The organism is Pseudomonas sp. FIP_A4 (assembly GCF_036701605.1).
GTDB lineage: Bacteria > Pseudomonadota > Gammaproteobacteria > Pseudomonadales > Pseudomonadaceae > Stutzerimonas > Stutzerimonas phenolilytica.
The window spans coordinates 1-111,575 of the sequence record NZ_JAYDXP010000126.1; the positions used below are offsets into that span (position 1 = coordinate 1).

A 111,575-nucleotide genomic window follows, 5' to 3' on the forward strand; every position below is an offset into this window, starting at 1 on the left:
AGGCCGGCATAGCCGCTGGCCATGGAGCGCTTGTTGACGATGACCGTCTTGGCCTTGTACGCCTCGAGGATCGGCATGCCGGCGATCGGCGACTTCGGATCGGTCTTGGCCGCCGGGTTGACCACGTCGTTGGCGCCGAGCACCAGCACCACGTCGGCCTGGCCGAACTCGGAGTTGATGTCCTCCATCTCGAAGACCTGCTCGTAGGGCACCTCGGCTTCGGCCAGCAGCACGTTCATGTGCCCCGGCATGCGGCCGGCAACCGGGTGAATCGCGTACTTCACGGTCACGCCCATGTGCGTCAGCTTCTCGGCCAGTTCCATCAGCGCGTGCTGCGCGCGGGCCACCGCCAGGCCGTAGCCGGGCACGATGATCACGGTGTCGGCGTTGGTCAGCAGGAAGGCGGCATCGTCGGCCGAACCGGACTTCACGTTGCGCTCCTGCTGCGCGCCCGCCGGGCCACCGGCATCGGCGTCGGCGCCAAAGCCGCCGAGGATCACGTTGAAGAACGAGCGGTTCATCGCCTTGCACATGATGTACGAGAGGATCGCGCCGCTCGAGCCCACCAGCGAGCCGGCGATGATCAGCATCGAGTTGTTCAGCGAGAAGCCGATACCGGCGGCCGCCCAGCCCGAGTAGCTGTTGAGCATCGACACCACCACCGGCATGTCCGCGCCGCCGATGGGGATGATGATCAGCACACCGATGACGAAGGCCAGCGCCACCAGGATGGCGAAGGCGGTCAGGTTGCCGGTGAAGGTGTAGACCAGACCCAGACCGACGATCGCCAGGCCCACGGCCAGGTTGACCATGTGCTGGCCCTTGAACACCACCGGAGCGCCCTGGAACAGGCGGAACTTGTACTTGCCGGACAGCTTGCCGAAGGCGATCACCGAACCGGAGAAGGTGATGGCACCGATGGCCGCGCCGAGGAACAGCTCCAGGCGGTTACCGGCCGGAATCGCGTAGCCCATGTGCTCGACGATGCCCAGCGACTGCGGCTCGACCACCGCGGCAATGGCGATGAACACCGCGGCCAGGCCGATCATGCTGTGCATGAAGGCGACCAGCTCGGGCATCTTGGTCATCTCGACGCGCTTGGCCATGATCGATCCGGCGGTGCCGCCGATCAGCAGGCCGACGATCACGTAGCCGATGCCGGCGGTGGCCAGCTCGCTGCCGAGCTTGAAGATCAGGCCGACCGTGGTCAGTACCGCCAGGCCCATGCCGATCATGCCGAACAGGTTGCCGCGGCGTGAGGTGGTCGGGTGGGAGAGGCCTTTCAGCGCCTGGATGAAGCACACCGAGGCGATGAGGTAGAGAACGGTGATGAGGTTCATGCTCATGGCTTACTTGCCCTCCGCCTTGGCCGCGCTGCGGTCCTTCTTCTTGAACATTTCCAGCATGCGTCGGGTGACCAGGAAGCCACCGAAGACGTTGACCGCGGCCAGGGCCACGGCCAGGGTGCCCATCGCCTTGCCCAGCGGGGTGACGGTGAGCGCGGCGGCCAGCATGGCGCCGACGATGACGATTGCCGAGATCGCGTTGGTGACCGCCATCAGCGGGGTGTGCAGGGCCGGGGTGACGTTCCAGACCACGTGGTAGCCGACGTAGATCGCCAGCACGAAGATGATCAGGTTGTAGATGCCGTCCGAAATCAGATCCATGTTCGCGTCTCCCTTAACCGTTGGTCCGCACGACTTGGCCGTCGCGGCACATCAGGCACGCGGCGACGATGTCGTCTTCGAGGTTGAGCTGGAACTGGCCGTCCTTGTCGATGACCAGCTTGAGAAAATCCAGCAGGTTGCGGGCGTACAGCGCCGAGGCGTCGGCCGGCACCAGCGTCGCCAGGTTGGCGTGACCGACGATGGTCACGCCGTGGCGCACCACCACCTGGTCGATCTCGGTCAGTGGGCAGTTACCGCCGTGGCCGGCTGCCAGGTCGACGATCACCGAGCCGGGCTTCATCTGCTCGACGGTGGCTTCCTGCAGCAGCGTCGGCGCCTTGCGGCCCGGGATCAGCGCGGTGGTGATGACGATGTCCGACTGCAGCGCACGCTCGTGCACCGCCTGCGCCTGACGCGCCATCCACGAGGCCGGCATCGGCCGCGCATAGCCGCCGACGCCTTCGGCGCATTCGCGCTCCTCGTCGGTCTCCAGCGGCACGTCGACGAACTTGGCGCCGAGCGATTCGATCTGCTCCTTCACCGCCGGGCGCACGTCCGAAGCCTCGACCACCGCGCCCAGGCGCTTGGCCGTGGCGATGGCCTGCAGCCCGGCGACACCGGCCCCGAGGATCAGCACGCGCGCGGCCTTCACCGTACCGGCAGCGGTCATCAGCATCGGCATGAAGCGCGGGTAGTGATGGGCGCCGAGCAGCACCGCCTTGTAGCCGGCGATGTTGGCCTGCGACGAGAGCACGTCCAGGCTCTGCGCGCGCGAAGTGCGCGGCGCGGCTTCCAGCGCGAAGGCGGTGATGCCGCGCGCGGCCATGCGCGCGATGCAGTCATTGTCGAACGGGTTGAGCATGCCCAGCAGCACGCTGCCGGACTGCATCTGCGCCAGTTCCGCCTCGTCCGGCGCATTGACCTTCAGCACCAGCTCGGCGGCAAAGGCCGCGGCGGCATCGCCGATGGTCGCGCCAGCGGCCTCATAGGCGCTGTCCGGCACGCTGGAAAGCAACCCGGCGCCGCTTTGCAGCGTTACCCGGTGCCCTTGGCCGATCAGTTTCTTGACGGTTTCCGGGGTCGCGGCGACGCGCGTTTCCCCGACATGGGTTTCGAGGGGTACACCGATGTGCATTGTTGTTGTTCTCCTGCGTGATCTTGACCAGGGCGCGGTAACCGCTGCCCTGGCGAGCTTTTTTCACCCGGCCACTACTCTGGCGGTCGGGTTTTGAAACGGTGGAGCGGGCCTCGGCGACTGCGCTAAACAGCCGGTCCGGCGCGGCATTCTGCAAGCACGGAAAAAATCAAACAACTGTTTCAATCGGGCGATTGCATCTGACGCACCGGTCGCAAGCCGACTCTAGATTCGCACAGAGTCGCGCCAGCCAGCGCAGCTTAGGGGGCCGCTTCGGTTAAAAGTGCGGTCGCCAAGGAAAAAACGTGCGGATCATGAATGACGCACCATTGCCACGGTATTCCCCTGCGGTGCCGGCTGACTGCGACCTTGGTGTCGGTGGTCTAGGGTTGATGCAGCGATACAGCGGTTGAAATGTCGTTCGATTCTTGTAGTCCAAGCGCTCTGGCTGCTTTTGTTGTCTGGAGTGTTTCGGCGCAGCGACAAACTGTCGCTGCGCACCCTGCTGGAGTTGCACGATGCCCGAACCCGATGTGGACGAACTGACCGAGCTGCTCGAGCCGTCGCCGCAGCGCCGCCTGCCGTTCGCCTTCGCCCGCCGCCACGGCGTGTTCCTGCTCGAACGCGACGGCGCGACCAGCCTTTGTCTGCGTGAAGGCGCGGCGCTGACCGCGGTGCAGGAAGCGCAGCGGGTGGTCGGTGCGCGCCTGGCGTGGCAGTGGCTGGCGCAGGACGCCTTCGAGCAGGCGCTCGGCGTGGCCTACCAGCACGATTCCTCGGCGACGATGCTGATGGTCGAGGGCCTGGGCAACGATCTGGATCTGGCCAGCCTGGCCGACCAGATCCAGGAAACCGAGGACCTGCTGGAGCAGGAGGACGATGCGCCGATCATCCGCCTGATCAACGCCATTCTCGGCGAGGCGATTGCCGAGAACGCCTCGGACATCCATATCGAAACCTTCGAGAAGCGCCTGGTGATCCGCTTCCGCGTCGACGGCATCCTCCGCGAAGTGGTGCAGCCCAAGCGCGAGCTGGCGGCACTGCTGGTGTCGCGGATCAAGGTCATGGCCAAGCTGGACATCGCCGAGAAGCGCATCCCGCAGGACGGGCGTATCTCGCTGCGGGTCGGCGGCCGCGAGGTGGACATCCGCGTTTCCACGCTGCCCTCGGCCAACGGCGAGCGGGTGGTGCTGCGTCTGCTGGACAAGCAGGCCGGACGTCTGACCCTGCGTCATCTGGGGATGAACGAGCAGGACCGCCGCCAGCTGGAGCAGGCGGTGAAGAAGCCTCACGGCATCATTCTGGTCACCGGGCCCACCGGCTCGGGCAAGACCACCACGCTGTATGCCGCGCTGACGACCCTCAACGACCGCACCCGTAACATCCTCACCGTCGAAGACCCCATCGAGTACCACCTCGAAGGCATCGGCCAGACCCAGGTCAACACCAAGGTCGACATGACCTTCGCCCGCGGCCTGCGCGCTATCCTGCGTCAGGACCCGGACGTGGTGATGGTCGGCGAGATCCGCGACCAGGAAACCGCCGACATGGCCGTGCAGGCCTCGCTCACCGGCCACCTGGTGCTGTCCACGCTGCACACCAACAGTGCCATCGGCGCCGTCACGCGGCTGGTGGACATGGGCGTCGAGCCGTTCCTGATTTCCTCCTCGCTGCTCGGCGTGCTGGCCCAGCGGCTGGTGCGGGTGCTGTGCAATGACTGCAAGCGCCCCTATGTGGCCGATGCCGCCGAATGCGAGCTGTTCGGCGTGGCGCCGGATGCGGCGCCGACGCTGTATCACGCCGAAGGCTGCGAGCAATGCCGCGGCATCGGCTATCGCGGCCGCACCGGCATCTACGAACTGGTGCTGTTCGACGACGCGTTGCGCAGCATGGTGCATACCCGCGCCAGCGAGCAGGACATGCTGCAGCACGCGCGCCTGCTCGGCCCGAGCATCCGTGACGATGGCCTGCGCAAGGTGCGCGAGGGCGTCACCACCATCGAGGAAGTGCTGCGGGTGACCCGTGAGGAATGATGCCCTGCGCCGTCCGGCGCACCGTGGAGAGCACCGCTGATGGCCGCCTTCGAATACCTCGCGCTGGATGCGCGCGGCCGCGAGCAGAAGGGCCTGATCGAGGCGGACAGCCCGCGTCAGGCGCGCCAGTTGCTGCGCGACAAGCAGTGGGCGCCGCTGGAGGTGAAGCAGGCCAAGTCCAAGGAGGATGTCAGTCGCGGCGGCTTCAGCTTCGGCCGCGGGCTGTCGGCGCGCGACCTGGCGCTGGTCACCCGGCAGCTGGCGACCCTGGTGCAGGCTGCGCTGCCCATCGAGGAAGCCCTGCGCGCGGCGGCCGCGCAATCCACCTCGGCGAAGATCAAGTCGATGCTGCTGGCCGTGCGCGCGCGGGTGATGGAGGGCCACAGCCTGGCCGCGGCGCTGCGCGAATATCCGTCGGCCTTTCCCGAGCTTTACCGCGCCACCGTGGCGGCCGGGGAGCACGCCGGCCATCTTGGGCTGGTGCTCGACCAGCTGGCCGACTACACCGACCAGCGTCAGCAGTCGCGGCAGAAGATCCAGCTGGCGCTGCTCTATCCGGTGATCCTGATGGTCGCCTCGCTGGCCATCGTCGTGCTGCTGCTCGGCTACGTGGTGCCGGACGTGGTCAAGGTATTCGTCAACACCGGGCAGGAACTGCCGGCGCTGACCCGCGGCCTGATCGCCACCAGCGACGTGGTGAAGAACTGGGGCTGGCTGATCGTGCTCGGCATCGTCGCGTTCGTGCTGGCCATGCGTGCGGCGCTGCGCGATCCGGCGCTGCGCCTGCGCTGGCACGCTTTCATCCTGCGCCTGCCGCTGATCGGCCGTCTGAGTCGGGCGACCAACACCGCGCGCTTCGCCTCGACCCTGGCGATCCTCACGCGCAGCGGCGTGCCGCTGGTGGAGGCGCTGTCCATCGCGGCGGCGGTGATCGCCAACCTGCGCATCCGCGAGCGGGTGGTCGAGGCGGCGCAGAAGGTGCGCGAAGGCAGCAGCCTGACCCGTGCGCTGGAGGCCACCGGCGAATTCCCGCCGATGATGCTGCACATGATCGCCAGCGGCGAAAAATCCGGTGAACTGGATCAGATGCTGGCGCGCACCGCGCGCAACCAAGAGAACGACCTCGCCGCCCAGGTGTCTCTGCTGGTCGGCCTGTTCGAGCCGTTCATGCTGGTGTTCATGGGGGCGGTGGTGCTGGTCATCGTGCTGGCCATCCTGATGCCGATCCTCTCTCTCAACCAACTGGTGGGTTAACGACCATGACAACAAGACTGCAGCGCCGCACCCAGGGCGGTTTCACCCTTATCGAGATCATGGTGGTGGTGGTCATCCTCGGCATCCTCGCCGCGCTGGTGGTGCCGCAGGTGATGAGCCGCCCCGAGCAGGCCAAGGTCACCGTGGCCAAGGGCGACATCAAGGCCGTCGCCGCCGCGCTGGACATGTACAAGCTGGACAACTTCGCCTATCCGAGCACCCAGCAGGGGCTGGAGGCGCTGGTGACCAAGCCGACCGGCAACCCGCAGCCGAAGAACTGGAACCGCGACGGCTACCTCAAGCGCCTGCCCAAGGACCCATGGGGCAACGACTACCAGTACCTGTCGCCAGGCACCCGTGGCCAGTTCGACTTGTACTCCTTCGGCGCCGACGGCAAGCCCGGCGGCTCGGACCTCAACGCGGACATCGGCAACTGGGACCTCTGACCGATGCGCCGGCGCGCCCGCGCCTTCACCCTCATCGAACTGCTGGTGGTGATCGTCCTGCTGGGCATTCTGGTTAGCCTGGCGGTGCTCACCACCGGCAGTTCGAGCACCTCGCGCGAGCTGCGTGACGAGGCCCGGCGGATCGCTGCGCTGATCGGCGTACTCAGCGACGAGGCGGTGCTCGACAGCCGCGAGTACGGCCTGCTGGTCAACCGCGAGGGCTACCGTGTGCTGCGTTACGACGAGGCCGACGCCCGCTGGCGCGAGGTCGAGCGGCGCAAGGTGCATCGGCTGCCGGAGTGGATGCGCCTGGAGCTGGACCTGGATGGCACGCCGCTGGAGCTGGTGGCGCCGGTCAGGCAGGCGGGCGACCGCGCCGGGCTGAGCGACGCCGACAGCCGCGGGCGCCGCCGCGAGCGCAACAGCGGCCCGCGGCTGGAACCGCAACTGCTGATCCTCTCCAGCGGCGAACTGTCGCCGTTCAGCCTGCGCCTGTCCGAGCGCAAGGCCGGCGGCAGCACCTGGCTGATCGCCAGCGACGGCCTGCGCCTGCCGCAGGCCGAACTGCTCGAGCACCGGCGATGAGTGCATCGATGGCCAGGGCCGGCCGCGGCTTCACCCTGCTCGAAGTGCTGGTGGCGCTGGCGATCTTCGCCACCGTCGCCGCCGTGGTGCTCACCGCCGCCGGGCGCAGCCTGAGCAATGCCGGGCGGCTGGAGGAGTTGACCCTGGCCGGCTGGATCGCTGACAACCGCCTCACCGAACTGCAGCTGCAGCCGACCACGCCGGCGCCCGGCCGCGAGACGCTGGAACTGGAATTCGCCGGCCGCCGGTGGCAGACCCTCAGCGAGATCGAGGCGAGCAGCGATCCTGGCCTGCTGCGCGTCACCGTCTGGGTCGCGCTGGACGAGCGCCGCGCGCGCAACCGGCCGCTGCCCGAGCGCGCGGTGACCAGCCTCAGCGGCTTCGTCGCGGTGCGCCAGGCCGGCAACGGCCAGCCGGGGCTCGCGCAATGAATCCGCAGCTGCCGCGGCGCATGGCCGGCTTCACCCTGCTCGAACTGCTAATCGCCATCGCCCTGTTCGCCCTGCTTGGCCTGGGCACCTACCGCATGCTCGAAGCGGTGCTGCGCAGTGACGCGGCGACCGCCGGGCAGGAACAGCGTCTGCGCGAGCTGAGCCGCGCGCTGTGGCTGTTCGAGCGCGACCTGCTGCAGGTGATCGACCGGCCGGTGCGCGACGGCTACGGCGACGAGCGCAACGCGCTGGTGGGCCAGCTCGAAGGCGACGACGGCGCGCCCATACTGGAGCTGACCCGTAGCGGCTGGCGCAACCCCACCGGCCTGCGCCGCGCCAACCTGCAGCGGGTGCGCTGGCGGCTGGTCGGCGAACGGCTGGAGCGCACCTACTGGGTGGTGCTCGACCGCGACGTCGACAGCCAGCCGCGTGTGCAGGTCGCGCTCGACGCGGTGCGCGCGCTGCAGCTGCGCTACCTCGACGAGGACCACGTCTGGCACGAGGAGTGGCCGCCGTTCGACTACGGTCGCGGCGGCGGCGAGGAGGCCGCGCAGCGCCTGCCGATCGCCGTCGAGCTGACCCTCGAACACCCGCGTTACGGCCGCATCAGCCGCCTGCTGCGCTTGCCGGACGGGCCGCCGCAGCAGGCGCAGATGCAGCTGCCGGGCGCCGAGGGCGTGCCCGAACCGTACGACGGGGAGCAGCCGCAATGACGCGCCAGCGCGGCGTCGCGCTGATCACCGTGCTACTGGTGGTGGCGATCGTCACCGTGGTCAGCGCGGCGATGGTGGCGCGCCAGCAACTGGCGATCCGCGCCAGCAGCAACCAGCTGCAAGCCCGTCAGGCGTGGCATTACGCGCTGGGCGGCGAGGCGCTGGCGCAGTCGATCCTGCAGCGCGATGCGCGCGCAGGCGGGCAGGCGCCGGTCGATCATCTCGGCGAGGCCTGGGCGTTGCCGCGACCGGCGTTCGCCGTCGACGAAGGGGAGATCCGCGTGCACATCGAGGACCTCGCCGGACGCTTCAACCTCAACAGCCTGGTGAAGAACGGTCAGGCCGACGCCGCCGCGCTGGCGCAGTTTCGCCGCCTGCTGTTGCGCCTGCAGATCGCTGCGCCCTATGCCGAACGGCTGGTCGACTGGCTGGACGTCGACCAGCAGCCGGGCACCGAGCTGGGCGCCGAGGACGACGCCTACCTGCTGCTCGAGCCGCCGTATCGCACGGCCGGACGGCGGCTGTTCGATCTTTCCGAACTGCGCCTGCTGCTGGACATGCGCGACGAGGATTTCCAGCGTCTGGCACCCTACGTCGCCGCGCTGCCGGCCGATCACGGGCTGAACGTCAACACCGCCAGCGCGCTGGTGCTGTCCAGCCTGGGCGACAACCTCAGCCTCGGCGCCGCCGAAGCGCTGGTGGAGGTGCGCCGCGCCAGCCCTTTTCGCGACACCGCGGCGTTCCTCGCGCAGCCGGCCATGGCCGGCAATACGCTGCAGGGCACCGCGCTGGCGGTCGGCAGTCAATACTTCCAGGTCACCAGCGAAGTGCATCTGGGCGACCGCCGGCTGGCGCTGGTCAGCCTGCTGCAGCGCGAGCAGGACGGCACGGTCCGCGTGCTGGCGCGCAACCTCGGGCAGCCGCCGCGTCTGCCCGCACCATCCGCAAAGGGAGAACGCTAGATCATGGATTGCCTGTTCCTGCCCGCCGACTGTGGCGCGCACCTGCAGCCGGAGACGCCTGGTTACTGGCTGCCGCGCGAGGGCGCTGGCCGCTGGCTGAGCCTGGCGCAGTGCGCCGCTGCCGCGCAGGGCGCCGTGACGCTGGTGCTGCCGGCCGAGCACTGCAGCGCCTTCGCCGTGGCGCTGCCGACGCGCAAGGCGCGCTGGCTGCAGCAGGCGCTGGCCTACGCCGCCGAGGAGCTGCTGGCGGAGAATGTCGACGAGCTGCACCTGAGCCTCGGCGAGGTGCTGGACGACGGCCGCCATCGCGTTATCGCCATCCGCCGCAGCCTGCTGCAGGGCTGGCTCGAACAGCTGCGCGGGCTGGGGCTGCCGATTGTCGCCGTGCATGTCGACGCCGACCTGCTGCCGCGTACGGGCAGCCAGATTCTGCTGCTCGGCGCGCGTGGACTGCTCGGCGGCAGCTTGGAGGCGCGGCTGGCCTTCGTTGCCGAGCAGTGGCCGGCACTGGCCGAACAGTGCCCGGCGCCGCGGCAGGCGCACGGCGACGGCGAGACGCCGCCGCCCGGGGTGGATGACTACCAGCGTCTCGACGACCCCTATGCCTGGCTCGCCAGCGGTCGCGCGGCGGCGGTCAATCTGGCGCAGGGCACGTTCGCCATCGATCTCGGCGGCAGCGGGCTGGCGCGCTGGAAACCGCTGTTCGCCACGCTCGGGCTGATCCTGCTGGTGCAGCTGGGCTTCAACCTGGCGCAGGGTTGGTACTTCCAGCGTCAGGGTGACCTGCATGCCGACGCCAGCCTGGCGCTGTACCGCGAGCTGTTTCCGGCCGACACGCGCATCGTCAATCTGCGCGCGCAGTTCGACGACCACCTGGCCCAGGCCGGCGGCGCCCGCGCCGGCTTCACCCGCCTGCTGGAACATGCCGCCACGGCCGTCGCCGACGGCGCGCCGGTGACAGTGCAGCGGCTGGACTACAACGAGACGCGCGGCGATCTGGCGCTGGAGGTGCGCGCCGCTGATTTCGCCGCGCTGGAACAGCTGCGCCAGCGCTTGAACGAGCAGGGCCAGAGCGTGCAGCTGGGCTCGGCAAGTCGCGACGGCGATGCCGTCAGCGCCCGCGTGGTGATCGGAGGCTGACGATGAATTTCAAACAGCAACTGGCCGTGCGCCTGACCGATTCACCGCTGTGGCGCCGCTGGCAGCGCCTGCCGCCGCGCGACCGCCTGGCGCTCGGCCTGCTCGCCGCGTTCCTCGTCGCCCTGCTGTTCTACCTCTGGCTATGGCTGCCGGCGCAGCGCCACGCCGCCGCCGCGCGCGAGCATTACCAGGCGCAGCGCGAGCTGTACGCCTACCTCCAGCAGAACAGCGAACTGGCACGGCAGATGGGTCGTGGCGGCGAGCAGGTGATGCTGGCGCCGGAGGAGTTGCAGGGGCTGGTCACCCAGAGCGCGCAGCAGAGCAACCTGCGCATCGAGAGCTTCGACAGCGGCGCCGACGGCGGCCTGCAGGTCAGCCTGCCGGGCGCGTCGTTCGCCCTGCTGCTGCGCTGGCTGGCCGAGCTGCAGGCGCTGGGGGTGAACGTCGGCGAGGTCAGCCTGGAGCGCGCCGGCGAAGGGCAGGTGGACGCACGGGTAGGGCTGCGCGCGGGCGGCTGAGGCGTCGCCCGCGCATGGCGGTCACTGATGGGGAAACGGCATGGCCAGCGCGCGCAGCGCGGCTTCGGCATTGAGCACGCGGGTCACCGCCTCGTCGGCCTTGTCGCGGCTGAGGCCGAGACGGTCGAGCAGCGTCTGCGGGATGTCCTGCGGGCCGCCAGCGCCGATGCCGCGCTGGCGCAGCAGGCGCACGGCCAGACAGACGAGGTTCGGATAGGCGGCGTGCTCGCCGGCGTAGTCCGGGTCGTTCTGGAAGCGCAGGGCGTTGGCCACTTCGTCCGGCATGCCCCACAGGCGCATCAGCCACGCACCGATCTGCTCGCGGGTGATGCCCAGCAGGTGCTGTTCGACATGGCTGTGGCTCAGGTGCGGGTTGACCTCCAGATGCCTGCAGATCAGCGAGAAGTGCGGCGGAAAGATATGCGCCAGCACCAGATAGCCGAAGTTGTGCAGCAGCCCGGCGAGATAGCTCAGGCCCATCTCCGGGCGCGTTTCGCGCGGGATGGCGCGCGCCAGCCCCTCGATCACCGCGGCGGTGTAGATCGCCTGCTGCCAGTACGGCGTCGCCTCCTGCGGCCGGTCCTTGGGCAGGCTGAGGGTCTTGCCCAGCGCCAGACCCAGCGCCAGGTTGATCACCAGATCGAAACCCAGCACGCGGACGATGGCGTCTTCCACCGAGCGGATGCGCCCGGGTGCGGCGTAGTAGGGCGAGGCCGCCCAGCTGATCACCTGCGCCGCCAGTGCCGGGTCGGTTTCGACCACGCCGGTGATGTCGTCGACGGTGGCTTCCGGGCTCACGCGCAGCTTGATGATGCGCTGCGCGGTATGCGGCAGCGGCGGAATCTCGATGGTTTCCTCCAGGCGCTTCTGGATGCGCCGCGCGGTGAAGCTCTGCACCGCCTGGCTGATCTCTTCGCGGTCGTCATGCGGACGGTCGAGGTTCGGCCGGATGTCACGCAGCGGCACGGCGAAGCTGCCGGCACTGGCCTTGTTCAGCAGGCGCTGGAAATCCTCCGCCGCCAGCTCCACCAGCAGTCCTGGCTGGCCCGATTCGACCAGCAGCCGCGGTTGCTGCAGCAGGCAGCGCTCGTACAGGCAGGGCGAACTGGTCAGCGGCGGCAGGCCGGGCAGGCGGTTCAGCTCGTGCTTGGCGAGCATGCGTGCCAGGCGTTCCGGTTTTACCGCCAGCAACTGGCGGCCGGTGAGCTCGGTCAGCCGCGGCAGATCGAGCAGATGATCCTGGGGAAACAGCACCAGCATGGCACCGACGCTGTCTTCCAGCAGCACCGCCTGGACCCGCTGTGCAGCCGGCAAGGCGGCGTGGTCGCGCAGGATCTGGTAGCGCACGCCGAGGTCTTTCAGCAGCTTGGTGATCAGCAGCGGCAGTTCGGAACAGCTTTCGGTATCGACAGCAGAATTCATGAGCGGACCCGTGATGATGGCCTGCCCGAGTATAGCGAAGCCCTCAGGCGGAAAAATTGCGGTGACGAGTGGTTGTCACACCTGGCCGTACTCCTGGCCATGACGCAGCCAGCGCTCCAGCAGCGGGCTGACATGTTGCGGCCAGCGCGCCAGCAGCTCCTGGGCGGCGTCGCGCACCGCCGGCAGCAGGTCGGCGTCGCGCATCAGGTCGGCGACCTTGAACTGCAGCAGGCCGGTCTGACGGGTGCCGAGCATTTCGCCGGGGCCGCGTAGCTCCAGGTCCTTCTCGGCGATTATGAAGCCGTCGCAGGTCTCGCGCATGATCGCCAGCCGTTCGCGGCCGAGCTGCGACAGCGGCGCGTGGTAGAGCAGTACGCAGTGGCTGGCCGCGCTGCCACGGCCGACGCGGCCGCGCAGCTGGTGCAGCTGCGCCAGGCCCAGGCGCTCGGGGTTCTCGATGATCATCAGGCTGGCGTTGGGCACGTCGACGCCGACTTCGATGACGGTGGTGGCGACCAGCAGCTGCAGGCGCCCCTGCTTGAACTCGTCCATCACCGCGGCCTTCTCGGCCGGCTTCATGCGCCCGTGGATCAGACCGACGCGCAGGCCGACCAGCGCCGCCGAGAGGTCCTCGTAGGTGGTTTCCGCGGCCTGACAGGTCAGCTCCTCGGATTCCTCGATCAGCGTGCACACCCAGTACGCCTGGCGCCCTTCGTTGCAGGCGATGCGCACCCGCTCGATGACTTCCAGGCGACGGCTGTCGGCGATCACCAGGGTGTTCACCGGCGTGCGTCCGGGCGGCAGTTCGTCGAGGATCGAGGTGTCGAGATCGGCGTAGGCGCTCATCGCCAGGGTCCGCGGGATCGGTGTGGCGGTCATGATCAACTGGTGCGGGCAAAGCCGGCCGTCGATGCCCTTCTGCCGCAGCGCCAGCCGTTGCTGCACGCCGAAGCGGTGCTGCTCGTCGATGATCACCAGCGCCAGGCGCTTGAACACCACCTCGTCCTGGAACAGCGCGTGAGTGCCGACCACCATCGGGCAGCCGCCGGCGATCTGCTCCAGCGCGGCGGTGCGGGCCTTGCCCTTGAGCTTGCCGGCCAGCCAGGCGACCTCGATGCCGAGCGGTTCGAGCCACTTGCTGAAGTTGAGGAAGTGCTGCTCCGCGAGAATCTCCGTCGGCGCCATCAGCGCCACCTGATAGCCGGCTTCCAGCGCCTGCAGCGCGGCGAGGGCGGCGACCACCGTCTTGCCGGCGCCAACATCGCCCTGCACCAGACGCAGCATGGGCTCGTCCTGGGCCAGGTCATAGGCGATCTCGGCACCGACACGCTGCTGCGCGCCGGTGGGCGCGAAACCGAGGTTGGCGAGAAAGCGCTGCGGCAGCTTCTGCGCCGGCGGCAGCGCCGGCGCCTGCTGCGCGCGCACCCGCTCGCGCAGGCGCTGCAGCGACAGCTGGTGGGTCAGCAGCTCCTCGAACGCCAGGCGATGCTGCGCCCAGTGCCGACCTTCGGCGAGTTCCTCCAGATCGGCATCGGCCGGGGGGCGGTGCAGGTAGCGGATGGCTGCGTCCAGCGCGCCGAGCTGGTAGTTGCGGGCCAGCTCGGCGGGCAGCCAGTCCGGCAGGCTGTGCGGGCCAAGCCGCGCCAGCGCCTGCTCGCTGAGGTTGCGCAGACGCTGCTGGGTCAGGCCTTCGGTGGTCGGGTAGATCGGCGTCAGGGTCTGCTCGACCGGTGCCGGTTCGCCGGTCAGCGCGCGGTATTCCGGGTGATAGATCTCCAGCCCCGAGGCACCTGGACGCGCCTCGCCGTAACAGCGCAGCTGGGTGCCGCGCTTCATGGCTTCCTTCTGCGCCTGGCTGAAGTGGTAGAAGCGCAGGCTCAGGGTGCCGCTGCCGTCCTGCAGACGCACCAGCAGGCTGCGGCGGCGGCCCATGACGATGTCGGCGCCGGACACCACGCCTTCGATCACCGCGTCCTGCCCCGGGCGCAGTGCGCCGATGGGCACCACGCGGGTACGGTCCTGGTAGCGCAGCGGCAGGTGGAAAAGCACGTCCTGCAGGGTTTCCAGGCCGACCCTGGCGAGCTTCTCGGCCAGCGCCGCGCCGACGCCCTTGAGCGCGGTGACCGGGATGGTCGCCAGTTCGCTCATGGCCTCAGGCTTTCGCCGACGGCGGTTTGCCTACCGAACACAGGCGGATCGAGTCGGCGAGGATCTCGATCGCCTTGGGCCGCGGGAAGCTGGCGCGCCAGGCGATCGCTACGGTGCGGAACGGCACCGGCGGCGTCAGCGGGCGGGTCTCCAGTACGCCGGGGGCGTAATGGTGGCTCTCCACTGCCGACAGCGGCAGGATCGACACGCCCAGACCCGAAGCGACCATGTGGCGGATGGTTTCCAGCGAACTGGATTCCACCGTGGTGTGGCTCGGCGCCTCGCCCTTGCGCGTCGTCGGGCAGGCTTCGAGCACCTGATCGCGGAAGCAGTGACCCTCACCGAGCAGCAGCAGGCTCTTGTCGTTGAGCATCTCGGCGTCGATGGTTTCCTTGGCCGTCCACGGATGGTCGGCCGGCATCAGCACATAGAACGGCTCGTCGTAGAGCGGCTTGGTCAGCACGTCGGCTTCCTGGAACGGCAGCGCGATGATGATCGCGTCCAGCTCGCCGGTGCGCAGCTTGTCGCGCAGGACGTGGGTGAAGTTTTCCTCGATGTACAGCGGCATGTCCGGCGCCACGCGGTGTAGCTGCGGGATCAGGTGCGGGAACATGTACGGGCCGACGGTATAGATGGCGCCGACCTTCAGCGGTGCGGCCAGCTGGTTCTTGCCCACCTGCGCCAGCTCGCGGATGCTCTGTGCCTGTTCCAGTACCTTCTGCGCCTGCGTGACGATGCCTTCGCCGACCGGCGTCAGGCGCACCGCGCTCTTGGTGCGCTCGAAGATCAGCACGCCGAGCTCGTCCTCGAGCTTCTTCACGCCGACCGAGAGGGTCGGCTGGCTCACGTGGCAACGCTCGGCGGCACGGCCGAAGTGCTGTTCCTGGGCGAGGGTGACGATGTAGCGCAGTTCGGTGAGGGTCATAGTCAAATTCCATCGAGTTGGCGGCAAGCATAGCCTTTGCGTAGCGGTCTCACCAACTGCGTGCGAACGCCCGGCGTTCGGCAAGCGGCGTATGGCGTTCGACGTGAGTCAGCCCAGCAGCGCTACACTGCGCAACAGGAAGATGATGCGGTCTCGGGTTGCCGGAGGATGAAGGATGGGCAAGCGTTGTTCGGTATTGATCGCCGGATGTGGCGATGTGGGGTGCCGCCTGGGGCTGCAGCTGAGTCGTGACGGCTGGCGGGTGTACGGCATGCGCCGGGAAGCCGCCGGCCTGCCGGTGCCGATCCTGCCGGTCAAGGGTGACCTGAGCGGCGCGGAATGCCCGCGCACCTGGCCGAATGGCGAGCTGGACTATCTCGTCTATGCCGCCTCGGCCAGCCAGCACGACGAAGCGGGCTATCGCCAGGCCTATGTCGACGGCGTGCGACACGTGCTCGACTGGCTCGAGCAACGCGGCCAACGCCCGCGGCGGCTGTTGTTCATCTCCAGTACCGGCGTCTACGGCCAGCACGATGGCGAGTGGATCGACGAGACCTCGCCCACCGAACCCAGCGGCTACACCGGCCGGGTGATGCTGGAGGCCGAGCGTCAGGTGCTCGGCTGCGGGCTGCCGGCGACGGTGGTGCGCATGGGCGGGCTGTACGATCCGACGCGGCCGTGGATGCAGAATCAGGTGCGCGCCGGCCTGCGCGTCGAGCGCGATCCGCCGCAGTACAGCAACCGCCTGCACCGTGACGACGCCGCCGCGCTGCTGGCGTTCCTGCTACAGGCCGACGCGCGTGGCGAGCCGCTGGACGATTGCTACCTGGGCGTCGATGACGATCCGGCGCCGCTGCACGAGGTGGTGGACTGGTTGCGGGCGCGTCTCGGCGTCACTCACTGGGCCGAGCAGAGCATGACCCGCCGCGCTGGCAGCAAGCGCTGCAGCAACGCGCGTGCCCGCGCGCTGGGCTGGGCGCCGCGCTATCCGAGCTATCGCGATGGCTACGCCACGCTCGGCGAGCGGCGTGACTGACGGCAACCGCCTGCTGGCACGGCCCTGGCTGCCTGGCGTGGAGCTGTTCCATGCCGACTTCTCCGGCCAGCCGTTCGGCCGGCATAGCCACGATGCCTTCGCCATCGGGGCCATCCTCCACGGTGTCGGCGGCTACCAGTGTCGCGGCGCGCGCCACGCGCTGCCGGCCGGCACGCTGTCGCTGATGAATCCGCAGGAGCCGCACACCGGCCATGCCGAATCGCCGCGGCTGATCTACCGCATGCTCTACATCGAGGAGGCGCGGCTGCCGGCGCTGCTCGGGCGCAAGCGGCTGCCGCGTGGCTTTCGCCAGCTCAACCCGACCGACGATGGCGCGGTGGCCGCCGGCCTGGCGCAACTGGCCGGCGATTTTCAGCACGGCGACGCGCTGGCCCTGGAGAGCCGCCTGCTGCAGCTGCTGGAGCTGGTGTTCACCCGTCACGGCGGTCTGCGGCCGATGCAGACCGCGCGGCGCGACGGCGGCACGGTCGCCGCCCTGCGCGATTACCTCGAACAGCATTACAGCGAGGCGGTCAGCCTGCAGGCGCTGGCCGAGCAGCTGCAGCGCCATCCGCGTCATCTGATCGAAGCCTTCCGCCGCGCCTATGGCGTGCCGCCGCACACCTGGCTGCTGCAGCGGCGCATCCGCGAGGCCAAGCGCCGCCTGCTCGATGGCGAGACGCTGGCGGAGCTGGCGCTGGGCCTGGGCTTCTACGATCAGGCGCACTTCAGCGGCACCTTCCGCCGTTTCACCGGCGTCACGCCGGGGCAGTTCCGCGCTACCGCGCGGGCCTGAGTTTCTTCCAAGACCGTAGCGAGCCGCTGCGGCAGTCTGGCCGCCCCTGTCGAAGGAGGCGGTCATGATCGGGTTATTTCTGCTGGTTGCCGGTACGCATTTCGCCGCCCTGCTGTCCCCGGGGCCGGATTTTTTCCTGCTGATCCGTGCGGCGCTGCTGCATGGCCGGCGCCAGGCCGATGGCTGCGCGGCCGGCATCGCCCTGGCGAATCTGCTGTCGATGCTGCTGGTGTTGCTCGCCCTGGCGGCGCTGCCCGGCGCCAACGGCGGGCTGTGGCGCACCTTGCAGTTGCTCGGCGGCGGCTATTTCTGCTGGCTCGGCAGCCAGGCGCTGCTGGCCCGGCGCGAACTGCAGCTACCGCACGGCTCCGGCGAAACCGGTGGACGCTGGCGGGCCGGCTTCGGCCAAGGCCTGCTGGCCAGCAGCCTGAATCCCAAGCTGCCGCTGTTCTATGCCGGCCTGTTCGGCGTGCTGCGCGAAGCGGCGGTGCCCGGTTGGGGGCTGGCGCTGGCGATGGCCTGGATGGCGGCGGTGGTGCTCGGCTGGGACCTGGCGCTGGTGCGCCTGCTCGGCCGCGCGCGCTGGCGTGGCTGGCTGCGCCGGCGGGTGCGCACGCTCGACCGTCTGTGCGGCGCATTGCTGCTGGCGCTCGGTGGCTGGTTGCTGGTGACCGCTGTGCCGAGGTAATGGCCTGCGCATGCAGTCCGTCGGCCCGGCGGCAACTCTGCGGCGGCGGGACTTACTAAAACTCAGACGACACGTCGCACGGCAGGAGCGGCAGCACCCCGCGCAGTCAGCGAGGCACAGGGAGATCACCGAGGCGGCGCCCCGACCCCCGATCTGGAGATTGCCCATGAGAGCGCTACGCTGGCACGGCAAGCACGACATCCGCTGCGACGACCACCTCCCCGACCCCACGATCGAAGATCCGCGCGACGCCATCATCAAGGTCAGCTCCTGTGCCATCTGCGGTTCGGACCTGCACCTGTATGACGGCTTCATGCCGGGCATGAAACACGGCGACATCATGGGCCACGAGTTCATGGGCGAGGTGATGGAAGTCGGCTCGGCGAACAAGAAGCTCAAGGTCGGCGACCGCGTGGTGGTGCCCTTCACCATCGTCTGCGGCGAATGCGAGCAGTGCCGGCGCGGCAATTTTTCGGTCTGCGAGCGTACCAATCGCAACAAGGACATCGCCGACAAGGTCTTCGGCCATAGCACCGCCGGGCTCTATGGCTATACCCATCTCACTGGCGGCTATGCCGGCGGCCAGGCCGAGTATGTGCGCGTGCCCTACGCCGATGTCGGCCCGGTGGTGATCCCCAACGGCCTGACCGACGAGCAGGTGCTGTTTCTCGGCGACATCTTCCCCACCGGCTGGCAGGCCGCCGCGCAGTGCGACATCCAGCCGACCGACACGGTGGCGGTGTGGGGCGCCGGTCCGGTCGGCCAGTTCGCCATCCGCAGCGCGGTGATGATGGGCGCCGAGCAGGTGGTGTGCATCGACAACGTGCCCGAGCGGCTGTCCATGGCGCGTGCCGGCGGGGCGATCACCATCAACTTCGACGAGGAAAGCGTGGTCGAGCGCCTCGCCGAGCTGACCCGCGGCAAAGGGCCGGAGAAGTGCATCGACTCGGTGGGCATGGAGGCGCATGCCAGCGGCTCGCTGGATTCGATGTACGACCGTGCCAAGCAGGCGCTGATGCTGGAAACCGACCGCCCGCACGTGTTGCGCGAAATGATCTACGTCTGTCGGCCGGCCGGCATTATCTCGATCCCCGGCGTCTACGGCGGGCTGATCGACAAGATCCCGTTCGGCGCGGCGATGAACAAGGGGCTGACCTTCCGCATGGGCCAGACCCACGTCAACCGCTGGACCGACGACCTGCTCAAGCGCATCCAGGAAGGCCAGATCGATCCGAGCTTCGTCATCACCCACACGGTCAGCCTCGAGCAGGGCCCCGAGATGTACAAGACCTTCCGCGACAAGCACGACGGCTGCATCAAGGTGGTCCTCAAGCCATGAACCGGTCGCCGATCCCTACGGTAGGGATCGGCCGAGCCACGTTATCGAGCGAGGAGTCTGCATGAGCATTCCACGGCAAGTTACCCGGCCCAACCCTTCGGCTCGCTCGCTGGCGCGCGGGCTGGGCTGGTTCAGCATCGGCCTGGGCGTCGTCCAGCTGGTCGCGCCGCGCCAGGTCGCGCGCTTCATCGGCATGCCCGGCAGTGACGGGCTGATCCGTGCCTGCGGGCTGCGTGAGATCGCCACCGGCGTCGGCATCCTGCTGGCGGACGACCCCAAGCCCTGGATCTACGGGCGCATCGGCGGCGATGCGCTGGACCTCGGCTGCCTCGGCTGGAGCATCGAGCACGGCCGCGAGCCGGCCAATGCGGCCATCGCTGCCGGTGCGGTGGCCGGCATCACCGCGCTCGATCTGGGCTGCGCGCGGGCGCTGGATGCCGAGCGGCTACCGCTCACCGAGTGGGACTTCGGCGACCGCAGCGGCTTTCCCGGCGGCACCGCACAGGCGCGCGGCACGGTGGACGCCGAATTCGCCGCGGCGCGGGCCGAGCCCAACGGCTATTCGCCGCCGCAGCTGCACTAACTCCGCTCACTCGTACGCGGCGCCCCAGGGTGTTGGATAAGGCTGCGCCGTTATCCACCCTACCCGCCCGTATCGCGAGCGCGTGTCCGGCGGCATACGGTGGCGTGCGGCGCTGGCGCGTTTTTTTGCTAAGGTGGCCGGCCGTTCCGGTCGCGCGCCAGTGGCGTGCGGCCCTGTCTGTGAGTAGTCATGTCGTCGGTCGTCAATGTCGTCCTGCCGGTCTTCGCGCTGATCCTGCTCGGCTTTGTGTGCCGCCGCAGCGGGCGCATGGGGCCGACCGGGGCCTCCGAACTCAATCGTTTCGTCGTCTGGCTGGGCCTGCCGGCGCTGCTGTTCAGCGTGGTCGCGACCTCGACCTGGACGCAGCTCTGGCAGCCCGGCTTCATCGCCGCGTTCACCGTCGGCTGCCTCGGCGTGTTCGCTTTCACCCTCGGCTACCGCCTGCTGCAGAAGCAGCCGCTGGTCGATGCCAGCCTGGATGCGCTGGGCGCGTCGTACGCCAACACCGGCTATGTGGGGATTCCGCTGTGCATGCTGGTGCTCGGCGACGAGGCGCTGCAGCCGGCGATGGTCGCCTCGATCATCGTCGTTTGCGTGCTGTTCGCCATCGCCCTGGCCTGTGTCGAGACCGGCCTGCACGCCGGGCAGGGCGTGCTGCGCACGCTGGGCAAGGTGAGCTGGGCGCTGGTGCGCAACCCGCTGGTGGTCGCGCCCATGCTCGGTGCGCTGTGGGCGGCCAGTGACGCGCAACTGCCGGTGCCGCTGGCCACATTGCTCAAGCTGCTGGGTGCGGCGGCGGCGCCGTGCGCGCTCGTCTCGCTGGGGCTGTTCCTCGCCCAACCGCAGCCGGCCGGCCCGGTGCGCGGGGTGTGGCCGCTGGTGGGGCTGAAGCTGCTGGTGCAGCCGCTGATCACTTGGTATCTGGCGTTCCAGGTTTTCGCGCTGCCGACCCTGTGGGCCTATTCGGCGCTGCTGCTCAGCGCGCTGCCCACCGGCACCGGTCCGTACATGCTCGCCGAGTTCTATGGCCGCGAAGGCTCGCGGGTGTCGCGGGTGGTGCTGCTGTCGACGCTGGGCTCGCTGATCAGCCTGTCACTGATCCTGGTGCTGTTGCCGGTCTGATCTGCGCGCTCACTTGGCGCGTGGATAAGCCTGCGGCGTTATCCACCCTACGCCGGAGCTGCCGTAGGGCGGAAAGCCGCGAAGCGTTTTCCACGCGCTATCCACACGCTAACGGTCAGCTCACCGGCCGCGTCACTTCCAGCACCACGGCGGCGATGCGGTCGCAGCGGGTGTAGGCGCCGCCGAGCAGCTCCTCGCCGAACACGTCCGGGTCGATTTCCCGGTAGCGCCAGGTCAGCGGCGTCGGGGCCAGACGCTGGCAGGCTTCGGCGAGGAACGGGTCCTGGTTGTCCAGCATCGCCACGCCGGTATACAGCAGCAGCGTGCCGCCCGGCGCCAGCCGGCCAAGCGCCGCATCGAGGATCGCCAGCGACAGCTCGGCGCCCAACGGCCCGCCGCCGTGGCGGTAGGCGCGCTGATCGGCATCGACCAGATACGGCGGATTGGCCAGGATCAGATCGAACTCGCCGTCCACGGCGCCGAGCAGGTCGCTGTGCTCGGCGCGCAGGTTGTCGACGCCGGCCAACGCCGCGTTGATGCGCGTCAGGCGCAGCGCCTGCGGGTTGATATCCACCGCCAGCACCTCGGCCTGCGGCCGTGCCAGCGCGGTGAGTATCGCGCCGGCGCCGGAGCCGCAACCGATGTCCACGACGCGGCGGATCTCGCCGGTGTGACGGTCCAGATGACAGCGGATGGCGCTGGCGAAGCGGTAGGTATCCGGGCCGAAGAACACCGCGTCGGGCGAGTCGGTGGGATACGCCGAATGCACGAACAGCTGGCCATCGAGGCTCGACAGCCTTACCCGTGAGCGCCAGCGCGGGCCGCACGGCTCGAGCACCTGCGCCTGATCCATCAGGCTGAACAACGGCGGCGGCAGCAGCTCGTGCTGGAACGGCCGGCTCCAGCCGAACACCCCGGGGAGATCGCCGGCCAGTGCATTCTGCGGCCGCTGGTTGACCCGTTCATGGGTCAGCGGCGTGGGCGTGATGAAGTGATAGCCACGCTCGCGCAGGGCCTGGCCCAGATGCAGCAACGCGCGGTCCTGCGCGGTTTCCATGATCATGATGCGTCCCTTGATGCCTTCAGTTGAACAATCCGTTGAACAGCCGCGTGGCCAGCAGGCCGACGGCGCTGTGGTGGCGTTGCGGCGCCAGCAGCGGCAGCAGCAGACGCATGCGCGCTGCACGGTCCGGCTGGCGGGCGAGCTGCTGTTCGAGCAGCTGCAGCTCCGCGTCGAAGTCATTACCGGCGGTCGCCTGCGGCACGGTCGCATCCGCCGCCGGGCGCCGCGCGTTGAACCGCGCCTGACTCGTGAGCAGCACGCCGCGCGGGCTGCGCTTGCCATCGGCCTGCCAGTCGCCGGCGATCCAGTCGTGGATCATCTGCTGCTCGTAAGCGCTGAACACGCCGAACATCGGTGCCTGTTCGCCGACGATGAGCTGCCAGAAGCGGCTTTCCTGCGGGTCGTGGCCGCGCTTGATCCAGCCGCGAGTCTCGAGCACGGCGAGGAATTGCTCGACGTCCTCGGCCAGCCACTGATTGACCGTGCGGCCTTCGAAGCGGCAGTAGTCGGAATGCACGAACTGCCCGACCGCGGCCTTCTTCTCGAAGATGCGCTGCACCTCCGTCGACAGGTCGAAGTCGCCGATCACCGAGACGGTGCTGGCACCCAGATCGTTGAGCCGATAGCCGTTGCGCACACGCTGGTAGAACGCCGCGCCGTCGCCCATCTGCGGCCAGGCGGCGCGCAGACCCTGCACCGCCTTGTGCGCATGGCCGTTGTCGGCGTTGTCGACGGTGACGTGCAGGGTGAAGTAGTACGGATCGATGCCCAGCTCGGTCAGTTCATAGGACGTGATCAGCAGGTGCAGCGGCAGCTGCTCGTAGCCGAGGTTGAAGCCGATCACCTCCGGCAGGAAGCGCTCGGCGTGCTCGGCCAGCGCCAGCTGGATGGCGCCCTGGACGAAGTGCTCGTCGTCGAGCTGCTGCCAGTCGTCGCAGCCCTGGCTGGCGAGCAGCTTGCGGTAGAGCACCACATGGTTCTTTTCCGGCAGGCCCTCGCCGAGCTCCTCCAGATAGGTCTGGATCAGCGCGGTGAAGCGGCTATCGTCCCAGCGCTGCAGCAAGCCGTAGAGCCAGGCACCGTCGACCAGCTTGGTCGGCGCCACGCCGCGCAGAAAGTGCAGCGCATGCGCCTTGCTGGCGAAGTAGCGCCGCGCACCGCCGGCGCGGCGCTGATCCAGGTAGGCCTGGTACTGGTGCCCGACGGCTTCGGTGCGCTGCCTGACCCAGGCGTCCAGCGCCGCCGGATCGTCCGGCAGGTCGCAGGGCAGCGCGGCCGCACGTTGCAGCTGGTCTTGCAGGTAGTGCGCGGCGTCCTCATGACTGGCGCCATCGAGCAGGGCGAAATACAGCTCGCGCGATTCCTGCGGTGGTCGCGGATCGGCGGCGCGCGGCGCGGCGGGCAGGCGGTGCAGAGTCATCGGCATGGTCTTGTTCGGCGGCAGTGGTATGCAGATTTGGGCCGGCCGCCGCGACCATTAGTTCAGCCCGCCCGCCGAGCGGCGGCTGTGCGGCTTGCAACTTCCCGCACGCGGGTCATCACTAAAGCGGTGAGCGGCAGCCCGTCGGCGCCGCGCGGACAGCCGGAGGCACCAGCATGAATACCGAGCAGAGCGGCCGCGAGAGCATCGAGTCCATCGATCAGAGCGGCGACGCCCACGAGCAGAATCCGGAAACCACCATCACCCACGGTGAAGTCGCCGGCGGCGAGGAGGCCGACGTACCGGGCGGCGCCTACAACGTGCCGCCGGAGCTGGCCGAGGAGCTCAGCGACGAGGAGGCGGTGCACGACCAGGGGCCGGACGCCGCGCGCTAGCGGGCGAAACGGCGACTGGCGCACGGTTTTCGACGGCGGGTCTTAAACGCCGACCGCGGGCGGTCGCCTGTTGGCAGTCATACATCGGCCGCGTGTTGCGCATGCAGCGCTGCGCGCCGCCCTGCGTCCAGCGACCGGAGCAATGGACATGCGCCAGCACAGCCGCCTCAGCTTTCGCCACATCAGCCGCATCCAGGTAACCAATCGCCTGAACGGTGAGCCGATGGGCTATGTCGCCGACCTGTCGCTGGGCGGCCTGCGCCTGGTGGCGCGGCAGCCGCTGGCGGTCGGCGGTTGCTACGACATGCTGCTGCACGTGCCGGAGCAAGGCGAGCGCGTGCGCGAGGTGCCGGTGGTGGTGATCTGCCAGTGGTCGCGCAAGGATTCGCGGCGCGACAGCTTCGAGATGGGCTTCGCCCTCGACCGCCCGGCGCCGGGCTTCACCGCGCTGGTCGCGCAGCTGCTGCCCAAGCGCCGCTGAGGCGCGCGCCGGTCAGCCGAGCGTGCCGAGAATCTGTACGCCAACGCGGTCGGGAATCTCGTTCTGCGACAGCACATGCAGCCCCGGGCTGAACACCCGTGCATAGCGCGCCAGTAGCGGGCGCAGCTGCGGCATCACGGTGAGGATCGGCGGATGGCCGTCCTTGCGCAGCTTCTCCTTCACCACCGGCATGCTGTTCTGCAGCTGGTTGAGCAGGCTCGGTTCCACTGGGATGTTGTCCAGGCTGACCTGGCCGGCCTGCTGGGCGATGGCCAGGGCGTTGAGCAGGGTGTTCTCCAGCGCGTTCTCCAGCACGAACACGGTCAGCTCGCGACGGTCGCCGGCGATCATCGAGACGATGCTGCGGCGCAGCGCATAACGCACGTCGGCGGCCAGCAGTACCGGGTCCTTGGTGGTTTCGCTGCATTCGAGCAGGGTGCTGGCGATGGTCTCGATGTCGCGCAGCGGCACCTCCTCCTGCAGCAGCTGACGGTAGACGCGCATCTGCTGGGTGTAGCTCAGCGCCGCCTTGAGGCTTTCCGCCAGCTTGGGCGCCTGCAGGGTCAGGCGCTGCATCAGGTGCTCGACGTCGTCGTGCTTGAACAGCTCCGGCAGGTGTTCGCGCACGACCTTGTTCAGGTGGGTGGCGATGACGCTGGCGCAGTCGATCACCTGATAGCCGAGGTTGAGCGCGCGCGGCTTGTCGTTCGGCTGAATCCACACCACCTGCATGCGGTAGGCCGGGTCGGTGCCGAGGATGCCGTCGATCTCGCCATACAGCTCCGGCGAGGGAATCGCCATCAGGCGGTCGGCGTGCAGCTCGGCGCCGTCGATCTTCTCGCCGTTGATGTAGATGTCGTACTGCGAGGCCTTGAGCCTGAGGCTGTCGCGGATCTGCACCTCCGGCAGCAGGAAGCCCAGGTGCTCGGAGAGCGTCTGCCGCACGCCGCGCACCCGCGCCGGCAGCGGTGCGCCGGACGCCTCGTTGACCAGCCCGACCAGCTTGTAGCCTAGCGAAATCGACAGCCGCTCGACCAGCGGAATGTCTTCCCAGGCCAGGCTCTGCGCCTTCTCCTTGTCCATCGCCTGGCCGAGCGCCTGGATCTCCTTGAGATCGGCACCGGCCGCCGGCGGCGCCTGCAGCGACACCCGCCAGCCGATGAAGCCGACCAGCGCGGCGAAGCCGAGGAACGCCAGGTGCGGCATGCCCGGCACCAGGCCGAGCACGGCGAGAATGCCGGCCACGGTGTAGAGCGTCGCCGGGTTGGCCAGCAGCTGGCGCTGCACCTGGCTGGTGATGTCGCTGGATTCGTTGATGCGGGTGACGATGATCGCCGCCGCGGTGGACAGCAGCAGCGCCGGAATCTGCGCCACCAGGCCGTCACCGATGGTCAGCAGGGCGTACTGGCGGAAGGCTTCGCCGGCATCCAGCGCGTAGACGAACACGCCGATGGCGAAGCCGCCGAACAGGTTGATCAAGAGGATCAGGATGCCGGCGATGGCATCGCCACGGACGAACTTCGAGGCGCCGTCCATCGCGCCGTAGAAGTCCGCTTCCTTGGCCACTTCCTGGCGCCGCGCCTTGGCTTCGTCCTGGGTCAGGGTGCCGGCGTTGAGGTCGGCGTCGATGGCCATCTGCTTGCCCGGCAGGGCGTCGAGGGTGAAACGCGCGGTCACTTCCGAGATGCGCTCGCCGCCCTTGGTGATGACGATGAAGTTGATGATCATCAGGATCACGAACACCACCAGGCCGACGATGAAGTTGCCGCCGATCACCACCTCGCCGAAGGCCTCGATCACCTTGCCCGCCGCGCCGGTGCCGGTGTGGCCCTCGAGCAGCACCACCCGCGTCGAGGCGACGTTCAGGCACAGGCGCAGCAGCGTGGTGACCAGGATCACCGTGGGAAACAGCGAGAAGTCCAGCGGACTCTTCGACGACACGCTGACCAGCAGCACCAGGATCGCCATGGCGATGTTGAAGGTGAACAGGATGTCCAGCAGCTGCGGCGGCAGCGGCAGGATGATCATCGCCAGGATCGACAGGATCAGCACGGGAATGCCGATCCGGCCACTGCGCAAGGTCGGCGTGAGTTTTTGCATCAGGCTCATGAGCGGGCTCGGTTGAACAGTTCTTCGGGAATGGGAATGTGCCTGGCGAGTTCAGGGCGCGCCTGGCGGCGGCCCTGCTTCCAGGCCTTGAGCTGGAGGATGTAGGTCAGCACGTGGGCCACCGCGGTATACAGCGGCGCCGGGATCTGCTGGTTGACCTGCGTGCTGAAGTAGATCGCCCGCGCCAGCGGCGGCAGCTCGATCACCTCGCAGTGATTGGCCTGCGCCATCTTGCGGATGTACAGCGCCATTTCGTCGACGCCGCGGGCAATGACGAACGGCGTCTCGGCCTTCTTCGGGTCGTATTTGAGCGCCACCGCATAGTGCGTCGGGTTGACGATCACCACGTCGGCGGTCTTCATCACCTTGCTGATCTGCCGCTGCGCCAGCTGGCGCTGCAGCTGCTTGATGCGCGCCTTCACCTCGGGGCGGCCTTCCTGGTTCTTGTGCTCTTCCTTGCGCTCCTGCTTGGTCATGCGCATTTTTTTCAGGAAGAAGAAGCGCTGCAGTGGAATGTCGATCAGCGAGAACAGCACGAACACCAGTAGCAGCGAGATCGCCAGGTCGAAGGTCAGGGTAAAGGCGCTGCCGATGGCGTTGCCGATATCGGTGCGTTGCAGCGCGATCAACTGCGGCGCGGCATGCAGCAGCTGCCAGACGGCGATGCCGAGCAGCGTGGCGATCTTCAGCAGCGACTTGGCCAGCTCGCTCCAGTTCTGCGCACCGAACATGCGGCCCAGGCCGGTGATGGGATTGAGCTTGCCGAAGTTGGGCGCGAAGTTCTTCGAGGCGAACACCCAGCCGCCCGGCACCAGCGCGAAGACGATCACCAGCAGCGGCGTCAGCAGCAGCGGCAGCAGCACCCAGATGAACACCAGCAGGTTGTGCAGCATCACCAGCTTGAGGTCGTCGAGGCCGATTTCGCTGTGGCCGAAGTTGATGAACGAGTAGCTGAAGCTCTGCTGGATGCCGTCGAAGAACAGGCCGATGCTCAGCTTGAGCACCAGCAGCGTGACCAGCAGCGACACGGTGGTGGCGACATCCTTGGAGCGCGCGACCTGGCCGTCGCGCTTGCTCTTGCGCAGCTTCTGTTCGGAGGCCTCTTCGGTCTTGTCCTGGGCGCTGTTCTGCTCAGACATGCGCAGCGCTCCCGAGCAGCACGCCGAGCTTGTCCAGCAGGTCGCGGGTCAGGTGCAGGTAGGCCTCGGCGAGGTTCGGCAGGGTCAGCGCGATCAGCGTCAGGCCGGCGAGGATCGCCATCGGAAAGCCCAGCGAGAACAGGTTCATCGCCGGCGAGATGCGGTTGAGCAGACCGAAGCAGAACTGCACGAGGGTCATGCAGAAGACGATCGGCAGCGCGATCAGCAGCGCCGCCGAGAGCACCCAGGCCAGCGACCAGGCGATGGTTTGCAGGCCGTCCCAATGGATGCCGCTGCCGATCGGCCAGTGCACGAAGCTCTGGTAGAGGATGCTCACCGTCACCAGATGGCCATCGATGCTGAAGAACAGCAGCGCCAGCATGATGAAGTACAGCTGGTAGATGATCGAGGCCGAGGACACGCCGTTCATGGGGTCGTTGAGCAGTGCCATGGACAGGCCGAGCTGGGTCGAGACGATGTCGCCGATCAGGGTGAACACGGTGAACACCAGCAGCAGCGCCAGCCCCAGCAACAGCCCCATCGCCACCTGCTCGAGGGCGGTGAGCAGGCCGGCCGGCGACAGCGGATCGAGCACCGGCGGTGCCGGCAAGGCGGCGCTCAGCGCCAGCGTCAGCGCCAGCGCCAGCAGCACGCGTACGCGCACCGAAATGGCCTTGTGGCTGAACAGCGGGGCCAGGCTGAACACCGCCATGATCCGGCAGAACGGCCACCAGTAGGCCTGCAGCGCTTGCAGGTAGTGGCCGGCGTGCAGCAGCGCGTCGTGGTTCATGCTCAGCCCACCAGGCGCCCGGCCTGCTGGAACGTCTCGATGAACAGATCGGAGAGCGTGCGCAGGATCCAGTGCCCGGCGAACACCAGCATGCCGAGCGTGATCAGCAGGCGCGGGAGGAAGCTGAGCATCTGTTCGTTGATCTGCGTGGCGGCCTGAAAAATGCTGATCAACAGGCCGCCGAGCAGGCTCGGCACGATCAGCACGCAGACCACCAGCACGATGATGTGGATGGCGTTGGAGACGATGTTGACGGCGGTGTCGGGGGTCAGCATTGGGGCACCTTGGCGGTGGGCGTTTGGTACGGGCCGGGGTGGCGCGGCGGTCGGCATGCGGGTGTGGCCTTTGGGGCGGGAGGTGCCTTCTGTGTGTTCTTCTGGCCAAGAGCCGCAGGGTGGAAAACCGCGCAGCGTTTTCCACCTTGTTGGGCGCCTATGCCTGAGAACGGCGCAGCGCTTTCCTCGGCCCGGGCTACCGGTTGCGCCTTGCACGGCGCGTCACTTTCTCTTGTCTCGCCAAGAGAAAGTAACCAAAGAGAAGGCGCCCCCTGCATCCGGGTCTGGCCGCTACGCGACCAGACTTCCCTCACTGCGGCGTCGCTCCGGAGGCACGTCACGAAGGGGCGTCCCTGCCCCTTCGTTCCTCGCTCGGCGTCCATGCCTCGCGTCCCCCTGCGCAACGCCTGCGTTCGGCCTCCTGAAGGGGATCCCGGTCCGAGTTGCCTGAAGGAGCAGTTGCTGGCTTCGCTTTGCTTTTCCATGCGCGGCCCAATAGGCGACACCACTCTTCCCCTTGCAGACGGCCGAGTGGAGCCAGCGCGCAGGGGGACGAGCGGCATGGATGCCGCGAGAGGCGTAAAGGGCCAGGGATGGCCCTTGTACGCCGACCCCCGGAGTGCTGGCGGAAGGAGGGAAGTCCGGGGGCGAAGCTCCCGGACCCGAATGAAGGGGCGCGTTTTCTTTTGCTTACTTTTCTTTGCGCGTGCAAAGAAAAGTGAGGCGCCGTGCAAGGCGCAACAGAAAGTCCCCGCCGAGGAAAGCGCCGCGCCGGACACAAACCTGCACGCCTCCATTGGTGGAAAACGCTTTGCGGTTTTCCACCCTACGCAAGCGGGCGCGGACCAGGCGGCAGCCAACATCGCCATCACCTAAAACGGCTGAACACTGGTGGTCAGCGTGCCCATCAACAGCACCCAACCATCCACCAGCACGAACACCATCAACTTGAACGGCAGCGAGATCATCATCGGCGAGAGCATCATCATGCCCATCGCCATCAGTACGCTGGCCACCACCAGGTCGATCACCAGAAACGGCACGAAGATCATGAATCCCAGCTGGAACGCCGTCTTCAGCTCGCTCAGCACGAACGCCGGCAGCAGCAGCGAGAAATCCAGCTCGGCGAGGTCCTCCGGCAGTTCCTCGCCAGCCAGCGCGACCATGGTCTGCAGCGAGTTCTGGTTGGTCTGCGCCAGCATGAAGCGCGACAGGCTGCCCTTGGCCGCGTCGAGGCCCTGTTCCAGGCTGATCTCGTCGTTCTGGAACGGCTGGTAGGCCTGGCTGTGAATCTCCTGCCAGACCGGGCGCATCACCAGCAGCGTGATGATCAGCGCGATGCCGATCAGCACCTGGTTCGGCGGGCTCTGCTGCAGGCCGATGGCCTGGCGCAGGATGGCCAGCACGATGATGAAGCGGGTGAAGCAGGTCATCATCATCAGCATCGCCGGCAGGAAGCCGAGCAGCGTCATGATGATGAGGATCTGCAGCTTCACCGAGAAGGCCTGGCCGTTCTCGGTGTCGTTCAGGTTGAACAGGGTGATCTCGCCACCGGCGGCCTGCGCGGCCAGCGGTAGCAGGCTGAGCAGCAGCAGGCCGAGCAGCAGCAGGCCGCGACGCGGATTCATCGGGCGAGGGCGTCCAGGCTGGTGCCGGACAGCTCGACGATGCGCAGGCCGTAGTTGCCGTTCATCACCACCACCTCGGCCTTGGCGAACAGCGTGCCGTTGACCTTCACGTCCAGCGGTTCGCCGGCCAGCTTGTCGAGCACGATGACGCTGCTGGTGTCGCACTCCATCAGCTCCTTGAGCGAAATCTCCGCCGAGGCGACCTCGAGGGTGACATTCACCGGAATCTTGCCGAAGAAGCTCAGGTCCTGGCGCGGGGCTGGCAGCGCTGCCGCCGGCTCGACCACCGGCTCGACGACGGCATCGAGGTTGAGGTCGCCGTCGTTGATGAGCTGCTCGAAATCATTGTCGGAAAGTTGGCCGTTCATTGGGGGTTCACGCTTTCAAGTGAAGTGAGGAACAGGGCGCCATCCTCTTCGAAAATGGTGCCGCGATAGAGCTTCTGCTGGTTGATGCGCACCTCGTAGCGATCCAGCGGACGCAGCATGAGGATGTCGTTGAGCTGCAGGTCGAGGACCTGCGCCAGCGGCATCTGTGCTGCCGCCACCACGCAGTCCAGCCGCACCGGCAGGTGCTTGATGTGATCGATGGGGTTGCCGGCCAGGCGCGCCGGAGGCGGACCGGCCAGGCGGCTGGTCAGCTCGTCGACCAGGTCGGTGTCCAGATAGATGTAGATCGACGACAGGCTGCCGGTGATGTGGCTCAGGTAGCGGTATTCGGCGACGTACTCCCAGCTGGTTTCCTCATAGTCGTTGCGGTAGCTGTCGAGCTTGCCGAAGGTTTCGCCCGAGAGGATCGAGCGGGCAAAGATGTCGGCGATGTCCATGCCCAGCCGGTTGCGCATGCGCTGTTCGGAGGTGCTGATCGGCGGCGTGTTCTGCGTCGGCACGATGGTGCCGCCGTAATAACACTCCAGCGCTTCGGTGAGTAATTCGCGATCAATGGAAAAACCCACTTTGCCCATCGCCGAGCGATACATGCAATCGGGCGCCTGCTCGATCTGTTCCTGAACTTCGATCTTGTTCAGTTCAAGGCTGATGCGGTAGTTGCGCACGAAGTAATCGGCAATCAGGCGCGGGTTCTTGTTGGTGGTTTCCTTGATGTACTGCGGGATCTTGTGGTGATGCCGTCCCAACTTCTGCGGTTTCAGTGTGGTCAGGCTTTGGGCGGGCACGCCATGGTGGACTTTGGAATTGCCAGACATGTTGTGAACTGTATTCCTGGTGCTGAAAAGTGGGCCGGCATAATCGCTCGGCGGCTGTTGCAGAGGTCGAGTACGGCGCGCGCACGAAAGCAGCGGGCACGGCGCCAACCTGCCGCCAATCTAGGCATGGGCGCGAGGTTGGGTTAAATCAATAGATATCAAATGAGCTTTTTTGAGCTCAGCTGTTAACTAATGATTCGGTTTAAGCGCAACTGATTGGTCAGCGGCGGCGAGGGGTTGTTAGCGTGCGCGCAGTTGTCCTGGCCTGTCTCCGTGAGATTTGGTAGTTGGACTTTCAGGGCGACGAAAGTTTCAGTTGGATTAAACTTTTCTTAAAAAATTTTCTGCAAAAGATATCCGGCGTGACTGCGGCTTATTTGCGCAGGCGCCCTCTGCGGCAAGGTGGTTACATTGAAGAGTGTCAGTCAGGCGATGAATTACTCATGCGACGAGCTATTCGATGAATTGCCGGCGCGCAAGCATGTGGTGGTGATTGGCAAAAGTGCCGAGGCAGGTTGCCATTTATTGCGCGAACGGCTGCGCAAAGAGGGTTGTGAAGTTGTCGCGCGGGAGAACTTCGAACGCCTCGATCAGGCGCTGCTGAAGGATGTCGCACTGGTCTTCATCGTCATCGGTGGGCTGCCGGCGCACGCCTTGTATGCGCAGGTCAACGCGCTGGTGCAGCGGGTGCGCCACATCAGCGTGATTCCGGTGGTGCAGTATGCCGATCAGGAAAAGGCCGCCGCGCTGCTGGAGCTCGGCTGCGTCGACTACCTGCTGTCGCCGTTCAGCGACAGCCAGCTGACCGCACTGCTGCGCCGTCAGGAATACGCCAACGCGGCGCAGGAAAGCTTCGTCTCCTGCTCGCAGGCCGGCCGCCGCCTGCTGGCGATGGCCCAGCGCGTGTCGCTGACCCGCGCGCCGATCCTGATCACCGGCGAGACCGGCACCGGCAAGGAGCTGATGGCGCGTTACATCCATCGCTTCTCCGCCAGCGCCGAGGCGCCGTTCGTCGCGGTGAACTGCGCGGCGATCCCCGAGCAGATGCTCGAATCCATTCTCTTCGGTCACGAAAAAGGCGCCTTTACCGGCGCGGTGAGCGCCCAGCCGGGCAAGTTCGAGCTGGCCAACGGCGGCACCCTGCTGCTCGACGAGATCGGCGAGCTGCCGCTGGGGCTGCAGGCCAAGCTGCTGCGCGTGCTGCAGGAACAGCGTGTCGAACGTCTGGGCGGGCGCCGCGAGATCGAGTTGAACGTGCGCATCATCGCCGCCACCAACCGCGACCTGCAGCAGGAGGTCGCCGAGGGCCGCTTCCGCGCCGACCTCATGTTCCGTCTCGACGTGCTGCCGCTGCACATCAGCCCGCTGCGCGAGCGCAAGGAAGACGTGTTGCCACTGGCGCGGCGCTTCATCGGCAAGTACGCGCCGCAGGACGCCGACACCGACCTGCTCACCGAGGACGCCTGCCGCGCGCTGCTGCAGCACGACTGGCCGGGCAATGCGCGGGAACTGGAAAACACCGTGCAGCGCGCTCTGGTGCTGCGCAACGGCCTGTTCATCCAGCCGCAGGACCTCGGCCTGGCGGCGCCGGCGCCGCTGGAGGCACGGCTGGAAAAGCCGCTGGCGGTGGCGGTGGAGAACGGCAAGGCGGCGCTGCGCGCCAGCGGCAAGTGGGCCGAATACCAGCATGTGATCGACACCATCCGCCGTTTCGACGGCCACAAGGCCAAGGCCGCCGCGAGCCTGGGCATGACTTCGCGCGCCTTGCGCTATCGCCTCAATGCCATGCGCGAGCAGGGCATCGAGCTGAATTTCTGAACAATCGGGGAGAGCAGCGATGAGTTCCATCATGCAGGTCCAGCAGCAGCTGCTGGGCCGGATGCAGCAACTGGCAGAGGCCGCCGACGGCCAGCCGATCCGCCCGGCGAGCGGGCCGGCCGCTGGCATCGGCGGCTCGTTCGAGGCCGCCCTGCGTTCGGTGGATGCCGAACAGCACCAGGCCAGCGCGGCGATGGCGGCGGTCGACAGTGGCAAGAGTGACGATCTGGTCGGCGCGATGATCGACAGCCAGAAGGCCAGCGTGTCGTTTTCCGCGTTGCTGCAGGTGCGCAACAAACTGACCACGGCGTTCGACGACGTCATGCGGATGCCGCTGTAAGCGGCCCAGAGAGCTGAGACGTGCTGCAGACAATCAAAAGCAAGTTGCCCGCCGGCGGGCTGAGACCCGATCCGCGCATCACCCTCGCCGGCATGGCGGTGGTCGCCGCGGCGCTGGCCGTGGCGGTGGTGTTCTACCTCTGGCGCGACAGCGGTTCGTTCCGCGCGCTGCACGGCGCCGGCGAGTCGTTCCCCGCCGCCGAGGTGATGCAGGTGCTCGATGCCGAGGCCCTGCAGTACCGCATCCACCCGCAGAGCGGGCAGATCCTGGTGCGCGAGGACCAGCTGGCGCAGGCGCGCATGCTGCTCTCGGCCAAGGGCGTGAAGGTCAGCCAACCGGCCGGCTATGAACTGTTCGATCAGGAAGAGCCGCTGGGCACCAGTCAGTTCGTCCAGGACGTGCGCCTCAAGCGCAGCCTGGAAGGCGAGCTGGCGCGCACGGTGATGGCACTCAAGGGCGTGCAGCATGCGCGGGTGCATCTGGCGCAGGAGGAGAACAGCTCCTTCGTGATCAGCAAGCGGGCGCCGACCAAGGCCTCGGTGATGCTGCAGCTGGATGCCGGTTACAAGCTCAGCAGCGATCAGGTCGCTGCCATCGTCAATCTGGTGGCCAACAGCGTGCCCAACCTCAAGCCGGAAGATGTCGGCGTGGTCGACCAGTACGGTGCGCTGCTGTCGCGCGGGCTCAACGTCGGCGGCGGTCCGGCGCAGAACTGGCGCGCCGTGGAGGATTACCAGCAGCAGGCGGTGGCCAACATCGAGCAGGTGCTGGCGCCGGTGCTGGGCAGCGGCAACTACCGCATCAGCGTGGCGGCGGACATCGACTTCAGCCAGAAGGAGGAAACCCTCCAGGCTTTCGGCGATGCGCCGCGTCTGCGTCGCGAGGTGCTGAGCAACGAGAGCGCGCTGGATCAGCTGGCCCTCGGCGTGCCCGGCTCGCTGAGCAACCGCCCGGTCGGCCCGCCGCAAGAAGGCGAGGAGCCCGCAGCGGCGGACAAGCAGACCAAGGGCGCCACCTCGCTGCGCGAGGAATCTACCCGCCAGCTCGACTATGACCAGAGCGTGATCCATGTGAAGCACGCCGGTTTCGCCCTGCGTCAGCAGAGCGTGGCGGTGGTGCTCAATGCCGCCGCCGCGCCGGAAGGTGGCTGGAGCGAGGCAGCGCGTGCCGAGCTGGAAGCCATGGTGCGCAGCGCGGTGGGCTTCCAGCAGGCGCGTGGCGACCTGCTGACCCTCAGCGTGCTGCCCTTCGCGGCGGTCGAGAATCCTGCCGAAACGCTGCCCTGGTGGGAGAACAGCCAGGTGCATGCGCTGGCCAAGGTCGGCGTCGCCGGGCTGATCGCCCTGCTGCTGTTGCTGATCGTGGTTCGCCCGGCGGTGCGCAACCTGACTCAGCGCGACGGTGCGCAGCTGCCGCAGGCGGAGCCGCTGGAAGGCACGCTGGCCCCGGCCGGTGTCGCCGCGGCGCTGGAAAGCGAGGTGCGGCCGGCGCTGGTCAGCCCGCGCCAGACTGACGGCCCGCACATCTTCGGCGAACTCAACCCGCTTTCGGAAATCCGTCTGCCGGCGCCGGGCTCGGGCCTGGAGTTGCAGATCGAGCATTTGCAGATGCTCGCCAAGAACGATCCCGAGCGCGTCTCGGAAGTCATCAAGCATTGGATAGGGCGCAATGAAAGAGACCTCAACCCAGCCGGCTGATCAGGACACCGCGTCCGCCAAGGAGATCAAGCCGCGCCCGCTGCAGCTGCGTTCGGTCAGTTCGCTCGACCAGGCGGCGATCCTCATGCTGAGCATGGGTGACGAGATATCCGCCGGCATCCTGCGCAACTTCTCGCGCGAGGAGATCATCAGCATCAGCCAGGCGATGGCGCGACTGTCCAACGTCAAGCAGCCGATGGTCTCCGACGTGATCAGCCGCTTCTTCGACGATTACAAGGAGCAGAGCAGCATCAAGGGCGCCTCGCGCAGCTACCTGGCCGGCATGCTCGGCAAGGCGCTGGGCGGCGACATCACCCGCTCGCTGCTGGACTCCATCTATGGCGAGGAAATCCGCGCCAAGATGGCCAAGATGGAATGGCTCGATCCCAAGCAATTCGCCGCGCTGATCGCCAAGGAGCACGCGCAGATGCAGGCGGTGTTCCTCGCCTTCCTGCCGCCGGGCATGGCCACCGAGGTGCTCGAATGCATGCCGGCCGAGCGCCAGGACGAGCTGCTCTACCGCATCGCCAACCTCTCGGAGGTCAACAGCGACGTGATCGCCGAGCTGGAGCAGCTGATCGACCGCAGCCTGCGCGTGCTCAGCACTCAGGGCTCGCAGGTGCGCGGGGTGAAGCAGGCGGCCGACATCATGAACCGCTTCAAGGGCAACCGCGACCAGATGTTCGAGCTGCTGCGCGCGCACAACGAGGAGCTGGTCGGCAAGATCGAGGATGAGATGTACGACTTCTTCATCCTCTCGCGACAGAACCAGGACGTGCTGCAGACCCTGCTGGAAGTGATTCCGCTGGAAGAATGGGTAGTCGCGCTGAAGGGTGCCGAGCCGGCGCTGGTGCGGGCGATTCAGGGCGCGATGCCCAAGCGTCAGGCGCAGCAGATGGAATCGATCAACCGCCGCCAGGGCCCGGTGCCGCTGTCGCGCGTCGAGCAGGTGCGCAAGGACATCATGGCGGTGGTCCGCGAGATGTCCGCCGATGGCGAGCTGCAGGTGCAGCTGTTCCGCGAACAGACGGTGGAATGAGATGACGGTCAAGGTGGTCAAGGGCGCGGGCCGCAGCTGGCGGCCGTTCCGGTTCCCGCCACGGGTCAAGGCCCCGGCGCAGCTCGCCGAGGGTCTGGCCGGCGATCCGGCGGCGCTGCAACGCGCGGTGGCCGACGGTTTTCAGGAAGGCATCGACAAGGGCTACCGCGAGGGCCTCGAGCAGGGCCGCGAGGCGGGGCATCGCGAGGGCTTCGAGCGCGGCGTCGAGGATGGCCGCAGCATCGGCCGCGAAGAGGGGCGTCAGCAGGGGCGCCAGGCCTTCGAGACTGCTGCGCGGCCGCTGGACCGGTTGATCGAGATGTTTGAGCACTTCCAGCGCGATTACCAGCAGGCACGCCGCGAAGAGCTGCTGGAGCTGGTGCAAAAGGTTGCCAAGCAGGTGATCCGCTGCGAGCTGACCCTGCACCCCACGCAGTTGCTGACCCTCGCCGAGGAAGCGCTGAATGCCATGCCCGGCGACCAGGACGACGTGCGCATTCACCTCAACCCGGAGGAGTGCGCGCGCATTCGCGAGCTGGCCCCGGAGCGCGCCGCCGCCTGGCGCCTGGTGCCGGACGACAAGCTGGCGCTCGGCGAATGCCGCGTGCTGACTGCCCAGGCCGAAGCCGATATCGGCTGCCAGCAGCGCCTGGATTCATGCATGGACACCCTCGCCGAACACATGCGGGACTCGGCCTGAGATGTCCCTGCGCGAGAGCTTCCGGCTCGACGAGGCGCTGCGCTCGCTGGACAAGGTGCAGCTGGCCAAGGTCAGCGGCCGCCTGGTGCGCGTCTCCGGCATGCTGCTGGAAAGCCTCGGCTGCCAGCGCATGACCGGCCAGCGCTGCTATGTCGAACTGGCCGACGGCGCCATGCTCGAAGCGCAGGTGGTGGGCTTCAACCGCGATATCACCTACCTGATGCCGTTCAAGAAACCGATGGGCCTGAGTGCCGGCTCGCGGGTCTTCCCGGCACCCGACGAGGCGATGCTGCACATCGACGAATCCTGGCTGGGGCGGGTGGTCAACGGCCTCGGTGAGCCGCTGGACGAACTGGGCAAGCTCGGCGGCTGCGATCCGCTGCCGACCGAGCTGCCCTCGGTCAATCCGCTCAAACGCCGGCCGGTGGAGGCGCCGCTGGACGTCGGCGTGCGCGCGATCAACGCCCTGCTGACCCTCGGCAAGGGCCAGCGCGTCGGCCTGTTCGCCGGTTCCGGCGTCGGCAAGAGCGTGCTGCTGGGCATGATCACCCGGCAGACCAAGGCCGATGTGGTGGTGGTCGGCCTGATCGGCGAGCGCGGCCGCGAGGTACAGGAATTCATCCTGCATGCGCTGGGCGAGGAGGGCCTGAAAAAGGCCGTGGTGGTGGTGGCGCCGGCCAACGAATCGCCGCTGATGCGCCTCAAGGCCACCGAGCTGTGCCACAGCATCGCTGCCTATTTCCGCGACCAGGGCCATGACGTGCTGCTGCTGGTCGACTCGCTGACCCGCTACGCCATGGCCCAGCGCGAGATCGCCCTGGCCCTCGGCGAGCCTCCGGCGACCAAGGGCTATCCGCCGTCGGTGTTCGGCATGCTGCCGGAACTGGTGGAAAGCGCCGGCAATGGCGCCGATGGCAGTGGCAGCCTCAGCGCGATCTACACCGTGCTCGCCGAGGGCGACGACCAGCAGGACCCGATCGTCGACTGCGCGCGGGCGATTCTCGACGGCCACATCGTGCTGTCGCGCCGCCTGGCCGAGGCCGGTCACTACCCGGCGATCGACGTCGGCGCCTCGGTCAGCCGCTGCATGAGCCAGGTCGGCCAGCCGGCGCATCTGGGCGCGGCGCGGCAGCTCAAGGAGCTGTACAGCACCTTCGAGAAGATCCGCGAACTGATCCCGTTGGGCGGCTACACCCCGGGCATGGACCCCAAGACCGATCGCGCGGTACAGCTGGCGCCGACCATCGAACGCTTCCTGCGCCAGGAGGTGGGCGAGGCCGCCGAACTGGAGCCGAGCATCGTCACCTTGCAGAACATCATCGGGAAGCCGCGATGAAACAGCAGATCGAAACGCTGTCGCGCCTGGCCAGCCTGCGCGGCAACCGCGTGCGGCAGATGCTCGGCCAGGTGCAGTACCAGCAGAACCTCTGCCAGCGCTATCGCAACAACATCACCGGGCTGAGCCGCCTGTGCGGTTTCTCGGTGCCGATGAACACGCCGCTGCAGCGCGACAACCAGCAGCGCTACAAGGCCACGCTGTACAAGATGGTCGAGCTGCAGCGCCGCGAACTGGCGGTGGCCGAGCAGGCGCTGGCGCGCATCCAGGGCGAGCTGTTGCAGGCCATGCGCAGCGAGAAAGTGGTGGCGCAGGTGATCGACGCCAAGATGCAGCAATGGCAGCAGCAGCTCGCCCAGCAGGAACAGAAGATCCAGGACGGACTGGCGGCGCAGGCCTGGTGGCGCAACCAGACCGGTTGAGCGGGCGGCGACTGTGTGAAAATCGCGTTTAAGTTTTGCGCCAGGGCGGTCGCCTGATCGGCTGTAACCACCGAGTTGGAAAGAAATCATGGAAATCAGCCGGCACTTCAAGCCCGCCCTCAGCGTCCCCGGCGAAACCGCCACCGCCCGCCAGGCGGCACCCGCGCCCGTCGCACCGCCTGCGGCCCGCCAGGCCGAGAGCCTGCCGCTGGAGCAGATGCACGAAGCCCTGCGCGCCATGCCGGAGGTCGATCTGGAGCGCGTCGCCGCACTCAAGCAGGCCCTGCAGCGCGGTGAGCTGTCCAGCGACCCGGCCGAGCTGGCCAGCAGCATGCTCGCCTACCACCGCGGGAACGATGCGTGAGCCAGCGCGACAGGCTGCTGCAGATCGTCGACGCCGACCTGCAGCAGGACTGTGGTGACTACCTCGCCCTGCGCGACCTGATGCAGGCGCTTTACAGCTTCCTGCTCGAACGCGACAGCGTCGAGATCGAGCGGATCAATCGCCAGATCAGTCGCCACGTCGACAACCTCGGCGGACGTGCCCAGCGCCGCGGCAAGATACTCGCCGCCTTCCGCCTGAGCGACGATGGCGCCGGCATGCAGCGCCTGCTGGAAAGCTACCCCGAGGTGCGCCGCGCGGTGCTGCAGCAGTTCTGGCAGCAGCTCGGCCGGCTGGCGGCCGAATGTCAGCAGCTCAACGAGCGCAACGGCAAGCTGTTGGCGATGCACCACGAGATCCTCGAACAGCTGCTCGCCAGCCAGCAGCCGACCCACCTGTACAGCCCTCAGGCGTACTGAGCGCCGCCGGCCCTGTCTGAATCCATCACGTCGCCAGCGCCAGCGCCAGCACGGCGCGGCCGTGATCGCGCCCGCTTAAGTAACCCCCTTCCTGCGCCGCCCTTGTAAAGAGATGTCCCGTCGTCGATGCGGGCGGAAACGGCGTTTCCCCGTTTCCGCATCCACTGCCCGGGCGGAAGCGTTTTTTCTGCATGTGCCAAGCGAAAGTCTTTGTAAATCAATGCTTTGAGACTTGGCACTCAATTTGCTCAATAGATTTGGGGAAGGGGATCGGCAATGGCGATGGATTCGGATTACGTAAAGCAGATGTCGACGCAGTTGGCCACCTACGAGGTGCAGTCCTCGCTGGACCGGCTCAACCGCAACGAGGCGAACTACAAGACCCAGCGTGACGCGCTGAGCAAGCTGCGCACCTCGCTGACCACGTTCAAGTCGGCACTGACCAAACTCAACAGCAGCACCTCGAGCATGCTGGTCAACAGCGCGTCCTACAGTCAGGACGGCTACGCCACGGCCACCGTCGGCACTACCGCGCAGCCCGGCAGCTACCAGTTCTACGTCGAGCAGCTGGCCAGCAAGCAGCAGGTCGCCGTGCAGGGCCTGACCGAGGGCAGCCTCAGCGGCACCCTGACCCTGAATGCACAGACCTTCGACCTGAGCAGCTACGCGACGCTCGACGAGGCGGCCAAGGCCGTCAACGACGCCGGCCTCGGCGTGCAGGCGACGCTGGTGCGCAGCAACGGCCAGGTCAACCTGGTGCTCACCGGTGAAGAGAGCGGCGCGGCCAACGCCTTCACCTTCGGGCTGACCGGTGGCGCCACCAGCACCACGCTGTCCACCGCACAGGATGCGCGCATCCGCATGGGTGGCAGTTTCGGCAGCGGCGGCATCGAGCTGACCAGCGCCAGCAATACCTTCGACAACGTCATCGACGGCGTCAGCCTCACCGTCAGCAAGGTGCACAACGCCAGCGATGCCGCGCTGACCCTGACCGTCGGCCAGGACAAATCGGCGACCAAGGCCCAGGCGCAGAGCTTCATCGACGCCTTCAACACCCTGATGAGCAGCCTCGACGGCCTTACCGCCAGCGGCAGCGAAAGCAGCGAGCGCGGCCCGCTGGCCGGCGATGCCAGTGTGCGCTCCATCGAGGGTCGCTTGAACGCCCTGCTGCGTACCGATTTCGGCGGCGTCAGCCTGATCGACTTCGGCATCAGTTCCGACCGCAACGGCAAGCTGACCCTCGACGCCACCCGCTTCGAGGCTGCCGTCGCCGCCAAGCCGGAGGCCTTCGAGGCGCTGTTCACCGGCAAGGACCAGATGCTCGACAGCATCGACAAGACCGTCGCCAGCTTCACCAGCAGCGCCAACGGCATGCTGAAGAACCGCATGGAGACGCTGGACCTGAACCTGCGCCGCATCGACGACCAGTTCGACAAGCTGCAGCAGCGCTACGACAGCTACTACTCCCGCTACCTCAAGCAGTTCACCACGATGATGCAGACCATGCAGTCGATGGAGCAGACCTCAGGAATGTTCGGATGACCTATCTCCCCAACGACAGTTACGACAGCTACCGCGCGGTGGACCTGGAGGCCCGTGCGGCCGCCGCGTCCCCCTACGAGCTGGTGCTGGTGCTGATGGACGGACTGCTCGACGAGCTGGCCCGCGCCCGCGGCCACATCGAGCACAAGCGCTACCAGCAGAAGGGTGCGTCGCTGGAAAAATGCATGAACATCCTCAACGGCCTCAACGGCGCGCTCGACGAAGAGAACGGCGGCGAGGTGGTGCAGGGCCTGGCGCGACTCTACGAGTACTGCATCTACCGCCTCTCCGATGTCAGCGTGACGCTGTCGCTGGAAGGGCTGGATGAAGTGACCAATCTGCTCGGCATCCTGCGCGAAGGCTGGGAGGGCGTCAGTGCCGCTCGCAAGTGATGCCCAGCGCCTGCAGCAGCTGCACGCGCAGCTGGATCAGGCCCTGCAGCGCGGCGACTGGCAGGCGATCGCCACGGTGGACGCTGCCATCGCCCAATGCCTGCGCGCGTTGGCCGAGAGCGAGCAGCCTGACCCGGCCACCCTCGCCGCCCGCGCAGCGCTCAAGCAGCTGCACGATCAGGCGCGGGTCGCCTGCGCCGAGGAGTGCGAACGCCTGCGCCAGCTGCTGGTGAACCACCTGGAGTACGCCGAAGGACTGGCGGCCTATCAGCGCGTCGAGCTGTTCCACACCGGAGAGGCTCGATGATTCAGTCGATGTCCGCCCCGCAGACGCCCGGCCAGCCGGCGCCGCGTGCCGCGCAGCCAATCGGCGCCATGGTGGTAGCGGCCGCAGCGCCGGTGCTGGATGGCCACGCGGCAACTGGCGAACAGCCCGGGGTCTTCGGCGCGCAGATGGCACGCGCCGCCGATGCCGAGCAGCTGCCAGCGGTGGAACTGCCGGCATTGCCGTTCGGTGCCCTGCAGGCGGCACCGACGGATGACGCCGCGTCAGGGCTGCCCGTGCGCGAAGCCGCTTCCGCCGCCGAGGAAAATCCGCCGGAGCTGACCGCCGAGCAATGGCTGCTGGGCATGCTCGGGCAGCAGCAGACGCAGGTGCAGGCGCGCGACGCTGGCCAGCCGGCGGCGCCGGTGGCGCCCGCTGCCATCGCCTTGGTCGCCACGGCGGCACCGACCCTGAGCACGGCCGAACCGCTGCCGGTATCAACCGTAACGCTGCCGCCGACCGCGCCGCTGGTGCAGGGCGTGGCAGACGCTGCGCCGACCCTCGCCGAAACGCGTCTGCCGCCGTCGCGCGCGGGCGCCGAGCCGATGCTCGCGACGTCCGCTGCGCCGCTCGCGGACGCTGGCACCGAGGTGGCGCAACGGGTAGCCGACCCGGTCGATGCGCTGCTCGGCGTCGATGATGCCGGCGCACGCGGCGAGTCGAGCGGCGTCGCCGGTGAGCGTCCGGCGCTGTCGCCGCAGCTCGGCGGCGAACGCCTGCTCAAGCTGCACACGCCGCAGGCGCGCTGGGGCGAGCAGATGCTGCAGGCGCTGCGTGACAACGTCGAGCTGCAGCTGCAGCAGAAGATCCAGAGCGCGACCATCCGCCTCGATCCGCCGGAGCTGGGCGCGTTGGAGATCCACCTCAGCCACGAGTCTGGCCGGCTGAATGTCCAGCTGACCGCCGCGCACGCCGATGTCGCCCGTTTGCTGCAGCAGACCAGTGACCGCCTGCGTCAGGAGCTGGTGGGACAGAACTTCGTGCAGGTCAACGTGCAGGTCGGCGCGGACGGTCAGGGCCAGCAGGGCCGCGGCCAGCCGCGTGCACCACTGGCCGAGGACCAGCCGCTGCCGGCGGCCAATGCGCAGCAGCCGGCCACGCAGGCGCGCGGCCGTGAGCGGGCCGCCGATGTGCTGGTCACCGTATGACCGGCTCAACCGTAACTTTCCGATTGTGAGTGCTTTATGAAGACGTCCCGTCTGGTGTTGCTGATGCTGCTGCTGAATGTTCTGACCCTCGCCGCGGGCGTGGGCATCAGCTACTGGCTGTTCAAGCCAGCCGCGGGCGCGCTGGCGTCGACCGAGGCGTCGGTGGCTGAGCCGGCCGAGCCGGTGGCCTACGAGTTCTTCCCGGTGCCGAAGGTGATCGTCAGCGTGCGCGACGAAGGACGCGAGCATTACTTCGTGCTCGACCTGGCGCTGCAGGCCGAAGCCAGCGAGGACGAGCCGGTCAACTTCGCCCAGGTGGAGCCGCTGGTGCGCAACTCGGTGGTCGCCTACCTCTCCGGCCTGCCGTTCGCCGAGTTGCGCGGCTTGCAGATCGGCGAGCTGCAGGCACGGCTGGAGACGGCGCTGTTCGCTGATTTCGCCAGCAAGAACGCCGCGGCGCCGTTCAAGCACGTGCTGGTCAACAAGCTGATCGTGCAGTAAGGCCCCGCCATGAGCGCCACCTGTCCCGTCGATCACTACAGCGTCGCGCCGAGCGCTCCGGTGCTGTTCGCCCCGGGTGCCGAGCAGCGCTGGTTGATGCAGTACCTGCCGCTGGTCAAGCGCATCGTCCGGCAGCTGTCGCTGCAGGCCAATCAGGTGCTCGACCGCGAGGACATGGAGCAGATCGGCATGATGGGTCTGCTCGAGGGACTGCGCCGCTACGGCGAGCCGGACGAGCAGTTCGGGCGCTTCGCCGCGCTGCGCATTCGCGGGGCGATTCTCGACGAGTTGCGCCGGCAGGACTGGCGGCCGCGTCAGGTGCGCCAGCAGGCGCACAAGGTGCGCGACGCCATCCGCGAGCTGGGGCGCCAGTTGGGACATCCGCCGACGGAGGAGGAGATCAAGGCCTTCACCGGCCTTGAGGACAAGGACTACCAGGACTTCCTCTGGGCCGACTCGTCCGAGGCCATCGAGAGCCTGGACGCGCTGCTGCAGAGCGGTCACGAGCATTTTCCCGACGCTGCCGAGCTGTTCGAGGAGCGTCTGCTGAAGGAACGGCTGCTGGAACAGGCGCTGAGCCAGCTGGACGAGCGCGAGCGCCTGGTGCTCACGCTCTATTACCAGCATGAGCTGAGCCTGAAGGAAATCGCCCTGGTGCTGGAAGTCAGCGATGCCAGGGTCTGTCAGCTGAGCAAGCAGGCGATCGGCAAGGCCTGTCGCTTCCTAACCGAGAGAAACTAGAGACGTCATGCAGAAAGTAATAGGTGCGTTGATCATCGTCGGCTGTGTGCTGGGCGGTTATGCCATGGCTAACGGCGACATGCGAGTGCTCTGGCAGCCGGCGGAAGTGGTGATCATCCTCGGTGCGGCCATCGGCAGCCTGGTGGTGGGCAATCCCAAGGAAGTGCTGGTGGAGATGCTCTCGCAGATGCGTGGCGTGTTCATCTACGAGCGGCGCGGCGAGGAATTCCAGCGCCAGCTGCTGATGCTGCTCTACGAGCTGCTGGAAATGGTCGACGTCGGCGGCCTCAAGGTGCTCGATTCGCACATCGAGGAACCGGAAGAGAGCGACCTGTTCGCCCGCTATCCGCTGATCCTCAAGGAGAAGAACCTGATGGCCTTCATCGCCGACAACTTCCGGCTGATGGCCATGGGCAAGATCAGCGCCCACGAGCTGGAGGGCTTCCTCGAGCAGGAACTGGAAGCCATGGAGAACGCGCTGCTGCAGCCGTCGCGCTCGCTGTTCAAGATCGGCGAGGCGATGCCGGGCTTCGGCATCCTGGCGGCGATCATGGGCATCATCATCACCATGGGCAGCATCGGCGGCAGTGTCGCGGAGATCGGCTCGCATGTCGCCGCGGCGCTGGTCGGCACCTTCCTCGGCATCTTCTTCTGCTACTGCCTGATGGAGCCGCTGTCCAACGCCATGGGCCAGCGCGTCAAGACCGAGCTGTCCGCGCTTGAGTGCGTGCGCACCACGCTGGTGGCGCATCTGGCCGGCAAGCCGACGCTGCTGGCGGTCGACGCCGGACGCAAGCTGATCGAGCAGGACGTCAAACCCGCCTTCCGCCAACTCGAGGTCTGGGTCAACCAGTACGAGGAAGAAAGGGACGCGGCATGAAGAGCCGAGGCAAGGGCAAGGGCGGCGAAGAGCACGAGATCATCGTCCGGCGCCGCAGCAAGAAGGGCCACGGCGACGAGCATGGCGGCGCCTGGAAGGTGGCATTCGCCGACTTCACCCTGGCGATGATGGCGCTGTTCATGGTGCTGTGGATCATCCAGCCGCAGATGCAGATGAGCAACCCGGCCTACGGCGAGCAGGAAAGCAATCCGCTGGTCGACGGCGGCGCCGGCATCTTCGACGGCACCAGCCGTTCGCCGCTGGAGCTGGACGGCGTGCCGATCCGCGCGCCGCAGGCCGAGCCCGCGCCAGCGGACAAGCCGCAGCAGGCCGACGAAGGCAGCCGCCGTTACGGTTCCACCGCCGAACTGCAGCAGCTCGCCGAGCTGATGAAGAACGTCGCCAGCGAGGTCGATGCGCTCGCCAACATCGAGGTCGATGTGGTGCCGCAGGGGCTGCGCATCCTGATCAAGGACGACCAGCAGCGCTTCATGTTCCAGCGCGGCAGCGCGATCCTCGATCCGCATTTTCGCAAGTTGCTCGATGTGCTTGCCGGCGTGCTGGCCAAGGTGCAGAACAAGCTGATCATCAGCGGCCATACCGACGCCACGCCCTATCGCCAGCAGAGCGGCTACGACAACTGGAATCTCTCCGGCGACCGCGCCCTGCGCGCGCGCAACGCGCTGGTGGCGTCCGGCTTGCCGGCGCGAGCGGTGCTGCAGGTGACCGCCCAGGCCGATGTCATGCCATTGCACCCGCAAGACCCGCTCAACGGCGCCAATCGGCGGGTGGAAATCCTCCTGCTGACCGATTCGGCGGAAGCGCTGTACAAGGAACTGTTCGGCGACAGCTATGGGCGGGTGAATTTCTCGGAAAGCGGCGCGCGCTTCAGTGAGCCGGCCGACAAGGTGCTGTGATCGGCTGCCGGCAATGGCCGGCAGCTGCTTCAGAGCCGGGCGCTGGCGTGATCAGCGCAGTAGACCTGCTGGGTTTCCACACCATAGAGGCAGGCGCCGATCTTCTCGAGGGTGATCCGCGCACCTTTGTGCTTGCCGTAGAACAGGTTGAAGACCAGTTCGTCGTCGAGCGGGCTGTGCGCTTCGAATCCGTTGATCTGCCCTTCCTCGACCACCAGTCGCGGCTGACCCAGCAGGTCGGTTTCGATCCGTCCGGACGCTTCGACCACGGCAGGAGCGTTGCGGGTCAAGGCGTAGAAACGCCCGTCATTGAAGACCAGGCTCTGGGTGACCTTGACCACCTCACCATTGCTCAGCAGCACCTGGCCGGCCGAGCTGTAGCGGCCCTCCAGACGTGGCGCGAGGCTGCTGGTAGCGCCCATCGCCACCAGCGCCCAGAGCGCCAGCGCCGAAGGCACCATCACCTGCAGCAGGCGTGTGCCGATGACGCCGGCTCTGTTACCCATATTCATTGCAGACATCCTTGCAGCTGTTGCGCGGGAATCTCGTTCAGTCGGCTTTTGTGCACTTTCAGCCAGTTGGTCTGGCCGTTCGCATGCACACAGCGAATTTCATAGAAGCCTGGTGACATGTTGACGATCAGCTGCGTGGGCCTGACGTTCATTGCGGCGATCGCTTCCACCACTTTGCGCGTTTCCATGACCAGCGCATCCAGCAGGCGCTGGCTCTTGTCGATGTACAGAACCTCCAGGACGCCGATACCTACCCGGTGGGTGAACATTCCTTTCGGCGTTAGCAGGAAGCGATAACCCAAGACGGCGACCGCGAGCGCCAGCAGCAGCGCAGTACCGGCCAGCAGGGGCGATAAGCCGAAACGAGGCCGATGCGGGGCCGCTGGTACCGGTACCGGTGCCGGCGCGCAGGTTGCGTCTGGCGACTGCTCGGCCTCGACCGGTTTGACCGTGGTTGCCGGATTGGTCGCCAGAAAATGCGGATTGAACAGATAGCCGCGTCGCGGCAGCGTCTGAATGATCTGGTTGCTCGAATCGAACAGCAGCTGACGCAGGGTATAGATCTGCTGGTTCAGGCTGCCTTGGCCAACCACTCGATTCTCCCAGGCATGGCGCAACAGCTCTTCGCGAGAAACCACTTCACCCGGCGTCTGCAGCAGGCGTTCCAGCACGCGGCTGCCGGAGAAGCCCAGGTCGATCTTCTCGGCGCGGTCAGGATGATGCTGCACCAGCTGGTACAGCGCACTGTCGAAGCGCGCCGTACAGGTGTCGCGCCCGGTTTTCAGCAGCGTACAGGCAGTGGCATCGGTGGCCGAATGCGTCAGAGATGAAGTCATGATGCCTGGTCGGCGAGCTGTGATTGAGATCAACATACTGATGAGAACAGATCGGCAGTATCTTGGCGCCGTTTTTTTGAATGCACAAGCGCAAGCAATGGCATTTTGCTTTGGATAGTGATATCACGGTGATATCATTGGCCTCCAAATGGCACCCGCATGCGAGTGGCTGGTTGGCCTGGAAGCCTCGCCATTACTGGCTTCCCGTGCATGGCGTGGGCGTTCGGCCGCGCCGCAGTGAGGCATCAACCATTGGTCGGATGGACAGCTGTTCATCCGGCGGAAACGAAAACGCCCCGAGAGCTCGGGGCGTTTTCGTTTGATTCGGGCAATCGGCCAGCGGACTGACCGATCCGGCGCAGGCTGTTAGCCCAGCAGGCCCATGACCATGCCGGGCATCTGGCCGGCTTGCTTGAGCATCGAGATGCCGGACTGCATCAGCATGCTGTTCTTGGTCATGTTGGCGCTTTCCGAGGCGAAGTCGGCATCCATGATGCGACCCTTGGCCATCTCGGTGTTGTCCTTCATGTTGGCCAGGTTGTTGTTGGTGTGGTTCAGGCGATTGATGTTGGCGCCGAACAGCGCGCGCAGTTCACCTACCGCGTTCAGAGCGGTTTCCACTACGGTGATGTTGGCGCTGGCGTTGGTGTTAACCGCCGTAGTGGCCACCTGCGTGCTAGCCAGCTCAACGCCTGGGGTGGCCGGGGTGGTGTAAGTGTCGGAAGCGTTACCGAGCGCGGTGGCCAGCGCAGTCAGCTTGCCGCTGACATCAAGCGTGAGCTTCTCGGCAGTGCTGGCGCCGATCTGGAAAGTCATAGCGGCGGAGAACTTACCGGCGCTGCCGTCCGTAGTTGTGCCGTTACTGAAGAGGTTGGAGCCGGCAAACTTGGTGTTCTGGACGATGTTGGCCACTTCCTTGCCCAGCTCGTCGTATTCAGCCTGCAAAGCGATCAGGTCGGCGCCGCTGTTGGTGGCGTTGGCGGCCTGGGTCGACAGGTCCTTCATGCGCTGGAGGATGTCGGTCATCTCGCTGAAAGCGCCTTCGGCGGTCTGCAGCATCGAAACGGCATCGTTGGTGTTGCGCATGGCGACGCCCATGCCGCGGCTCTGGGAGTTCAGGCGAGTGGCGATCTGCAGGCCGGCGGCGTCGTCGGCGGCGCTGTTGATGCGCAGGCCGGTGCCCAGGCGCTGCTGGTTGGTGCCCAGGGCGTTGTTGCTCTTGGTCAGGTTGGTCTGGGTAACCAGCGAGGAGTAGTTCGTGTGGATGGACAGGGCCATGATGAATCCTTCGTGCTAAGTGGGCTGTAGGAGCTGGCTTGACTGCCTGCTGAAAGGACAAGGCGACAGCCGATAGCGAAGGATTAAATTCTGGCGCCAAATTTTTTTGGCAGCTGTCCTGCTGATTATGTTCTGCCGTCCCGGCCCCGCCGCGATGCGCGGTATATCTGATAAAGCAGCATCTAGAAGGTGCTGGTCACCACCCCTTCGTCCAGTACCTGTGCATCGATCACCTTGCCGCTGCGCACGTTGCGCACGCGGATTACCTCGCCGGTGCGACCGTCGCCCAGCGCTTCGCCGGCCGTGGAAGCCTCGATGCCGTCGTGGCTGGCGACGATCTTCACCGGCTGGCCGCGCTTGACCGCCAGCGGCTGGGCGAGCAGCGCCGGCGTCAGCGTCTGCCCGGCGCGAATGCGCCGCTTGGCTGCCTTGCCGACAACCTCGTCGAGACGGTTGAAGTAGCCGCGCGGTGCCTTGCCGATGTTGATCCGTTGCAGCTTGAGGTCTTCGCGACCAATGAGCTGGCCGCGTTCGATGATCCCCAGCGCATGCACCGCCGGCAGCGAGACGTTGGCCTGGCTGGTGACATCGATCGACCAGCCGGCGCCGGCCGGGCAGCGGATCTCCAGACGCTGGCGCTCCAGCGGCGACGGCGCCTCGCCACTGGGCCGTACCTGCAACGGCTGGCTGCACGCCGGCAGCCGTACGGCGCTTGCCGGCAGGCTGGTGTCGACCTGCGCCTGCATGCCCTGCCAGCGCTGCCGGACGGCTTCGCGCTGGAGGTTGTCGCGCAGGTAGCCTTCGACCGCCTGTTCGATCTGGCGCGGCGCGTCCGTGCGCGTCGTGGCGGTCTGCGCCAGCGCGGTGCCGGTCAGGCAGAGCGTCAGCAGGGCGGAAACGACTTTTCCGCATGACCCGCGCACACCGTGCCGATGCGGAAGCATATGGACGTTCCGTTGCTCGTCTTCTTTTAAATTCGTCATATAAAACAAAGGCTTATAGGCATCTAAAGGCTGGGCACGATTCCTGCAATCCATGCCCGACCAGCGGCGCGGACGGTTGTCCGCCCACTCATGCTTCAAGGGTATCGGCGAATGAGTATACGGTTTGAAGAGGTGACCGGCGTCCACGAACGCGCCCTCGAGCTGCGCATGCAGCGCAGCGAAATTCTGGCGGCCAACCTCGCCAACGAGGACACGCCCGGCTTCCAGGCGCGCGACATCGATTTCCGCCAGGAGATGCAGCGCCTGCAGGACAGCGAAACACCGCGCCTGAGTATCGCCGGCAGCGATCCGCGTCTGCAGTACCGCGTGCCGACCCAGGCCTCGCAGGACGGCAACACCGTCGAGCTGTCGGTCGAGCAGGCGCAGTTCTCGCGCAACTCCATGGATTTCCAGACCAGCCTGACCTTCCTGACCATGAAATTCCGTGGCCTGAAGCAGGCCATCGAGGGTCGCTGATGTCGTTCGATTCCATCTACCGCATCGCCGGTTCGGCGATGAATGCCCAGACCGTGCGGCTGAACACCGTGGCCAGCAACCTGGCCAACACCGATTCGGCGGCCAGCAGCGCCGCGGATACCTACCAGGCGCGCAAGCCGATGTTCGCCGCGGTGTACGAGAACGACTCGCTGACCCGCGGCGTCGGCCTCGGTGGCGCCCACGTGCAGGTGCTCGACGTGGTCACCTCCGGCGCTGAGCCCAAGCGTCGCTACGAGCCGGGCAATCCGCTGGCCGACAACGAAGGCTACGTCTATTACCCCGACATCAACGAGATCGAAGAGATGACCGACATGATGTCGGCCACCCGCAGCTTCGAGACCGGCGTCGAGGTGCTCAACCGCGTGAAAAGCATGCAGCAGAGCCTGCTGCGTCTGGGAGAAGTCTGATGAGTAGCGTCAACTCCGCGCTGGACAGCAGCCTGGCCGGCAATTCCATCGAGCAGGTCAAGCGCGCCGTCAACGTCAGCGACGCCACCACCATGGAGAACAACTTCATCAGCCTGATGGTCGCGCAGATCAAGTATCAGGACCCGACCAAGCCGGTCGACAGCACCGAGTTCCTCAACCAGTTCTCGGCCATGTCGCAGGTCAAGAGCATGGAGAACATGGCCAGCCTGGCGCAGAACAACCTGGTGCTGATGGACAACCTGCAGACCCTCACCGCCTCCGGGCTGGTCGGCCAGCAGGTCAGCGTCGCGGTCGACACGCTGCAGCTCGATGGCGCGCCGGTCAGCGGCGAGTTCAAGCTGGAGCACGCCTCCACCCGCACCGCACTGGTGCTGACCGATTCCAACGGCGTCAAGACCACCGTCGAACTCGGCGCCCGTTCCCCCGGCCAGGTGCCGTTCGATATCGATCCGCAGCGTCTCGGCCTGCCCGCGGGGCAGTACAGCGTGGCGATCGAGTCGGACAACGGCGAGTACCCGCAGGTGGAAGTCGCCGGCCGCGTCGACAACGTGCGCGTCAGCGCCGAGGGCCCGGTGCTGCAGGTTCAGGGCGTCGGTTCGGTGCCGTTCTACAACATTCTCGAGTTCGGTCAGGGCGCCGCCAGCGCCTGATGGCGCCGCGTACCGCCCGAACCTCCCTTCAGCACAGACGAGGCGCAATCATGAGTTTCAACATCGCCCTGACCGGCCTGTCCGCCGTCAACGAACAGCTCAACACCATCGGCAACAACATCGCCAACTCCGGCACCGTCGGCTTCAAGTCCTCGCGCACCGACTTCGGCAGCCTCTACGCCGAAACCCAGGCGATGGGCGTGGAAGTGATCGGCAGCACCCAGAGCATCAGCCAGGGCGGCGCGCTGACCACCACCAACCGCACCCTCGACCTGGCCATCTCCGGCGGCGGCTTCTTCGTCACCCGCGCCAGCAACGGCGATGTCGGCTACACCCGCGCCGGCATCTTCGGCACCGACAAGGACAGCTACATCACCAACAGCCTCGGCCAGCGCCTGCAGGGCTATCCGGCGGACGCCACCGGCAACCTGCAGACCGGGACCGTCAGCGACCTGCAGCTGCGCTCCGGCGGCCTGCCGGCGCGCGCCACCGACGCGCTGAGCTTCGTCGCCAACCTCGACGCCAACGGCGAGGTGCCGGCGGTGGCCTTCGACCCGCTGGTGGCCGACAGCTACAACTCCACCTACACCACCAAGCTGTTCGACTCGCAGGGCAAGGAACACACCCTGACCCAGTACTTCGTCAAGACCGCCGACAACAACTGGGATGCCCACTACTACATCGACGGCGCTTCGCTGGGCGCCGCGCAGCCGCTGGCCTTCGACAGCGCCGGCGTACTCGCCGCGCCGATCGGCACGGTCACCCTCAACGCCGCGCTGACCGGCGGTGTCGCCCCGCTGGCGATCGACCTCGACTACACCGGCAGCAGCCAGTACGGCTCGGAGTTCAGCGTCACCAGCAACCGCGCCACCGGCTATGCGGCGGGCGAGCAGACCGGCATGGCGGTGGAGAAGGACGGTCGCGTCTACGCCAGCTACTCCAACGGCGAGCGCCTGCTGCAGGGCCAGGTGGTACTGGCCAGCTTCGTCAACGCCGAGGGGCTGAAGAACATCAGCGGCACCGCCTGGACCGAAACCGCCGCCTCCGGCGCGGCGATGCTCGGCGCCCCGGGCGTCGGCCAGTACGGCACGCTGGCCTCCGGCGCGCTGGAAAGCTCCAACGTCGACCTGACCCAGCAGCTGGTGGGCCTGATGGAAGGCCAGCGTAACTACCAGGCCAACACCCAGGTCATTTCCACCAACAAGGAACTGACCCAGGTTCTGTTCAACGCACTCTGAGGCTGACCGATGGACCGTCTGGGATACACCGCGATGACCGCCGCCAGCCGCACGATGCTGTCGCTGCAGGTGCGCTCGAACAACCTGGCCAACGTCAACACGCCCGGCTTTCGCGCCGATCTGGAGCGTGCCCAGGCGGTGGCCGTCGAAGGCTATGGCTACGACAGCCGACACATGGCCGTGGTCGAGAACAACGGCGTCAGCCTGGCTGCCGGGCCGCTGATGGCCACCGGCCGCGAGCTGGATTTCGCCGTCAAGGGCAGCGGCCTGATCGTGCTGCAGGATGGCGAGGGCGAGGCGTACACGCGCCAGGGCAGCCTGCAGATCGACGCCGAAGGACGCCTGACCCTCAACGGTCGCGCCGTGCTCGGCGAGGGCGGGCCGATCGTGCTGCCCGAGCACGACCGACTGGAAATCGGCAACGACGGCACCGTGTCGATCATGGCACCGGGCGACTGGGTGATGGCCGAGGTCGACCGCATCCGCCTGGTCGACGTGCCGCCGGCCGATCTGACCAAGAACGCCGCCGGCCTGCTGGTGACCCGCGACGGCCAGCCCGCCGCGCCCAGCGCTGACGTGCGCCTGGCCAGCGGCTTTCTCGAGGCGAGCAACGTCTCGGCGATCGACGAGCTGGCCTCGACCATGAGCCTGAACCGCCTGTTCGAAACCCAGGTGAAGATGATGAAAGCCGCCGAGGACCTCTCCGACGCCGGCAACCGAATGATCCGCGGCAGCTGATCGGGAGATAACGCATGAATTCCGCCCTTTGGGTCAGCAAGACCGGCCTGGCCGCCCAGGACATGGCCATGACGACCGTCGCCAACAACCTGGCCAACGTCAACACCAACGGCTTCAAGAGCGACCGCGCGGTCTTCGAGGACCTGTTCTACAGCATCGAGAAGCAGCCCGGCGCGCAGGCCGACGAGATCAACACCGTGCCGTCCGGCATCCAGCTGGGCAGCGGCGTGCGCGTCGCCGGCACGCAGAAGGTGTTCACCGAAGGCAGTATCCAGACCACCGGCCAGCCGATGGACCTGGCGATCGTCGGCCGCGGCTTCTTCCAGGTCGAGGCGCCCAACGGCGACATCCTCTACACCGAGAACGGCCAGTTCCAGCTCAACGCCGAGGGCATGATGGTCAACGCCCAGGGCCTGCCGCTGAACCCGGCGATCGAAGTGCCGCAGGGCAGCACCGGCTTCAGCGTCGGCGCCGACGGCATCGTCACCGCGGTGCTGCCGGGCGACACCCTGCCGTCGGAGCTGGGGCAGATCACCCTGGTCAACTTCACCAACCCGGGCGGTCTGGAAGCGCTGGGCGGCAACCTCTACCGCGAAACCGTCGCCAGCGGCGAGCCGGTCGAAGGCGTGCCGGGCGAGGAAGGCCTCGGCCAGCTCAAGCAGGGCGTACTGGAAGGCTCCAACGTGCAGGTGGTCGAGGCGATGGTGGCGATGATCGCCATCCAGCGCGCCTACGAGGCCAACGCCAAGGTGCTCGACGCCGCCTCCGGCATGCAGCAGTTCCTCAACCAGACCGTCTGAGCCCGATGATGCGTACGCCGATCCTGCTCGCCCTGCTGTTGTTGCTCAGCGGCTGCGCCAGCTTCAACGAGTTGCTGCCGGACGAGGATTCCAGCCAGTACGAGCCGCTGGAGCTGGACTACAGCCTGCCGCCGACCACCAGCGGCGGGCTGTTCCGCTCGGGCTACGGTGGCTCGCTGATCAGCGACCGGCGCGCGGTACGCGTCGGCGACATCCTCACCGTGGTGCTGGACGAGTCGACGCAGTCGAGCAAGAGCGCCGGCACCAGCTTCGGCAAGGAGTCGAGCATCGGCATCGGCATCCCCACCGTGCTCGGCAAGCGCTACCCGGACGTCGAGACCTCCGCCAGCGGCGAGCGCGAGTTCGACGGCTCGGCCAAGAGCTCGCAGCAGAACACCCTGCGCGGCTCGATCGCCGTCACCGTGCACCGCGTGCTGCCCAACGGCACCCTGCTGGTCAAAGGCGAGAAGAACCTCAAGCTCAACCAGGGCGACGAATATATCCGCCTGACCGGGCTGGTGCGCATGGACGACATCAACCGCTTCAACCAGGTGTCTTCGCAGAACGTCGCCAACGCGCGGATTTCCTACGCCGGGCGCGGCGTGCTCAACGACAGCAACTCGGCCGGCTGGCTGACGCGCTTCTTCTCCAGCCCGCTGTTCCCCCTCTAAGTGGAAAGACTCCCGATGCGTGTGAAGCTGTTTCTCGCCGTCGCATGGCTCTGCTGGCAGCTGCCGGCGCAGGCGGTGCCGCTGATGGATCTGGTGGATATCGAAGGCATCCGCGACAACCAGTTGATCGGCTACGGCCTGGTGGTCGGCCTGGATGGCACCGGCGACAAGAATCAGGTCAAGTTCACCAGCCAGTCGGTGGCCAACATGATCAAGCAGTTCGGCGTGAACCTGCCGCCGAACGTCGACCCGAAGCTGAAGAATGTCGCCGCGGTGACCGTCACCGCCATGGTGCCGCCGTCCTACGGGCCGGGGCAGAGCATCGACGTCACCGTGTCCTCGCTGGGCGACGCCAAGAGCCTGCGCGGCGGCCAGCTGCTGATGACGCCGCTGCAGGGCCTCGACGGCGAGGTCTATGCCGTGGCGCAGGGCGCGCTGGTGGTCGGCGGGGTGAATGCCGAAGGTGCCAGCGGCTCGAAGGTGGCGATCAACACCTCCAACAGCGGGCGGATCCCCAACGGCGCGACGGTGGAACGGATGATTCCCACCGATTTCACCGAGCGCGCGCAGGTGATGCTCAACGTCCGCCAGCCGAGCTTCCAGACCGTCACGCGGGTGGTCGATGCGGTCGACGCGCTGTTCGGCAAGGGCACGGCCACCGCGCTGAATGCCACCAAGGTCGCGCTGCGCGCGCCGGTGTCGAGCAACCAGCGCATGAGCTTCATGGCCATGCTCGAACGCCTCGAGGTCGAGGAAGGCCGCGTGCGGCCGAAGGTGGTGTTCAACAGCCGCACCGGCACCGTGGTGGTCGGCGAGGGCGTGCGCGTGAAGGCCGCCGCAGTGGCCCACGGCACACTGACGGTGACCATCAGCGAGCGTCCGCAGGTCAGCCAGCCGGGGCCGTTCTCCCAGGGCGAGACCGCCGTGGTGCCGCAGTCGGACGTCGCCGTCGAGCAGGACCGCAACGCCATGTTCAAGTGGCCCGAAGGCGCCAGCCTGGAAAGCATCATCAGCACCATCAACAGCCTCGGCGCCACGCCGGATGACGTGATGAGCATCCTGCAGTCGCTGGAACGCGCCGGCGCACTGAACGCCGAACTGATCGTGATCTGAACCATGAGCATCGTTTCCCTTCCGCAACACCTCAACAGCCTGCGCCAGCGTGCCGACGGCCCGGCCGCGGCGCGGCGCCAGCAGCTGGAAGTCGTCTCCGAACAGTTCGAGGCGATGTTCCTGCAGCAGATCCTCAAGCAGATGCGCAAGGCCGGCGACGTGCTGGCCGCCGGCAACCCGATGCGCAGCCGCGAGCTGGACACCATGCGCGACTTCTACGACGAGGTGCTCGCCGAGAACCTGGCGACCAAGCGCCAGACCGGCATCGCCGACATGCTGGTGCAGCAGCTCGCCGGCGGCGGCGAGGGCCGCACGGCGGCGCCGGTCGCCAGCGCCCTCGGCGGACTTTCCGCGGGCCAGACGAACGGGCTGCACGCGCTGCGTGGCACCTGGCAGCGCGGCGCGCAGGCCATCGACCGCGCCTGGGCCGATGGCAAGGCGAACTTCCAGGCGCTGGTCGCCAGCGTGATCAAGCACGAGTCCAGCGGCAACGTCGCCGCCGTCTCGCCCAAGGGCGCGCGCGGTCTGATGCAGCTGATGCCGGGCACCGCGCAGGACATGGCCGCCGAGCTCGGCCTGCCCTACAGCGAGGCGCGCCTGACCAGCGACGCCGCTTATAACCAGCGGTTGGGCAGCGCCTACCTGAGCAAGCTGCTCGAACGCTACGACGGCCATCAGGCATTGGCGCTGGCGGCCTACAACGCCGGCCCGGGCAAGGTCGACGAGTGGCTGCAGCAGCATGGCGATCCGCGCGCCGGCGAGATCGACTCGGCCAGCTGGGTGCAGAAGATTCCCTATGCGGAAACCCGCGACTACACCCGCAACATCCTTCAGGACCTGCAGGCGGCGACCGCGCGCCAGGCCGAGCCGCCGGCGCAGCGCGCGGCGCTTAATTCCGCCGCCGCGCCGGTCGCCCTGAATAACCAGCAGCGAAGCGGCGGGCATCTGTCCGTCGCCTTCGCCCAACCGATCCGGATCGAGTCGAAGGAAGTCGTGTCGTGAGCATTCTCAGCCAGATTGGCTACAGCGGGGTTCGGGCTTCGCAGATCGCCCTCAGCGTGACCGGGCAGAACATCGCCAACGTCAACACCCCCGGCTTTAGCCGCCTGGCGCCGGAGCTGCATTCGCTCGGCGGGCAGACCGCCTCGAGCATCGGCGGCGGCGTGCAGGTCAGCAGCATCCGCCGGCTGTCCAACGACTTCCAGAACCAGCAGCTGTGGCGCGCCAGCACCGAGAAGAACTACTACGGCACCAGCCAGCAGTACCTCACCGCGCTGGAAGGCCTGCTCGACAGCGAAGGCTCCAGCGTCAGCGTCGGCCTCGATAACTTCTACGCCGCCCTCAGCGAGGCCAGCTCGACGCCCGAGTCGATCGCCCTGCGCCAGCAGATCCTCAGCGAGGCCAAGCAGCTGGCGCAGCGCTTCAACGGGCTGAACGCCAACATCGACACGCAGCTCGGCGCCCTCGAAGGCCAGCGCGTGGCGATGGTCAGCGAGATCAACGGCCTGTCGAGCAACATCGCCGAGCTCAATGCGCAGATTCTCGAGATGGAATCTTCCGGACGCGATACCGCGACCCTGCGCGACTACCGCGAGAACCTGATCAAGGACCTCAGCCAGTACGCCGGCATCCGCGTGCAGGAAGCCGCCGACGGCAGCCTCAGCGTGTCGCTGGTCAACGGTCAGCCGCTGGTCGCGGGCAACACCGCCGGCCAGCTGCAAGTCAGCGAAAACCTCGCCGGCGAGCAGGAACTGACGCTGGTCTTCGCCAAGACCTCCTTTCCGCTGATCCAGGACGGCCTCGGCGGTTCGCTCGGCGCGCTCTACGACATGGAGTACGGCGCCCTGCGCCCGGCCCAGGACGACCTGCACGCCATGGCCGGCGCGCTGGCGCAGGCGGTCAACGACACCCTGGCCGGCGGCTTCGACCTCAACGGCAACCCCGGCCAGCCGCTGTTCGTCTACAACCCGGCGAGCACCAGCGGCATGCTCGCGGTCGGCACGCTGTCGACGCAGGAGCTGGCGCTGTCCTCGGTGGCCGGCGAGGTCGGCAACAACCAGACGCTGCTGGCACTGCTTGGCACCAAGACGACCAGCGTCACCGTCGGCGGCGATGCGGTGCCGCTGAACGATGCCTATGCCGGACTGGTCGGGCGCATCGCCAGCGCCAGCCGGCAGAACCAGGCCGATCACGCCGCGGCCACTACCGTCGCCGAACAGGCGCAGGCCCAGCGCGACAGCGTCAGCGCGGTCAACCTCGACGAGGAAGCGGTCAACCTGATGGCCTACGAGCAGGCCTACCAGGCCAACATGAAGGTGATCAGCACCTCCAACGAGCTGTTCAACGCCGTGCTGGCGATGTTCTGAGCCACCTGACGAGAAGAAGACCATGCGCATCTCCAACGCCCAGATCACCGCCACCATGCACGGCTCGCTGAACAACAGCTCGGCCAAACTCGGCAAGCTGATGCAGCAGATGTCCAGCGGCGAGCGCATGCTGCGTCCGTCCGACGACCCGATCTCGGCGGTGCGGGTGCTGCGCATCGAGCGCGAAGAAGCGACCCTGGCGCAGTACCGCACCAACATCGCCAACGTCTCGGGCAATCTGTCCAAGCAGGAAACCAACCTCAAGGCCGCCTCCGACACCATGCTCAGCGCGCGCGACCTGATGCTCTGGGCCGCCAACGGCAGCAACACCAGCGAGGACCTGGCAGCCATCGCCGGCGAACTGCAGAGCCTGGAGAACACCATCGCCAGCTTCGCCAATGTGCGCGACGAGGAAGGCCGCTACCTGTTCTCCGGCACCCTCAGCGATCGCCCGGCGATCAGCTTCGACGCCGCCACCGAGACCTACAGCCTCACCGGCAACGACCAGCACCGCCAGGCCGCGGTCGCCAACGGCGTGCTGGTCGAGGAGAACGTCACCGCCGCGCAGGTGTTCGGCGCTGGCGTGGACATGCTCAACCAGTTGCACGCGTTGGTTAAGCAGCTGCAGGACCCGACGCTGGATGCCAGCGACCCGGCGGTCGGCGCGCAAATCACCGCCAGCATGAACAGCCTCGACGCGACCCACAGCGAACTGCTCGGCGCCGTCACCGAACTCGGTGGCCGGCAGAACACCCTGACCCTGCTGACCAGCAGCAATCAGGACGTGTCGCTGGTCAACCAGAAGATCGAGGGTGAGCTGTCCCGGCTCGACTACGCCGGTGCCAGCATCGACCTGAACAACTACCAGCTGGCGCTGCAGGCGACCCAGAAGACCTACCTGAAGATCAATGGCCTGTCCCTGTTCGGGATGCTCTGAGCGAGGAAGCCTGAATGAAGATCGGCAAGCAGCTGCCCGCCGTTTCCCCCGCCAGCCCGCAGGAACGGCGTCAGGTGCTGGTACCCGAAGCGCCGGTGACGTCGCGCCGCGCCGCGGCCAGCGAAAGTGCAATCGCCGAAGCCGGCCAGCGCAAGAGCACCAGCTTCAGCCTGCAGCTAAATCAGCAGCTGTCGTCGATGCAGACGGCCGAGAGCTACCTGGCCGACCTGCACAACCGACTGTCGCAGCTCAAGCTCAGCCTCAGCCGCGAACTCGGCGCCCCCAGTCAGGCTGCAGGCCAGGACGCGATCCGCGAGCAGTTCCAGCAGGTTGACGAGCTGCTGCAACAGCGCAGCAGACGCTCGGGCAATACGCTGGATGCCAACCTCAAGCTGCGGCTCAACGAGCCGGTGCGCAGCCGCTTCAGCCTGCAGGGGCTGGATTCGCTGGATACCATCCGCCAGTCCGGCCGCGAGACGCTGCTGTTCAGCGGCGGCCGCCAGTTGGCCGAGCCGGTGGCGGTGGTGCTGGATGACAACCTCAGCGACGAACAGATCCTGCGTCGTTTCAATGCCACCCTCGGCAATGCCGGCATCCGTGCCGAGCTGGATCAGCACGGCCAGCTGAAGTTCTCGGCGCGCGAGAGCGACTGGCAGCAGCTCAAGGGCCAGCTGGCGGTGCAGGGCGAGGGCAAGCTGTTCGCCAAGGGCGCCCAGCGCCTGGCAAGCGAGGAGGAGCGGGCGCTCAGCCTGCCCGCCGAGCCGCAGCTGGATTCCTTGCGCGAACTGCGCCGTCTGCTCGACAGCGTGGTCAGCGGGTTGGACAAGGTCACCGCCCTGCGCGAACAACTGAGCCAGCGCCAGCGCGAAATCCGCGAATTCCTCGCCCGCCAGGCCGATGCCGACGAACAGCAATGGGCGCTGGAATTCGCCCGCGAGCTGTACGAACTGATGCAGCGCAGCCCCTCGAGCTACGCCGCGGTCACCCAGACCGTGGTGGCGCAGGCCAATATCGGCCGGTTTGCCGTGGTCAGCTTGTTATCGGCGTAGCTGTTTCGGCGGGATTTGACGACCTCGCGAGCGATACTACGTGGTGTGGTGGCAGGCACCGGTCTCGTAGAAGGCTGAAGACGCTTCTCGCCTTCAACCACTTCGAAGCTTGCTGGAGGCGTCTAGTTGGAACCACTTCGCTGCGTATCTCTAAATTATCGCGCCACCCGTGATCGTCAGATCTAGTCAGCGTCAATGGCGCGCGATAGCTCCGTGGATGTAAGCCGCTTCAATGTGTGTGAGATAGGGTCCATTTCTACATCTAGTGCTAAGGGTGTAATTCCATCGGCGTCATATACTAAATAAGCATTGCCGGCGGTCACTTCATGGAATTTTCCACCTTTTGTCGCTATGGTTCTTGGGCTGGCAGACATTAGGTCTTCAATCGAATCGTAGCGCAATGACATATTAACTTCGCCAAGCGGGCCGAGAGGTACTAAAGCAGCTTTGGATGGCTCGTCCATAATAGATTGAAGTGATACCTCGTTGGACGCGTCAATCCAGGCGTCAGAATAGTTAAAAATTAAATCTTGATAATTGTTTGATAGGGGGGCTTCTAGATTGCATACAGCTTTTCGAACGGAGACACCGTTCTGCCCGTTGCGGATATTAGCATAGGCGCAGTCTATAAGAGGGGTGTCCTTGTTAAGTGTTAGGGTATAGAAAACCTCAAAGTATGTATTTGATCCAGAGTTTTCGTAACTTAGGGCGGGGCCGTTGTTGAACGACGTTAGAGTCCTGGTGATCTGTCCTGTATGGCCAACGATATTTGGGAGTGTCGTGATCGTCTCTCCCCTTCTCTGAATTATTAAAATGCCGCTTTCGATATCGGCGGTAAAACTCTCTGAAGAGTCGGCTCTATTGACTGCTATTGTATATGGCTTTGCATATGTGGTGGTGGCTAGGGCTGCCGCAATGAATATCGCAAAAACTAGTAAGAGTCTCATGGAACGAAGGTTTCCTTAGCCGACGATGTTTTTCTGAGGATGGCTTCAAATTTCTGCGCGTAGCCGGCGATACGTTGCCGCTGGTCGGTGCCGTTAATTATCCGTCTGGCTTCCAAATAATCCACCCCATTGGGATTAATGTAGTGACTTAGCTTTTTACCAGTAAAAATTCCTCCTTTCATACCCCATATCATAATGGGCACAGAATGTTCAGGCTCGGCTGCTCGCTCGGGCTGGGTTACGAATGGAATATCAAAATGGTCTTCGGCCTTGCGGTAGTTATTTTTCCATGTGAGGTGTACGAGGCCCCGCCCACGGTATTTATAGCCATCGCCTTCTTGAGTATTTCCATTCTTCATCGCGCGATCACGATGCTCTTGGGTTGCAGCGAGCACCGGATCATACTTGTTAAAATAAGCAATGCTGCCAACCTCTGGTTTAGAGCTAAAGAACTCTCCTGAAGGGAAGTAGTAGGCTTCATGTCGGGCGGTGGCAAACATATACGCTAGCTCGAAAAGGTTTGATTTCTCGGGGGCTCTTTCGTAATACTTATTAATAAGTTCCACGATTATACGAAGATTAGTTTTTGAGGCGGGAGAAAAAGCTGGCGAATTTGGGGCGAATTGCTCGTGCTGGCAAGTGTACTCGTCGATAAATCGATCGACATCAATCAATCGGCTCGCATACAAAAAATGGCCCACCGTGGCAATGGAATGAAGATGCCATGCTTTCCTATCGTTCGAAATCCCATGCCTTCCAGCCAGATCACCCCACCAGCTCAATTTCTCGATCCGCTGCTTTTCCGCTTCCCAAACAAGATTTGGCGTTCCGGGCTCTTCCGCCAGTAACGGATCAAGCTCGTCCCACTTGCTTTTGTTCCAGAACCACTCGCTTTCATACTTGGTGATCAGCTGCCCGAGCACTTGGGCGTGCCAGGGCTTGGCCAGCGCTGCTCGGATTTCGCGACTCGTCAGCGTGCCGTCTTTGTTTGCATCGACGATATCGTACAGCCGAGCAATGGTTGTGAGAGGGCCGCCGTCAGCGTTGCTGATCTGGACACTGTAGTTTTGCTGCTCCTCTGCGCTCAGCAGGCCCTTGGCGTTAAAGGAATAGGCGAGTTTCTCGACGGGCGTTCCGGTTTCCTCGATGCATTGAAAGCCCTCCCACTCCCACGGGCTGTGACGAGTAGTGATCAGCTCCTGCTCGGCGAGCCAGCCGTCGATGGGGTTGCCGTTAGCGTCGGCGAACAGGCCGTTCAGCCGCCACCAGTGCACAGCGTTGTCAGCGCCATCCTTGACCTGGATCTTTCTCGAAGCGAGGAGCCCATCCAACAGTGACTGCGGAATGATCAAGTCGACGTCGATCTGCGTGCCATCGTCGTCCAATTTGGGCGGGTTCTCGGCATTGATATCGTCCCGGTGCGGAATCAGTTTGCTCGCACCTTTATAGACCTTGAGCAGGGTTTTCTGGTCGTCCGGCAAGCGGCTGGCCCAGGCGCGGCTCTGCGCGATGAAAGCGGGCACATCGTCGCAACTGAACAGTTCGACATGGACCATGTGCTGAGCGGCGCCGTCTTGGTTCTGGAACAGACCGGGATGGCCAATAAGTTCACCCGCCTTGATCGGCAACCCGCTGTCGAGAACGACGACTTTGTCGTATTCCGCTGGCTCGCTGTGCGGTTTGAGCAAGCTGGTGGACACATAGCCGGGCAGTTGCCCCTCGTCGTCGGCTGATAGGGCGGGTTGTGCCGTCCCGCTGATCAGGCTGACCAGCTTGCTGAACTCGCCTTCCGTTTCGCCAATGGTGATCTCGGCACCCTTGGACAGCTCCGACAGCTTGGTGGTGTGCTTGCTCGGGCCTGCGCGAACGCTCAGGCCATCGTGCTGCGTATTCACGGTATAGCGTTTGGTTTCCCAGAAGGCGGGGCGCGGAAGGTCCGCTCGAGCCTGGTAGCCCGCCCAATCCAGCAGGTGCATGTACAGGCTGTAGAGAGTGAGGCTTGGAGGGGTTTGCCCTTCGACGATGCTGCCGTCAGCGTTATTCAGTGGCGGCGGCCGCAGGCTGTGCTTGACCAGCACGAACCCCGTGGAATAGGGCGCTCGTTTGACACGCGGAATGTCGTCGGTGAATTCGCTGACCGGGTAGCGTTCATCGATACGGTAGGCAATCACCTCTCCGTCGGCGATACAGCGCACGTTCGACTGGTCGAATGCAGCAGCCGTGCCTTCGTCGAAGTGCACGCCGCCATGCCATAAGCCGTTGTCGCCGGTGGGGTAGAAGCCGCTCTTGGCCTGGGCCATATGCGTAAGCAGCTGCAGCGGATTGTTGCTGGTGTCCTTGCTGGGAAACGGATAAGCCCAGTTGATCGGCTTGTGTTCGGCCATGTTCGATGCTTCCTTGCGTTCGAGCCGGCCGCGCAGCCGGCTCTGTTCTTAGCCCGAGAAACTGAGCGAGCGCTTGCGTTTGCTGGTTGGGTTGATCGGCTCGCCCGGCAGTGCCTGCTCCAACAGGCTCCCCGCCTTGTCGCTATCCGCCATGCCCGGCAGCACTGGCGGTTTGATCTTGATCCCCGAACCCTTGCCCGGTGCGCCGCCGGCGTTAATCCGCGCCAGCGGGCCGGAGACGGTGATGCCGCCCGGGTCGAGCTTTATGAAGCTGCCGCCGGCCTTGAGGGTCAGTTCGATGCCGGCTTCTATGACCATCTTCTGCCCGGCTTTGAGGTGGATCTCGCGGCCGGCCTTGGTCAGCTGGGCGGTGCCGAGCTTGATGTGCTGGGTCTGGGCGATGGTGAGGTGATCGTCGGGTTTGACTTCCACCTTGCGGTCGCCGGCCACGGTCAGGTGCTCCTCGGCGCGGAATTCGCTGTAGCTGTTGGCCTCCACCGTGTCGTGACGTTCGTGGCCGACGCGGATCTTCTGGTCGTGCTCGATGTTCTCGTCCCAGTCGCGCTGGGCGTGGATGTAGATCTGTTCGGCGCCCTTGCGGTCTTCGATGCGCAGTTCGTTGTAGCCGCCACCACCCGGCGAGCTCAGGGTCTTGAACACCGTGCGGGTCTTGTTCGCCGGCAGGTCGTAGGGGACCTGATGCTCCTTGTGGTACAGGCAGCCGGTCACCAGCGGTTGATCGGGATCGCCTTCGAGGAAGGTCACCAATACTTCCATGCCAACGCGCGGGATGGCGATACCGCCATAGCGGTCGCCAGCCCAGCTGGAGGAGACGCGCAACCAGCAGCTGGTCTTGTCGTCGGCCTGGCCGTGGCGGTCCCAGTGGAACTGGACCTTCACCCGTCCGTATTCGTCGCAATGGATCTCTTCGCCGGCAGGTCCGGTGACCACGGCGGTCTGGCTACCGAGCACTTTCAGTTTCGGATGTTTCAGGGGCGGGCGGAAGGGGATGTCCCAGGGGGTGGCGCTGAAGTGGTTGCGGTAGCCCTGGACGAAGCTGTCACCGCTATCGACATGACTGGTGACTGACTCCTCCAATACCTGCGGCTGCTTGCCTTCGTGCAGCACTTCGGTAAGCAACCAGAGGTCGTTCCATTCCCGGCGTGGGTGGTCGGACATCTCCAGCAGATGACCGCTGATCAGCTGCGGCTGGTCGCTGTCACCCTCGGCCAGGCGATAGTCGTGGCGATGGCGCTCCAGTGCGCGTTGCGACAGGTGCTTGCCGCGGGCGCGTTCGGTGAAGCGGCCAGGGTAGTCGTAGTCCTCGAGATCGGGCTGCGGTATGGCGTTCACCGCTTGCTCGCCGCGATAGGCTGCTTCCATCAATACTCTGGGCTGCTCGAAATCATAGTCTCGACGGCTGACCCGGCTGGTGCGTGTGGCGACACGCACGGCGAAGCGCTTGATCACCGGCTCGTCGGCGGTCATGCCATTGTCCTGCAGATAGGCGGTCGGCTGGCCGAGTCTGGCGAAGCTGGTCTGGTCATCGCCGAAAACCAGCACATGGCCGTTCGCGCTGTGCTGGAAGTGGTAATGGATGCCCTCTTCCTCGCACAGGCGCTGGATGAAGTGCAGGTCGGTTTCGTCGTACTGAACGCAGTATTCGCGCTCTGGGTAGATCACCGGGCCGAGCTGGAAGCGGTAGGCATCGGCCTGGATACCGTGTTCCTCGAGTACTTGGGCAACGATCTGCGGCACCGTCAGGTGCTGGAAGATGCGCTGGTTGGTGCGGTGCGCTAAGTAAGCCAGCTGCGGTACGAGCGTCAGCCGATAGCGGGTCTGGCGCTTGCCCGATTCGCCCTGGGCGATGCGGTGGACCAAGCCGTGGATACCCATGCCGGCGGGGTCGAACGCGAGAAAGGCAGGTTTATGCAGCAGCGCCTGCAGATCCAGATCAGGCAGCTCGCTGACCAGCTCGAGGTCGAAGCGATACGGTTGGCTGATGGCTTCCCGACCACTGAAGGCGAGGACCTGCAGATCGTGCTCCACGCCTTCGAGCGTCAGGCTGAAGTGGGTTTCGTTAGCCGCGTTGAACATGGGGCTTTCCTTGTCCTGATGTCATCCATGGGAGTGCCCGAACCAGCGCTGCAGGCGGCTCGGCGCGGGGCGGCTGAAGGCTTGCAGCAGGCCCGCTGCATCGATGCTGCGCTGCGCTTCGTCGAATGCCAGCGCCAGACGCAGCGCCGGCCAGCAATGCGGGGGCAGCTGCGGCGGGCGTTGCAGGGTGCGGTCCAGTTCCATCGCCTTGGCTTGGCGAGCGCTGAGCCGGCGATAAGGGTGGCTGCCGCTGGCCAGTTCGTAGAGCACGCAGGCCAGCGCATAGATGTCGGCGCTGGCGGTCAGCTCGCCCCCGTCGAGCAGCTCGAGTGCCGCATAGCGCGGCGTCCAGGCGGCGAAGCGCGTGCGGCACAGGCGCGGCAGACCGGGGAGCAGCCCTTCGAGCGGTTGTCCGAGCCCATAGTCGAACAGGCGCAGGCCGTCATCGGCGAGCATCACGTTGCTCGGCTTCAGGTCGCCATGCAGCACGCCCAGGCTGTGGGAATAGCTCAGCGCGTCCAGCAGCGGCAACGCGATGCCCTGCAGTTCGCTCCAGGGCATGCCCTGCGGGCGCTCGCACAGCAGCTGGTCGAGGGTTGGCCCCTTGAGCAGCTCCAGGGTGATGAAGGCGCGCTGGCTCGCCGGGTCGATATCGAAGTTGTACAGGCGCACCACATGCCGATGGCTGAGGCGCGTGGTCAGTGCGTACTCGCTGTAGAGCAGGGCGCTGGCGTCGGGGTATTCGGCGAAATCCTCGCTGAGGGTTTTCAGCGCCACGTAGGGCTCCGGATCGCCGAGCTGTTCGCGCAGCAGATCGCGGGCGCGATAGACCGCACCCATGCCGCCGACGCCGAGCAGGCGCTCGATCCGGTAGCGGCCTCCGAGTACGTCCGGCAGTTCGCCAGGAACCGCCTTTGGTTCGACCGCTGCTGGCGTGGCTGCGGTGGACGCCAGGGCAAAGTAGGTGAGGTCGCTGGCCTGCAGTTGCGGTGCGTTCATCGGCGGATCACCACGGCACTGATGTTGTCCCGTGCCGGCCCCTTCAATGCCTGGCGGAACAGGCGTTCCAGTGCCAGGTGTGTGGATGGCAGGCTGAGTGCCGCACCGAGGGCATCGGCGGACATGCTTTGATGAAGCCCATCGCTGCACAGCAGCAGCGTGTCACCGGGAAACACGGCGAACTCGAGGATTTCCAGCTCTAGCTCTTCGCTGGCGCCGATGGCGCGGGTCAGCGCATGGGCCGCAGGGTGCCTGGCTGCTTGTTCGGGGCTCAGTTGTTGCTCGTCGAGCAGCTGCTGCAACAGCGAATGATCCCGCGATAGCTGATAGAGCCGCCCGCTGCGCCACAGATAGCAGCGGCTGTCGCCGGCCCAGATGCATGCCGCGCGGTCATCCTCCACGAGCAGGGCGACCACGGTGCTGCCGATCACCGGATCGGGGCGTTCAGCGGTGACCGTCAGTTCCTGGCTGAGCCGGCGATTCAGCTCGTGCAGGCAACGCCGCAGCGCCAGCACCCGCTCCGGCAGGTCGCCCGTTGCGGAAAGGTCAGCCAGCTGCTCGACGATCAGGCGACTGGCCAGCGCGCCGTTCTGATGTCCGCCCATGCCGTCGGCCACGGCCCACAGCCCCGTCTGCGGCCGGTCGAGGAAGGCATCTTCGTTGCGCGCCCGCACCTTGCCGGTGTCGGTGCGCGCCGCGCTGCGCCAGCTGCACGCCGTTGCGTTCATCACAGCGTCGCCGGCAGCTTGAAGCCGCGCAGCAGCGCGAGGTCGAACGGATTCGGCGAGCGCTGCGCATGCAGCAGATAGTTGGCGCGCAGACCGCCGAGATCGGCCTTGAGCATCAGCACGTCGCGGCCGCTGTGGTAGTCGACCTGCATCAGGTCGATCAGGCGGAACAGCGACCAGGGCCCGGTGTTCTTCTCGATACCCACGCGACGGCCGCCGAGTTCCTCCACTACCAGACTGGTGCGTCCGTCGTCGGCTTCGGCCGGCCAGCGGAACGCGGTCTGCACGATTGGCCCGTGGCGATATTCCATCTGCTGGTTGCCGAAGCGGAAGTCGGCCCGGCCGAGGCTCGAATCCAGCGAATAGGGTTCGAGCTTGAACAGGATCAGCGGCTCGTTGGGGTTCTCGGCGAAGAAGCTGCGGCGAATGGTCTGCGCCCGGCTCATCTGTGCAAGGAACTGCTCGGACAGCGGCAGGCCGCGGCCATCGACTCGGCGCAGCTGGTACTGGCCGGCGCTGCCGCTGACGAAAGGCTTGAGGTAGCGCTCGAAGAAGCTGTCCGCCTGGCCCTGGGCCTTGAAGAACTCGCGGAAGTCGGCGAGGGCGACGTCGCTGGCGCTATGGGCGCTGAACGGATAGCGCTCGCGCAGGGCACCGCGATAGCTGGCATAGAGCTCGTTGCGATAGCGCTGGTTGAGGTAGTGGTAGGCATCGCTGAGTACCAGCGACCAGCTGTCCTCGGCCAGCAGGCCCAGCCATTTGCCCAGCGGCTGCGGCAGCCGTGCAGCGCTGTTGCGCAGCTGGTTGATGGCGTCGCGCTGACCGCCCATGCGTGCCTTGGCCATCTCGAAGGCGGCCTGTTCCGGGGCGCTGGCATGGGCCAGGGAAGCGAGCTGCAGCTGCAGGGCGTCGAGGGCTTGCAGACTGGCGCTCAACTCGGGGCCGGGCGCGCCGTTCTCGTCGAGCAGCTGGTGCAGCGGCGCGAAGCGTCGCTCCAGGGTTCTGCGCGCGGTGTCCGGCATGTTCTTCAGCAGTGCGGTCTGGGCTTGCTCGGCGGCGGCGGTTGCCAGCTTGGCTGCCTTGCCGAGCTTGCCGCCGGCGCCTTGCGCCGCTTCGGCCAGCTCGCCGGCCCCGGCAGTCGCTTCGACCAGACCGGCGAACCGGGTGTTCTCGCGTATTTCCAGCAGCAGCTGCAGCAGCGGCGAGTTCGCGGCGGTGAGCCCGGCGAGCTGCGCGGCACCCTGCGCCGCACCACCGGCGGGGAGAATGTTCAGCTGGGCAATCGCCTCGCTCCAGTGCGCGGCGTAGTCACGGAAGTAAAGCTGTTCCATTTCCACCAGCAGGCGGCCCAGGTCCTTGGTGCTGAGGCTGTCGCCTTCGCCCAGCACCCAGTTGTCGCGCAGGATCTCACTGACCAGATCGGCGCCCTGAGCGACGAACAGCTTGTGATAGCCGCGCTGGGTATAGAAGCCGGGAATCGCATAGTCGCCGCCGACGAACAGGGATGCCTGCGGACCGAGCTGGGTGTTCAGACGATAGTCGGGAAGGTTGCGCGCCTGGTCGCGCAGCATGCGGTACATGACTGCCGCCAGCGATTCGCTGCGCAACTGGGCGCGGGCCTTGGCCACCAGTTTTTCATTCAGCTGATACGGCGCGAAGGATTCCTCCAGCAGGCGCGCAAAGTGCGTGTTGAGCCCCTGCTGCGCCAAGGCATTGCCCGGATGGCGCAGCGACCAGTCGGCGGCCAGCCAGTCCTTGAGAAACGCCGCATCACGGCGTTCGGCGAGGTTCAGCATGAGATAGGCGCGCAGGCTGCCGAGCAGTTGCTCGCGGTCGTTCAGGTTGGCGCGAATCTGCGCTTCCAGCTGCCGGCCGACACGTGGCAGCAGCAGTTTCTCCAGATCGCGGCGGTAGGCCTCGTGCAGCGTAGGGTCGACCGCCTCGCCCTGATACAGGCCGCCCCGGCGCAGCCAGGACACCTCATCTTTCGGCGGGAACACCTCGGTCGCCGCATAGCTCGCGTCCAGAGCCTTGAGCGTACGTAGCGCCTCGTCTCCCGCGTCGATGGTCTTGCGCTCGCTGCCGAGTTGCTGGGCGATGCCGCGCAGCTGTTCCAGGCGCTCATGGTTGCCCGAGAAGTTCAACGCCCAGGCGCCGCCGATCAGCAGCAGGCAGCCGAAGGCGCCGGCATAGAGGGCACGCTGGCCCCAGTCGATGCGGCGTACCTCGCGTTGGTCGAGGCCCGCCAGTTCGGCTTCCGGGAAGATCACCCGGCTGAGCAGCTGATTGATGAAGCGCGCACGGCCGCTGCGGAAGGTTGGCAGTGCACTGCTGGCCAGGCCGAGCTGACGACCGATGCCGGCGGTGAGCGGGTCGAGACCTTCGCGCAGTTGCGGCGCGCTGGTCAGGTAGAAGCCCCGCAGCTGGCTGGCACGCTGGTAACGGTTGCCGGCGAAGGCCAGTTCGATAAACAGGCTCAGATGCTCGCCGATCTGCCCCAGCTGATGGGGGAAGTCGAGGATGCGGCCACGGCGCTGGGTATCGCGCTCCTGATGCATGCGCAGGATCACCTGGCTGTTAAGCCGGCGTAGCAGTTCCTCGAACTCCTGGCGCACTACCTGCGCGTCGCTGCCATTCTGTTCCTTGCGGAAACTCGCGCCGAGCACCTGGTCGCTTTCCTCCCGCGACAGCTGCTCGAAGAACTCGTCGAAACCGAGAATCCGATCGGCCTTGCTCAGCACCAGGTAGACCGGCACGTCCACGCTCAGACGTTGATGGATCTCGTGCAGGCGCTGACGGGTCTGGCGGGCAAGGTTCTCCAGCTCCAGTTCACTGCCGCCCTGCAGCTGGTCCACGGGCAGGTTGACCAGCACGCCGTTGAGCGGACGGGCACGACGCCTGCGCAGCAGACCGAGCAGGGTGTCCCAGGCGCTGCCGTCGACGGCAGCGTCGGGCTGGGTCAGATAGCGGCCGGCGGTGTCGATCAGCACGGCATGATCGGCGAAGTACCAGTCTGCAAAGCGGGTGCCGGAGACATCCTTGGTCAGGCGCTGCTGTTCGCTGCGGTTGAGCGGGAAATCCAGCCCGGAGAAATCCAGCAGGCTGGTCTTGCCGCTACCCTGTGGGCCGATCAGCAGGTACCAGGGCAGCTCGCTGCGCCATTTCTCGCTGCGCCCGCGATAGAGGCTGGAGGTCTTCAGGGTACGCAGCGCCTGCTTGAAGCGATGGCGCAGCTCCTGTTGCTCTTCGCCGATCAGGCCGTCGCGGCGCAGTTGTTCCTGAACGTCCTGATCCTCGGCGTCGCGCTTCTTGCGCGCGCTGGCGCGCCAGCTGGCGAAGACCATGGCCAGGCCCCAGCCGAGGAACAGCACGCTGATGCTCAGCAGGCGGGCGGTCGAGGATTCCCAGAAGCGGTAGTCGTCGACCGCCAGCAGCGGCCCGACGAACCACACCACAACCGCCAGCAGCAAGACCAGCAGCAGGCTCCAGACCCAGGTCCGGCGCAGCACGGCGCCGAGCTTGCCAAAGAACGTCTTCATCTCATTTCATCCCTGAAAAGGTGGAACCGCCGGCATCCATGTCCAGCACTCGATAGGGTTGCAGCACGGCCTCGCGCTGTTCGCCGAGCACCCAGGCGAAGCCGCCGTAGATCACCCCGAGGCAGACCAGGGTGAACAGCGCGATCATCCACCAGGGCACGATGCGCACCAGGCGCCGACGGGTGTCCTTGAGGCCCTCCCAATGCGGCGACAGCTCGCGCGGGATGTCGCCGCGCATCTGGCGGATCTGCCGGTAGAGGCTGTCGCGTACCGCTTCCAGTTCGAGCATGCCGCGCGGCAGTACGCGGTACTTGCCCTCGAAACCGAGGGACAGGCAGAGGTACATCAGCTCGAGCATCGGCAGGTGCTTGACTGGGTTGCGCGACAGCCGCTCGAGCAGCTGGAAGAACTTCTCGCCGCCGAAGGTTTCGTTGTGGAAGGAGGACAGCAGGCTCATCTGCGACCATTCGCTCTCGTTGCCCCAGGGCGTGGTCACCACGGCCTCGTCGAGCACGGTGCAGAGCACGTAGCGCGCCGCCATCACCTGGCTGCTTTCGGCGCCGTCATGCAGCGCGCGATGCTCGAACAGCTTGATCGCGCCGCTCAACTGCCCGTGCAGGGCCTGCAGGTCTTCGCTTTCCAGGCTGTGCTTGAAGCGCACCACTTCCGACAGCAGCGGCGAGGCGGCGGCCACTAGCGGGTTGAGGCTGATGTTGAAGGTTTCCGCCGGGCGCAGGCGGGCGGCGTAGATCATCCGCTCCTCCAGCTGCTCGAAGCGCGGCGGGCTGTCGAAGTCGGTCAGCGGGCTCTGCGCCGGGGCCTCTCCCGCTCGATTGACGATGACCGTGCGGTCGTCCTGTCCGTAATCCATTTCCTTGATCATGTCGCTCAATCCCTGACCGCCCAGAATTTCAGTTCGAGCCCGGCGAAGTCACCGGACACATGGAAGGCAAAGCCGCCGGAACGCTCCAGTTGCGCCTGGTCCTCGGCGTTGAGCTCCAGCGCGAAATAGGTCTTGCCGGCGTGGAAGGGGATCTGCCGCGGCGCCACCGGCAGCGGCTTGAGGCGGATGCCCGGCAGATGCAGGTTGACCAGCTGGCGGATGCGCTCCACCGGGCCGATCTTCAGGTGCGCCGGCAGCCGCGTGCGCAGGGTTTCCGAATCGCACTGGGCGCTGGCGGCGAGCACGAAGGACGCCGTGCCGAGGAGCTTGTGGTCATGCAGCGGCGATACCTGGATGCCGTACTGACGCTGCTGCAGCAGCAGCTCGATGGCGTGCTGCTCGAGCACCATCGACAATACCTGGCGGATCGCGTCCATCAGCTTGCGGAAGCTCGCGCCCTGATCACTGTGCTGGTAACGACCGTCCAGGCGCGGGCGCTTGCTCTCGCTGGAGAAGGTCGCCAGCTCGCCGAGCAGGCCAAGCAGATCCCGGTAGATCTGCTCCGGATGCACCTGCTCCACGCCCAGGTAGTGGCGCAGCACCGGTTCGTGACGGTTGATCAGCTGCAGCATCATGAAGTCGCCGACCTCGGCGCCACCGACCTTGCCGGTGGCGCTGATGCGCTCGGCGAGGGTATCGCCGCGGTGGGCGAGCATGCTGATCACTTCCTTCAGGCAGGACAGCAGGTAGCCCGAAGCCTGGAAGTTGACGTAGGTGGGAATGAACTCGGGGTCGAGGCTGATGACCCCGTCCGGCGTGGTGTCCAGCACCTCGCACAGCTGCAGCTTCACGTAGGCCTGGTCGCTCTGCTGCTCGCCCAGCAGCAGGCGAAAATCCGGCAGGCCGGTGCTGACCTGGCTGGTGCTGCTGTCGCCGGCATTGGAGTCGGCGACATCCAGCTCATGGGCGGTGTAGCGCGCCAGCACATCCTTCTGTTCGGGACGACGCGTTTCGATGTGGTTGCCGGTAACCAGTGGCAGCGCGAGGTATACCGGTGTACTGCCGGTGTTCGGCGGAATGTCCAGCGCCAGTGGCTCGCGCTCGCTGCCCAGCTCGAACAGCGTACCGTCCGGGAGGATGCCGCTGGCCTGGCTGAGCACCAGCTTGCCCATGTTGAGGAACTGGCGGTCGATCTCCAGATTGAAGAATCCCCAGGCATAGCTGCTCAGCTTCTGGGTGCGCGTCTTGAGTTGGTGATCGTAATATCGATCGCTTTGCTGGAAGTGCTGCGGGCGCAGCAGCATGCCTTCCTGCCAGACAACCTTGTGCAGGCTCATGCTTATTTTCCTTCTTCGGCGAGCGGGTCGAACAGCGCGATGCCACGCTCGTCCAGGCTCAGGGCGATGCGGGTGCGCTCTTGCGGCGGCAGCGCGATGACGTAGCGCCAGCTGGCTTCCGGCAGGTCGCGGTAGGCGGCCAGCACGCCGACGTAGCGGCTGCCGTTCTGCACGGAGAGCTTCAGCTCACGGCTTTCGCCGGGACGCAGTTCCAGTTCCTCGGAGGTCACCAGGTCCGGCGCCAAGGCTTCCTTGGGCCGCTGGTAGAGGGCGAAGAAGTCGCCGTTCTCGAACGCCACCGGATGCTTGAGCTCCAGCAGGCGCAGCACGATCGGCGAAGGCCGGCCGTTGAGGTCGGGGTTGAGACGGTCACTGCCGTGCAGTTCGAGGTCGAGCTTGGTCAGCTTGGAGTACGGCGACAGCGCCGAGCAGCCGCCCAGCACGAGCAGCGAGGCCAGCATGGCCAGGGTGATGCGACGAGGCATGGGATCATCCTTGATGGGTGGAATCGAGCGTGGCGATCAGGCGCACCTGCTCCTCATAGGTCTTGGCGAAGTCGCGGGCGAACAGGCGTTCGCTCCAGTCGGCATCCTGGCCGAGGCTGTGATGCAGGCGGCGATAGGCGCGCCAGCGACTGCCGGCAGTGGCGAGCAGCGGTTTGCGACCTTCGCGTTCGAAACGCAGCGCCAGCTGCTCCGGCGCCAGCTGTTCGAACATCTCGTGAACGGCGGCGCGGCTGGCCGCCAGCAGTGCCACCTGATGCGCCTGCAGATCACGAAAGGCGCGGCCGACGGCCTGTTCGGCGCTGAGCTGGCCGGGTTTGCCACCGCGCAGCAGGGCGTTCAGGGCCTCGCTCGCATCGGCGCTGTGCTTGAGCGGGTTGTTGCCGGCGCTCTGCACAGTGGTCAACGCCAGGCGCAGCTCGTTCTTCAGCTCGCTGCGGGTGCGCAGGCTCTGCTGCAGGCCCGCCACGCTTTGCTTGAGCAGGCGGGCGGCATTCAGCGCCAAGGCCTGGCGTTGGTCCTCGTCGAGATCGTCGAGATCGATGCCCAGCGCCTCGCCGAAACGCGCCCAGAACCCCTGCGGCAGTCGTTCGGGCTCGGCTTCGCCCTTGGCTTGCGGTGCTGCCTGCGGCATGACCAGCTCCGGCAACGGCAGGCTTTCCATGTCGATGCGTGCGTAGTCGCGCTGTTGCTGCGCCTGGCGCTGTGGCGCTACCAGGGTGAGGTCGTCGACTTCGGCGTAGATGCGCTCCTGTTGTTCCATCGCGATCAGCGGATCGAGGTCGAGGAAGGCATCGTCGGGGATGATGCTGCCAGCCGGCTGCGGACGACCGATGTCACCTTCGAACAGCGCCGGATCCTGGATCAGCCGGGCGCGGATCTCGAAATCGCCCAGGCAGTAGACGCTGCCATGCTCGATGCGCTGCGGCTGGCCCTTGACCAGGCTGGCACCGCTGTCCTTGAGCTGGATGCCGTTGCTGCTGGTATCGGTGAGAAAGAAGGCGCCGTCGCGATAGCTGATCACCGCGTGGCGTCCGGAAAGTACACGCTTGCGATCGGGGATCACCCAGTCGCAACCTTCGGCCCGGCCGATCACGCCGCCGGCCTGCTTGAAGGTTTTGGTGGTCAGCAGCCCAGGCACGAATTGCTGGGCGCCTACCATATCGAAGACCAGTTCCATGGTCGTGTCGCTCCTTGCGGTTATTGGCCGCGATTCAAGGCTTGCGGATCACCCAGCGGGCGATAGTGGTCATCGTCGAATTTGTAGTTGCCGGAGCAACCGGCGAGCAGCGCGGCGGCGATGAGCGAAACGAGGGCGTAATAGCGCACGGGCACGCGATTTCCTCCTTGAAGTCGTGTGTGGGGAGCGAGGTGCGCCTGGCGGCGCGACACGGGCGGCACATTGAAGTTCAGTTGTGGTGTCTGGCAGGTGATCCGGTTCACAGAACACCCGCCGGATGCTGCCGAAACGCGCAGACGGTCAGATATGCCCGCGCGGTTGCGGATGTCGGCGCCGATGCGGCGCGTGCCTGGGCGTCCGTGCTGCATCAGAGATCGGCCGGGCTGATATTCAGCCGTTCCATGCGATACAGCAGCGTGCGCCGCGGCAGGCCGAGTTCGCGGGCGGCCTGGCTCTGGTTGCCGCCGTTCTTGCGCAGGCAATCCATGAGCAGGCTGCGTTCGACCCGCTCCATGCGTTCGCGCAGGTTCAGGCTGCTGTCCAGGCTCGCCTCCACATGCAGATTGAAGTGTTCCGGTAGTAGCTCACCGCCCTCGCAGAGCAGCACGGCGCGCTCCACCAGCCCTTTCAATTCCCGCACGTTGCCGGGGAAGGCATAGCCTGCCAGACGCTCGAGCGCGGCGTCGGACCAGCGACACAGATCGCGCTGGAGAAACGCGCAGGCCTTGTCGGCGAAATGCCGGGCCAGGCGCAGGATGTCCTCTTCACGCTCGCGCAGCGGCGGCAGTTCGATGGGGAAGTGCGAGAGGCGGTAGAACAGATCCTCGCGAAACAGCCCGTTTTCCACCTGACTGCGCAGGTCACGGTGGGTGGCGGCAACGATGCGCACGTCGACCTTGTGGGTTTCGGTGGAGCCCAGCGGGCGCACTTCGCCTTCCTGCAGCACGCGCAACAGCTTGGCCTGCAGCAGCAATGGCATGTCACCGATCTCGTCGAGGAACAGCGTGCCGCCGTTCGCCGCATCGAGCAGGCCGCTGCGGTCGCGGTCGGCACCGGTGAAGGCGCCCTTGCGGTAGCCGAACAGCTCACTTTCCAAGAGTTGCTCAGGCAGCGAGGCGCAGTTCTGCACGATGAAGGGCTTGCTGCGGCGAAACCCGCAATCGTGAATGGCGCGCGCCACCAGTTCCTTGCCGGTGCCGGTTTCTCCCGTGAGCAGCACGTTGACCGGGCTGTGCAGCACCTTGCCGATCAATTGGTAGACCGCACGCATGCGCGAGCTGTCGCCGATTAGGCCGTAACCGCTGGCGCAGGGGCTGACCGGTGCGGCGGGCGGTGCGGTGCTCCCGGGTGTACGCAGGCGCTGGAGCAGATGCAGCTGGGCGAGGCCGAAGGCGCCGAGCTGGGCCAGCGAACCGCTGAAGCCGTGCAGCTCGCGCGATTCGGTACTGGCCGTGAGCAGCAGGCCGGCAACACGCTGCTGCTCGCCCTGCAGCGGCAGGCAGAGCAGGCTGCGCCAGGGCGTCGGGCTGTCCGGCAGGAAGCCCGAAGCGTGCAGATTGCTGTCCAGTTCGCTGAGGCAAAGGGTTTGGTTCTGGCACAGGCAGTATTGCAGCAGCTGCTCGCCGTCGTAATCGCTCGGCAGGCTGGTGGCTTCGCGTGGCTGCAACAGGCCGTTGTGCCACTCGGCCGAGAGCGTCAGGCGGGTATGGGTGGCGTCCAGCAGATAGAGCTGGCTGAGCTGGCAATCGCTCAGCTGCGCCGCGGTTTCCACCAGCCCACCGAGCAGGCTGTCGGCATTCGCCGCGCGCGCCAGCCCGGCGAAACGGCCCAGCAGGGCCTCGGCATAGCGCAGCGGCTGTGGCACCTGATTGAACATCGCGGACATCTCAGGCGAACTCACAGACCAGCGCGCCGTCGCCATCCAGCGTGGCATGCACCCGCTGCAGCGGCTCGTCACTGGCCATGGCAACGAGCAGGCGGTCCACCACCAGTGGTTGCAGGTGCTGCTCGATCAGATGGTCGATCAGGCGCGCACCGCTGTCACTGTCGCCGCAGCGCTCGGCGAGGTGCGTGACCAGCGCCGGGCAATGGCTGAACTGCAGCTGGCGCCGCTGCAGTCGCTCACCGAAGCGTGCCAGCTTGAGCGCGACCAGCTCGTCGAGCACTGCGCCGGCAATCGGGTAATAGGGCACCACGCGCATGCGCCCCAGCAGTGCCGGCTTGAAGTGCTGCGACAGCTGCGGACGGATGGCCAGTTCCAGGTCCTCGGCCGTCGGCCGCTGCCCGGCGCTGCAGAAACTGGCGATGCGCTCGCTGGCGAGGTTGCTGGTCATCAGGATCAGGGTGTTGCGGAAGTTGATCTCGCGGCCTTCGCCGTCATTAGCCACGCCCTTGTCGAAGATCTGATAGAAGACGTTCATCACGTCTGGATCCGCCTTCTCCACCTCGTCGAGCAGGATCACCGAGTAGGGTTTCTGCCGCGCCGCTTCGGTGAGCATGCCGCCTTCGCCGTAGCCGACGTAACCCGGAGGTGCGCCGATCAGGCGGGAAACGCTGTGTTTCTCCTGGAACTCGGACATGTTGATCACGGTGAGGAAACGCTCGCCGCCGTACAGCAGGTCGGCCAGGGCGAGGGCGGTTTCGGTCTTGCCGACGCCGCTGGGGCCGACCAGCAGGAACACGCCCACCGGAGCGTCGGGCTTGTTCAGCCCGGCCGCTGCCGCGCGCATGGCACGATCCAGCGCTTCTACGGCCTGTTCCTGACCGCGCACCCGGGCGCGCAGATCGGCGGCAAAATTGGCGACCTGCGCGTTGTGCTCCCGGGCCAGCTGCGCCAGGGGCACGCCGGTCCAGTGGCTGATCACCTCGGCCACCAGGCGCGGGCAGACCTCATGGCTGACCAGTCGCTGCTCGGCCTGGGCTGCGGCAAGTTCGGTCTGCACGGCGCGCAGCTCGGCCTCCAGCTCATCGAGCGATAGGGCCTCGCCATCCTCGTTCGCATCGTTGCGGGCTTCGGCGGTGCGTTTGCGCAGGTCGAGCAGGCGCTCGGCGAGCTGGCGCTGCTTGGACCAGCGAGATTCGAGCAGCTCGATCTCGTCCCCCGCGGCGATCAGGCGTTGCTCCAGCCGCTCCAGGGCAGCCGTGTCGACCGGCAGGCCGGCGGCCAGATCGCGGCGCATGGCTTCACGCTGGCGCTCGCCTTCGGCGACCTCACCACGCAGGCGTTCCAGCGCCTCGGGCGCGGCGGCGAGGCTGATGCGCACCCGCGCGCAGGCGGTATCCAGCACGTCGACGGCCTTGTCCGGCAGCTGCCGACCGGCCAGGTAGCGTGCCGACAGCTCGGCGGCGGCCGTGACCGCATCATCGCGCAGGTAGATGCCATGACTCTTTTCGTAGACCGGCGCCAGCCCGCGCAGGATGGTGACGGCTTCCGGAACGCTCGGCTCGTGCAGCTGCACCGGCTGGAAGCGCCGGGCCAGTGCCGGGTCCTTCTCGAAGTATTTCTTGTACTCGCTCCAGGTCGTTGCAGCGATGGTGCGCAGCTCGCCGCGTGCCAGTGCCGGCTTGAGCAGGTTGGCCGCATCGCCGCTGCCGGCCTGGCCGCCGGCGCCAATCAGCGTGTGCGCCTCGTCGATAAACAGGATGATCGGCTTGGGTGAGCCCTTCACCTCGTCGATCACGCCCTGCAGACGGCGTTCGAATTCGCCCTTCACGCTGGCACCGGCTTGTAGCAGGCCGAGGTCCAGGCAGAGCAGCTCGACGCCCTTCAGTGCCGCAGGCACTTCCCCGCTGACGATGCGCAGCGCCAGGCCTTCGACGATGGCGGTCTTGCCGACCCCAGCTTCGCCGACCACGATCGGATTGTTCTTTCGCCGCCGGGCGAGGATGTCGATCATCTGGCGGATCGCCGAGTCGCGGCAGAGCACCGGATCGAGCTTGCCGTCACGGGCCTGTTGGGTGAAGTTGTGGGTAAAGCGCGCCAGGTTCGACTCGCCACCGGCGGCAGGTTTGCCAGTGCTGCCTTGAGGCTGCTGGCTTAGGGCGAAGTCGCGCAGGCGCTCGGCATCCAGCCGGGCCAGCAATGGCTGGTAATGACTGCCTGCATAGCGCAGCGGATTGCGCAGCAGCGCGAGAATCAGTGCGGCCTGGTCGATCTGGCTCTGGCCGAGTTCCAGACTGGCCACCAGCAGGGCATCCTGTAGCCATTGCACCAGTTCGGTGGAAAACACCGGGTTGCGCGACTCGCTGCGCTCGCCTCGCGGTTGCAGCGCCTGCGCCAGTGCGCCGGTATCGACTTCGGCATCCAGCAAGGCTCGCTTGAGCAGTCCATCGGGACGCTCGAGCAGGCCGAGCAGCAGGTCCTCGACGAGAACCTTGCTGCCGCCACGTACCACGCAGCGTTCGGCTGCGCCTTCCAGATCCTGTTTACTGGGGGCATCCAGGGCTTGCACCAGTTGCTGTAAGTCAACGTTGATCATTTTCATCTTCCTTAATGAGTCTTGCTGCCCAGGGTGACCAAGCCGTCGGCGCGGTCGCGTCCGAGCCAGCTGGTCCAGCCGAGGCGGCAGTTGTTGTCGGCGCCGATGCGCAGCTCACGGATCTCGTCCGGGCGAAGCTCCAGGTGCAGGTCGTAATCCAGCGGATCGCGCAGGGTGAAGCGCACCAGCGCACAGAGCGGCTGGTAGCCGCTGCCGATGGGCAGAAATTCGTGGAAGCGATTCCAGTCCAGCTGGCGGATATGGATGCGGAACTTGCCGCCGCGGTCGCGGACCCGCTCGCCGAGCACCAGGCTTTCGCCCAGCTGGCTGTTGGTCAGCCCGAGACGGTTGCGTTGCTCGCCGAGGATTTCCACCCGGCGCTCCAGGCATTGCTCGATGTTCAACTCGGCGTGCTTGAAGTAGTAGCGCAGTACCGATTCGATCAATGCTGCCGAGTGCGCGCGCAGGCTGAGCAGGCCGAGATAGGGCAGCAGGCGCTTCCAGTTCAGCTCCGGCGCGCTACGGATGGCCTCGCCGCTGAGTCCGACCAGGGCGAACAGCTGCTCCGAGAAGGGGTCATGGGCGCCGCTGGTGAAGCGGGCGCGGTATCGGTACTTTTGCCAGATCGGCAGCAGCAGGCGCTGCAGGCGGTTGTTGAACAGGTCGAGGAAGTCGCGGGTCGGGTTGCCGTCCTCGCTGTCGCCAAGCGCTTGTTCGCCGTAGAAGGCCGGCAGCGGCGAGCCGGCGCCGAAAAGACTGACCAGGTTGATGCGCAGGCGCGCGCGCCACTCGGCGTGCTCCTGGAAGAACTGCACCTGCTCGATATCACTGCCGGGAAAGCCCAGGCTCGGGTTGGCCTGGAGTTCCAGGCGCTCGTAGAGCGCCTCGTCATCCAGCCCGGGATTGAGCTGGCGCAGGCGATCGAGCACCAGCAGCACACCCTGAAACAGGCTGTACTCGCGGATGCCGCGGTTGAGCGGTTTCAGAGCAGCGGTTGCTGACCCATGCGCGGCGTCCATTGGTACACCTCTCCCTGTGTGCTCTGCACGCGCAGCTCGTGATACGAGTTGAGGCTGGCGTAGAGGGCGAAGAATTCGTTGAGCACCGAGGCGAAGAGGAACAGATCGCCCTCACCAATGAAGCCGTCCTGGTTCATGGTCAGTTCGGTACGTACGCCACGCACCGGCAGCCCGCGATGCAGGCGATCGACGTGCTGGTGGGCGATGTGAGTCAGGCCGCCGAGGCGCCGCCGGCTGACGTTGTCGGCGTGCTTGTCGTAATAGCGTGGTAGGTCGTAGGTCTCGAGGATCACCTTGAGCGCCTCGACGTTGGCCAGCGACAGGTAGTTCAGCGACATGTTGCTGATCAGCTTCCACAGATAGTCGCGCTGCAGCGGCGGCGCGTAGCTCGGGGTGACCGCCGAGATGTTGCGGAAGCTGAGAAATTCCGGGGTGTCTTCGCAGGGCTTGCAGATGTCGCCGAGCTTCAGCTGGCGCGGCAGGTTCTGGTTGGTGCAGGTCAGCTCGATGGACAGCGTCTCGTGCTGGTCGAGGTTGCGCAGGCCGAAGCTGAGCCAGGTTTCCTGGCCTTCGCCCAGCAGCGAAGGTTGCTGGCGCACGCTGTAGTGCGGGCGCGCCACCGGCACATCGAAGCTGGGATCATGCTCGAAGGATTCGAACGGCACGTACTCTTCGTAGCCCATGCCGCCGGGTTTCCAGCCGGTGACCCGGTCCACCGAAAACACGCCGCATTGCTGCGCGTCGTACTCGGCCGGCAGCAGCAGGTACTGGTCCTGCTTGCCGTCCAGGCGGATCGGGATGGCATCGTGCGGGAACAGGTTGACCACCGGCGTGCAGTACAGGCGCACGTTGTCCCGCGTCGGGCGGATGCGTTGCACGCCGGCCTTGTGAATGTCGAAGCGTAGCTCCAGGCCGCGGGCCTGCTTGAGCAGGTCGTCCGGAATGCGCTGAATGATCTCCAGGCCCTTTAGGTCGACGAAGAGAAACTTGTCGGGGAAGGCGAAATATTCCTGCAGGTAGCGATAACCGCGGAAGGTATTGAGCGGGTAGGGGATCAGCGCCTCATCCTCGGCGAATCCCACCGGTTCGACCTGCTTGGCGGTGAGCTGCAAGGGCGTCAGCGGTCGGCCATCGGGACCGGCCAGCGGGTGGCCCTGTTCGTTCAGCGGCACCAGCTCGATGCCGCCCAGATGGCGCAACAGGCTGAGGTAGAGCAGCTGGCTGATATAGGGCTCGCCCGCCAGGTGCAGGCGCAGATGGCTGAGGCCGATCTCGCCAAGATTGCCATCGGCGCTCATCTGCAGGCGTAGGCTGAGCAGCGCACCGGTGCCCTTGACCGAATACTCCAGCGCCTGCAACGCCAGAGGCAGCACCTCGGTGGCATAGGCGGTACGAAAGCAGCAGCTGACGCCCTGCACAGGATTGGATTCCACCGGGGTGTTGCGCGGCACCGTCAGCGCCGGGCCGGGGCGTTTCAGCGGATCGAACTGCAGCATGCTGAAAGCCGGCAGCGGACGCATGTAGTTCGGCCACAGCAGATGCATCAGCGAGTGGGTCAGCTCCGGCAGCTCGTCATCGAGCTTCTGCCGCAGCCGCCCGGTGAGAAAGGCGAAACCTTCGAGCAGACGCTCGACATCCGGGTCGCGCCCGGCCTGGCCGAGGAACGGCGCGAGCGCCGGGCTGCGCTCGGCGAAGCGCTTGCCCAGCTGGCGCAGGGCGGTCAGTTCGCTCTGGTAGTAATGGTTGAAGGACATCAGGCCTCATTCCTTGAGTGCGCAGTCAGCGTCTGTTGGCTAGAAGAAATATGGGAGCGTTGAGCGCACCAACAAATAGTGAAAACTCGCTTAGGGGCACACTGATTTGCTCTTCCATGAATGGCAGGGGCGCCTATTGCGCTTCATTGTTGTTGAGGTCGGCTTGTAGCCTGATGTACTCGCACCAGCCATGCCGATGGCTGGCATTACCCAGCCAATGCTCATGTTGCTGCGGAGTAAGGCTCATCCAGTAAGGCCACCAGTAGTGGTTCCACCAGTGTTCGAGGCTGCCTTGTAGGGCTCCTAGCCCGTCTGCATCTACCTCCGGGAACACATCCCAGGGGAGTGGTGGCGCCAAGTCAGGCAGGTTCTGCAGGAGCTCAATGCTGTTGCTGATCAACAGCAGGGTCGTGCCGTTACCCAGGGGTTCTTTTTGAATCGAAACGGCTTCGCTTTTGCCGGTCTTTCCTTCACGAGAAAAAGTTTCGAATGAGACGGTCTGCAGTTTTTGGCAAAAACCAAGACGCTTTATCAGTTGCTCGATTTGGGTGAGACGTCCCGGTCCTAAATGCACATCCAGCAGATAGGCTCCGAGGCCATCTGCTTTTAGCGATATGGCTATCGGATAATGCTGATCCTGTGCAGGCAGCGCTAAATCCAGGGCAGGGTAGATAGGTACTAACTCCTGAAGCTCGGAGTCACGGCCTTCAAGAACCTGTTCAGCCGAGCGCTTGCGGCGCAGAAATGCAAAGGGGTTCATGCTCAATTCTCATAAATGTGGTCGGCGACCCAGTCAGCGCCGAAATAGCCGGCCGCGCCGACTACGATGCCGCCAATCAGGCCAGTAACGATGGCCCCGGGGCCGGTTTCAACGCCTAATGCGGCACCGGCTGCACCTCCAACCTTGAAGCCGGCCCATGCCGCTCCCCATCCGCCGGCCTGCCGGATAGCTTCGGCGCTTATCGGCTTGGCATTACCGACACGAATGGACTCCTGTGTTGCCGTTGTCAGGTCGTAGGCGGTAAAGGCAATACCCAGTACTTGAACAACACGGGCGCCTTTCACGATGCCCTGTGTTGTTTGCAGGGATTCAGGGGTGAAGATCGCGCTAGCAGGGACCTTCTTGCCGTGAACCAGAACCTCCTTGTCGATGTCCCGAACATACGAGGAAATTTTGTCGATCCGCTTTGCAAGGTGCACATGCTGGGCTTTGTATGCGGCCAGGTCGCGCAGGATTTCTTCGGTCGATACCAGGCGAGCTCCAGCCTGCCGGGCCTTGTGCATATCAATGAAGATGCTGCGCCCATCAAAGCGTGGCGAGCCTTGCGGAAAGATTGAGCTGGTCGAGATGAAGGGGGATTGGTTCTTGCCGAGCACATGCTCCGCGATACTGGCACCCGCTCCCGGGTTCTTCGGCATCAGCCCGTAGCGCTCGGGGTGCAATTCACTCAGGCTCTGCAGGGGAGACAGTTGCATATTACGCAGGTACGGACTATTCCCCGAGGCGTAGATCTTGCGAACCAGAAAACCGTCCTTTCCAGGCTCTTCCACGATTACGAAAAAAAATACTCGTGCCGGCATCAGATAGCCAGGCAAGTCACGTGTCGATCCTGGCTGTTGGCTGGTTTCGGCAGTGCATTGGTACTGGCTCATACCTGTCCCCACTGTTCCAAGGCATGCACGCCGACCGAAACAAACAGGCTTTGCTGATTCGGGGTGGCGATGCGAGGTGTTCTTCCGGCGGTATCGGTAAAGCCTTGGTAGGTGTTACCTGCAGCATCGCGGATGAAGTAAGGGACATTGGCCAGCGGCTGGCCTTCGTCGCTGAGCACACGAAACTGCTCGTCGAATACCCGCCCAAAGGTCAGCGGCTGCGGAGCCGTAAACGCCGCGCCCCCCCCACTGGTCCCAATCACTACAGTCCCCGAACCCGCGGTCACGGAATTGCCGTGGCTACCCACGCTGCCCACCACCGCCGCCGGCTTGCCATCGATCAGCACGTTGGAAATTACCGCGCTGGCCATCGCTCCGCCACAGGCGGAAGCGTCGCCCATGCGTGCGGCCGGCAGGCCGTCGAACAGCACGTCGGGCGAGCCGGCGGCGATGGGGTTGGTGCCGTGGCCCGTCTTCGGGCAGGCGGTAGGGTCGCCGAGGCGGGCTGCGGGTTTGCCGGACATCCGTTGTCTCCTTACTGGACCTTGACCTGTCCGCTGCCATCCAGGCTGGCGGAGAAGCTGACCTGGCGCTTGAGGCCATCCACTTCCAGCAGGCCTTCGATGGTGAAGGCGAGGGTCAGTGGGTCGTGGGTGCGCGGCAGCGACAGTACGCGCACCTGGGTCAACCTGGGTTCGTACGCTTCGATGAAGCGCTCGATGGCGATACGCGCCTGCTGCAGCGAGTCGTGCAGCGACAGGCGCATATCGTTGAGATCGGGCAACCCGTAGTCGGGCAGCGTCTGCACGCTGCCCGCTCGGGTGCTGAGCATCTTGGCCAGATGGGCAGCCACCGAGGCCATTGCCGCGACCTCGCGGCTCCAGCCGGAACGTCGCGCGGCGTCACCGCCGAGGCGTTCGAAGAGGCTGCCGTATCCGTTCAAGTGCTTATTCCTTGTCCAGCTTGCCAACCAGCGACAGGGTGAAATCCGCGCCCATGTACTTGAAGTGCGGACGCACGCTGAGGCTGACGCGATACCAGCCCGGTTCGCCCTCGACGTCGCTGACGTTGACTTGGGCGGCGCGCAGCGGACGACGGCTGCGTACTTCGGAGCTCGGATTCTCCTGGTCGGCGACGAACTGGCGGATCCACTTGTTCAGTTCCAGTTCGAGGTCGGTGCGCTCCTTCCATGCACCGATCTGCTCGCGCTGCAGCACCTTCAGGTAGTGCGCCAGGCGGTTGACGATGAACAGGTAGGGCAGCTGGGTGCCGAGCTTGTAGTTCAGTTCGGCGGTCTTGCCTTCCTCGCTGTTGCCGAAGAACTTCGGCTTCTGCGCCGAGTTGGCGGAGAAGAAGGCGGCGTTGTCGCTGCCCTTGCGCATGGTCAGGGCGATAAAGCCTTCCTCGGCCAGCTCGTACTCGCGACGGTCGGAAACCAGCACCTCGGTCGGGATCTTGGTTTCGATCTCACCCATGCTCTCGAAGTGGTGCAGTGGCAGATCCTCGACCGCGCCACCGCTCTGCGGGCCGATGATGTTCGGGCACCAGCGGAACTTGGCGAAGCTGTCGGTCAGGCGGCTGGCGAAGGCGTAGGCGGTGTTGCCCCACAGGTAGTGCTCGTGGCTGCCGGCGACGTTTTCCTTGTAGACGAAGCTCTTCACCGGGTTGTCTTCCGGATCGTAGGGGTTGCGCAGCAGGAAGCGCGGAACGGTCAGGCCGACGTAGCGGGCATCTTCCTGCTCGCGGAAGCTCTGCCACTTGGTGAACTGCGGGCCCTCGAAGTGATCCTTGAGATCCTTCAGGTCCGGCAGACCGGTGAAGCTTTCCAGACCGAAGAATTTCGGGCCGGCAGCGGCGATGAAGGGCGCGTGGGACATGCTGGCGACGCTGGCGACGTACTGCATGGTCTTCACATCGGGCGCGCTGGGGTCGAAGAAGTAGTTGGCGATCAGCGCACCGACCGGCTGGCCGCCGAACTGGCCGTATTCGGCGGTATAGATGTGCTTGTACAGGCCGGACTGGACGATCTCCGGGCTGTCCTCGAAGTCATCGAGCAGGTCCTGCTTGGAGGCGTTGAGCAGCTCGAGCTTGATGTTCTCGCGGAAGTTGGTGCGATCCACCAGCAGTTTCAGGCCGCGCCAGGAGGACTCCAGGGCCTGGAACTGCGGGTGGTGCAGGATCTCGTCCATCTGCTGGCTGAGCTTGGCGTCGATCTCCGCAATCATGCGGTCGACCATGGCCTTCTTCACCGGCTCGTTTTCGTTCTGCGGCTTGAGCAGTTCTTCGATGAAGGCCGAGACGCCGCGCTTGGCGATGTCGTAGGCCTCGTCGTCCGGGGTCAGACGGGTTTCGGCGATGATGCGGTCGAGGATGCCGCCTTCGGCGAGGGGGTTGCCGTGCTCGACGGCGGCTGCGCTAGTGGTCATGTAGATGTGCTTCCTTGTCGGTGATATCAGGCGTCCAGCTTCTCTTTGGCCGCCAGGCCCAGCTCGCCGAGTACGCGGTCACGCGAGTCGTCATCGGCGAGTACGCTTTCGATGGCCTTGCGGAAGGCCGGAGCGTTGCCCAGCGGGCCTTTCAAGGCGACCAGAGCGTCGCGCAGCTCCATCAGTTTCTTCAGCTCCGGAACCTGCTCGACCAGATTGGCCGGGTTGAAGTCCTTCATCGAATTGATGCGCAGCTGTACGGCCAGCTCGTCATCGGTCTGCTCGTCCTGCAGACGGTTCGGCACGCCGAAGGTCAGGTTCAGCTCCTGCTTGGCCAGGACCTCGTCGAAGCTGTTCTTGTCGATGGCGATGGGCTTGCGGTCCTCGATCTTGCGGTCGTCGGCGCGCTGGGTGAAATCGCCCAGCACCATCAGCTTGAGGGGCAGCTCGACCTCTTCCTGAGCGTTGCCGGTGGCCGGCTTGAACGTGACGTTGATGCGTTCCTTGGGTGCAACCGAGCCTTCTTTGGCCATGGTGTTCTCCTTTGCGTTAATCCAGCACCACTTCGAGATCGAGGTGGCACAGCCTGCGGTAAATCTCATCCTTGCTTTCACGCACGGCGTGGTTCTGCGGCAGCAGCTCGCAACAGCTGTGCAGCAGGCGCAGTACCTCGAGGGCGAGATCGGGTTCCCAGCTGCCCAGGCCGCTGGCCTCGAGCTGCTGGTCGAGTGCTTCGAGCTGGGTTTTGGCCAGCTCGTATTTCTTGGCCTGGTAGCACAGGCGGGCGAGGCTCAATTGCCAGAAGAAGCGCTCACGACCGCCACGGGCGCGAGCCAGGCCCTGTTTAAGCTGCTGTACGGCAGGCTTGAGGCCTTCCTTGCGCAACAGCGGCAGCGCTTCCTGCAACGCCAGCTCCCAGCTCGGCTGCACGCTGCCAGTAGCAGGCGGCTCTTCCTGTCTCGCGGCGGCAGGCTGCACATGGGGCATGACCTGCCCGCTGATCCAGGCGCGGGTTTCGGCGTCGGCGAACGGGGTGCCGTCGTGAAAGCGCAGCTCCTCCAGGCGCGGCAGGCGCTGCAGGAACAGCGCGAGCTGAATCTCCACCTCGCGCATGGCCTGTTCGGCTGCCAGCTCCTGCAGGCACTCCCAGGCCAAGCGCTGACCGTCCAGCCAGAACGGCGCGCGCGCGGTGCTGTTTTCCAGGTCCACCAGCAGGTCGGCGTACTGCCCCTGAGCGAAGCGTTCGCGGTAGCTGGCCAGCTTGTCGGCGGGTACGCCACGTAGCGCGGTGATCTGCTCGCTGTTGTGCTCGGGCAGGCTGTCGATGCTCAGCCAGAGCAGGGTTCGCGCCAGGCGCAAGGGGCGCAGATCGCTGGTGCGTTGCTTGAGCCACCAGGCGGTCAATGGGCGCGCCTGCTCCTGCAGGTTGCGCAGGGCCTTGAGCGCTTCCTTGTCGTTCTCGATCGGTGAGCCGGGGGCGAAGACCTGGCTGGCGACCTGCTTCACCTGGGCGATGGCTGCGCCGACTGTCCCGGGCTGCGGTTGCCCCGAGCTGGCGCGCTTGACCATGCCGTCGAGCTGGCGGCAAAGCGGCAGCAGCAGCGGTGCGTCTTCGCCGAGATGGTCGGACAGGCATTGCTCCAGCGCATGCAGTTGCTCGGCGAGGCTGCGAAACAGCGGCAGCTGTTCGCCGACCGGCACGTCTTCGGAAAAGGTCTGTTCAAGGCGCGGCAGCAGCCAGTTGATCGCGGCGGCGCGGGTGCGTGGCTTGCGTGGGTGCAGCTCGTCCCAGTGATTGCTGCACAGGTAGTGCAGCAGGCTCAGGCCAGCCTGCAGCCCAGCGAAGGATTCGCGTTGGAACAGGCTCCAGGTCAGCCAGGCGGCGGCGCGCAGGTCCTTGGACAGGGAAGCGAGAAGCACTTCGCTGCCTTCGCGGACCTTCTGCCAGTCGATACCGGTGGTCTGGTGCAGTGCTCCGGCCTTGGCCAGTTCGGCTTCCAACGACTCGAACTCGCTGCTGTAACGAATATCGTCACCGGCGAAATTGCTGTCATTGACCGGCTTTCTGGCGAGTTCCAGATAATGCTGGCTAAGTGCGCTGGAATGCATGGGGTCTTCCGTGACGCTCAAGTTCTATCCGTGAACTTCTGGAGTGCACCTTATATATGTTCAGGAACACTCCGCGAGTAGGCTGCGCAAATTCTTGCGCACTTCACGTTGCGCAATTAGTTGCGCAGCGGCCTCATGGGGTGGGCATCCTAGGCGTATGAAAGGGGCCATTCAAGGCGAGAAGTGTGACCCGACTAACATTGGAAAAGATTGATCGGGGTGCGATGGAACTAATTGGAAAGCAGGTTCCGATTGTTTGGTTCCGTGTAACTTTGAATGTGCGAGATATGCTCGTTACATATGGCCGATCACTTACAAGTAAACGGCCACTACATCACGGAATGCCGGCGAAGTTTGTTATAGCGCGTCGTTGTGCGAATGGATTTCCACCGACATCGCTTGCTGTTCGCCAGGCTGCAGTTCGAACGCATCGCCGAGGACGTTCGCCGTTTCGATGCACAGCATGCGCTGCCAGGCGTCATCGGCGAAGCTCGACAGACGCCGCGCCTTGTCGATCCACGGATTCCACAGCACCGCTGACGATGAGCCGCTGCTGCTGAGCAGAATGCGGCGGTTCCAGCCGTGATCGATCACGCTGAGGCTCGCCGGCAGGTCGAGGTAGATGCGGTCGGTTTCCCCGCAAAAGCGCAGGCTGCCCTGCTGCCGACGTGTCTCCCAATCCGCCAGGGTTTCCACATAGGGCCGACCGTCGAGGCCTTCGACCTCGACCTGACGGATGTCGCTGACGGCGAAGTAGCTGTGCAGTGCCTGACTGATGGCAACCGGCCGGTCGCCGCGGTTGTGGCTGGTTAGCGTCAGCCGCAACCGATCGGCGAGGCGAATCTGCAGCGTCAGCTCGACGGCATGGGGCCAGCCCGGCAGTCGCTCCTGCGCCTGCGCGCAACGGAACTCGAGTAGCGCAACATCGCCCTCGCAACGTTGCTCGGCCAGTTGCCACGGCAGCGCGCGTACCAGCCCGTGGAAGGGGGCGGGCTGCTCGCTCTGGTAAGTCGCCTGTACCGCCGGCGGATTACGCGCCAGATCGCCGAACCACGGCCAGCAGATCGGCACGCCGCCGCGCACCGACTGGCCCTGCTTGAACTCCGCCTGTTCGCTGAGCCAGATCAGCGGCGCCGCGTCGCTCTGGCGATAGCTGAGCACCTGCGCGCCCTGCTCGGCGACCAGCAGCTCGGCGTCGCCGCGGCGGATGCGCCAGCAAACCAGTTGATCCATGTCGATGCGTTGGATGTCGATGGGCATGTGCGTTCTCGGAAATCGGTTGGTTGAGCGAGGCTGTGACCACGTGGTCACGAGGGGATTCCGCTGCTGCGGTCGTCGCTACCAGCCGGCAGGTAGTCGCTGCGGCTGAGGCCGTGGCGCTGCATCTTCTCGTTGAGCGTGCGGCGCGGCAGCTGGAGCACGGCCATGACCTCGGCGATGTTGCCTTTGCAGTGCTGCAGGGCATTGTGCAGGCATTGCGCCTCGTAGGCTTCCATCTGCTCGGCGAGCGACTGGCCGCCACGGCTGGCCGGCGCCGGTGCGCTGAGGCCGAGCGCGTGGCGTTCGGCGGCGTTGATCAGTTCGCGCACGTTGCCGGGCCAGTCGTGGGCCAGCAGGCGTGCGAGTTCGCCGGGCGATACCGCCGGCGCGGTGCGGCCGTGGCGTTCGGCGGCCTGGTGGGCGAAGTGCTCGAACAGCAGCGGGATGTCCTCGCGGCGCTCGCGCAGCGGCGGGATGTGCAATTCGGCGACGTTCAGGCGGTACAGCAGGTCTTCGCGGAAACGTCCGCCGCGCACTTCGTCCAGCAGGTCCGGCTTGGCGGCGCTGATCACCCGCAGGTCGACCTCGATGCTGCGGTTGGAGCCCAGGCGTTCCAGGGTCTTTTCCTGCAGCACGCGCAGCAGCTTGACCTGCTGCGCCAGGGGCATGCTCTCTATCTCGTCGAGGAACAGGGTGCCGCCGGCGGCATGTTCGATGCGGCCGATGCGCCTGCCCTGCGCGCCGGTGAAGGCGCCGCTCTCGTGGCCGAACAGTTCGCTCTCGAAGATGGTCTCCGGGATCGCCGCGCAGTTCAGGGCGACGAACGGGCCGCTGGCGCGCGGGCTGAAGTCGTGCAGGCAGCGCGCCACCTGCTCCTTGCCGCTGCCGGTGTCGCCGCGGATCAGCACGTTGACATCGGTGCCGGCCAGCTCCAGCACCTGGCGGCGCAGGTTTTCCATCGCGCGGGAGACACCCAGCAGTTGCGATTCGATGCGTCCCCGGCGGTTGAACTGTTCGCGCAGCTGGCGGTTCTCGCAGACCAGCCGGCGCTTCTCCTGCGCGCGTCGCACGCTGTCGAGCAGGCGCTCGGGGGTGAAGGGCTTCTCGATGAAGTCGTAGGCGCCCTGACGCAGTGCCTGCACTGCCATCGGCACGTCGCCGTGGCCGGTGACCATGATCACCGGCAAGTCGGGGTCCAGTTCGACCAGCTGTTCGAGCAGGCCGAGGCCGTCGAGATCCGGCATGCGCACGTCGCTGATCAGCACGCCGGGAAAGTCGCGGTCGATGACGGCCAGGGCCTCGCGCGCGCGGGCGAAGGTACGCACCTCGAAGCCGGACAGTTCCAGCCACTGCTGCACGGCCTGGCGAATTGCCGCTTCGTCGTCGATGAAGACCACCTGTGCGCCCATGCTTCTTTCCTCGTCTGCCCAGCCGCGGCAGTTTACGCGGTCGCGCCGGCCTCGGCAGCCGGCAGGGTCAGGGTAAAGACGGCGCCGTGCTCGTCGTTGTGCGCCGCGAGGGTGCCGCCGAAGTCACGTACGATGGCATAGGAGACAGCCAGCCCGAGGCCAAGCCCCTGGCCCACCGGTTTGGTGGTGAAGAACGGCTCGAATACCTGCTCCAGATGCTCGCCGCCGATGCCGCCGCCATTGTCGGCGACGCAAAGCTGCCAGCTGTCGCCGCGGCGCTGGCAGTCGATGCGCAGACGCGGCTGTGGCTGTCCGCTCATGGCGTCCAGGGCGTTGTTCAGCAGGTTGATCAGCACCTGTTCGAGGCGGATGGCGTCGCCCTCGATCCACGCCTCGGACGGAATCTGCCGTTGCACCTCGACCTGCTCGCTACGAATGCGCGGCGCCAACAGTTGCAGCGCCTGTTCCAGCACCTCGGCCAGACGCAGGCGCTGGCGTAGTCCGGCCGGGCTCTTGCGGGCGAAGGTCTTCAGATGGCCGGTCAGCGCGGCCATGCGTTCGAGCAGCCCTTCGACATGGCCGAGGCCTTGGCGCACGTCGGCATCGCGGCCGCTGTCGAGCAGCAGGCGCAGGCTGGCCAGCTGCATGCGCAGCGCAGTCAGCGGCTGATTGATCTCGTGCGCCAGCGCGGCGGACATCTGCCCCAGCGCCGCCATGCGCGCGGCATGCACCAGTTCGTCCTGGGCGGTGTGCAGCTCGCGGGTGCGCTCGGCCACCAGGCGCTCCAGCTCGTTGCGGCTGCGCTGTTCGACGCGCCGCGTCTTGCGCCGCTGGGCGAGGTAGAGCAGCAGGAAGGCCAGGGTCATCCACACGCCGGCGGCGGCCAGACGATAGCTGCGCGCGCTGGCGATCGCCGATTGCGGTTCCAGCAGCAGATGCAGCGTCCAGTTCTCCTGCGGCAGTTGCAGGCGTTGCCAGAGGTAATCCTGGCGGCCGTCCGGCCCTTCGACCCGGCGCCGGTCGCCATGCGCGTCGATGCGCTCGAGCTGTTCGCTGTAGAGCGGCCGCAGCGTCTGCTCGGCATAGCGGCGTGCCGCCACCAGGCGACTGCGCACCGCGTCGCTGAGCGGGCGCAGGTGGCTGAAGCGCCACGCCGGGCGGTTGCTGAGGATGACGATGTCCAGCGAGTCGGCGACCAGCAGGATGCCCGGCTGCCCGACCCACTCGCGCTGCATGTCCTCGAGTTCCAGCTTGACCACCAGCACGCCGAGTACCTCGCCGGCGGCGTTCTTCACCGCGCTGGAGAGAAAGTAGCCGGGGATGCCGGTGGTGACGCCGACCGCGAAATAGCGGCCGCTGCCGCGCTGCAAGGCGTCGCTGAAGTAGGGGCGAAACGCATAGTTGTTGCCGACGAAGCTGCTCCATTCACGCCAGTTGCTGGCCGCAAGGGTGTCGCCGTTGCGATCGAGCAGATAAAGCACCGAGGAGCCGGCGGCCTGGTTCTGCTGTTCGAGGCGTCGGTTAAGCTGCTTGCGCAGGTGCTGATCGTCGGGTGCCGCCAGCAGCGCCTGGATATCGCTGTCCAGCGCCAGCAGCGCCGGCACCGAGCGGAAACGTTCGACCTGGGTGTGGATGGCCTGGGCATACAGCTCCAGCTGGCCGCGTGCCTCCTGGCTGCGTTCGAGCAAGGCGCGCTGCTCGGCCAGGCGCCCCGCCCAGTGCATGCTGAGCAGCAGGCCGAGAACAATCAGCGCAACGATGAGGATGACGCGCAGATGGCGGAATGGGCTGAACATGGACGCTCGCTCGGGATATCGGGCGATAGTAGAGCAAATGTCGGCGACGCAGGTCCGGCCCGTTCCGTCGAATGATCGCTCAGCGATACAGGTCGGCGCGGCTCCAGGGCAGCTCGTGCGAACCATCCGCATGCGGCTTGCTGGCGAGGATCTGATGCAGGTTGATCCAGTTGTGCCGGAAGCCATAGGCGCAACCGGCCAGATACAGCCGCCAAATACGCAGCGCGCGCTCGGGAATCAGTTGCCGCGCCTGCTCCAGGTTGGCCTCCAGGCGTGCACTCCAGAATTCCAGCGTGCGTGCGTAGTGCAGGCGCAGGCTTTCCACATCGACGATTTCCAGCCCCGCCTCGCTGATGCAGCCACTGATATTTACCAGGTGCGGCAGCTCGCCGTGCGGGAAGACGTAGCGGTCGATGAACTCGCCGGCGCCGTGGCCCACCGGCCGGCCATCGGTGTGGTGGGCGGTGATCCCGTGATTCATCACCAGCCCGCCCGGGCGGACGGCATCGAACAGGCGCTGGCAGTACAGTGGCAGGTTGACGAGGCCGACGTGCTCGAACATGCCGACGCTGACCACCTTGTCGAAACGCCCATCACGGGGCAGGTCGCGATAGTCCATCAGCTCCAGCGTCACCTGCCCGGCCAGCCCCTCGGCGTCTACCCGCTCGCGGGCGAGCTCCAGCTGCTGCTGGCTGAGCGTGATGCCAAGTACCTGAACGCCGAACTCGCGGGCGGCATAGCGCGCCAGCCCGCCCCAGCCGCAGCCGACATCCAGCAGCTGTTCGCCGGGCTTGAGCCGCAGCTTGCGGCACAGATGGCGCAGCTTGGCCTGCTGCGCCTGTTCGAGATCCTCGTCGCCGGTTTCGAAATAGGCGCAGGAGTAGACCATGTCGCGGTCCAGCCAGAGCTGGTAGAACGCGTTGGACAGGTCGTAGTGATAGGAAATGGCCTCGGCGTCGGTGGCCTTGTCGTGGGCCTCGCGCGTCGGCAGCGGCAGAGTGTCCTCGCCCAGCACGCGGGTGATGGTGTCGCCGATGCGGATCACCTCATCGACCGGACCTTGCAGATCGATCAGGCCCTCAACATAGGCGGTACCGAGCAGATCGAGACTCGGCCGCGCCAGTTGCGCCACCAGTTGCGGATCGCGGATCACCAGGGTGACGGACGGGGACGGTCCGATATCGATGTCGCTGCCGTCCCACAGGCGCAGGCGCAACGGCAGCTGAAGGTCTTTCAGGGTCGGAAGCAATGAAGCGAGCATGCCGGGATCTCCTTTTCATCACCGAACAATCGTAGTCCAACAAGTTGAAACTATAGGTCAGGGTCGTGATAGTTTCCGTCTATGTGTCGGGCGGCGATCCAGCCTCAATGTCCGGACGTGGAGCAGTGACATGCACGCATCTGCAAATCAGCGGGTCCTGGTCCTGGTCGCCAGCGGCCCGAGCACGCCGGCGCGCTGTGCCGCGCCGTTCCATATCGCCACGCTGCTGGCTTGCATGGATGCCGAGGTGACGCTCTACCTCACGGGCGAAGGAACGCAGCTGGCCCGCCGCGACGTGGCCGAGTCGCTGCGCGCGGTGGCCGATGGCGAGCCACTGCTGCACTTCATCCGCAACGCTCGGCTGGCCGGTGCGCGGCTGCTGATGTGCCGTCAGCCCGGCGTCGACCTGACCGGTATCGCGCTGATCGACGAGCTGGACGAGATCTCCAGCGGCGGCGAGCTGGCGCAGATGATCCTTGAATACGAAAGAGTCCTGACCCTATGAATCTGCATGGCCTGGAGTTTCCCGACACCCTGCGTTACGCCCCCGAGCACAGCCTGTGGCTGCGCGAGGAAGACGACGGCAGCGTGACGCTCGGCCTCACGGCATACGGCTGTGCGCTCTACGGACAGATCTTCGCCTTCACCCCCAAGCGCGTTGGCATGCGCATCGAGCGCGACCGTGGTTTCGGCGTAGTGGAATTCGCCAAGGCCGCCGCCTCGGCACGCAGCCCGCTGACCGGCGAGCTGCTCGCCGTGAACGAAGCGCTGCGCGAACGGCCCAGCCTGATCAACCGGGACTGCTATGGCGAAGGCTGGATGGCGCGCCTGCAGCCGCTGGACTGGCCGGCGATACGCGACCAGTTTCCGCAAGGCGAGACGGCGCTGGCTGCCATCGCCGAGCGTATGCGCCTGGACAATTTCGACCCGGCCAACGTCCACGTACAGGCGTTGCAGTGGAAGTGAAATCAGCGCGGGTGGCGGCTGCCCGTGTCAGGCTTCGTCTGGTTCTGAGCAGTGGCGAACCCTGAGGCTGTTCTGCTGGATCGAGTGATCGAGCTGCCTGATGCAGATATCGATCGCCAGATCCCGTGTGCGTGTGTTCGCCCATTCCTGCCCGGCCAGCATCTCGATGAGGTCCTGATGGCCGTTCTCGTTGACCAGCATGCCGTGCCGAACGGTGAGGGTGCGGCCCTGCAGACTCAGCTGCACCGGATCCCGGCCCGTCAGCGACGCCCCGGCTGCCAGCAGGCAATCGATATGATCGCGCAGCGCATGCAGCGTGCGGCGCTCGTCGGGTGGGTTGCTCACCGCGACTCTCCTGTCCCTGGAAAGATAAAAAGACGATTGTGATGAATTTCGCATTCGCCTGCGATGGCGTTTTGACATCCCAGGTGCGGCAAACTGCCGCATATGTGCTTGGCTAGGCGGAATTGGCGGGGCAGGACAATGGCGGAAGGCAGTGGGAGTCGAACCCACCCGGGAACGGCTGCCGCCCCCAACCGGGTTTGAAGCCCGGCCGCAGCACCGGCTGCGATTGCCTTCCTTGAGAAGGGTCATGCTGACCGATAGGTCAGCGAACGGCTGCCAGACTACCCGAGCGGTGCGTCTGTCGCCAAGGCGTTATCGTGGCGGATCTTGCGTTCGTTGCCGAAGCGGCGGGTGAAGCCGATGCGGTCGAAGTGTTCGAGCAGCTGGATGCTGCGTTTGCGTCCGAGTTGGATCTGGTCGCGGAAGGCGGCGGCGCGGATCACGCCGCTTTGTGCTTCGAGCTGCAAGGCGTGCCCGGCGAGCTGGCGGATGGTGAGCTCGGGGTAGAACAGGTCCTTGACCACCTGCTGCAGCAGGCCCAGGCGGGCGAGCTTGCGCAGCAGCTGGCGCGTTTGCATTTCTTCGGCGCCAAGCGTGCTGGCGAGGTCGCGGACCCAGGGCGGGTCGAACCGGCCGGCTTCCAGCAGCGGCCAGAGTCGCGCCTTCAGCGCTTCTTCCTGTGCCGTCAAGCGGACCTGGTGGTCGGGGCGATGCAGCCAGGGGCCGCTGCTGGCGATCTCGCCAGCGGCCAGGGCCTGCTCGAGCAGGGCGATGAATACCGGTCGCTCCAGCTGCGGCAGCGCGAAACGGCGCAGGCGGTCGCGGTCCGGTCCGAGCTCGTCGGGTTGCTCCTCGTGAAAGCGCTGCAGGGCGGCGAGCAGCTGCGTGCCGAGGGTTTGCCAGCGTTGTTGATCGAACAGTCGCGGCCCCTGGCGCGTGGCGATCTGCACCGCGCTGGCCGGCAGCTGCCAGCCGTCGCGTGGGCGGTTGAACTGACGCTCCAGAGCCTGCGGTTCGAGGCCGTTGTGCGCTTCGGCCAGCAGGCCGGGCAGCGCCTGTTCCAGCGAGGCGGCATCGAGTGCGCGCAGTTGCGCCAGACGTGCCTCGCGCCGGCGGTTGCGTGGCGGCGCGAACGGGTCGAGCACCCGGCCGCCGCCGAGGGTGCGCTGGGCGGACTGGTCACGCAGCACGATGCGGTCGCCGTGCACGGCATGGATCGGTGCGTTGAGCAGCAGCTGGGCGAACATCCATGCGCCGGGCGCAAGGCTTTCGCCTTCGAGCAGGGCGATGCGTGCGGTGACGTCCTGCGCGCCGAGGTGGGCATGCACCGGGGTCCAGTGCTTGAGTTCGTGGGTCTCGCCGGGCAGCAGCTGGAACTGGATATCGATGCGCTGGGTCGGCGCATGCAGCAGCGGTTGCAGCAGCCAGTCGCCGCGATGTATCTGTTCGACCGCCAGCCGCTCGCCGGCCAGGTTCAGGGCCACGCGCTGGCCGGCGTGGGCCTGCCCGGCTTCGCGGTTTTGCGCATGCAGGCCGCGCACGCGCACGCTGCGGCCGCTCGGGCTGAGTTGCAGTTCATCGCCGACCTGCACGCGCCCGGCGAAGGCGGTGCCGGTGACCACTACGCCGGTGCCGCTGACGCTGAAGGCGCGATCGATGGCGAGACGGAAATGTCCGTCGGTGCCACGCGCCTCGGCGCGGGCGGCCTCAGCGACCAGCGCCTGGCGCAGGGCGTCGACCCCATCGCCACTGACGCTGGAAACTGGGAAGACCGGCGCGCCAGCCAGCGGCCCGCTGGCCAGCAGGTCATCGATCTGCCGGCGTACCGTGGCGATGCGTTCGGGCTCGACACGGTCGATCTTGGTCAGCGCGACCAGCGCGCGACGAATGCCGAGCAGTTCGACGATGGCCAGGTGCTCGCGGGTCTGCGGCATCACGCCGTCATCGGCGGCGACCACCAGCAGCAGGCAGTCGACGCCGCTGGCGCCGGCGAGCATGTTGTGGATGAAGCGCTCGTGGCCGGGTACGTCGATGAAGCCGGTCAGCGTGCCTTCACCGAGGTCGGCATAGGCATAGCCGAGGTCGATGGTGATGCCGCGCTCGCGTTCCTCACGGCGGCGGTCGCCCTGCTGGCCGGTCAGGGCCTTGAGCAGCGCGGTCTTGCCATGGTCGATATGGCCGGCGGTACCGACGATCAAATCGCCAGCTCCTCTTGCAGGTGCGCCAGTTGCTGGAGAAACGCCGGCTCGTCGTCGAGCTGGCGCAGGTCGAGCCAGAGCGCGTCGTCGTCGATGCGCCCGAGCACCGGAATCGGCAGGCAGCGCAGGGCCTCTTCCAGCTGGCGCAGGCTGCGGCCGCGCAGGCGCTTGGGTTGCTGCGGGCGGATGCACAGTGCGGCGCTGGGCAGGCGTGCCACCGGCTGGGCGCCGCTGCCGATCATGCCGAGCGCGTCAGTTACCGCGACCTGCCAGGTTTCGCCGAGCACGGCGGCCAGCGCCGGGGCGATGCGTTCGGCCTGGACGCGAATCTCGGCCTGCGGTCGGCTGAGCAGGCGCAGGCTGGTGAGGCGCTCGGCCAGGCGGTCGGGGTCGCGATAGAGGTTGAGCACCGCTTCCAGCGCGGCGAGGGTCAGCTTGTCGACGCGCAGGGCGCGCTTGAGCGGGTTTTTCTTGATCTTCGCGATCAGCGCCTTGCTGCCGACAATCAGCCCGGCCTGCGGGCCGCCGAGCAGCTTGTCGCCGCTGAAGGTAACGATGTCGGCACCGTCGCGCAGCGCTTCCTGCACCGTTGGTTCTTTCGGCAGGCCCCAGCGCGAGAGGTCGACCAGGCTGCCGCTGCCCAGGTCTTCCAGTAGCGGCAGATCGTGAGCGTGGGCGATGTCGGCCAGCGCGCGGGTGGCGACGCTGGCGGTGAAGCCCTGCACGCTGTAGTTGCTGGTGTGCACGCGCATCAGCAGGCCCGAGCGCGGGGTGATCGCCGCTTCGTAATCCTTGGCGTGGGTGCGGTTGGTGGTGCCGACTTCGACCAGCTTCACGCCGGCGCGCGCCATGATGTCGGGGATGCGGAAGGCGCCGCCGATCTCGATCAGCTCGCCGCGGGAGATGATGCCTTCCTTGCGCGCGCCCAGGCTGTTGAGCGCCAGCAGCACGGCGGCGGCGTTGTTGTTGACTACGGTGACGGCCTCGGCGCCGGTCAGCTCGCGGATCAAGCCTTCGATCAGGTCATCGCGATCACCGCGCTTGCCGGTCGACAGGTCAAATTCCAGGTTGAGCGGATAGGCCGCGGCGAGGGTGATCGCCTCGATGGCCTCGTCCGGTAGCAGCGCGCGGCCGAGGTTGGTGTGCAGTACGGTGCCGGTGAGGTTGAACACGCGGCGCACGCGGCTGCGGTGCTGGCTGGCCAGGCGTTCACCGGCGCGCCCGGCGAGCACTGCCTCGGACAGCTCCAGCGCGGCGAGCTGGCCGTTGCGGGCCGGCTCGCGCAGCTCGTCGAGCAGGTCGCGCAGGGTGTTGAGCAGCGCCTGACGGCCATAGCGCTGCTGCAGCGGCTGGCAGGCCGGAGCGCGCAGCAGCCGGTCGACCGAAGGCAGGTGCGCGCTGCTCATCCTTCGCCGCCCGGCGCCAGCAGCAGGTTGGGCGCCATGCGCTGGAAGCCCTGCTCGGCCAGCAACATGTCGAGATCCAGCGTGGCGAGATCGGCCGACAGCGTCTCGGCATCCGCCGCCAGCTCCAGATAGAGCTGTTTCAGATAGCCGTGGCAGGACGGGCAGACCTCGGCCTTGACGCCGTGCGGCGAACCCTCGAAATGCAGGTAGTCGAGCTTCTTGGTGCTGCGGCAGTGGCTGCACTTCAGGCGCACATAGTGCCACTCGCTGGAGCACAGCGAGCAGACCAGGTAGCGCAGGCCGTTGAGCTGGCCACGGTGGCGGATCACGCCGGCCATCGGCAGTGCGCCACAGCAGGGGCAATGCGTCTGATCTTCGCGCTCGCGCACGGCGGTCGAATCGAGCGACAGCGCCTGATGAGTCCAGGCGACTTGCAGCGCGGCACCGAGGAACGGCACCAGCGCCGCCGGCAGGCTGTCGTACTGGCCGCTGATCAGCGCCACGGCCCAGGCCTTGCGTTGGCCGGCATCTGCATCGCGAAGCTGTTCCAGGGCGGCGACAACCGCTGGGTTGTCCGGCGTGCCGAACGCATCGAGCCAGGCGTCGAGCATCGCAAGCCAGCCATCCTCGCGGACCAGCGTGTCGGCTGCCAGCGGCGGCAGGCCGTGCGTCAGGCATTCACGGGTGCGGTGGGCGTCCAGCGCCGGCAGTGTGGGGGGGTTATCGAGCACCTGCTGCTGCGCGCGGCAGACCCCGGCCAGCAGTCGCAGGTAATCGCCCAGCGGATGGTCGACGGCAAGTTTGTCCAGGCGCTCGGCGCGCAGGATGAACAGCTCGCGCGGCGGCAGGTTGAGGAAAGGGGGTTTGCTGGCAGCGGCTTCGATCTGCCCGGGTTCGAGAATGGTGCCTGCCACGCAGGACTCCTTTTCTTATGGCGTTGCGGGACAGCATAGCCCGTGGGGGTTGCTGCATGCGTAAAGCGCACGGCGGCCGCCGACGGTATTCGCCGGCGGCCGCAGCGATGCGGCGCGGGGCTTACTTGCGCTCGTTGATCTCGCGGTACCAGGCCCGATGGTGCTTGCGCGCCCAGGCACGGCTGACCGTGCCGTAGAGCATGGCGCCCATCGAACCCTTCAGCCAGATCGCGGCGTAGATGTGCACGATGATGCTGACGATCAGCACGAACGCGGCCGCGGCGTGCAGCAGGCTCGCCCAGCGCAGCGTGACGATGCCGAACGCGCCGGCGAAGTACTCCCGCCAGATGACGATGCCGCTGAGCAGCAGCACCAGCATGCAGACGATCAGCGTCCAGAACAGCAGCTTCTGCCCGGCGTTGTAGCGCCCCACTTCCGGCAACCGGTCTTCGCGGTTGTTCACCACGTCGCCGATCTGCCGCAGCCACTGGCGATCGCGCGGCTCGATGCGGTTATGCCCGGCAAAGCGCAGCGCCAGCACCAGGAACAGCACGAACATCGCCACGCCGATGAACGGATGCAGGATGCGCGTCCAGGTGCCGCCGCCGAACAGCCCGGAAAGGCCGAACAGCGCCGGATGGAACAGCGCCAGCCCCGACAGTGCGGCGAGCACGAAGAGGATGGCGACGGCCCAGTGATTGGATCGCTGGGACGGTGTGTAGCGTTCGATTTGGTTATTCATAGCTGGCTCCTTGAGCATTCGGCAGCCCCGGGAAAGACGGCCCTGCGTACAGGGCCGCATTCGTCAGGGACGAGGCTCCTTCGGATCGACCACATGCACCGTCGGATCGACCTTGTGCACGACCGGTTCGCTGAGTTCGCCCTCGGACTCCTCCTCGACGCGCACCGGACCGACACGCGTGTAATGGAAGAACCCGGCCAGCACCGCCGCGCCCATGCCGAGCAGGGCCAGCGGCTTGGTGATGCCTTTCCACAGGCTGACCAGCGGACTGATGGTCGGCTCGTTGGGCAGGGCGCTGTACAGGGACGGCTGGTCGGCGTGGTGCAGGACGTACATCACGTGCGTACCGCCCACGCCGTCCGGGTCGTACAGGCCGGCCTTGTCGAAGCCACGCTCCTTCAGGTCGGCGATTCGTCCGGCGGCATGTTCCTTCATATCCTCCTTGCTGCCGAAGACGATGGCGCCGGTTGGACAGGTCTTCACGCAGGCCGGCTCCAGGCCGACCGAAACGCGGTCGGAGCACAGCGTGCACTTGTAGGCCTTCTTGTCCTTCTCGGAGATGCGCGGAATGTTGAACGGACAGCCGGTGATGCAGTAGCCGCAGCCGATGCACTTGTCCTGGTTGAAGTCGACGATGCCGTTGGCGTACTGCACGATCGCGCCGGGACTCGGGCATGCCTTGAGGCAGCCCGGCTCGGCACAATGCATGCAGCCGTCCTTGCGGATCAGCCATTCGAGGTTGCCGCTGTCCGGGTTCTCGTACTCGGCGAACTTCATCACCGTCCACGACTCGGCGGTGAGGTCGATCGGGTTATCGTAGGTTCCCGGGCTGGTGCCAACCTCGTCACGCAGGTCGTTCCATTCCGAACAGGCGACCTGGCAGGCCTTGCAGCCGATGCACTTGGAGGTGTCGATCAGCTTCGCCACTTCGCCGATCTCGCGGATCGACGGCCGCTCGGTGGTCGTGGCGGAGCGGGCAATCACGTCTTGAGTAGCCATCATGCCTTCTCCACGTTGACCAGGAACGACTTGAACTCCGGCGTCTGGGTGTTCGCGTCACCGACGAACGGCGTGAGCGTATTGGTCAGGTAGCCGTTGCGCGCCAGCCCGGCGAAGCCCCAGTGCAGCGGGATGCCGATCTGGTGCACGGTCTTGCCGTCCACGGTCAGCGGCTTGATGCGCTTGGTCACCACGGCAACCGCCTTGATGTAGCCGCGGTTGGACGACACCTTAACCCGCTCGCCGGCGACAATGCCCAGTTCCTTGGCCAGCACTTCGCCGATCTCGACGAACTGCTCGGGCTGGGTGATCGCATTGAGTCGGCAATGCTTGGTCCAGAAGTGGAAGTGCTCGGTCAGACGATAGGTGGTCGCCGCATAGGGGAATTCCTCCGCGGTGCCGAACAGCTCCATGTCGTTCTTGAACACCCGCGCGGCCGGGTTGCTGATGGCCTGCGCATTGTCCGGGTGCATGGGGTTGCGCCCGATCGGTGTTTCGAATGGCTCGTAGTGCTCGGGGAAGGGCCCCTCGTTCATCTTGTCCACGGCGAACAGTCGTGCCACGCCTTCCGGGTTCATGATGAACGGGTTCATGCCGGCTTCCGGCGGCGAGTCGACCTTGAAGTCCGGCACGTCGGTGCCGCCCCAGCTCTTGCCGTTCCACCACACCAGGCGCTTCTTCTCCGGATCCCACGGCTTGCCGGAGACGTCGGCCGAGGCGCGGTTGTAGAGGATGCGCCGGTTGGCCGGCCACGCCCAGGCCCAGCCGAGAGTCTGGCCCATGCCATACGGGTCGGCGTTATCGCGTCGGGCCATCTGGTTACCAGCCTGGGTCCAGGCGCCGCACCAGATCCAGCAGCCGCTGGCGGTCGTGCCGTCGGCACGCAGCTGACCGAAGCCGGCCAGTTGTTCGCCGGCCTTGGCCAGCACCGCGCCCGTGGCCGGATCGGTCACGTCGGCCAGCGCCTTGCCGCTGAACTCGCGGGCGATTTCCTCGCTGCTCGGCTCGTCGGGGCGCAGATAGGGCCAGTCGATGTTGAGCAGCGGCTCGGCGTAGGCGCCGCCTTCCTTGCGATACATCTCGCGCAGGCGATGGAACAGGCCGCCCATGATCATCACGTCGGTTCTGGCCTGTGCCGGCGGCTCGGCCGCTTTCCAGTGCCATTGCAGCCAGCGCCCGCTGTTGACCAGCGAACCGTCTTCCTCGGCGAAGCAGCTGGTTGGCAGACGGAACACCGTGGTCTGGATGCTGGCGGTGTCGACGTCGTTGAACTCGCCGGCGTTGCGCCAGAATTCGCTGGTCTCGGTGACCAGCGGATCCATGATCACGAGGAACTTCAGCTTGGCCAGCGCCGCGCTGACCTTCGCCTTGTTGGGGAACGAGGCGATCGGGTTGAAGCCCTGACAGAAGTAACCGTTGACCTGACCCTGGTACATCATGTCGAAGTACTTGAGGACGTCGTAGCCGGGAATATCCAGCTTCGGCAGCCAGTCGTAGCCCCAGTTGTTCTCGGCCGTGGCGTTGTCGCCATACCAGGACTTCATCAGGCTGACGTGGAACTTCTCGTAGTTCTGCCAGTACGACAGTTGCCCGGGACGGATCGGCTTGGCGGTGCGCTTGGTGATGTACGCCGCGTAGTCCTGTTCCGCGTCCTGGGGCAGGGTGAGGTAGCCCGGCAGCAGGTTGGACAGCAGGCCGAGGTCGGTCAGGCCCTGGATATTGGAGTGACCGCGCAGAGCGTTCATGCCGCCACCGGGCATACCGATGTTGCCCAGCAGCAACTGCACCATCGCACCGGTACGGATCATCTGCGAGCCGACCGAGTGCTGGGTCCAGCCCAGGGCGTACATGATGGTCATCGCCTTGCCGGGTGCGGACGTCTCGGCAATGGTTTCCCAGACCTTCAGCATCTTGTCCTGCGGTGTGCCGCAGATGTTGCTGACCACGTCCGGTGTATAGCGGCTGTAGTGCTGCTTGAGCAGCTGGAAGACGCAACGCGGATGCTGCAGCGTCGGATCGACCTTGGCGAATCCCTGCTCGTCCAGCTCGTAGCCCCAGGAGGATTTGTCCGGGTAGCTGCGCTTGTCGGCGTCATAGCCGTTGAACAGGCCGTTCTCGAAGCCGAAGCCTTCCTTCACGATGAACGAGACATCCGTGTAGTTGCGCACGTACTCGTGCTGGATCTTGTCGTTCTCCAGCAGGTAGTTGATCAGGCCGCCGAGGAAGGCGATGTCGGTCCCGGTACGGATCGGCGCATAGAAGTCGGCCACCGAGGCCGAACGGGTGAAGCGCGGATCGACCACGACCAGCCGTGCCTTGTTGTGGGCCTTGGCTTCGGTCACCCATTTGAACCCGCACGGATGCGCTTCGGCGGCATTGCCGCCCATGATCAGCACCAGGTCCGCATTCTTGATATCGGACCAGTGGTTGGTCATGGCGCCACGGCCAAACGTCGGGGCAAGACTTGCCACCGTCGGGCCGTGTCAGACACGTGCTTGGTTGTCGAATGCCAGAATGCCGAGTGAGCGAACCACCTTGTGGGTGATGTAGCCGGCCTCGTTGGACGATGCCGAGGCGGCGAGAAATCCTGTGGTCAGCCAGCGATTGACGGTCTGGCCTTTGTCGTTGCGTTCGACGAAGTTGGCGTCGCGATCTTCTTTGACCAGCTTGGCGATGCGGTCGAGGGCTTCGTCCCACTCGATGCGCTTCCACTCGTTGCTGCCGGCCTCGCGTACTTCCGGGTACTGCAGGCGGTTCGGGCTGTGGACAAAGTCCAGCAGGCCGGCGCCTTTCGGGCAGAGCGTGCCGCGGTTGACCGGATGGTCGGCGTCGCCTTCGATGTGGATGATGTTCTGGGAGACGTTCTTGCCGCCACTGCCCTGGCTGTACATGATCAGGCCGCAGCCGACCGAGCAGTAAGGACAGGTGTTACGGGTTTCCCGCGTGTTGGTCAGCTTGAAATGCCGAATCGACTCGGCGTAAGCCGTGGGCGGCGCCATCCCCAACGCCGCCATGCTCGACGCCCCAAGGCCTACACCGCAGACCTTGAAGAACTGTCGACGATTCATATCCATCGTGGTTCTCCTTCTTTCAGGCTCGTGCGCCAGTACGTCGCTGACGCCTGCTGGCAGTGTAGCCAAGACTGGACGGATTGAAGAATTAATTAGACTTTTTGGCGATGAATGAACCTAAATTCCCTTTTATTAAGAAATAAAAAAAGGTTCTTTACAGCATCGGCAACACTGAACCTGACGTTGGTTATTGCACCGCATGCTGTTCACTGTTAACCGCGACAGCGCCCAAAAAAAACCCGGGACAAGCCCGGGTTTTTGTCGTCATACGCTTCAGGCGTTCTGGCGGATACCAGCCACCAGCCAGGGCTGGTTTTCACCCTGGGCACGTTCCATGCGCCAGCTTTCGCTGAACGCTTCGCCCTGGTCGAAACGCGAGGTCTTGGCGACGCCGCTGAAGGTCAGCGTGGCGACCGTCTTCTCGGCGTTGTCGTCGACGCCCTCGAGCTGGATTTGCAGATCGTCGATATAGGTCGACTGATAGGCATCACCGATCTCGGCGCGCTCCTGCTTGAGGAAGCCCAGCAGCTGCGGGGTGACGAACTCGGCGATCTTGTCCATCTCGTTGGCGTCCCAGTGCTGCTGCAGCGCCAGGAAGTGCTCACGCGCGGCACCGACGAAGTTCTGCTCGTTGAACCAGGCCGGCGCGTTGATCACCGGCGCGGTAGCGACCGGGGCGGCGCTGCCACCGAAGATGGAGGTCGCCGGCTGCTGCGGCATTTCACGCTGCATCGGTGCGTATCCGGCCATGGCTGGCTGCTGCTGGCGACGACGGGCGGCGAGGAAGCGGAACAGCAGGAAGGCAATCGCGCCGAAGATCAGGATATCCATGAACTGGATGCCCTCGAAGCCGTCGCCCATGAACATCGAGGCGAGCAGACCGCCGGCGGCGAGACCGGCCAGCGGGCCGAGCCAGCGCGAAGCACCGCTGGGTGCCGCGGCGGTCTTGCCGGCCTGGGTCGGCGCCGCCTGGGTCTGCTGGGGCGCCTGGCGCGTCTGGTGGCTGGGCGCCGAGCCGAAGCTCTTGCCGCCGCCGAAGCGCTTGGCCGCCGTGGCGTCGAGCGCGAAGGTCAGGCTGATACACAGCGCCATGAAAATGCTAAGCACACGTTGCATTGAGTGTTCCCGCTATGAAATGAGGAGGTACGCGCGCCATCCTGCCGAGCCGGGCAGGTGTTGGCGAGGGGCAGAATGTTACCGGCTTTTGCGTGCGGCGGTTGGTCGCGCCGTGCCGCGCCGCAGGTGCGCCCGGCCGGCGGGGCTGGCTCAGCGCCAGTCGTAGAGTTCCTTTTCGGAAATCGCGTGCATCGCTTCGGCCTGCGCCTGGAAGGCTTTCATCGAGGCCCAGATGCGGCCGTTCAGCTCGCTCTGCGCCGCCAACTCGCCGAGCACCTGCTCGGACTCGTTGCGCATGGCTTGCAGCACCTCGTCCGGGAAGCGCTTGAGCACCACGCCCTGCTGTTTAAGCTGATCGAGCGCCAGAGCGTTGTGATAGGTGTAGTCGTCGAGCATGTCGCGGCTGGCGGCACGGGTCGCTTCGGTAAGGATCGCCTGCAGGTCCGCTGGCAGCTCGTCGAAGGCCTTCTGGTTGACCAGCAGCTCCAGCACCGCCTGCGGCTCCTGCCAGCCGGGGTAATAGTAGTAGCGCGCCGCCTTGTGCAGGCCGAAGGCCAGGTCGTTGTAGGGGCTGACCCAGTCGGTGGCGTCGATCGCGCCGGTCTGCAGCGCGGTGAACACCTCGCCGCCGGGCAGGTTGACGCTGGTCGCGCCGAGGCGCGTGAGGACTTCGCCACCGAGGCCCGGCATGCGGATCTTCAGGCCGCGCAGGTCGTCCAACGCGTTGATTTCCTTGTTGAACCAGCCGCCCATCTGCATGCCGCTGTTGCCGACCACCATCGGCAGCACCCCGAACGGTGCATAGGCTTCTTCCCAGAGTGCCTGACCACCACCCTTGCTGAGCCAGGCGTTCATTTCGATGGCGGAAAGACCGAACGGCACCGAAGTGAAGAACTGCGCAGTCGGCACCTTGCCCTTCCAGTAGTAGGAGGCGCCGTGTCCTAGCGCGGCAGTGCCCCGGGAGACGGCGTCGAAGACCTCAAGCGCGGGCACCAGCTCGCCGGCGGCATAGACCTTGATGGTCAGGCGGCCGCCGCTCATGGTGGTGACGCGTTCGGCCAGGCGTTCGGCCGAGGTGCCCAGGCCCGGGTAGTTCTTCGGCCAGGCGGTGACCATCTTCCACTGATAGGTCTTGGCCGGTTCGCTGGCGGACTGGCCCGTGGCCGGCGCCTGCTCGTCCTTGCAGCCGGTGAGGAGCAGGCCGGCGAGCAGGGCGGCGGCACCGAACAGATGGCGGCGTTTCATGGGAAATGAAGGTCCTTGGTTCTTGTGGAAATCTTGACTCAGAGCGCTTCGAGCTTGGCGTAGCTGAGCATCAGCCACTTGCTGCCTTCATCCTCGAAATTCACCTGCACCCGTGCCTGGGCGCCGGAGCCTTCGAAGTTGAGGATGGTGCCCTCGCCGAACAGCGCATGGCGCACGCGCTGGCCGAGGTTGAACGGGGTGTCCGGCACGCCGGCACCGTCGAACAGCGAGCCGCCGCCCATGTTCTTGCCGCTGAACGAGCGCGTCACCGTGTTGCTCAGCCGCACTTCCTGAATCAGCGCCGGCGGGATCTCGCGGACGAAGCGCGAGACCTTGTTGTAGGTCTCGCTGCCGTACAGCCGGCGCGTTTCGGCGTAGGTGATCACCAGCTGCTGCATGGCGCGGGTGATGCCGACGTAGGCCAGGCGGCGTTCCTCTTCCAGGCGGCCGGACTCCTCCAGGCTCATCTTGTGCGGGAACAGGCCTTCTTCCATGCCGACCAGGAACACCAATGGAAACTCCAGACCCTTGGCGCTGTGCAGCGTCATCAGCTGCACGCTGTCCTCGTGGTCGCCGGCCTGCTGCTCGCCGGCCTCCAGCGAGGCGTGGTCGAGAAAGGCTGCCAGCGGTGACTGGACGTCGTCGTCCTCTTCGCTGTAGTTATCGAAAGCGCGCGCGGCGGAGACCAGTTCCTCGAGGTTCTCCACCCGCGCCTGGGCCTTCTCGCCCTTCTCGTCGCGGTGGTAGGCGAGCAGGCCAGACTGTTCGATGACCAGCTGCGCCATGCTGTGCAGCTGCATGCCCTCGACCTTCAGCGCGAGGGTGTCGATCAGTTCGACGAAGCCGTTCAGCGCGCTGGCGGCGCGGCCGGAGACGAGCTTGGTGCCGACCGCCTGGTGCAGCGCCGCCCACAGCGAGATCTCCTCCTGACGCGCCAGTTGGCGCAGGGACTCGACGGTCTTCTCGCCGATGCCGCGCGCCGGCAGGTTGATAACCCGTTCCAGCGCCGCGTCGTTGTGACGGGTCTGGATCAGGCGCAGGTAGGCCATGGCGTTCTTGATCTCGGCGCGCTCGAAGAAGCGCTGGCCGCCGTAGATGCGGTAGGGAATCTTCTCGCGCAGCAGCGCCTCTTCCAGCACCCGTGACTGGGCGTTGGAACGGTAGAGGATGGCGATTTCGCTGCGACTCAGACCGTCGCGGATGGCCTTCTCGATGCTCTCGACCACGTAGCGCGCTTCGTCGTGCTCGTTGAACGCGGCATACAGGCTGATCGGCTCGCCTTCGCAGCCGGAAGTCCACAACTCCTTGCCCAGGCGGCCCTGGTTGTTGGCGATCAGCGCGTTGGCGGCCTTGAGGATGCAGGCGGTGGAGCGGTAGTTCTGCTCCAGACGGATGGTCTCGGCGTCGGGAAAATCCTGGCTGAACTGCTGCAGGTTCTCGATCCGCGCGCCGCGCCAGCCGTAGATCGACTGATCGTCGTCGCCGACCACCATCAGGCTCTCGCCGCCCTTGGCGAGCAGGCGCAGCCAGGCGTACTGCACGGCGTTGGTGTCCTGGAATTCGTCCACCAGCACGTGGCGGAAGCGCCGCTGGTAGTGTTCCAGCAGGCCCGGATGGTTGCGCCACAGGTCCAGCGCGCGCAGCAGCAGCTCGGAGAAGTCGATCACCCCGGCGCGCGCGCAGGCCTGCTCGTAGGCCTCGTAGATCTTCAGCTGGGTGGCGAGGAACAGGTCGCCGCCGGCCTGGATGTTCTGCGGGCGCAGGCCTTCGTCCTTCTGCGCGTTGATCCACCACTGCGCCTGGCGCGCCGGCCAGCGCTGCTCGTCGAGGCCGAGCTCGCGGATTACCCGCTTGACCAGCCGTTGCTGGTCGTCGGAATCGAGAATCTGGAAGTTCTGGTCCAGCTTCGCTTCCTGCCAGTGGGCGCGCAGCAGGCGGTGCGCGAGGCCGTGGAAGGTGCCGACCCACAGGCCCTGCGGGTTCACATGCAGCAGCTGCTCGATGCGCTGACGCATCTCCGCGGCGGCCTTGTTGGTGAAGGTCACCGAGAGGATCGAGTGCAGCGAGGCGCGTTCGACCTGGTGCAGCCAGGCGATGCGGTGCACCAGCACGCGGGTCTTGCCCGAGCCGGCGCCGGCCAACACCAATTGACGCCCCAGCGGCGCGGCCACGGCCTGGCGCTGGGCATCGTTGAGGGAGTTCAGGAGGAGAGAGAGATCGTCATGCATCGCGGCATTCTATGGGAAATGCCCGCGCTGCGCTCGCCCGGCGGTCCTGGCCGGCAGTCGGGCGTCGAGCGGAGGTCCGGCTTCGCGCTATTGGCTGATTGACAGCATTGCCGTCGGTCAGCCAGCTTTCCGGTTGTCACAAATTTGCCAATTCGGATAGGTCTTAACGATGGCAACATGCCATTATCGGTCGCTTCCAACCGCCGTCGACCACCTCGGGGATCATTACAAGAACAACAGCCATGACCGATTCCGTTCGCTCCCTAGACGCCTTCTCTGCCAGCGATGCCACCAGCGCTGACCTCAGACTGCCCGTACGCCACGAGGGAGTCGAACGCACTCGCTTGCTGTATCGGGGGTCGCGCATCCCGGCGCTGCTCTCGCTGGTCGCCAGCGTGGCGTGCGTGCTGCTGCTGTGGTCCGAACGTGGCGGTATCGAACTGGGTGCCTGGTTCCTCTGGATGGTCGTGCTCGGCCTGCTCTGGCTGCGGCACGTCAACGCCTTCAGCCAGGCCTCCGGTAGCGAGCAGGCGGCGCCGTCGTGGTATCGATGCTTCCTGCTTGGCAGCGCGACTTCGGCGCTCAGCTTGAGTTATGCGATGGTCGCGCTGGTACCGCCGGCCGATTTTCTCCAGCAGGCGCTGCTGTACGGCCTGATCGGCTCGGTGGTGGTGGTCGCCAGCGTTGCCTACGGCGTCAGCCTGCCGGCGTTCCTCAGTTTCGCCGTACCCTGCCTGTTGCCGGCCGGGCTGTACATGCTCACCGCTGCGGATCCGCAGCAGCAGGGCTGGGGCTTGCTGGCGCTGATCGTGCTGGCGACCCTCAGCCTGATCGCCTGGCAGATCAGCCGGCTGGTCGGCGACGGCCTGACCCAGCGCGTGCAGCGCCTGGTGCTGATCGAGCGGCTGGGCAGCGCGGCACGCCGTGCCGAGCAGCTGAATGCTGAACTGGCGCGCGAAGTGGAACAGCGCCGCGCTGCCGAGCGGCAGCTACGGCGTGCCTACGACGGCCTCGAGCAGCGCGTCGCCGAGCGCACCGTAGAACTCGCGCGGGTGGCCGACGAACTGCGGCAGAGCGAAGCGCGCCTCAGTCTGGCGCTGGAGGCCAGCGAGCTGGGCCTGTGGGACTGGGACCTGGCGCTGGGCAAGGTGCATTACTCGCGCCTGGAGGTGTCCTTCGAACTGGACGCCCGCCAGCGGCCGGACGCCGAGGGGCGACCGCTGCCCGACCTGCACCCGGACGATCTGCCCGGCGTGCGCGCCAAGCTCATCGCACACCTCAAGGGCGAGACCGAGTTGTACGCCGTCGAATACCGCGCGTTGCGCGCCGATGGCAGCCACCTGTGGGTCGAGGATCGCGGGCGGGTGATCAGCCGCGACGCCGACGGACGCGCGCTGCGCATGCTCGGCACGCGTCGCGATATCAGCGACCTGCGCCGCCAGGCCGAACAGCAGCGGCTGGCGGCCACAGTGTTCGAGGCCGCGGGCGAAGGCATGGTGATCATGGATTCGCGCTTCCGCATCCTGGCGATCAACGATGCCTGCTGCGCGCTGTCCGGCTTCAGCCGCGAGGAGTTGCTCGGGCGCAGTGCCGCACGGCTGGCCGGTTCGGCGGAATCGCAACGGCGCTACGCGGCGATGCGCGAGGCCCTGCAGCGCGACGGCAGCTGGCAGGGCGAGCTGCTGGAGGTGCGCAAGAACGGCGAGGTCTACCCGCAGTGGCTCCAGCTGCGCGAGGTGCGCGACGCGCTGGGCGGTATCTCCCATGTGGTCGGTTTCCTTTCCGACCTGACCGTGCGCCGCCAGGCCGAAGAGCGCCTGCGCTACCTGATGCATTACGACAACCTGACCGGGTTGGCCAACCGCAGCCTGCTCAAGGAGCGCCTGCACGCCGCCTGCCTGCGCGCGCAGCAGAGCGGACGCACGCTGGCGGTGCTGTACATCGACCTGGATCGTTTCAAGAATCTCAACGAAAGCCTCGGCCACGAGGCGGCGGATCGCCTGCTTGGCGAGATGTCGCGCCGCATCAGTCAGACCCTGGCCGAGGCCGATACCATCGCACGGCTCTCCGGTGACGAATTCGTCGTGCTGCTGGAGGGCTACGGCAGCCTGTCGAGCCTCGCTCATCTGGGCAGCCGCCTGCTGACGCGGGTGCGCAAGCCGGTGACGGTCGCAGGGGAGGAGCTGGTGATCAGTGCCTCCATCGGCGTCAGCCTGATGCCGGACAACAGCCGCGACGCCGTGACCCTGCTGCGCCAGGCCAGCCGCGCGATGCAGCAGGCCAAGCATCTGGGCGGCAACACGCTGCAGTTCTTCACCGAGCGCGCGCAGCGAGCGACCATCGATTACCTGCAGATGGAGAATCAACTGCGCAAGGCGCTGGTAGAAGGGCAGCTGGAGGTGTTCTATCAGCCGCGGCTGACCCTGCTCGACGACCGCCT

Annotated in this window: 105 protein-coding genes and 1 tRNA gene (1 of these 106 running past the window's edge); 50 read left to right on the plus strand and 56 right to left on the minus strand. The window is 66.1% G+C overall.

Annotated elements, in window-relative coordinates; all coding sequences use genetic code 11:
* The 3 genes from U8L64_RS13230 to U8L64_RS13240 form a co-directional block, all read right to left on the minus strand.
* Positions 1-1,346: NAD(P)(+) transhydrogenase (Re/Si-specific) subunit beta (locus tag U8L64_RS13230; RefSeq protein ID WP_333398022.1), on the minus strand; the 1,346-nt coding region annotated here is incomplete at its 3' end.
* 3 nt (positions 1,347-1,349) lie between these two features.
* Entirely contained in the window at positions 1,350-1,667 is a 318-nt protein-coding gene (locus U8L64_RS13235) for an NAD(P) transhydrogenase subunit alpha (protein WP_003284152.1), read from the minus strand.
* A gap of 13 nt (positions 1,668-1,680) precedes the next feature.
* Positions 1,681-2,802, minus strand: a complete 1,122-nt coding sequence (locus U8L64_RS13240; RefSeq protein ID WP_234302357.1) for a Re/Si-specific NAD(P)(+) transhydrogenase subunit alpha — start codon at positions 2,800-2,802, stop codon at positions 1,681-1,683.
* A gap of 518 nt (positions 2,803-3,320) precedes the next feature.
* On the opposite strand from U8L64_RS13240, the gene gspE reads away from it, so the two are divergent.
* From gspE to U8L64_RS13285, 9 genes are read left to right on the plus strand one after another with little or no spacing between them, the layout of a single operon-like run.
* On the plus strand, positions 3,321-4,835 hold the full coding sequence (gene gspE, locus U8L64_RS13245; protein ID WP_043294863.1) for a type II secretion system ATPase GspE: 1,515 nt from the start codon (positions 3,321-3,323) through the stop codon (positions 4,833-4,835).
* Positions 4,836-4,874: 39 nt separating this feature from the next.
* Positions 4,875-6,089: a GspF family T2SS innner membrane protein variant XcpS gene (gene xcpS / locus U8L64_RS13250; protein ID WP_054094195.1), complete on the plus strand. Its 1,215-nt coding sequence runs from the start codon at positions 4,875-4,877 to the stop codon at positions 6,087-6,089.
* A gap of 5 nt (positions 6,090-6,094) precedes the next feature.
* Positions 6,095-6,535 (plus strand): type II secretion system major pseudopilin GspG, encoded by a 441-nt coding sequence (gene gspG, locus U8L64_RS13255; RefSeq protein WP_077682887.1) that lies wholly within the window; start codon positions 6,095-6,097, stop codon positions 6,533-6,535.
* Positions 6,536-6,538: 3 nt separating this feature from the next.
* Positions 6,539-7,120: a type II secretion system minor pseudopilin GspH gene (gspH, locus tag U8L64_RS13260; protein ID WP_333398034.1), complete on the plus strand. Its 582-nt coding sequence runs from the start codon at positions 6,539-6,541 to the stop codon at positions 7,118-7,120.
* Entirely contained in the window at positions 7,117-7,551 is a 435-nt protein-coding gene (gene gspI, locus U8L64_RS13265) for a type II secretion system minor pseudopilin GspI (protein ID WP_333398035.1), read from the plus strand. Before gspH ends, gspI begins: the two co-directional genes overlap by 4 nt.
* Positions 7,548-8,264, plus strand: a complete 717-nt coding sequence (gene gspJ, locus U8L64_RS13270) for a type II secretion system minor pseudopilin GspJ (protein ID WP_054094191.1) — start codon at positions 7,548-7,550, stop codon at positions 8,262-8,264. Before gspI ends, gspJ begins: the two co-directional genes overlap by 4 nt.
* Positions 8,261-9,226, plus strand: coding sequence for a type II secretion system minor pseudopilin GspK (gene gspK, locus U8L64_RS13275; RefSeq protein WP_333398036.1), 966 nt, complete (start codon positions 8,261-8,263; stop codon positions 9,224-9,226). Before gspJ ends, gspK begins: the two co-directional genes overlap by 4 nt.
* 3 nt (positions 9,227-9,229) lie before the next feature.
* On the plus strand, positions 9,230-10,366 hold the full coding sequence (gspL, locus tag U8L64_RS13280) for a type II secretion system protein GspL (RefSeq protein WP_333398037.1): 1,137 nt from the start codon (positions 9,230-9,232) through the stop codon (positions 10,364-10,366).
* A 2-nt stretch (positions 10,367-10,368) separates the two neighbouring features.
* On the plus strand, positions 10,369-10,884 hold the full coding sequence (locus U8L64_RS13285) for a type II secretion system protein M (RefSeq protein ID WP_333398038.1): 516 nt from the start codon (positions 10,369-10,371) through the stop codon (positions 10,882-10,884).
* 21 nt (positions 10,885-10,905) lie between these two features.
* Here the strand turns inward: U8L64_RS13285 and U8L64_RS13290 are convergent, their stop codons facing one another.
* The 3 genes from U8L64_RS13290 to U8L64_RS13300 all read right to left on the minus strand — a co-directional run bounded on the left by U8L64_RS13290 (position 10,906) and on the right by U8L64_RS13300 (position 15,379).
* Positions 10,906-12,306 (minus strand): aminoacyl-tRNA deacylase and HDOD domain-containing protein, encoded by a 1,401-nt coding sequence (locus U8L64_RS13290; RefSeq protein ID WP_333398039.1) that lies wholly within the window; start codon positions 12,304-12,306, stop codon positions 10,906-10,908.
* A gap of 75 nt (positions 12,307-12,381) precedes the next feature.
* Complete coding sequence (recG, locus tag U8L64_RS13295; RefSeq protein ID WP_333398040.1) at positions 12,382-14,454, minus strand: ATP-dependent DNA helicase RecG; 2,073 nt, start codon at positions 14,452-14,454, stop codon at positions 12,382-12,384.
* A 4-nt stretch (positions 14,455-14,458) separates the two neighbouring features.
* The gene (locus U8L64_RS13300; RefSeq protein ID WP_008567477.1) at positions 14,459-15,379 is read right to left on the minus strand and encodes a hydrogen peroxide-inducible genes activator; all 921 of its coding nucleotides are present in this window, start codon (positions 15,377-15,379) and stop codon (positions 14,459-14,461) included.
* A gap of 175 nt (positions 15,380-15,554) precedes the next feature.
* On the opposite strand from U8L64_RS13300, the gene U8L64_RS13305 reads away from it, so the two are divergent.
* The 6 genes from U8L64_RS13305 (at position 15,555) to U8L64_RS13330 (ending at position 20,943) form a co-directional block, all read left to right on the plus strand.
* Entirely contained in the window at positions 15,555-16,415 is an 861-nt protein-coding gene (locus tag U8L64_RS13305; RefSeq protein WP_054094185.1) for an NAD-dependent epimerase/dehydratase family protein, read from the plus strand.
* Complete coding sequence (locus U8L64_RS13310) at positions 16,381-17,211, plus strand: AraC family transcriptional regulator (RefSeq protein WP_156715909.1); 831 nt, start codon at positions 16,381-16,383, stop codon at positions 17,209-17,211. The genes U8L64_RS13305 and U8L64_RS13310 overlap by 35 nt, the downstream gene beginning before the upstream one ends.
* 64 nt (positions 17,212-17,275) lie before the next feature.
* On the plus strand, positions 17,276-17,899 hold the full coding sequence (locus U8L64_RS13315) for a LysE family translocator (RefSeq protein WP_333398041.1): 624 nt from the start codon (positions 17,276-17,278) through the stop codon (positions 17,897-17,899).
* Between the two features lie 166 nt (positions 17,900-18,065).
* Positions 18,066-19,238, plus strand: a complete 1,173-nt coding sequence (locus U8L64_RS13320) for a zinc-dependent alcohol dehydrogenase (protein ID WP_043294849.1) — start codon at positions 18,066-18,068, stop codon at positions 19,236-19,238.
* 61 nt (positions 19,239-19,299) lie between these two features.
* Positions 19,300-19,821, plus strand: a complete 522-nt coding sequence (locus U8L64_RS13325) for a transcriptional regulator (protein ID WP_333398042.1) — start codon at positions 19,300-19,302, stop codon at positions 19,819-19,821.
* A gap of 189 nt (positions 19,822-20,010) precedes the next feature.
* Positions 20,011-20,943 carry an AEC family transporter gene (locus U8L64_RS13330; protein ID WP_333398043.1) on the plus strand — a complete coding sequence of 311 codons (933 nt, stop codon included), beginning with the start codon at positions 20,011-20,013 and terminating at the stop codon, positions 20,941-20,943.
* Positions 20,944-21,058: 115 nt separating this feature from the next.
* On the opposite strand, the gene U8L64_RS13335 is transcribed toward U8L64_RS13330, so the two are convergent.
* Positions 21,059-22,006, minus strand: coding sequence for a methyltransferase (locus tag U8L64_RS13335; protein ID WP_043294846.1), 948 nt, complete (start codon positions 22,004-22,006; stop codon positions 21,059-21,061).
* Between the two features lie 19 nt (positions 22,007-22,025).
* Positions 22,026-23,426, minus strand: a complete 1,401-nt coding sequence (locus U8L64_RS13340) for an iron-containing redox enzyme family protein (protein ID WP_442965293.1) — start codon at positions 23,424-23,426, stop codon at positions 22,026-22,028.
* Between the two features lie 176 nt (positions 23,427-23,602).
* On the opposite strand from U8L64_RS13340, the gene U8L64_RS13345 reads away from it, so the two are divergent.
* Entirely contained in the window at positions 23,603-23,821 is a 219-nt protein-coding gene (locus U8L64_RS13345) for a hypothetical protein (protein WP_333398045.1), read from the plus strand.
* A gap of 148 nt (positions 23,822-23,969) precedes the next feature.
* On the plus strand, positions 23,970-24,302 hold the full coding sequence (locus U8L64_RS13350; protein ID WP_043294843.1) for a PilZ domain-containing protein: 333 nt from the start codon (positions 23,970-23,972) through the stop codon (positions 24,300-24,302).
* A gap of 12 nt (positions 24,303-24,314) precedes the next feature.
* Here U8L64_RS13350 and U8L64_RS13355 read toward each other — a convergent pair whose 3' ends face one another.
* The 4 genes from U8L64_RS13355 to U8L64_RS13370 are packed head-to-tail and all read right to left on the minus strand — an operon-like array spanning position 24,315 to position 28,615.
* Positions 24,315-26,411 carry a flagellar biosynthesis protein FlhA gene (locus tag U8L64_RS13355; RefSeq protein WP_043294842.1) on the minus strand — a complete coding sequence of 699 codons (2,097 nt, stop codon included), beginning with the start codon at positions 26,409-26,411 and terminating at the stop codon, positions 24,315-24,317.
* Positions 26,408-27,550 carry a flagellar type III secretion system protein FlhB gene (gene flhB, locus U8L64_RS13360; RefSeq protein ID WP_333398046.1) on the minus strand — a complete coding sequence of 381 codons (1,143 nt, stop codon included), beginning with the start codon at positions 27,548-27,550 and terminating at the stop codon, positions 26,408-26,410. Before flhB ends, U8L64_RS13355 begins: the two co-directional genes overlap by 4 nt.
* A complete protein-coding gene (gene fliR / locus U8L64_RS13365; RefSeq protein WP_175415064.1) occupies positions 27,543-28,340 on the minus strand; it encodes a flagellar biosynthetic protein FliR in 798 nt (265 codons plus the stop codon). Before fliR ends, flhB begins: the two co-directional genes overlap by 8 nt.
* A gap of 2 nt (positions 28,341-28,342) precedes the next feature.
* A complete protein-coding gene (locus tag U8L64_RS13370; protein WP_008567494.1) occupies positions 28,343-28,615 on the minus strand; it encodes a flagellar biosynthetic protein FliQ in 273 nt (90 codons plus the stop codon).
* Positions 28,616-29,281: 666 nt separating this feature from the next.
* Between U8L64_RS13370 and U8L64_RS13375 the strand changes: the two genes are divergently transcribed.
* On the plus strand, positions 29,282-29,491 hold the full coding sequence (locus U8L64_RS13375) for a hypothetical protein (protein ID WP_054094176.1): 210 nt from the start codon (positions 29,282-29,284) through the stop codon (positions 29,489-29,491).
* Here U8L64_RS13375 and fliP read toward each other — a convergent pair.
* The 3 genes from fliP to U8L64_RS13390 are packed head-to-tail and all read right to left on the minus strand — an operon-like array spanning position 29,488 to position 31,447.
* Positions 29,488-30,243, minus strand: a complete 756-nt coding sequence (fliP, locus tag U8L64_RS13380) for a flagellar type III secretion system pore protein FliP (protein ID WP_043298629.1) — start codon at positions 30,241-30,243, stop codon at positions 29,488-29,490. The two genes, U8L64_RS13375 and fliP, sit on opposite strands and share 4 nt — an antisense overlap.
* On the minus strand, positions 30,240-30,611 hold the full coding sequence (fliN, locus tag U8L64_RS13385) for a flagellar motor switch protein FliN (protein WP_043298631.1): 372 nt from the start codon (positions 30,609-30,611) through the stop codon (positions 30,240-30,242). The genes fliP and fliN overlap by 4 nt, the downstream gene beginning before the upstream one ends.
* The gene (locus U8L64_RS13390; RefSeq protein WP_237263649.1) at positions 30,608-31,447 is read right to left on the minus strand and encodes a FliM/FliN family flagellar motor switch protein; all 840 of its coding nucleotides are present in this window, start codon (positions 31,445-31,447) and stop codon (positions 30,608-30,610) included. Before U8L64_RS13390 ends, fliN begins: the two co-directional genes overlap by 4 nt.
* Positions 31,448-31,879: 432 nt before the next feature.
* Between U8L64_RS13390 and U8L64_RS13395 the strand changes: the two genes are divergently transcribed.
* The 17 genes from U8L64_RS13395 (at position 31,880) to U8L64_RS13475 (ending at position 46,046) form a co-directional block, all read left to right on the plus strand.
* Positions 31,880-33,265 carry a sigma-54 dependent transcriptional regulator gene (locus tag U8L64_RS13395; protein ID WP_333398190.1) on the plus strand — a complete coding sequence of 462 codons (1,386 nt, stop codon included), beginning with the start codon at positions 31,880-31,882 and terminating at the stop codon, positions 33,263-33,265.
* 19 nt (positions 33,266-33,284) lie between these two features.
* Complete coding sequence (gene fliE, locus U8L64_RS13400) at positions 33,285-33,605, plus strand: flagellar hook-basal body complex protein FliE (RefSeq protein WP_234303086.1); 321 nt, start codon at positions 33,285-33,287, stop codon at positions 33,603-33,605.
* A 20-nt stretch (positions 33,606-33,625) separates the two neighbouring features.
* Positions 33,626-35,302 (plus strand): flagellar basal-body MS-ring/collar protein FliF, encoded by a 1,677-nt coding sequence (gene fliF, locus U8L64_RS13405; RefSeq protein ID WP_333398047.1) that lies wholly within the window; start codon positions 33,626-33,628, stop codon positions 35,300-35,302.
* Positions 35,274-36,341 (plus strand): FliG C-terminal domain-containing protein, encoded by a 1,068-nt coding sequence (locus U8L64_RS13410; protein WP_043298640.1) that lies wholly within the window; start codon positions 35,274-35,276, stop codon positions 36,339-36,341. The genes fliF and U8L64_RS13410 overlap by 29 nt, the downstream gene beginning before the upstream one ends.
* Position 36,342: 1 nt before the next feature.
* Positions 36,343-37,041, plus strand: coding sequence for a flagellar assembly protein FliH (gene fliH / locus U8L64_RS13415; RefSeq protein ID WP_054094172.1), 699 nt, complete (start codon positions 36,343-36,345; stop codon positions 37,039-37,041).
* 1 nt (position 37,042) lies between these two features.
* Positions 37,043-38,377: a flagellar protein export ATPase FliI gene (fliI, locus tag U8L64_RS13420; protein WP_054094171.1), complete on the plus strand. Its 1,335-nt coding sequence runs from the start codon at positions 37,043-37,045 to the stop codon at positions 38,375-38,377.
* Entirely contained in the window at positions 38,374-38,799 is a 426-nt protein-coding gene (locus tag U8L64_RS13425) for a flagellar FliJ family protein (protein WP_043298645.1), read from the plus strand. Before fliI ends, U8L64_RS13425 begins: the two co-directional genes overlap by 4 nt.
* Positions 38,800-38,887: 88 nt before the next feature.
* Positions 38,888-39,163, plus strand: a complete 276-nt coding sequence (gene flgM, locus U8L64_RS13430) for a flagellar biosynthesis anti-sigma factor FlgM (RefSeq protein WP_043298647.1) — start codon at positions 38,888-38,890, stop codon at positions 39,161-39,163.
* Complete coding sequence (locus U8L64_RS13435; RefSeq protein WP_043298648.1) at positions 39,160-39,600, plus strand: flagella synthesis protein FlgN; 441 nt, start codon at positions 39,160-39,162, stop codon at positions 39,598-39,600. The genes flgM and U8L64_RS13435 overlap by 4 nt, the downstream gene beginning before the upstream one ends.
* A 276-nt stretch (positions 39,601-39,876) precedes the next feature.
* Positions 39,877-41,142, plus strand: a complete 1,266-nt coding sequence (gene fliD, locus U8L64_RS13440; protein WP_043298650.1) for a flagellar filament capping protein FliD — start codon at positions 39,877-39,879, stop codon at positions 41,140-41,142.
* Positions 41,139-41,534: a flagellar export chaperone FliS gene (fliS, locus tag U8L64_RS13445; RefSeq protein WP_043298652.1), complete on the plus strand. Its 396-nt coding sequence runs from the start codon at positions 41,139-41,141 to the stop codon at positions 41,532-41,534. The genes fliD and fliS overlap by 4 nt, the downstream gene beginning before the upstream one ends.
* Positions 41,518-41,841, plus strand: coding sequence for a hypothetical protein (locus U8L64_RS13450; RefSeq protein ID WP_138300789.1), 324 nt, complete (start codon positions 41,518-41,520; stop codon positions 41,839-41,841). The genes fliS and U8L64_RS13450 overlap by 17 nt, the downstream gene beginning before the upstream one ends.
* The gene (locus U8L64_RS13455) at positions 41,838-43,007 is read left to right on the plus strand and encodes a flagellar hook-length control protein FliK (RefSeq protein WP_333398048.1); all 1,170 of its coding nucleotides are present in this window, start codon (positions 41,838-41,840) and stop codon (positions 43,005-43,007) included. Before U8L64_RS13450 ends, U8L64_RS13455 begins: the two co-directional genes overlap by 4 nt.
* A 36-nt stretch (positions 43,008-43,043) precedes the next feature.
* Positions 43,044-43,508, plus strand: a complete 465-nt coding sequence (locus tag U8L64_RS13460; protein ID WP_043298654.1) for a flagellar basal body-associated FliL family protein — start codon at positions 43,044-43,046, stop codon at positions 43,506-43,508.
* A gap of 9 nt (positions 43,509-43,517) precedes the next feature.
* The gene (locus tag U8L64_RS13465; protein ID WP_008567518.1) at positions 43,518-44,249 is read left to right on the plus strand and encodes a FliA/WhiG family RNA polymerase sigma factor; all 732 of its coding nucleotides are present in this window, start codon (positions 43,518-43,520) and stop codon (positions 44,247-44,249) included.
* Positions 44,250-44,256: 7 nt separating this feature from the next.
* Positions 44,257-45,129: a flagellar motor stator protein MotA gene (motA, locus tag U8L64_RS13470; RefSeq protein WP_043298655.1), complete on the plus strand. Its 873-nt coding sequence runs from the start codon at positions 44,257-44,259 to the stop codon at positions 45,127-45,129.
* Positions 45,126-46,046: an OmpA family protein gene (locus U8L64_RS13475; RefSeq protein WP_043298656.1), complete on the plus strand. Its 921-nt coding sequence runs from the start codon at positions 45,126-45,128 to the stop codon at positions 46,044-46,046. Before motA ends, U8L64_RS13475 begins: the two co-directional genes overlap by 4 nt.
* A 29-nt stretch (positions 46,047-46,075) precedes the next feature.
* Here U8L64_RS13475 and U8L64_RS13480 read toward each other — a convergent pair whose 3' ends face one another.
* The 4 genes from U8L64_RS13480 to flgA form a co-directional block, all read right to left on the minus strand.
* A complete protein-coding gene (locus U8L64_RS13480; RefSeq protein ID WP_333398049.1) occupies positions 46,076-46,558 on the minus strand; it encodes a hypothetical protein in 483 nt (160 codons plus the stop codon).
* Positions 46,555-47,394, minus strand: coding sequence for a winged helix-turn-helix domain-containing protein (locus tag U8L64_RS13485; RefSeq protein ID WP_333398050.1), 840 nt, complete (start codon positions 47,392-47,394; stop codon positions 46,555-46,557). Before U8L64_RS13485 ends, U8L64_RS13480 begins: the two co-directional genes overlap by 4 nt.
* Before the next feature lie 366 nt (positions 47,395-47,760).
* The gene (lafA, locus tag U8L64_RS13490) at positions 47,761-48,672 is read right to left on the minus strand and encodes a lateral flagellin LafA (protein WP_043298659.1); all 912 of its coding nucleotides are present in this window, start codon (positions 48,670-48,672) and stop codon (positions 47,761-47,763) included.
* Positions 48,673-48,854: 182 nt separating this feature from the next.
* Positions 48,855-49,616 carry a flagellar basal body P-ring formation chaperone FlgA gene (gene flgA / locus U8L64_RS13495; protein ID WP_333398051.1) on the minus strand — a complete coding sequence of 254 codons (762 nt, stop codon included), beginning with the start codon at positions 49,614-49,616 and terminating at the stop codon, positions 48,855-48,857.
* A 150-nt stretch (positions 49,617-49,766) separates the two neighbouring features.
* On the opposite strand from flgA, the gene flgB reads away from it, so the two are divergent.
* From flgB to U8L64_RS13555, 12 genes are read left to right on the plus strand one after another with little or no spacing between them, the layout of a single operon-like run.
* Positions 49,767-50,132 (plus strand): flagellar basal body rod protein FlgB, encoded by a 366-nt coding sequence (flgB, locus tag U8L64_RS13500; RefSeq protein ID WP_043298661.1) that lies wholly within the window; start codon positions 49,767-49,769, stop codon positions 50,130-50,132.
* Positions 50,132-50,560: a flagellar basal body rod protein FlgC gene (gene flgC, locus U8L64_RS13505; RefSeq protein WP_043298664.1), complete on the plus strand. Its 429-nt coding sequence runs from the start codon at positions 50,132-50,134 to the stop codon at positions 50,558-50,560. Before flgB ends, flgC begins: the two co-directional genes overlap by 1 nt.
* On the plus strand, positions 50,560-51,231 hold the full coding sequence (locus tag U8L64_RS13510) for a flagellar hook capping FlgD N-terminal domain-containing protein (protein WP_054094166.1): 672 nt from the start codon (positions 50,560-50,562) through the stop codon (positions 51,229-51,231). The genes flgC and U8L64_RS13510 overlap by 1 nt, the downstream gene beginning before the upstream one ends.
* A gap of 50 nt (positions 51,232-51,281) precedes the next feature.
* Positions 51,282-52,469, plus strand: coding sequence for a flagellar hook protein FlgE (flgE, locus tag U8L64_RS13515; RefSeq protein ID WP_043298667.1), 1,188 nt, complete (start codon positions 51,282-51,284; stop codon positions 52,467-52,469).
* Between the two features lie 9 nt (positions 52,470-52,478).
* Positions 52,479-53,207 (plus strand): flagellar basal body rod protein FlgF, encoded by a 729-nt coding sequence (locus U8L64_RS13520; protein WP_043298668.1) that lies wholly within the window; start codon positions 52,479-52,481, stop codon positions 53,205-53,207.
* Between the two features lie 14 nt (positions 53,208-53,221).
* Positions 53,222-54,007 carry a flagellar basal-body rod protein FlgG gene (flgG, locus tag U8L64_RS13525; RefSeq protein ID WP_043298670.1) on the plus strand — a complete coding sequence of 262 codons (786 nt, stop codon included), beginning with the start codon at positions 53,222-53,224 and terminating at the stop codon, positions 54,005-54,007.
* Between the two features lie 5 nt (positions 54,008-54,012).
* Positions 54,013-54,678: a flagellar basal body L-ring protein FlgH gene (gene flgH, locus U8L64_RS13530; RefSeq protein ID WP_077682864.1), complete on the plus strand. Its 666-nt coding sequence runs from the start codon at positions 54,013-54,015 to the stop codon at positions 54,676-54,678.
* A gap of 15 nt (positions 54,679-54,693) precedes the next feature.
* The gene (locus tag U8L64_RS13535) at positions 54,694-55,791 is read left to right on the plus strand and encodes a flagellar basal body P-ring protein FlgI (protein ID WP_054094164.1); all 1,098 of its coding nucleotides are present in this window, start codon (positions 54,694-54,696) and stop codon (positions 55,789-55,791) included.
* Positions 55,792-55,794: 3 nt separating this feature from the next.
* Positions 55,795-56,793, plus strand: a complete 999-nt coding sequence (locus tag U8L64_RS13540; protein ID WP_333398052.1) for a lytic transglycosylase domain-containing protein — start codon at positions 55,795-55,797, stop codon at positions 56,791-56,793.
* Positions 56,790-58,157, plus strand: a complete 1,368-nt coding sequence (flgK, locus tag U8L64_RS13545; protein ID WP_333398053.1) for a flagellar hook-associated protein FlgK — start codon at positions 56,790-56,792, stop codon at positions 58,155-58,157. The genes U8L64_RS13540 and flgK overlap by 4 nt, the downstream gene beginning before the upstream one ends.
* 22 nt (positions 58,158-58,179) lie before the next feature.
* Positions 58,180-59,094, plus strand: coding sequence for a flagellar hook-associated protein FlgL (gene flgL, locus U8L64_RS13550; protein WP_043298679.1), 915 nt, complete (start codon positions 58,180-58,182; stop codon positions 59,092-59,094).
* A 14-nt stretch (positions 59,095-59,108) separates the two neighbouring features.
* Positions 59,109-60,143, plus strand: a complete 1,035-nt coding sequence (locus tag U8L64_RS13555) for a hypothetical protein (RefSeq protein WP_043298681.1) — start codon at positions 59,109-59,111, stop codon at positions 60,141-60,143.
* A gap of 182 nt (positions 60,144-60,325) precedes the next feature.
* Here U8L64_RS13555 and U8L64_RS13560 read toward each other — a convergent pair whose 3' ends face one another.
* The 26 genes from U8L64_RS13560 to cfaB all read right to left on the minus strand — a co-directional run bounded on the left by U8L64_RS13560 (position 60,326) and on the right by cfaB (position 93,905).
* Positions 60,326-61,090 carry a hypothetical protein gene (locus U8L64_RS13560; protein WP_234303102.1) on the minus strand — a complete coding sequence of 255 codons (765 nt, stop codon included), beginning with the start codon at positions 61,088-61,090 and terminating at the stop codon, positions 60,326-60,328.
* The gene (locus tag U8L64_RS13565) at positions 61,087-63,474 is read right to left on the minus strand and encodes a hypothetical protein (protein ID WP_333398054.1); all 2,388 of its coding nucleotides are present in this window, start codon (positions 63,472-63,474) and stop codon (positions 61,087-61,089) included. Before U8L64_RS13565 ends, U8L64_RS13560 begins: the two co-directional genes overlap by 4 nt.
* A gap of 48 nt (positions 63,475-63,522) precedes the next feature.
* Positions 63,523-65,571 carry a type VI secretion system Vgr family protein gene (tssI, locus tag U8L64_RS13570; protein WP_333398055.1) on the minus strand — a complete coding sequence of 683 codons (2,049 nt, stop codon included), beginning with the start codon at positions 65,569-65,571 and terminating at the stop codon, positions 63,523-63,525.
* Between the two features lie 21 nt (positions 65,572-65,592).
* Positions 65,593-66,570: a serine/threonine-protein kinase gene (locus U8L64_RS13575; RefSeq protein ID WP_333398056.1), complete on the minus strand. Its 978-nt coding sequence runs from the start codon at positions 66,568-66,570 to the stop codon at positions 65,593-65,595.
* Positions 66,567-67,298, minus strand: coding sequence for a PP2C family protein-serine/threonine phosphatase (locus U8L64_RS13580; protein ID WP_333398057.1), 732 nt, complete (start codon positions 67,296-67,298; stop codon positions 66,567-66,569). The genes U8L64_RS13575 and U8L64_RS13580 overlap by 4 nt, the downstream gene beginning before the upstream one ends.
* Positions 67,298-70,837, minus strand: coding sequence for a type VI secretion system membrane subunit TssM (gene tssM / locus U8L64_RS13585; protein ID WP_333398058.1), 3,540 nt, complete (start codon positions 70,835-70,837; stop codon positions 67,298-67,300). Before tssM ends, U8L64_RS13580 begins: the two co-directional genes overlap by 1 nt.
* Before the next feature lies 1 nt (position 70,838).
* The gene (gene icmH, locus U8L64_RS13590; RefSeq protein WP_273526134.1) at positions 70,839-71,720 is read right to left on the minus strand and encodes a type IVB secretion system protein IcmH/DotU; all 882 of its coding nucleotides are present in this window, start codon (positions 71,718-71,720) and stop codon (positions 70,839-70,841) included.
* Positions 71,721-71,725: 5 nt separating this feature from the next.
* Positions 71,726-73,057: a type VI secretion system baseplate subunit TssK gene (tssK, locus tag U8L64_RS13595; RefSeq protein ID WP_333398059.1), complete on the minus strand. Its 1,332-nt coding sequence runs from the start codon at positions 73,055-73,057 to the stop codon at positions 71,726-71,728.
* 2 nt (positions 73,058-73,059) lie between these two features.
* Positions 73,060-73,542 (minus strand): type VI secretion system lipoprotein TssJ, encoded by a 483-nt coding sequence (gene tssJ, locus U8L64_RS13600; protein WP_333398060.1) that lies wholly within the window; start codon positions 73,540-73,542, stop codon positions 73,060-73,062.
* Between the two features lie 4 nt (positions 73,543-73,546).
* Positions 73,547-74,740, minus strand: coding sequence for a type VI secretion system-associated FHA domain protein TagH (gene tagH / locus U8L64_RS13605; RefSeq protein ID WP_333398061.1), 1,194 nt, complete (start codon positions 74,738-74,740; stop codon positions 73,547-73,549).
* A gap of 20 nt (positions 74,741-74,760) precedes the next feature.
* Entirely contained in the window at positions 74,761-74,889 is a 129-nt protein-coding gene (locus tag U8L64_RS13610; protein WP_370518368.1) for a type VI secretion protein, read from the minus strand.
* 218 nt (positions 74,890-75,107) lie between these two features.
* The gene (locus tag U8L64_RS13615) at positions 75,108-76,616 is read right to left on the minus strand and encodes a sigma-54 interaction domain-containing protein (RefSeq protein WP_333398191.1); all 1,509 of its coding nucleotides are present in this window, start codon (positions 76,614-76,616) and stop codon (positions 75,108-75,110) included.
* 10 nt (positions 76,617-76,626) lie between these two features.
* Positions 76,627-79,224 carry a type VI secretion system ATPase TssH gene (gene tssH / locus U8L64_RS13620; protein WP_333398062.1) on the minus strand — a complete coding sequence of 866 codons (2,598 nt, stop codon included), beginning with the start codon at positions 79,222-79,224 and terminating at the stop codon, positions 76,627-76,629.
* A 5-nt stretch (positions 79,225-79,229) separates the two neighbouring features.
* Positions 79,230-80,237 carry a type VI secretion system baseplate subunit TssG gene (tssG, locus tag U8L64_RS13625; RefSeq protein WP_333398063.1) on the minus strand — a complete coding sequence of 336 codons (1,008 nt, stop codon included), beginning with the start codon at positions 80,235-80,237 and terminating at the stop codon, positions 79,230-79,232.
* Complete coding sequence (gene tssF, locus U8L64_RS13630) at positions 80,201-81,991, minus strand: type VI secretion system baseplate subunit TssF (RefSeq protein WP_333398064.1); 1,791 nt, start codon at positions 81,989-81,991, stop codon at positions 80,201-80,203. The genes tssG and tssF overlap by 37 nt, the downstream gene beginning before the upstream one ends.
* A 133-nt stretch (positions 81,992-82,124) precedes the next feature.
* Entirely contained in the window at positions 82,125-82,751 is a 627-nt protein-coding gene (locus U8L64_RS13635; RefSeq protein WP_333398065.1) for a hypothetical protein, read from the minus strand.
* A 2-nt stretch (positions 82,752-82,753) separates the two neighbouring features.
* A complete protein-coding gene (locus tag U8L64_RS13640; RefSeq protein WP_043298700.1) occupies positions 82,754-83,644 on the minus strand; it encodes a hypothetical protein in 891 nt (296 codons plus the stop codon).
* Positions 83,641-84,168 (minus strand): PAAR domain-containing protein, encoded by a 528-nt coding sequence (locus U8L64_RS13645; protein ID WP_333398066.1) that lies wholly within the window; start codon positions 84,166-84,168, stop codon positions 83,641-83,643. The genes U8L64_RS13640 and U8L64_RS13645 overlap by 4 nt, the downstream gene beginning before the upstream one ends.
* An 11-nt stretch (positions 84,169-84,179) precedes the next feature.
* Positions 84,180-84,587, minus strand: a complete 408-nt coding sequence (tssE, locus tag U8L64_RS13650; RefSeq protein WP_003303358.1) for a type VI secretion system baseplate subunit TssE — start codon at positions 84,585-84,587, stop codon at positions 84,180-84,182.
* Between the two features lie 4 nt (positions 84,588-84,591).
* Entirely contained in the window at positions 84,592-86,070 is a 1,479-nt protein-coding gene (gene tssC / locus U8L64_RS13655) for a type VI secretion system contractile sheath large subunit (RefSeq protein ID WP_333398067.1), read from the minus strand.
* Positions 86,071-86,096: 26 nt separating this feature from the next.
* Positions 86,097-86,603 (minus strand): type VI secretion system contractile sheath small subunit, encoded by a 507-nt coding sequence (gene tssB / locus U8L64_RS13660; RefSeq protein ID WP_008567243.1) that lies wholly within the window; start codon positions 86,601-86,603, stop codon positions 86,097-86,099.
* Between the two features lie 16 nt (positions 86,604-86,619).
* Positions 86,620-88,179 (minus strand): type VI secretion system protein TssA, encoded by a 1,560-nt coding sequence (gene tssA, locus U8L64_RS13665; protein ID WP_333398068.1) that lies wholly within the window; start codon positions 88,177-88,179, stop codon positions 86,620-86,622.
* Between the two features lie 357 nt (positions 88,180-88,536).
* On the minus strand, positions 88,537-89,439 hold the full coding sequence (locus U8L64_RS13670) for a D-hexose-6-phosphate mutarotase (RefSeq protein ID WP_333398069.1): 903 nt from the start codon (positions 89,437-89,439) through the stop codon (positions 88,537-88,539).
* A gap of 47 nt (positions 89,440-89,486) precedes the next feature.
* Positions 89,487-90,848 (minus strand): sigma-54-dependent transcriptional regulator, encoded by a 1,362-nt coding sequence (locus U8L64_RS13675; RefSeq protein WP_077682843.1) that lies wholly within the window; start codon positions 90,846-90,848, stop codon positions 89,487-89,489.
* 32 nt (positions 90,849-90,880) lie between these two features.
* Positions 90,881-92,644 (minus strand): sensor histidine kinase, encoded by a 1,764-nt coding sequence (locus U8L64_RS13680; RefSeq protein ID WP_333398070.1) that lies wholly within the window; start codon positions 92,642-92,644, stop codon positions 90,881-90,883.
* A 79-nt stretch (positions 92,645-92,723) separates the two neighbouring features.
* Positions 92,724-93,905: a C17 cyclopropane fatty acid synthase CfaB gene (cfaB, locus tag U8L64_RS13685; RefSeq protein WP_156715953.1), complete on the minus strand. Its 1,182-nt coding sequence runs from the start codon at positions 93,903-93,905 to the stop codon at positions 92,724-92,726.
* Between the two features lie 130 nt (positions 93,906-94,035).
* Here cfaB and U8L64_RS13690 point away from each other — a divergent pair, with 130 nt between their 5' ends.
* Both U8L64_RS13690 and U8L64_RS13695 read left to right on the plus strand, forming a co-directional pair.
* Positions 94,036-94,410: a DsrE family protein gene (locus U8L64_RS13690; protein ID WP_333398071.1), complete on the plus strand. Its 375-nt coding sequence runs from the start codon at positions 94,036-94,038 to the stop codon at positions 94,408-94,410.
* Positions 94,407-94,871: a glycine cleavage system protein H gene (locus U8L64_RS13695; protein WP_043298713.1), complete on the plus strand. Its 465-nt coding sequence runs from the start codon at positions 94,407-94,409 to the stop codon at positions 94,869-94,871. The genes U8L64_RS13690 and U8L64_RS13695 overlap by 4 nt, the downstream gene beginning before the upstream one ends.
* 27 nt (positions 94,872-94,898) lie before the next feature.
* On the opposite strand, the gene U8L64_RS13700 is transcribed toward U8L64_RS13695, so the two are convergent.
* The 11 genes from U8L64_RS13700 to uvrD form a co-directional block, all read right to left on the minus strand.
* Positions 94,899-95,216, minus strand: a complete 318-nt coding sequence (locus U8L64_RS13700) for a hypothetical protein (RefSeq protein ID WP_043298714.1) — start codon at positions 95,214-95,216, stop codon at positions 94,899-94,901.
* A 139-nt stretch (positions 95,217-95,355) separates the two neighbouring features.
* A tRNA-Sec gene (locus U8L64_RS13705) sits at positions 95,356-95,451 on the minus strand.
* A gap of 46 nt (positions 95,452-95,497) precedes the next feature.
* The gene (selB, locus tag U8L64_RS13710; protein ID WP_333398072.1) at positions 95,498-97,414 is read right to left on the minus strand and encodes a selenocysteine-specific translation elongation factor; all 1,917 of its coding nucleotides are present in this window, start codon (positions 97,412-97,414) and stop codon (positions 95,498-95,500) included.
* Positions 97,411-98,820: an L-seryl-tRNA(Sec) selenium transferase gene (gene selA, locus U8L64_RS13715; RefSeq protein WP_333398073.1), complete on the minus strand. Its 1,410-nt coding sequence runs from the start codon at positions 98,818-98,820 to the stop codon at positions 97,411-97,413. The genes selB and selA overlap by 4 nt, the downstream gene beginning before the upstream one ends.
* The gene (fdhE, locus tag U8L64_RS13720; protein WP_333398074.1) at positions 98,817-99,734 is read right to left on the minus strand and encodes a formate dehydrogenase accessory protein FdhE; all 918 of its coding nucleotides are present in this window, start codon (positions 99,732-99,734) and stop codon (positions 98,817-98,819) included. Before fdhE ends, selA begins: the two co-directional genes overlap by 4 nt.
* Positions 99,735-99,855: 121 nt before the next feature.
* Positions 99,856-100,476, minus strand: coding sequence for a formate dehydrogenase subunit gamma (locus tag U8L64_RS13725; RefSeq protein WP_008567270.1), 621 nt, complete (start codon positions 100,474-100,476; stop codon positions 99,856-99,858).
* 63 nt (positions 100,477-100,539) lie between these two features.
* On the minus strand, positions 100,540-101,475 hold the full coding sequence (gene fdxH, locus U8L64_RS13730) for a formate dehydrogenase subunit beta (protein ID WP_054094137.1): 936 nt from the start codon (positions 101,473-101,475) through the stop codon (positions 100,540-100,542).
* Positions 101,475-104,549 (minus strand): formate dehydrogenase-N subunit alpha, encoded by a 3,075-nt coding sequence (fdnG, locus tag U8L64_RS13735; RefSeq protein ID WP_333398075.1) that lies wholly within the window; start codon positions 104,547-104,549, stop codon positions 101,475-101,477. Before fdnG ends, fdxH begins: the two co-directional genes overlap by 1 nt.
* 270 nt (positions 104,550-104,819) lie before the next feature.
* Positions 104,820-105,662, minus strand: coding sequence for a Tim44 domain-containing protein (locus U8L64_RS13740; protein WP_333398076.1), 843 nt, complete (start codon positions 105,660-105,662; stop codon positions 104,820-104,822).
* Between the two features lie 150 nt (positions 105,663-105,812).
* Positions 105,813-106,907: a TRAP transporter substrate-binding protein gene (locus tag U8L64_RS13745; RefSeq protein ID WP_333398077.1), complete on the minus strand. Its 1,095-nt coding sequence runs from the start codon at positions 106,905-106,907 to the stop codon at positions 105,813-105,815.
* A gap of 38 nt (positions 106,908-106,945) precedes the next feature.
* Positions 106,946-109,135, minus strand: coding sequence for a DNA helicase II (gene uvrD / locus U8L64_RS13750; RefSeq protein WP_333398078.1), 2,190 nt, complete (start codon positions 109,133-109,135; stop codon positions 106,946-106,948).
* A gap of 242 nt (positions 109,136-109,377) precedes the next feature.
* Here uvrD and U8L64_RS13755 point away from each other — a divergent pair, with 242 nt between their 5' ends.
* A protein-coding gene (locus U8L64_RS13755; RefSeq protein WP_333398079.1) for a putative bifunctional diguanylate cyclase/phosphodiesterase crosses the window boundary here: on the plus strand, positions 109,378-111,575 show its 5' portion. 664 nt of this gene lie beyond the right edge of the window; the window shows 2,198 of its 2,862 coding nt (coding positions 1-2,198); it begins with the start codon at positions 109,378-109,380; its stop codon lies beyond the right edge, outside the window.

What these genes read in the sequence shown, in the direction of transcription:
- U8L64_RS13640 (WP_043298700.1), bottom strand. Translation starts at nt 83,644, where the DNA reads ATGAGCCAGTACCAATGCACTGCCGAAACCAGCCAACAGCCAGGATCG.
- U8L64_RS13680 (WP_333398070.1), bottom strand. Translation starts at nt 92,644, where the DNA reads ATGTTCAGCCCATTCCGCCATCTGCGCGTCATCCTCATCGTTGCGCTG.
- U8L64_RS13480 (WP_333398049.1), bottom strand. Translation starts at nt 46,558, where the DNA reads ATGAATATGGGTAACAGAGCCGGCGTCATCGGCACACGCCTGCTGCAG.
- gspH (WP_333398034.1), top strand. Translation starts at nt 6,539, where the DNA reads ATGCGCCGGCGCGCCCGCGCCTTCACCCTCATCGAACTGCTGGTGGTG.
- fliH (WP_054094172.1), top strand. Translation starts at nt 36,343, where the DNA reads ATGACGGTCAAGGTGGTCAAGGGCGCGGGCCGCAGCTGGCGGCCGTTC.
- U8L64_RS13690 (WP_333398071.1), top strand. Translation starts at nt 94,036, where the DNA reads ATGCACGCATCTGCAAATCAGCGGGTCCTGGTCCTGGTCGCCAGCGGC.
- icmH (WP_273526134.1), bottom strand. Translation starts at nt 71,720, where the DNA reads ATGATCAAGGAAATGGATTACGGACAGGACGACCGCACGGTCATCGTC.
- U8L64_RS13375 (WP_054094176.1), top strand. Translation starts at nt 29,282, where the DNA reads ATGAAGGGGCGCGTTTTCTTTTGCTTACTTTTCTTTGCGCGTGCAAAG.
- flgM (WP_043298647.1), top strand. Translation starts at nt 38,888, where the DNA reads ATGGAAATCAGCCGGCACTTCAAGCCCGCCCTCAGCGTCCCCGGCGAA.
- U8L64_RS13305 (WP_054094185.1), top strand. Translation starts at nt 15,555, where the DNA reads ATGGGCAAGCGTTGTTCGGTATTGATCGCCGGATGTGGCGATGTGGGG.
- U8L64_RS13635 (WP_333398065.1), bottom strand. Translation starts at nt 82,751, where the DNA reads ATGAACCCCTTTGCATTTCTGCGCCGCAAGCGCTCGGCTGAACAGGTT.
- U8L64_RS13555 (WP_043298681.1), top strand. Translation starts at nt 59,109, where the DNA reads ATGAAGATCGGCAAGCAGCTGCCCGCCGTTTCCCCCGCCAGCCCGCAG.
- U8L64_RS13475 (WP_043298656.1), top strand. Translation starts at nt 45,126, where the DNA reads ATGAAGAGCCGAGGCAAGGGCAAGGGCGGCGAAGAGCACGAGATCATC.
- U8L64_RS13310 (WP_156715909.1), top strand. Translation starts at nt 16,381, where the DNA reads ATGGCTACGCCACGCTCGGCGAGCGGCGTGACTGACGGCAACCGCCTG.
- tssI (WP_333398055.1), bottom strand. Translation starts at nt 65,571, where the DNA reads ATGTTCAACGCGGCTAACGAAACCCACTTCAGCCTGACGCTCGAAGGC.
- flgC (WP_043298664.1), top strand. Translation starts at nt 50,132, where the DNA reads ATGTCGTTCGATTCCATCTACCGCATCGCCGGTTCGGCGATGAATGCC.
- U8L64_RS13540 (WP_333398052.1), top strand. Translation starts at nt 55,795, where the DNA reads ATGAGCATCGTTTCCCTTCCGCAACACCTCAACAGCCTGCGCCAGCGT.
- U8L64_RS13425 (WP_043298645.1), top strand. Translation starts at nt 38,374, where the DNA reads ATGAAACAGCAGATCGAAACGCTGTCGCGCCTGGCCAGCCTGCGCGGC.
- U8L64_RS13675 (WP_077682843.1), bottom strand. Translation starts at nt 90,848, where the DNA reads ATGGGCGCACAGGTGGTCTTCATCGACGACGAAGCGGCAATTCGCCAG.
- U8L64_RS13695 (WP_043298713.1), top strand. Translation starts at nt 94,407, where the DNA reads ATGAATCTGCATGGCCTGGAGTTTCCCGACACCCTGCGTTACGCCCCC.
- U8L64_RS13390 (WP_237263649.1), bottom strand. Translation starts at nt 31,447, where the DNA reads ATGTCTGGCAATTCCAAAGTCCACCATGGCGTGCCCGCCCAAAGCCTG.
- fliI (WP_054094171.1), top strand. Translation starts at nt 37,043, where the DNA reads ATGTCCCTGCGCGAGAGCTTCCGGCTCGACGAGGCGCTGCGCTCGCTG.
- xcpS (WP_054094195.1), top strand. Translation starts at nt 4,875, where the DNA reads ATGGCCGCCTTCGAATACCTCGCGCTGGATGCGCGCGGCCGCGAGCAG.
- U8L64_RS13465 (WP_008567518.1), top strand. Translation starts at nt 43,518, where the DNA reads ATGAGCGCCACCTGTCCCGTCGATCACTACAGCGTCGCGCCGAGCGCT.
- U8L64_RS13520 (WP_043298668.1), top strand. Translation starts at nt 52,479, where the DNA reads ATGGACCGTCTGGGATACACCGCGATGACCGCCGCCAGCCGCACGATG.
- flgE (WP_043298667.1), top strand. Translation starts at nt 51,282, where the DNA reads ATGAGTTTCAACATCGCCCTGACCGGCCTGTCCGCCGTCAACGAACAG.
- U8L64_RS13240 (WP_234302357.1), bottom strand. Translation starts at nt 2,802, where the DNA reads ATGCACATCGGTGTACCCCTCGAAACCCATGTCGGGGAAACGCGCGTC.
- U8L64_RS13645 (WP_333398066.1), bottom strand. Translation starts at nt 84,168, where the DNA reads ATGTCCGGCAAACCCGCAGCCCGCCTCGGCGACCCTACCGCCTGCCCG.
- U8L64_RS13325 (WP_333398042.1), top strand. Translation starts at nt 19,300, where the DNA reads ATGAGCATTCCACGGCAAGTTACCCGGCCCAACCCTTCGGCTCGCTCG.
- gspK (WP_333398036.1), top strand. Translation starts at nt 8,261, where the DNA reads ATGACGCGCCAGCGCGGCGTCGCGCTGATCACCGTGCTACTGGTGGTG.
- U8L64_RS13285 (WP_333398038.1), top strand. Translation starts at nt 10,369, where the DNA reads ATGAATTTCAAACAGCAACTGGCCGTGCGCCTGACCGATTCACCGCTG.
- fliP (WP_043298629.1), bottom strand. Translation starts at nt 30,243, where the DNA reads ATGAATCCGCGTCGCGGCCTGCTGCTGCTCGGCCTGCTGCTGCTCAGC.
- tssK (WP_333398059.1), bottom strand. Translation starts at nt 73,057, where the DNA reads ATGAGCCTGCACAAGGTTGTCTGGCAGGAAGGCATGCTGCTGCGCCCG.
- uvrD (WP_333398078.1), bottom strand. Translation starts at nt 109,135, where the DNA reads ATGCATGACGATCTCTCTCTCCTCCTGAACTCCCTCAACGATGCCCAG.
- U8L64_RS13535 (WP_054094164.1), top strand. Translation starts at nt 54,694, where the DNA reads ATGCGTGTGAAGCTGTTTCTCGCCGTCGCATGGCTCTGCTGGCAGCTG.
- flgB (WP_043298661.1), top strand. Translation starts at nt 49,767, where the DNA reads ATGAGTATACGGTTTGAAGAGGTGACCGGCGTCCACGAACGCGCCCTC.
- tssJ (WP_333398060.1), bottom strand. Translation starts at nt 73,542, where the DNA reads ATGCCTCGTCGCATCACCCTGGCCATGCTGGCCTCGCTGCTCGTGCTG.
- U8L64_RS13290 (WP_333398039.1), bottom strand. Translation starts at nt 12,306, where the DNA reads ATGAATTCTGCTGTCGATACCGAAAGCTGTTCCGAACTGCCGCTGCTG.
- flgH (WP_077682864.1), top strand. Translation starts at nt 54,013, where the DNA reads ATGATGCGTACGCCGATCCTGCTCGCCCTGCTGTTGTTGCTCAGCGGC.
- flgA (WP_333398051.1), bottom strand. Translation starts at nt 49,616, where the DNA reads ATGCTTCCGCATCGGCACGGTGTGCGCGGGTCATGCGGAAAAGTCGTT.
- U8L64_RS13565 (WP_333398054.1), bottom strand. Translation starts at nt 63,474, where the DNA reads ATGGCCGAACACAAGCCGATCAACTGGGCTTATCCGTTTCCCAGCAAG.
- U8L64_RS13350 (WP_043294843.1), top strand. Translation starts at nt 23,970, where the DNA reads ATGCGCCAGCACAGCCGCCTCAGCTTTCGCCACATCAGCCGCATCCAG.
- fliN (WP_043298631.1), bottom strand. Translation starts at nt 30,611, where the DNA reads ATGAACGGCCAACTTTCCGACAATGATTTCGAGCAGCTCATCAACGAC.
- fliE (WP_234303086.1), top strand. Translation starts at nt 33,285, where the DNA reads ATGAGTTCCATCATGCAGGTCCAGCAGCAGCTGCTGGGCCGGATGCAG.
- U8L64_RS13580 (WP_333398057.1), bottom strand. Translation starts at nt 67,298, where the DNA reads ATGAACGCAACGGCGTGCAGCTGGCGCAGCGCGGCGCGCACCGACACC.
- U8L64_RS13340 (WP_442965293.1), bottom strand. Translation starts at nt 23,426, where the DNA reads ATGACTCTGCACCGCCTGCCCGCCGCGCCGCGCGCCGCCGATCCGCGA.
- tssH (WP_333398062.1), bottom strand. Translation starts at nt 79,224, where the DNA reads ATGAAAATGATCAACGTTGACTTACAGCAACTGGTGCAAGCCCTGGAT.
- gspG (WP_077682887.1), top strand. Translation starts at nt 6,095, where the DNA reads ATGACAACAAGACTGCAGCGCCGCACCCAGGGCGGTTTCACCCTTATC.
- selA (WP_333398073.1), bottom strand. Translation starts at nt 98,820, where the DNA reads ATGAGCAGCGCGCACCTGCCTTCGGTCGACCGGCTGCTGCGCGCTCCG.
- U8L64_RS13410 (WP_043298640.1), top strand. Translation starts at nt 35,274, where the DNA reads ATGAAAGAGACCTCAACCCAGCCGGCTGATCAGGACACCGCGTCCGCC.
- U8L64_RS13335 (WP_043294846.1), bottom strand. Translation starts at nt 22,006, where the DNA reads ATGATCATGGAAACCGCGCAGGACCGCGCGTTGCTGCATCTGGGCCAG.
- U8L64_RS13235 (WP_003284152.1), bottom strand. Translation starts at nt 1,667, where the DNA reads ATGGATCTGATTTCGGACGGCATCTACAACCTGATCATCTTCGTGCTG.
- tssA (WP_333398068.1), bottom strand. Translation starts at nt 88,179, where the DNA reads ATGCATTCCAGCGCACTTAGCCAGCATTATCTGGAACTCGCCAGAAAG.
- gspJ (WP_054094191.1), top strand. Translation starts at nt 7,548, where the DNA reads ATGAATCCGCAGCTGCCGCGGCGCATGGCCGGCTTCACCCTGCTCGAA.
- U8L64_RS13300 (WP_008567477.1), bottom strand. Translation starts at nt 15,379, where the DNA reads ATGACCCTCACCGAACTGCGCTACATCGTCACCCTCGCCCAGGAACAG.
- tssC (WP_333398067.1), bottom strand. Translation starts at nt 86,070, where the DNA reads ATGACCACTAGCGCAGCCGCCGTCGAGCACGGCAACCCCCTCGCCGAA.
- U8L64_RS13560 (WP_234303102.1), bottom strand. Translation starts at nt 61,090, where the DNA reads ATGAGACTCTTACTAGTTTTTGCGATATTCATTGCGGCAGCCCTAGCC.
- U8L64_RS13455 (WP_333398048.1), top strand. Translation starts at nt 41,838, where the DNA reads ATGATTCAGTCGATGTCCGCCCCGCAGACGCCCGGCCAGCCGGCGCCG.
- motA (WP_043298655.1), top strand. Translation starts at nt 44,257, where the DNA reads ATGCAGAAAGTAATAGGTGCGTTGATCATCGTCGGCTGTGTGCTGGGC.
- U8L64_RS13615 (WP_333398191.1), bottom strand. Translation starts at nt 76,616, where the DNA reads ATGTTCAATCAGGTGCCACAGCCGCTGCGCTATGCCGAGGCCCTGCTG.
- lafA (WP_043298659.1), bottom strand. Translation starts at nt 48,672, where the DNA reads ATGGCCCTGTCCATCCACACGAACTACTCCTCGCTGGTTACCCAGACC.
- gspL (WP_333398037.1), top strand. Translation starts at nt 9,230, where the DNA reads ATGGATTGCCTGTTCCTGCCCGCCGACTGTGGCGCGCACCTGCAGCCG.
- U8L64_RS13330 (WP_333398043.1), top strand. Translation starts at nt 20,011, where the DNA reads ATGTCGTCGGTCGTCAATGTCGTCCTGCCGGTCTTCGCGCTGATCCTG.
- U8L64_RS13355 (WP_043294842.1), bottom strand. Translation starts at nt 26,411, where the DNA reads ATGAGCCTGATGCAAAAACTCACGCCGACCTTGCGCAGTGGCCGGATC.
- U8L64_RS13510 (WP_054094166.1), top strand. Translation starts at nt 50,560, where the DNA reads ATGAGTAGCGTCAACTCCGCGCTGGACAGCAGCCTGGCCGGCAATTCC.
- U8L64_RS13745 (WP_333398077.1), bottom strand. Translation starts at nt 106,907, where the DNA reads ATGAAACGCCGCCATCTGTTCGGTGCCGCCGCCCTGCTCGCCGGCCTG.
- fliS (WP_043298652.1), top strand. Translation starts at nt 41,139, where the DNA reads ATGACCTATCTCCCCAACGACAGTTACGACAGCTACCGCGCGGTGGAC.
- U8L64_RS13670 (WP_333398069.1), bottom strand. Translation starts at nt 89,439, where the DNA reads ATGCCCATCGACATCCAACGCATCGACATGGATCAACTGGTTTGCTGG.
- tssG (WP_333398063.1), bottom strand. Translation starts at nt 80,237, where the DNA reads ATGGACGCCGCGCATGGGTCAGCAACCGCTGCTCTGAAACCGCTCAAC.
- fdxH (WP_054094137.1), bottom strand. Translation starts at nt 101,475, where the DNA reads ATGGCTACTCAAGACGTGATTGCCCGCTCCGCCACGACCACCGAGCGG.
- U8L64_RS13740 (WP_333398076.1), bottom strand. Translation starts at nt 105,662, where the DNA reads ATGCAACGTGTGCTTAGCATTTTCATGGCGCTGTGTATCAGCCTGACC.
- tssF (WP_333398064.1), bottom strand. Translation starts at nt 81,991, where the DNA reads ATGTCCTTCAACCATTACTACCAGAGCGAACTGACCGCCCTGCGCCAG.
- tssM (WP_333398058.1), bottom strand. Translation starts at nt 70,837, where the DNA reads ATGAAGACGTTCTTTGGCAAGCTCGGCGCCGTGCTGCGCCGGACCTGG.
- fliR (WP_175415064.1), bottom strand. Translation starts at nt 28,340, where the DNA reads ATGAACCACGACGCGCTGCTGCACGCCGGCCACTACCTGCAAGCGCTG.
- U8L64_RS13460 (WP_043298654.1), top strand. Translation starts at nt 43,044, where the DNA reads ATGAAGACGTCCCGTCTGGTGTTGCTGATGCTGCTGCTGAATGTTCTG.
- gspE (WP_043294863.1), top strand. Translation starts at nt 3,321, where the DNA reads ATGCCCGAACCCGATGTGGACGAACTGACCGAGCTGCTCGAGCCGTCG.
- fliD (WP_043298650.1), top strand. Translation starts at nt 39,877, where the DNA reads ATGGCGATGGATTCGGATTACGTAAAGCAGATGTCGACGCAGTTGGCC.
- flgG (WP_043298670.1), top strand. Translation starts at nt 53,222, where the DNA reads ATGAATTCCGCCCTTTGGGTCAGCAAGACCGGCCTGGCCGCCCAGGAC.
- flgL (WP_043298679.1), top strand. Translation starts at nt 58,180, where the DNA reads ATGCGCATCTCCAACGCCCAGATCACCGCCACCATGCACGGCTCGCTG.
- U8L64_RS13320 (WP_043294849.1), top strand. Translation starts at nt 18,066, where the DNA reads ATGAGAGCGCTACGCTGGCACGGCAAGCACGACATCCGCTGCGACGAC.
- recG (WP_333398040.1), bottom strand. Translation starts at nt 14,454, where the DNA reads ATGAGCGAACTGGCGACCATCCCGGTCACCGCGCTCAAGGGCGTCGGC.
- U8L64_RS13345 (WP_333398045.1), top strand. Translation starts at nt 23,603, where the DNA reads ATGAATACCGAGCAGAGCGGCCGCGAGAGCATCGAGTCCATCGATCAG.
- U8L64_RS13315 (WP_333398041.1), top strand. Translation starts at nt 17,276, where the DNA reads ATGATCGGGTTATTTCTGCTGGTTGCCGGTACGCATTTCGCCGCCCTG.
- U8L64_RS13575 (WP_333398056.1), bottom strand. Translation starts at nt 66,570, where the DNA reads ATGAACGCACCGCAACTGCAGGCCAGCGACCTCACCTACTTTGCCCTG.
- tssB (WP_008567243.1), bottom strand. Translation starts at nt 86,603, where the DNA reads ATGGCCAAAGAAGGCTCGGTTGCACCCAAGGAACGCATCAACGTCACG.
- flhB (WP_333398046.1), bottom strand. Translation starts at nt 27,550, where the DNA reads ATGTCTGAGCAGAACAGCGCCCAGGACAAGACCGAAGAGGCCTCCGAA.
- U8L64_RS13725 (WP_008567270.1), bottom strand. Translation starts at nt 100,476, where the DNA reads ATGAATAACCAAATCGAACGCTACACACCGTCCCAGCGATCCAATCAC.
- cfaB (WP_156715953.1), bottom strand. Translation starts at nt 93,905, where the DNA reads ATGCTCGCTTCATTGCTTCCGACCCTGAAAGACCTTCAGCTGCCGTTG.
- U8L64_RS13395 (WP_333398190.1), top strand. Translation starts at nt 31,880, where the DNA reads ATGAATTACTCATGCGACGAGCTATTCGATGAATTGCCGGCGCGCAAG.
- gspI (WP_333398035.1), top strand. Translation starts at nt 7,117, where the DNA reads ATGAGTGCATCGATGGCCAGGGCCGGCCGCGGCTTCACCCTGCTCGAA.
- U8L64_RS13370 (WP_008567494.1), bottom strand. Translation starts at nt 28,615, where the DNA reads ATGCTGACCCCCGACACCGCCGTCAACATCGTCTCCAACGCCATCCAC.
- U8L64_RS13485 (WP_333398050.1), bottom strand. Translation starts at nt 47,394, where the DNA reads ATGACTTCATCTCTGACGCATTCGGCCACCGATGCCACTGCCTGTACG.
- tagH (WP_333398061.1), bottom strand. Translation starts at nt 74,740, where the DNA reads ATGGAACTGGTCTTCGATATGGTAGGCGCCCAGCAATTCGTGCCTGGG.